Source organism: Shewanella sp. GXUN23E (assembly GCF_050865035.1).
Classification (GTDB): domain Bacteria; phylum Pseudomonadota; class Gammaproteobacteria; order Enterobacterales; family Shewanellaceae; genus Shewanella.
In genome coordinates, this window is the sequence record NZ_JBOZWP010000007.1 from 1 (window position 1) to 115343 (window position 115343).

Here is a 115343-nt window from a genome sequence, read left to right on the forward strand (position 1 = left end):
AAGATGGAACGCAGAAATTTCTTGAAAATGAGCGCCGCACTGGGCGCGGCTGCCACCGTATCCGGCTGTAACTCCAGCTCGAAGGATGCCAACGTGGTGCCGCCACAGCCTCCTGTCAGCGAAGAGCAACTGAACTGGTCAGCCTGTCTGGTGAACTGTGGCTCCAACTGTCCGGTGAAGGTATACAGCCGAGATGGTGTGATCACCCGTATCGAGTCAGATCATGAAACCACTGATGAGTATGGTGTGAATCATCAAATCCGCTGTTGTCCCCGTGGCCGCTCGCTGCGTCAGCGCACCTATGCCACCGACAGACTGCGTCAGCCAATGAAGCGGGTTGGCGCGCGTGGTGAGGGCAAGTTTGTACCTGTCAGCTGGGATGAAGCCTACGCTGCAATCGGCAGCAAACTGCAGCAGATCGCCCAGGATCAATCCAAGGGCCCTGAGTCCATTTACATGCATTACGGTACCGGTGCCTATTATGGATTTGCCGCCAACACCAACACCTGGGGACGCCTGCTGAACATCAATGGCGGCTTCCTCAATCACCACTGGGATTACTCCTGGGCCGGTGCTTATGCGGCTTGTATTGCCACTTATGGCGATCAGTGGGACAGCATTGCCGGCACCACACTGGATCAAATTGCCAAGTCGGATCTGTTCGTTGGTTTTGGTTTTAACCCCAATGAAATCCGTATGAGTGGCAGTGGTGAAGGCTATGACTTCATCAAGGCGCTGGAATCCAACACCCGCAACATCAAGGTCTGGATGGTTGAGCCCCGCTATACAGACTCCATGCGTGGCAATGAAGATCACTGGCTGCCTGTGCGTCCGGGAACCGATGCCGCGCTGGTGGAAGCCATCATCCATGAAATGATCCGCTCCGGTTATGTCACCGCCAAAGTGCAGGGATTCCTGGATAAATACGTGGTGGGTTTTGACAAGGCATCACTGGTTAATGCCAAAGCGGCGGTCGCATTGAATGCCGATCCATTTATCGCATCCCACGCTGAATTCATTGACCCTGATGAGAACTACCACGATTACATCATGGGTGTGGGCAAGTTTGCCCAGCAAGGCCCAAGAGATATGACCTGGGCTGCAGGTGTGTGCGGTATCCCTGAACTGAAAATCAAGGCACTGGCCGATGACATCATGAATGCCAGCGCGCCTTATATCAGTGCCGGCGCCGGTATTAGCCGTCATGCCAATGGCGATCAGGCCACCCGTGCGGTTTACACTCTTGCCATTATGACCGGCAAATTGGGTCTGGAAGGGGTTAACAATGGTGCCATGCCTGCCAGTTACAGTTTCGCCGTAGCCGGTATGCCAACCGGCAGCAACCCGGTTGATGTGACCATTCCGGTATTTACCTGGTCCGAGGCGATTGTCCGCGGCCAGGAATTTACCGGCGTGCGTGATGGTGTGCGTCTGGCCGGCAGCTCCAATGAGCTGGTAGATCACAACCAAACCCGTTTGAAGTCCAATATCAAGGCCATCATCAACTGTGCCGGGAATGCGCTGGTCAATCAGCATTCAGACAGCAATGGCACCGCTGAAATTCTGCGGGATGAGAGCCTGTGTGAGCTGATTGTGGTCTGTGATTGCTGGATGACCCCATCCGCCATGTTTGCCGACTACCTGCTGCCGGACAGCACCTGGCTGGAATCCAATGATTTTGCCAATGACAGCTACGCGTCCGGACAGATGGCTTACGCCACCTTTATGAGCAGTGCGCTCAAGCCTTTGGGTGAGTCCCGGTCCATGTACGACATCTGTACCGGTATTGCCAAAGCGATGGGCAAAGAACAGCAATACACAGAGGGCAAGACCTCCCAGCAATGGTGCGAAGAGCTGTATCAGCAGACCAAAGCCATGCACCCGGATATCGAATGGCCTGCCAGCTATGCCGAAGCGCAGCAGACCGGGGTGTTCCGCAAATATATGCCAGCCTCCAGCGTGGCACTGAAGTCGTACATTGATGATCCAGTAGCCAATCCAAGACCAACGGTATCGGGCAAAATCGAGCTGTATTCGCTGTCGCTGGCACGCAAGGCCGCGACCTGGACACTGCGCGAAGGCGATGAAATCACCGCGCTGCCCAAGTACACAGTGACCTGGGATGGTTATCAGGATCAGCAGGCCATCGACAAGGGCTACGATTTGCAGCTGTGCGGTTTCCACACCAAGGGCCGGACTCACTCCAGCTATCACAACGTGCCCTGGCTGCGTGAAGCGGTGGAAGATGCGGTATGGATGAACCCGGCAGATGCGGCCCAGCGCAACATTGCCGATGGTGATCTGGTACTGGTTTACAACGACCGCGGCACCATTGAGATGCCGGTCAGAGTCACGCCACGGGTGGTGCCCGGGGTATGTGCCATGGGGCAGGGTGCCTGGTACAAGCCGGACCCAAGCGGCAACAAAGGGCCATCCGGCCATACGGTGGATTTGGGGGGCTGTATCAACACCCTGACCAAGTATCACCCATCACCAGTGACCAAGGGCAACCCACAACACACCAACCGTGTAGCGGTCGTCAAAAAAGGATAATCGGGGATCGAAACCATGACACAACAAACTCAATACGGATTCTATTTTGACAGCAGCAAGTGTACTGGCTGCAAGACCTGCCACGTTGCCTGTAAAGACCGGCTGGTGGGCCTTATCCGCGCTGCTGACAATGTGCAGCAGGCCGGTGTGGCGGCGTTGCCCGGCGTGGTCTGGCGTCGGGTGTATGAATATGGCGGTGGTATCTGGCAGCAAAACAGTGATGGCAGTTACGAGCAGGATGTATTTGCCCACTATGCGTCCATCGGCTGCAATCACTGCTCTGAGCCAGTGTGTGTAAAAGCCTGTCCGACCGGTGCTATGCACAAGCGTCGTGACAACGGTCTGGTGCTGGTGGAAGAGTCGCTGTGCATTGGCTGTCAGTCCTGCTCGCGGGCCTGCCCTTACGATGCGCCGCAGCTGGATCCTCAGCGCAAGATCATGACCAAGTGCGATGGCTGTCAGGACCGACTGCAACAGGGCAAAAAGCCAGTGTGCGTGGACGCCTGTCCGCTGCGGGCACTGGATTTCGATACCATGGAAAAGCTGCAAGCCAAATATGGTGATGGCGACGGTCACTTCGCACCTCTGCCTTCTCCCTCGATCACAACGCCCAACCTGATCGTCAAGGCGCCGCGCAATGCCAGAGGCAGTGGCCGTATCCTCAATATCAGAGAAGTGTAATCCCTGCAGGAGAGTCGCCTTCGGGCACTCTCCTTTTTTCGTGAAAGAGTATGAATACAGATATCGACACTATTCGCAGCCTGCAGGGGATAGCCAATGTACTGCAAGCCCAGCTGCTGGAGCTGCCTTGCGCAGCACTGCTGGATCAATTCAAAACCGCTGATCTGGCTGCGCACTGGCCACGCCTGACTGATTCTGCTGCTGAGACTAAAGGGATTGAGCTGCTGGCAGATTTTCTGGCGAACTGGCAAGGCGGAGAGTCGCAACTGATTGAGGTGCAACTGGATTATGGTCGACTGTTCAATGGTCCGGGAACGCCGCTTGCTGCGCCATGGGGCTCGGTCTACCTGTCGCCGCTGGGGCTGCTGAATGATGCGTCCACCCTGACACTGATGAACTTCTATCAGGCCCATGATATTCGGGTCGATTTCAACCGTAATGAGCCGCCGGATCATCTCGGTCTGTTGCTGGCAGTTGAGGGCTTTTTGCTCGGCCGCATGCTGGACGATGACACTGGCTATGCGGCCAGTGTACTCACAGAGTTGCATCATACTCATGTTAAGCCCTGGGCCGGGCGTTGTCTGGCATTGGCCGGGGAACATGCCCAAACCGGGCTGTACGCCGGGATGGTGATGCTGGCAGAAGTTTATTTTCACGCACTGGAGCAACTGCTCGATAAGCGCACCTGAGTTGCGCGCCAATCCGGCGTCGGGTGATGAGCTGATAGTCATTCTCCCGACACCTGAACTCTATGTGTTGAATCACACTAATCCGTTATTGCAGCCCGGTTTTGGAGAGGGGGGACACATTTGGGCCGGGGCGCAAATGTTAGAATGCAGACAGGCGGAAATCATCAGGTATTATCCATGTTAAGTGCAATTTCTCTGGGCATTGAAGAAAAAAAGAAATCGACCTTGTTCTTTCCAGGTGATGTGAATGACAGGGTAACGGATTTCTTTTATGCCAACGGTCGTGAGTTGCAGCTGAAAAAAGGAGAGCAGCTGAATAAGAATCTGTTGCTGAATAATTTTGTCTACCTGGAAAGTGGACTGATTTTTTATTCCAAAAGAACCAATGACTTTACCCGTCCTAAATTTCTTAATGTGATATTTCCCGGGCGTTTGACCGATTATCATTTATTGCTGGATGATGGCTGTACCTGCTGCAAAAGCATTATGGCCGCAAGAGACAGCAAGGTTATCACCATAGATAAACAACTCATCAAAAAATTAGTGACCGAAGACACTGATTTATTTATGCAATTTATGTACGACGCGGCGTATTACACAGAGCGGCAAACCGGTCTGGCGATTTTCCTGCTGACATCATCACCTGAAGATAAATTGATCAAATTTCTGTTTGATATTCTGGTGGTGCTGAATGTGCCATTTAACAGTCGCTGGTTAACCATAGATTTGAAGCTGACCCGGGATGAAATTGCCGATATTCTGCATATCAGTACCATTAAACTGGATCTGATGCTGGGACATTTCAGAAAGCAGGATTTGCTCACCCGGGTAGACAATAAACTCTGTATTAACATAGATATATTCCTTGAACTGTCGCCCTGTCCGCTGGGCCGGGAAGATGCCCGAGGCTGTCAGTCCAACAACATGCAGAAATTCAAACCCAGAAATATGATCGATATGAATTGCCGTTAGCCCCAAGACTGCGGGCTGCAGCGATATTTCGTCCGTTCAGTTTCAACTCAGTTGCGGTCTGGCACCGATTTAGTCCCGGTTTAGCCTGTCTGTGTCCGACTTGTCTGTTGAGTTGCTAAAAAGTCTGATGTTGACCAATTTGCCTGAAATTAAGCCTGTTAGCTGATATTGAGACAGTCGCCTGAAAGCAATACGACAATGACGGGATGACACAGTATTGAGGTCGAATATTCAACAGGGTGACGGATATTTATCCGAACATCAGCTGGCTTATATTAATTCCGGATTAACTGGAAGTTAGTGGCATTTTTTGGCGGTCATTCCGCTGTATAATGCATATTTTTCTGACTGCTGACAGTTTTTTATGCATGCATATCTGCGTCTAAGCAGCAGCAATTTCTTTCTCGCCGCGAGGGAGTCATTTGTTGCGCTGTTGCCATTTATTTTGATCAGCTCCAGTGTGTCACTGGTGCAGATATTGCTGGTTGCAGTTTACCCGTCACTGATCGGCAGTCAGGTAGTCGGTGTGCTGGAAAGTTTTTCGCTGACGCTCAGTTATGCCTTTCCCATGGTCATGATGGTGTCGCTGTCGGTGCATTTTGCCAAGTATCTGCGATTGTCCGTGCTGGGGGTGATGACTTTATCCCTGCTGGTGCTGCTGGCGGTGCATGTACATGTTCAACCGGGTAATCCTTTTATGGATTATGCCTATCAAATCTCCAATGATCCCAGGGTGTTTATCCTGCCAGTGGTGGCGGCTTATGTATTGAAAGGGCTTTCCGTGAGGGGCCCGCTTAACGTTGGCCGCAAGCACGGGCTGAACTCCTATCTCGCGTTGCACCTGAATCTGGTGTTGCCCATTGTGATCGGTTTTCTGGTGCTGCTTGGTGTATTTCTGTTGATTGAACAGCTGTTTGCGCTGATCGAATGGCATCTGAACAACACTATGAAGGAGCTTGGTCCCAAATCACTGTTGCTTGGGCTCAACGGGCTGCGGCTGGTATTCTGGTCGCTGGGGATCCACGGCGACAGTGCCTATATGCTGTTTCCTTCGCTGGTGCAGAACATGCAGCCGGTAGCGGAGGGGATCCATGTGCGCAATTTCATAGATCTGTTCGCCAGCATGGGTGGCAGCGGCGCCAGCCTTTCTCTGCTGCTGGCGATTTTCTGGCAGGGGCGGGGACATGCCAGACGGGTCGCCAAAATTGCGCTGCCGTTTTCTCTGTTCAATCTCAATGAGCCGCTCATCTATGGTTTGCCGGTGGCATTTAATCCCAGACTGATGCTGCCATTCGTGCTGGTACCCTGCATCAATATTCTGCTGACTTATCAGGCGCTGGACTGGGGCTGGCTGAGTTTCAATGGTCAGGCGTTTCCCTGGATAACCCCGCCGCTGCTCAATGCCTGGATAGCCAGCCACAGTGTGACAGTGGTGCTGTTCCAACTGATGCTGATCATTCTGGGGGTATTTGTCTATCTGCCCTTTGTCCGGGCTTCGGTGTGGGAGATCTCTGTGGGCGAAGAGCAGGATGGTCAGGGCAGGAAGCTGCAGATAGAGGAAGATATCGGAACCCAGGCCGAGGCGAACTATTTTCAGGAACAATCCACGCGGCTGGTTGATCACAAGCAGGTATACCGGGTGATCGACAGGGTGCTGTCCGGTGAACTGCTGATGTATTTTCAACCCAAGCTGGCAATGGCGTCGGGTCAGGTGGTGGGATTTGAAGCGCTGCTCAGGCTGCAGGAGCCGGATGGCCGTATTTCTCCGCCTTTCTTTATCGATACCCTGCAGCGGGCCGGTTACGCGCTGACACTCGACAGGTTTGTGATTTCCGCCGTGGCTGACACTCTGGAGCAATGGGCCAGAGAGGGATTCACTCCCAGGGTGGCGATAAACCTGTCGCCGGACAGCCTCACCAACAAAGAGCTGATGGCGCTGCTGAGACGAAAACTCGGCCCCCGGGCTGCGCAGGTCGAAATTGAGATTTTAGAGAGCGCACTCATTGAGGATGTCGGACAGGTGAATCAGTGTCTTAAGTCCCTGCAGGAGAAAGGGTTCAGCTTTATGCTGGATGACTTTGGTACCGGCTACTCCAGTCTGGGCCTGCTGACTCAGCTGCACATCAACGGCGTTAAGCTTGATAGAAGCATGTTGACCAAGGCCTGTGATGGCCGCGGCGAGTTGCTGTACCGGCAGATTTGCAGTCTGTGTCTCAGTCAGGGGTTGCAACTGGTGGCTGAAGGGGTGGAAACCCCCGAGGAGGAGCAGTTTGTGCGTCAGGCCGGGGTGCACTATGTGCAGGGCTGGCGTTACGGCAAGGCCATGCCGGCAGATGAAGCCCGACAATTTGCACTGCTGCCGGGCGGTTATGAGCGCTTTTTCAGTTAAACAAATGGCCCGCTGAGCGCCGTGAGCCTCAGCGGGCATGATGGGTTAGCTGGATTGTCAGGATTCAGCTTTTCAGGTTGATGTTAGCAAGCGTCAGCAGCGCTGGCAGAAACTGAGTTTCTGCGGCGGCAATCTGAACCTGCTCAGCCAGTACTTCCTCAAGAATCGACTCTGTGGTCAGGGGGTTGGCCAGTACCACCCGAAAGACGGTGCTTTTACGATGGCTGTAACCTCTGGCGGGGATGCGGGTGCGGGAGACGAAGGATTTTCCCTGCTCGCGCTGGGTTTTCTGAATGAACTGGGTGAGGCTGTCCAGCAGGCTGTTGAATTGCTCAAGCAACTGAGTGTCGCCCCGGGTTTTGGCGCTCGCCATGGCTGCCTGAACTTGAGCTGGCACATAGCGGTAGGTCAGCAGGCACAGCTCAGGTTGGCTTGTCAGTTCGAAATCAGGATGCGCTTCAATCAAACCGGCGAAGTGCCTGGCTTTTTCCAAACTGTTATTGATCAGAATTTCATAGCCCTGCTGGCCGATAATCTGCAAACAGGCGTGCACCAGCATGGCCATGCCGGGGCGCGAGCCTTCCAGCGTCTGGCTGCCCAGATCTTTCGAGCCTTTACGCAGAATGTATTCGGCGTGGTGCACTATGCTGCGGGTCGAGGTCGGGTCTTTAAACAGCACCATACCTGCGCCCATGGGCACATACATCTGCTTGTGGGCATCGATGGTGATGGAATCAGCCAGCTCTGCGCCCGCCAGCAGGTGACGGTATTTGCTCGACAGCAGCGTCGCGCCGCCCCAGGCGGCATCGACATGGAAGTGACACTCAAGCTCAGCCGCCAAAGCGGCAAGCTCTGGCAGGGGGTCGATATTGCCTGTCTCTGTGGTACCGGCCACGCCGACGATGGCCATTACCCGGATATTGCGCCGCGCCAGTTCCTGCGCTTTGGCACGCATGGCGGCCATATCCACCCGGTTGTGCTCATCGGTGGGGATGCTGATGATATTGTCCCTGCCAATGCCCAGCAGATCGGCGGCCTTGCCCAGTGAGTAATGACCACGCTGGGACACCAGAATCGCCAAATCCTCCCAGCCATAAAATTTGAGTGCGCGGTGCAATCCTTCACGGCTGATGCCTTTGAAACTGCCTTTGGGAGCGAGCAGCTTATTGCGGGCGATCCACAGCGCCGTGATATTGGCCACTGTGCCGCCGGAGCAGAAGGCGCCCAGCGCGTGGTCACTGGAGTGCAGCCAGTTTTGATAAAAAGCGTCGTCAGCGCGGTACACCAGATGGTGCATCATCCCCAGCACCTGGCGCTCCAGCGGCGTAAAGGCTTTGGAGGTTTCTATCTTCACCAGGTTCTGATTCAGCCCCACCATCATCTTGGACAGGGGGAGCACAAAGTAGGGCAGTGCCGAAGTCATATGCCCGATAAAGGTCGGCGCCGCGGTGTGCACTGAATGGGCCACCAGATTGTGCATCATTTCATCGACATAGTCGGAGACGAATCTTGGCTGGCTGGGAATGGTGTGGCACTGAAAGTCTTTTTCCACCTCAGACAGGGGCTTCTCCAGTGCAGCAATGCTCTCGGTAAGAAAACCGGCCAAATCCTGAGACAGCCTGGTTTCGATTTGACCCAGGGTAGATTGTGGTGCTTCGGGTACGGTAAAAATCCGCATCACGGCAGTGTCTGATGCGGTAGCCTGACGGGTAAGTTTTGACGTCATCGATGCTCTTGTTGTGTTTTCAGTCAGCCCGCAAACCAGGCCGGGCCGCTTGTCAAAATGCAGTCACTTTACTGTAAGGGGGTACAGGCGGCAAGTGTCAGGGGGTGAATGTCTGCAGCCCGCCGGAAAAGCGGGCTGCATTGGTTCAGGTTGGCTGAAGTGACAGCAGCGCAGCCACATTGGCGGCGGTGCGCTCCAGATTCGCCGCGCCGGTTGCCAGCGCCTGCTCCAGTGTTACCGAGGCCGGCAAAATAGGGAAAATGGCTTTCATGCCATGGGCTTTGATGGCATCTGCATCCTGTCCCAGACAGCCGGCCAGCGCAATGCAGGGCACCTGCTGACGATTGGCGGCGTTGAGCACCCCCATGGGAGTCTTGCCATAGACAGTCTGGCCATCAATCCGGCCTTCGCCGGTGATCACCAGACTGCCGCCTTTGATAACATTGTCCAGATCCAGTGCGTTGACAACCAGCTCAACCCCGGGGGTGAGCCGGGCACCCAGCAGCGCCACCATGGCATAGCCCATACCGCCTGCGGCACCAGTGCCTGGCAGCAGCGCCATATGGGCCTTGTCAGGACTCTGGCTGGACACCACCTGCGCCAGTTGCCCCAGGGCTTTATCCAGCTGCAGCACCCTCTGTTTATCTGCGCCTTTTTGCGGGCCGAAAATATGGGACGCGCCGCGAATGCCGCACAGCGGATTATCCACATCACAGGCGACCTGGATCTCGCTTTGCGCCAGTGCAGGGTGCAGGCCGTCAAGCTCAATGTGGGCCAGTTGCTGCAATGCAGCGCCGCCAACGGCGAGGCTTTGGTGCTGGTTATCCAGCAGTCTGGCGCCCAGTGCCTGCAGCATACCGGCGCCGCCATCATTGGTGGCGCTGCCACCAAGGCCGAGGATAAACCGCCGGGCCCCCTTGTCCAGCGCGTGCCGGATAAGCTCGCCGGTGCCGAAACTGGTCGTCAGCAGCGGGTTGCGCAAATTCTGCGGTACCAGATGCAGGCCGGAAGCTGAGGCCATTTCAATCACCGCGGTGTTGCTGCCATCCCCCAGCATGCCGTATTGGGCCAGAACCCTGTTGCCCAGAGGCCCCGTGACTTCCAGCTGCATTTTATTGCCGCCGGTGGCATCGACAAGTGCATCCACTGTGCCTTCTCCGCCATCGGCCATGGGGACCAAATGATAGTCCGCCGTGGGAAAGACCTGTTTGAAACCACGTTCGATAGCCCGGGCTACGTCCAGCGCACTGAGGCTTTCCTTGAATGAATCAGGGGCAATGATGATTTTCATGATGATTCCTGAAACGGGGGAATCACTCCCCCGATGAGGTAAAGAGTGGATTACAACAGGATCAATGACAGAATATAAACCATCGCCATTGCGGTGCAGCCCTGAACTGCCGTCGCCATGGTTTGGGCGCGGTAAGCCTGGGAGACGCTCATGCGGCTGAACTGGGTCACTACCCAGAAGAAGCTGTCATTGGCGTGGGACACTGTCATGGCACCGGCACCAATGGCCATAACCGTCAGTACCCGGCCCATATCTGTGCCCAGGCCAATATCACCCAGCATAGGGGCGACCAGCGCCGAGGTGGCCACCAGTGCCACAGTGGATGAACCCTGTGCCGATTTCAGTGCCGCAGCGACAACGAACGGCATAAAGATACCAATCCCCAGCGCTGACAGGCTGGAACCGAGGAAATCCCCAATTGGGGTGGCTTTAATCACGGCGCCAAAGGCACCGCCTGCGCCGGTGATCAGCAGGATAGGTGCAGCGATGGTCAGGCCCTGACTGATGCGTTCGCTGAATTCTTTGAGTTTGTCACTGCTCTTGAGCAGGCTCAATGACAGCAGCAGACCAATCATCAGCGCATTGAGCGGCTGACCGAGGAAGTTCAGTACCTGCCAGATGGCATCTGTGCCAAAGGGCCTGGAGGGAAAGTTGGCGATGGAACCCAGACAGATCAGCAAAATCGGCACCAGAATTGGCGCAAACGCGGGCAGTGGCTTTGGCAGTTCACCATAGCTGGCTTTGAGCTGTTCATAGTGATGGGCCTGCTCGGTCAACTCTTGCGCGCCCTCACCATCAGGCTCGACACCGGCAAAGCGGTTGGCCCACCACAGCCCGGCCAGTGCCGCCACGGCGGCGACAAACAGACCGATGGCAATCACCAGACCCAGCTGGTTTTCCAGCCCCAGATTACCTGCGGCGGCAATCGGGCCTGGCGTTGGCGGCACAAAGGTGTGAGTTGCGTACAAACCGGTGGCCAGCGCTACGCTCATGGCCACGCTGGACACCTGCATGCGGTTGGCCAGTGACTGCTTGAGCGAGTTGAGAATGACAAAGCCTGAATCACAGAACACGGGGATCGAGACGATATAGCCGATGATCGACATGGTCAGGTTGGGGAAACGCTGTCCCAGCAGACGGATCACCACGTCAGCCAGGGTAATGGCGGCGCCGCTTTTTTCCAGAATGGTGCCGATAATGGTGCCCAGCACAATCACCAGACCTATATAGCCGAGGATACCACCGAATCCCGAGGAGATGGTTTTGGCAATGTCGCTGGCCGGCAGACCAAAGGCGAATGCCGCCATAAAGGTGGCCAGCAGCAGAGTCAGAAACGGGTGCAGCTTGAGTTTGGCCGTGGCCAGCACAATAAAGGCCACCACAGCAACGAGGGTTAAGATGAGGGTCATGTCAGTTCTTCCGATGATTTTATTATATTTCCGCGACAACGCAGGGCGTTGGGCGGCAGTGGCTCATTATCGGTAAAACAGCGGGTGATTACTTTGTGGCAAAGCACGAATTTCCGGGAAAATCCACGGCTGATTTTGTGCGTTTGCACAACATATGGGGCAATTGGGGGCGAGGCTGGCGCAAGCCATTGGGCACGGGGGCAGAGGTTATTGCGGCCGGCTTTGGAGCAGCAATTGTGCCAGATTAAGGCGCAGCAGCTGACTCAGATTACCCGGTGTCAGGCCGGTGATGCGGCTGATTTTGTCCAGCCGGTATCTGAGGGTATTGCGGTGGATATACAGGGCCCTGGCGCAGGCACCCGGCTCACCGCCGGCGGCGATAAAGGCATCCAGGGTTTTGCACAGCTGACCGCTTTTGTCGGCCTGCATCAGCGCCAGATAGGGGCGGCTGAGTTCTTCCCCACGCCAGCTGCCGGCCAGTTCACAAAGCAGTACCTGACTTTCAAATTCCTGATACAGATACTTGGTTTGCCCGGGGCGCAGGCGCTGACCTATGGCCAGGGTCTCGCGGGCACTCTGATAGGAGCGGGCGATGCCGCCATCACCGGGAAAGAAATGCCCCAGGGCGATATTGAGTTTACGCCGTGACGGGGTGGGCAGGCGTTCAAGCAGACGGTCAATCCGTTCGCTTTCGGCGTCACTGCTCCAGTTTTTGCCATCAAGAAATGCCGGTTTGAGGATCACCAGTTGCGACAATGACGTCATGGCCACCAGATTGTCCCGCTGCGGATACTGCAGTAATTGAATAAGCTGTTTCAGCTCATCATCCTGCGCCGAACTGACTTCGATGATGGCCGCGACTCTGGGTTTGTGGATATCCAGTTCCAGCTGTCTGGCCCAGTTCACCAGCTGGGGAATATCGCCGGCACTGGCTTTGATGAGTTGCAGAATAAACTCTTCCCGGCGGCGGTTTTTCCACTGTAGCTGATCCATCAGATTGGCCTGCTCGACAATCATCTCGGCGGTCATTTTCAGCAGCTCGCCGTAGTGGCTGAGTTTGTCAGGCTCTCCGGTAATACCGATGACGCCGATGATCTGTCCCTGAAAGGTCAGTGGCAGATTGATACCGGGTTTTACGCCATCGAGCGCCGTGTGACTGGCAATGGTAACGACTTTGCCTTTGGCTATCACTTCGCAGGCGCCCTGATGCTGCTGTCCCAGACGACTGCGGTCCCCCGAGCCCAGAATGATGCCTTCGCCGTTCATCACATTGATGTTGTGACCGATAATTTTCATGGTGCGGCGAACAATCTCACCGGCGATTTTGGCATCGAGTTGATACATATCAGGTGTTCAGCAGGTGTTGGACTCTGGTTTGCAGTCGCGGCAGCAGAGTCTGTTCAAATTCCGGGTGACGTTTCAGCCACAGATTGTTGCGCGGGCTGGGATGGGGCAGCACCATCTTCTGTGGCCAGAAGGTTTGCCAGTCGGCGACGGCCCGGGTGACTGTCAACCTGCTGCCGGCCTGGCGGATAAAGGTTGCCAGGTGATAATCGATGGCGTACTGGCCGAGGATCAGGGTCAGCTCTATGTTGGTCAGCAGCGGCAGCAATTGTGGATGCCAGGTGGCGCTGCATTCCGGTCTTGGCGGTTTGTCACCCTGTTTTTTGCCGCCTTTCTCAACCGTGCCCGGATAGCAAAAGCCCATGGGAATGATGGCAAAGCAATCCGGGTTGTAGAAGGTCTGTTGGTCAACACCCAGCCAGCTGCGCAGGCGCTCGCCGCTGGCATCATCGAAAGGGCGTCCTTTATCGTGGGTTTTGCTGCCGGGAGCCTGTCCGGCGATCAGAATGCGGGCACCGCTGCCGGCCTGCAAAATGGGACGTGGCGGCAGGGGCAGATCATGCTGGCACAGACTGCATGCGCGAATGTCTGCCAGCATTGAGGTGAGTTGATCCCCTGCCATGACGGGCAGTTAACCTGCGGTCATCATCAAACCGGTTTTCTGCACGGCCCAGTAAAGGAACATGCTGAGCGCCGGGATCAGTGCCAGAATGGCCAGCAGCCGGGCTTTCAACTCCCTGGCATAACGCAGTGCAACGGCAGCAGCCAGGCACGTCATAATGCCAATGGGCGGGATAATCATGGCTGGCAGCATCAGCACCAATGCCCCCAGAGCCAGCCACAAACCGCTGTTGGCCGTGGGTTGGCGGGCAGATGAACGCAGGAGCAGCGGCAGCAGGGCGAAACCGGCTGCAATCAGGATACCACCAAGTTTAAGGGTTAAATCAGCCATACCGGCGTTGTCTTTCAGCGCCAGTACCAGCGCTGCCAGTGGCATCAGAATGCTGATCCCGGCATGGATGCGGGCAAAGTCTGAGCGGGCGTAAGGGCCGGTAAAATAAAACAGCATCTGCAATACCAGGTTCAGCAGGGTAAAGCTGCCCAATCCCAGAATAATAAAGATGGAAGCCATGGTCCCGGACGGGTCAAAGGCCAGGGCCGGAGAACTGGGAAGCATGAACGCCGCGATGGCGGCCAGAGAAAACAAGGGTATGCGCATTGACTCAATCGATTTAACTTGGGTCTGCTTAAGATGTTGGAAACCATGATTTGAATCAAGTATCAGATTTCTCTTTTTCAGGGAGTTTGAATTTGGTCACACGCCATATGCCCTGCTGCAAGGGCTGGCCGGGTGGTGGACACCTGAACATCAGGATTCAGATGTCCGTTCAATCACATCGGCTTTTGGGCATCGATACCGCTCGTTTGGGAAGGCTCGGTTGCCTGCGCTGACGCAGCCATCTGATCCGGCGCTGCTGTCTCGGGGGGCCTTGTCGCCTGAGTTGGCTCTGGTGATGACGCGCGCGGCGACGCCGGTCGGCTGAGCCACAGTCTGACCGCAAGGCCGCCAAACATCAGCAGAAAAAATACCAGATTGGATTCCAGTTTTTGCATCAGCGTTCTGGGCTGATAAGTGGCATCCAGATAGAGATATTGCTGCCCGGGCAGGTCGGCCTGATAGGCGGAGATAATCTTGTCCGGCAGGCTGTCGGCGGTCTGCAGCAGTCCGGTGAAATCCGCATCTTTCATCATCTCGGTGATTTCCGGCGCATTATTGGTCTGCAGTATATACACCACAGTGTCTTCCCGCGGGTTGACCACAGGCGTATAGAAATCGCTCGACAGCTGAATTTTGCCCTTTTTGGTGGTGCGGGTGAGTTCATAGGTGTGACTGATATCCAGCATGCCACCTTTTATACTGGCGAATACCATTTCATCCTGAGGCAATTGCACCGCCTCAAGCTGAATGTCGACAGGAGTGCTGTCCAGATTGCGCTGCTGGTAAATTTGCCACAGACCGATAAGTGACATCAGCAGGCCAACAATAAAGGCATAGTTGGCCAGTTTGAGAATAAAGTTTTTCATTAACGTTCCAGTCATCAGGGTGTTGACCCCGGAGATTAAAAATGGGGCCACAGGGCCCCATCAGTCAGGGTAGAGATATTTGCCCTCAGTCCATCTCAGTCAGGGCAGGTCGGGGGGCATCGCTCCGCCGACAAGCCCTGACGCTGACCATTGGGCTGGTTGCAGGCCTTAGTCAATGGTCACATTGATGATGTTGGAGCAGGCACCATCCTGCTCACACACCATGTAAGTGACATCCACTGAGTCATTGCTGCCGACACGGAATCTGTCGGTGAAGCGGCTTTGGCTGGTGGTGCCAACCAAGGCTTCATCGCGGTAGATTTCGAAGCTGCCAGCCTGGCTGCCACTCCATTCCAAACCAACCCGGACGCTGCCGCGACGGGATTTCAGTGCACTGTTTGCCTGCAGTACGATGTCGCTTTCAGGCACTGTGACATCAAAGTTCTGGGTGACCGAGCTTTGCACGCCATCATCGTCGGTGACTGTCAGGGTGACTGCATAGTTGCCTGATACTGTGTATCTGTGACTGACGCTGGCACCGGTCGCGGTGTCGCCGTCACCGAAATCCCAGCTCCAGGACACCACTGTACCATCACTGTCAGTGCTGGTGCTGGTGAAGCTGCCCACTGCGCCATCCCAGGTCACATCAAACGAGGCAACAGGTGGCTCATTGGGAACCTCGCCGCCATTGTAGCTGCCAGTCAGGCTCAGACCTGTGTAGCTGCTGTAGGCATTAACCATCACCCAGTAAGTGCCTTCCTGAGAGGGGGTGATGGCACAGCTTTCGTTACTGCTGCTGCTCCAGGAGCGGCAATCGAAATCACTGGTGGATGGTGCCTGGCCAAATTTCACGTACAGATCGGCATCGCCGTTGCTGCCGGCGGTGACAAAGGTCAGGTCGGTAGCGCCTGCAGGTACATCCAAAGTGAAGTATTGCTTATTGCCTGTGGTACCAGACAGGCCGGTAACTGGCACTCCATTACTCAGTGGGTCGGATTCTGGTGGCGGTGGTGGTGGTGGTGCCTCACAGGGTGTCAGGCCCACGGTGGCGAATGCCGCATCGACATCGGCAGTGTTGTAGCCTTTATCGGTGGCTGCGGATTTGACACCACAGGCACCCTCATACATCAGGCTGTTGGGCTGCCAGTAAAGCTGGTTGGCAATCACAAACACTTCGAAGGCTTTACGGGTATCCCAGCCGTCAGTGTTGGCCAGGTTGTAGAAGGCCTTATTGAAGATCCCCGAGCTGAAGTGCACATCGATGCCGTCATAGTAGTCATCAATGTGGCCGATGGAGCGGCCATCCCGGGTTGGGTCGTCGAAGTAACGCAGAGCGCCGTCACCTTTGAAAATGGAGCCACCAACCAGCCAGTCGTTGCTGTTCAGCATATAGAATTCGGCCGCTTCACCGGCCATATCTGAGAAGGCTTCGTTCATCCCACCTGACTGGTTGGCGTAAACCAGCCCTGAGTTCTGCTCAGTAAAGCCGTGGCTGACTTCGTGGGCTGAAACGTCCAGTGACACCAGTGGATAGAAGGTGGTTGCACCGTCACCGAAGGTCATGGCGCTGCCATCCCAGAAGGCATTTTCATAGTTGTTGCTGTAGTGCACGCGCATGGTCAGCTGGAATGTCAGCGGCGCGGTGTTGTACCAGTCGCTGTACATGTCATACACCACACCACCGAAGTAGTGGGCGTCATTCAGCGGCGAGAAGGCACCGTTGATCTGCTTGACGGTATTGCGCGGACACTCGTAGCTGAAGGCAGTGCTGCCAGAGGTGCCGTGATTGAGGTTAACGGTTTTGACGTTGGCATTGTTCATGGTACAGGTGGTGCCGCTTTGCTCCACATCGTTGTAACCAAAGTCGGTGCCGTATTCATATTGACCGGTTTTTTCGTTGCCGCCGGGACCTGTGCCGATATCCGCGTGGTTGATACCATCCCAGCTCTGCAGCACTTTTCCTGAATGGGCATCAATAATGCTCATCGGGCGGCTGACTTCACCGTCTGTATCCACCACAAATGAGGTCATGTACACCAAATAGGTTTCACCATTGGCTGCCGGATACAGCCACAGCTCAGCCTTGTCATCACGGGAACCCCTGAGCGCTTTACCCTGTTTGAAGGATTTGGCGATGGTCAGTGCCTTTGCGGAACTGATGGTAGGCTTCACAAACTGCTCGGCATTGTCAATGCCCGTCAATACCTGTCCGGACATGTCTGAGTACAGACCAGCATCGGATTTGGCGGCGGCGACAGACATGCCATAAACAGGAACGCCTGCAACATATTGTTGCAGGCGCTCTTTGACTTTACCTTTGCCCAGCGACACGGAGCGAACAGCCTTGAGGTCATGGCCTTTGGCCAACCCCAGCATGGCCGCCGGATTTTGGCTGCTGCGCAACATGTGAAGTTGCTTGACGTCCACCACATCGGCGGCCTGGGCAAACGAAATGCCGCAGCCAACGGCCAATGCCAGAACGGTTAATCTGGTTTTTATCATGTTGAATTGCCTTCTGCTCAAGAATGAATACCGGCATTGAAGGTGCTCTCAGAGAAATCTGGGGGCGGGTTCAAAATCCATTCTGAAAATTGATCCATGGAGTCATGACGGCCCTGTTGGCCTGCCTTTGTCTCCTGGCTCAGGGTTGCCCCAGAGCCACCCATGCATCGCCACTGGACGGGATGCGGTGTTTCTATGCTAGTGCCGCTTTCGGAGCGAGAACAACTGCACGAAAGCCTTATATTGATAAGCGTAACTGATTGAATTTCAGCGAGTAGCTATTTCCGGTTAGTAGATTGGTGTTAGGTGGGATGGGGAAATATCGCACTTCAATGCTGTTATTGTCATGTGGTAATGATGCGTCATTACGGCACTTGTCGGGTATAAAAAAAGGCCCCGAAGGGCCTTCAATGAACACGTCAGATCAGAGTTTGTATTGCAGGCTGATCATCACCAGATGGGCATCATAGTCATGATTCAGATTGCCAAAGCTCAGGACATTCCAGATAGCATCCGGAGCCAGACTGGTCGCCGGGTCATTATCCTCATACTTTTCAAAGCGATAATCCAGCCGCAGCATGGCTTTTTCACTGACCAGATACTCTCCGTACAGGTTGACACTGTGGGACTTGGCAAAATAGTCACCATAGTTGCCGGTAATGCCGGAAGTGACCTGAGTATTGCTCTTGGAATCGCCATAGTTGTAGTCCAGCCCCAGCGCCATTTTTTCGCCCATCAGCTTATCCCAGCGGGCACCGGCACCTATGTAACTGAACTCATCCTTGATGTCGCTTGACCAGGTGGGCGCGCCAAAGTTGCTGGAGCCATTTTGCTTGGACTCAATGGTCTGGGCGCCGTAGAAGGCGCTCAGCAGCAGATCTTCGGCCGCTTGCCAGCTCAGGCTCAGGTCATAACTGTAATCCGTGGATTCAGTCAGACCAATCTGAGTCTCATCATAGTCATCCAACGCGTAACGACCGGTTAAATCCAGCGTCAGGCTGTCGATGGGGGTATGGGTGATACTCAGTTCCACTGCAGTACGCTGACGGTCAGCCAGATTGTAGCGACGCAGCAACTCATTGTTTTCAGTGGAGGTCAGCTCAGAGGCCTGGAAGCGCGAGCCGTCACGCAGACCGTAATCGGCTTTCAGACGGAAGTCCCAGTTTTCCAGACTGGTGTAGTTCAGACGGGCCCACAGGTTGTTCTCGTCAGTGACTTCACGGTCCTGATAGTCGCGGTCATCGCGGCGATACTCATAGCCACCGTCCAGCTTGATGCCGGAGGTGATACGGTAATCCGCCTGCAACTTGGCGCGGTGACGACTGTGATCATAGGGCACGTTATAGGCGACGGTACCGTTGACATTGTTGATGCTGATCTGGCTCCAGGCATCAACCTGAGTCTGGTTGTCTCTGTCGTAGTAGTCGTAGCTGCCCTGCAGACGCAGATCCCGGGTCAGTTTGTAGGTGATGCGGGTATCTACGCCGGTCAGATCCACCTTGGCATCCACCGCGTCAGTGGGCAGTGCGAAGTGGTAGCCAGAGGTGACCAGTGGTTCATCCTGGGTCATCTGGCCCAGATAAGCCCGGCCTTGCAGCGACAGGGTGCCATCGTTGTAGACACCTGACAGTGACACTGTGTGTGCCTGATTGTCCGGATCCATGGCCATGTAGCCGCGGGTCTGGGCTCCGAAGGTGGGATTAAAGGCATTGTCGAATGCCAGCTCACTGTATTCGTTCTTGAACACTGAGCCTGAGTAGGCCAGGGCGGTGAACCAGTAATCGCCCCGCAGCTTGATACCGGCTTCCAGAATATCTGTGGTGTAATCCACCGGCTCTGCGAGCATCATTGACTGATTGAAGAAGCTGCCGGAGGCGGTTTTCAGGCCGGTTTTGTTTTCCCGCTGATACTCCACATAGGTGCTCCACAGTGAGTCACCTTCCAGATTGGCACCTATGCCATAACGCTCGCGCTTGAGTGACAGTTCGACCGGATGCAGGCTGGTGGCCAGCATGGTCATGCCATCAGTGGTCCCGGCCGTCACCCAGTTGGCGGGCAGAGTCAGATCGTTGCCTCCGACACCCTGATAGGGGGTCATGGCATCGTCGGTGCTGTAGGTCTTGATGGTGCGGTAGTTGAGGTTGATGTCATACACACCGGCTTTACCCACAGCCAGTTCGGCGCGGCTGGAGTCCATGCCCAGATTCAGGGCGGTAAACTCGGCCTGATAACCGGACTCGGCCTTGTGCGCCAGGTCTGCATTGACGGCATAGGCAAATTCATTGTCTGTGCCCAGCGCGTTGGCGGCGTGCACATCATCGGCATCGGCATAACCCATACCTACCGAAATGGTGCCGGATGCGCCGATATCCGCTTCACAGCGTTCGCACTTCCAAGCGTCAAATTTAACTTTGGCGGTGTTGGCATTGGCGAGGTTGTAACCGACAACCTGTTTGCTTTCTACATCCGCGGCCATCGCACCGCTGCTGGCGGCCAGCAGGGCGAGGGTGATCAGATTAAGATTGGTTTTCATTCTGCTCTCTCCCTTAGCGCTGCAGCAATTTGCCGGATGGATGGTTGGAACCGTGGATCTGGCTGTGGCAGTTCAGACAGCTGCGACCGCCGGTAAAGGCGTTGTCACCGACCTGACCACCAAACAGGGTATTGCCCAGATAGGCGTTGGAGGCGTGACCATCGGCTGCGTGGCACTGCTGACACAGCTGCGGCGCACGGGTTTTGAGCATGCCATCGTTAACACTGCCGTGAGGGTTATGACAGCTGACGCAGTTTTCGGTCACCGGGGCATGTTCCCACAGCTTTGGGCCGCGCTTCTCGGCGTGGCACTCATAGCATGATTCGTTGATGGAAGGCTTGTTCAGATCCGCCTGAGTCAGGGTACCGTGCGGGTTGTGACAGTCAGAGCAGGTCATTTCCGCCCACTTCATGGGATGTGCAGAGCGCTTGTGCAGATCGGCTTTCTGACGGGTGTGACAGCTGGTACAGACTTCCACTTCAGTCTGCTTTTTCATCACAGGATCGTTGGCAGCGTGAATATTGTGGCAGTCGGCGCAGGCCACATCGGCGTTGTCGTGGTGACCGCCGTTCCAGTTGATGCGCTGATCATCCTGGTGACAGGACATACAGACACTGTTCTGCTTTTCAACAGACAGGCTGGAGTCTTTACCAAAGGTGATCATCGGCTCTTTGCCGCCGCGGTTGTGGGTACCCATGGGGCCGTGGCAGGCCTCACACTGCAGCCCGGCCATCGGGCCTTTGCTGGAGGTCATGTCGCCGTGAGGACCTTTGAAGATGTCCATCACCTCTTCGCCTTTGCGGTGACACATCAGACAGGAGTCGGCGCCTTTGGGTGAGTACTGACCTTCAAGGAACTTCTTGTCCAGTACCTGCTCCACTTCCGCCGGGGACATGGTTTCATCCCATTTGGCAGCCTGTGCAGGCAGGGTGCTGGCCACAGCCATCAGCCCAATTGCCAGCAAGCCTTTAAGTTTATCGTTGATTTTCATAATGATTCCCTGCGTATCTTGGGTGGCAGATGGGGGCGGCAAGCCGCCCCGAAAGGTCCGGGGACCTTACATCTGCACCGCTCCATGGTTGGCAACGGTAGGCTTGTGACACAGCAGACAGGTTTCGGTTTGCGCTGCCTGGGTGGCTTCGACGTAGTCGCCATTGTAGATACCACCGAAGTCAGTGATGTGCTGCTCAGTCAGGCTGACATAAGGCGAACCAATTTCATGACAGGAAGTACAGGTCGCAGCGATAGGGGAACTGTACAGACCTGCAGCCGTGGCCAGAGCGCCTTTCACCTTGAAGGAATCCAGGTTGAAGTCGTTGTGGCACTGGGCACAATCACCGCCAATCAGATCATGGAAGGCTTTGTGGGTCTTGTGCAGTTTCATCTCCAGCGCACCACGGTTTTTACCTGAGGCGTAGGTTCCGTGTGGGGTATGGCAGGATACGCAGCCATCAACGCCGACCACTTCTTTACCGTCAACGATGCGCGCCAGTTGGTCGCTCATGACGAAGCCAGCATGGTAACCCTTGTGAATGTCGAAGCTGTCGCCGTGACACTCCATACAGGTGGCGTAATCCACTGAATCAGTGTGACGCATGGAAGGCGCCGCATCGGTAGCAGTGGCAAATACCAGATCGGCCTTCATACCGGTAAAGTCAATGCCCGCTCCACAATCCACGGCGGTCTTGCCATCGTTGCACAGACCCAGACCAATGAAGCTGAAGGCGGTATCTGTGTAGCTGCCATTGGTGGTAACTGGCAGGGCGGTCGTGGTCCATACAAACTTGTTGTCGGCAATGGCGACGCCTTCACCCAGCACGCCACCCTTGACCAGATCCTTGGATACTTTCTTGTAATCGGTAACCGGTGCAGGGTTGTATCCCATGATAGGGAAGTTGGGGCCGACGTTGGTGATGGTTTCCAATTGCTGGATTTGGCTCAGCATCTGCTGTGCATCCAGCGCCTTGCCTGTGGCATCGACGATACCTACGCTGATGGTTCCCAGCTTGGTCTGAGGATCGATGCTCAGGCTGGACTCCAGGCCATAGCTGTTGATCAGGTTGCGCTTGTCGGTGGACTTGCTCAGGTGGATCTCTTCAGTCCAGCTGGCATTGTGACAGGCGATACAGTTGGAGTTATCGCTTTGCGCAGGGTGACCGTTACCGGCTTTGAAATCGATGTCGGTGTGACAGCTGGAGCAGGTTTCCATGGTAGGAATGCGGGTCCAGTTTTCCCAATCCGCCAGTTCATGGTTATCGTCAGCGGGCTGGATATGACAGGTCTGACAGTTGTCTTTGACTATGGCATGAGCTACTTCGGCAGTGTTGGGATCCCGGCCCCAGGCCTTGTTGCTGTTGTGAACGTTGTGCACCAGATGGCTGAAGGCCACATGTGCCTTGCCTCTGTCTGCCGCCCATTCATCGTTGTGACAGGTGATACAGGTATCCAGCTTGGTATAGCTGTGATAGATGGCCTTGTCGTCGCTGTGACAGGTATTACAGGTCTCTTCGGACACCAGGTTACGGGTCATTCTGGCATCGCTGCCGTCGCTGGCCATATCTTCGGTGTATTCAGTGCGTGGTACCGGGGTGACGCCATCCTGCAATGTGGATGCGGCGGCGATGATGTTGTAACGCTGGGTCAGCTGTGGATCAAAACCTTCGGTAGTCACCGCAAAGGTGTAGCTGCCATCTTTGTTATCGGTAAAGGTCTTTTGTGCGCCGATCACCTGCCAGGAGGATGGATTGCCGGCACCGGTGGCTCCCTGAGGGATCAACTGCGCGACTTTTTTGATTTCCAGGCTCTTGAGGCCAACGACCGGCAGGTCGTCTTCGTTGGTAGCAAATACGGTAATGGTAGATGTGCCCGCATCGTGGCTGACGTTGGTGACATCCAGATTCAGTGCGGCGACCGAATCTGCAGCCGGACCACCAGGCTTACCTGGGTTACCGGGATTGCCATCGTCACCACCACAACCGGACAAGGCAACAGACAGGGCGCCGGAGGCGACCAGGAGTGCCAGTTTTGAGTATTTTGTGTTCATCATATGTTTCCCTGCATATAGTGATGCTGCTGCCAGCCGACGGTTGCATGGTTCTGCAACACTTTTGTAATTGCTGTTAACGATCTGGACAGAAGCCGGAAAATAATTCCCCATAGGAAAAGTAACTTTTTATGGTGGAAAAATCTTCATCAGTAACATCAGAGTGTGAGCTGGATCCGGCTATTTCTTTGGGGGTATTTAGGGCCTGGAAAATCTGCCGGAAGTGCTTGAAAAATAAAGAAGGGAGGCTATGCCTCCCTGCGTCGTGATGCTAGTTAGAACTTACCAGCCAAATCCCCAGTTTTTGTGTTGCTCCAGCAACTTGTCAGTGGTGTGACAGGTTGAACAGGATTCAGGGCCTGCAGCATTGGCTTCTGCTTCATAATCAGAAGCGGGTACGCCAAGTGCGTATGACTTAGTACCGTCCTGAGCAACAAACTCGTTGACGGCCAACACGCCACCAAAGGACTTGATATGGCCAACTGCAGCGTCATTCAGAGCGTACGGCTTGGTGTGACAGCTCACACACGCAGCTGTCTGAGGTGATACTAGGGTTTGCTCGTTGGTTGCGCCCAGACGCTGGCCATCAGTCGTGCCAAAGGCAACCGGTGCTGCATTGGCGGCAATCTTATCGAGTCCGAAGCCAGCAGTACCATGACAGGTCTGACAGTCGGTCTTCTTGAAGAAGCCGTTAATGTAGTGCTTGCTGTGAACGATATAGGCCAGATTGGACGAGCCGATACCTTTCTTGTCACGGGTGCCGTTGTGGCAGCTGGCACAACCATCCATATCATTGCTGTATCTGTGAGTGATGGCGGTGGTGTGACAGTCCTGACAGGCCTTCATTTCCGCATGCTGAGTACGTGGGGTCTTATCGACTTTGGTACCGTCCTGCTTGAAGAAGAAGGTGTCACTGACCAGATAAGGTGCAGTCTGTTTACCGCTGTCCAACTGAGTTACGTCACAAACAGCCCGAAGTCCCTTGGCGCCGAAGCAGACATGCAACTGGCTGGATAGCGCTATAGTGGCGTTGTTGGCCAATGCGTCGGTGACGGTGAAATCAGCGTTGCTGATGACAGATTGAATACGGCCATCATCCAGTGCGGTAAAGGTATTGAACCCGACTTTCTGGTAGTTGACGCTGAAGTCATCGCCGGAAATACCGTTGAACACAATGGCGCTGTTGTAACCACCGTACTTGTATGGGCGTGGGTCAATTTGTGACAAAGGAACCAGCTCATCACCATCCAATACTTTGAAGGTGGCTGTTACAGTTTGCTTGTCAGCGGCAACAGCCACTTCATCAAAGACCACTTTCAATTGGGTCGCATGGGCATTGGCATTTTCGGTATAGTGGCCGGCTTCGCCGCCGCGATAACCACCGGTATGAACGCTGTGACAGCTCATACAATTTTGTTTGCTCTCGGCGATCTGGTTGTTGTCTTTATCCCAGTGCCAGCTTGGTACTGCATATGGACTGTTGTGACAGTTCATACAGGTTGCGGTATCCAGATCTGCTTTCCAGGCGTCTGCCATGGCCAGATTTTGATCAGGCTGGTGGCAGGTCTGACAATTGGATGCCATTTGAGGGTAAATGCCCTTCTCATCGAAGAAGGAATGGCTGTGAATATCGTGCGCCATGCCTTTGATCGAGCCATCAAAGAAGTAAGGTTCGCCAACGGGTTTGCCATCAGCATCCTTGTCCTGCTTCATGTAGCTGTTGTAGTCAGTGTGACAGAAGGTGCAGGATTCCAGCGTTTCGTGCTTGCTGCCATGGAATGCCAGCGCGCCGGCATGGCCTGGGCGGTGACAGTTTTGACAGGTTTCTTCTGCGATAATTGACTTGGGCTTTTGCTGCACCATGTCTGAACTGGGTTGCCAGTAGAAGAAACTGTTGTCTCTGAGGGTAGCGCCAGCGGCGTTGCTGGATTTGATCCCCAGATAAATACCGTTGGTGACATCTGCTGCGTAAGCATACTTGTCCAGAGTATCGATTGCTTTGTTCAATACCAAGGTATAGGTACCGTCACCGTTGTCGGTCAGACAGTCCTCACAGTCGCCACCTTTAAAGTACGATGACCCGGTATAGTGGCCATCACCTTTATCTTTGTTGAAATAACTGAGCCAAATATCTCTGGGCTTTCCTTCGATATCGGTCAGAGGTTCTCCTTTGTAGTTTTTGACGTCATCTTCGGTCCCAATGCGACCGAAGGACACCGCAGCAATATCGCTGTTTTGCAGCTTGAGCACCGCTGCACCATTGGCATCGCTGAGGGTAAAGTTAACTGTAAGGAAGCCGTCTTTGACTGAGGCGGAAGTTATATCGGCATTGACTGCGGATACAGAGGATATTGGGGAGCCCACTACACCGTCTTTGCCGTCTTCACCATCGTTGCCATCGCTGCCGCAGCCGATGACAGTCAAGGATAACAGACCGGCTCCCAACAGCGCGGTATAGCTGCTTTTGAGGTTAAACCGTTTCATCATAAAATTTCCCTGCAATTGTTATATTCATCATCTTTTCATTTGGTTACATAAGTATCCCTAAAAAGATGTATGGAAATGGTTTTCCATTCACAAGGCTAACAAATGGGCAGTTTTTCGCAGGTGTTTTAGGGTGGATATGTGAACTGGATCTGACTATTTCTTTAGAGGTATTTATGTGCCTGAATTGCCAATTGAAATTGTTATACGGAAGGTGCCCTGAAATCCCCTGAAAGCGCGAATTACAGCACCCTGTTGAGTTAACAATTTAACATTCAAAAGGTCGCTGCTCAGTGAAAAAATTTGTTGAAACAGGGATGACAAACGTCATCGGGTCAATCACAATTGAAAACCATTATCGTTTTCGCTTGAAAGCTTGATCAAGGTAAAATTTTTCTCTGCCAAGCTGGAGTAGAATCCGCAACAGTTATTCTGGCAACCGGTTTGCCAAAGGTGGAAATCGTCAATGAAGTTAAGTGAGCTCAGTCCCGGAGACAGCGCGGTGATTGCGGAAATTGGTCATATCGACCTGCCGCAGACAGTCAAGCGCAAGTTGTTGTCCATGGGGATCACACCCAAGACCCGTTTTACCCTTATCCGTCGGGCGCCCATGGGGTCTGGCCTGGAATTGGATATTCGCGGCAGCAAACTGTGTATGCGCCGTGATTTGGCCGACATTATTGAGGTAGTGAAAACCCATGACTAAGCAGTTTCATTGTGTCACGGTAGGCAACCCCAACGCAGGTAAATCCACACTGTTCAATGCGCTGACCGGCGCCAATCAGCAGGTGGGCAACTGGTCCGGGGTGACAGTTGAGAAGAAAACCGGCCAGTTCAGCGTCAATGGCAGCGATGTGCTGCTGACTGACTTGCCCGGTATTTACGACATTCTGCCGGCCGGCAATCAGTGTGATTGTTCGCTGGATGAGCAAATCGCCCAGCAGTATCTGGCCGAGCAGCAGATTGACGGCATCATCAACCTGGTGGATGCCACGATTCTTGAGCGTCACCTGTACCTGACGGTACAGCTGCGTGAGCTGGGGATTCCCATGGTGGTGGTGGTCAACAAGATGGACGTGGCCAAAGCCCGTGGCATCGAGATTGACTTTGACCGCATGACCCAGGCGCTGGGTTGCCCTGTGATTGGGGTCAGTGCCCGTGAAGGTACCGATATCGACAAGGTGCAGGCCAAATTTGTTGATCTGCTCGAAGGCAACATCGATGAAGCGCCGTTGATGCTCAATTATGACGAAGCCATCGAAAACGCCGTTGCTGCCGTGCGTGAACGTCAGCCACAGCTGGGGCGCGGTCGGGCGCTGGCGCTGTTTGGTCATGGTCTGGGATGTGGTGCCTGTGCCAATGGCCAGCTGAGTGCCGAGGTGACCGAATGTGCCCAGAGCCTGAGTGCTCAGGGTAAAGACATCGAAGTGATGATCGCCGGACGCCGCTACGAATTTGTTGAGAAGGTGTTTGCCGCCGCGGTGGCGGTCAAGCCCCATGAAACTTTCAGTGCCAAACTGGACAAGCTGACGCTGCATCCTGTGCTGGGTATTCCGGTATTCCTGCTGGTGATGTACCTGATGTTTATGTTTGCCATTAACGTTGGCAGCGCGTTTATCGACTTTTTCGATATTTCAGTGGGCGCGTTGCTGGTGGATCATTTTGGTGCCTGGCTCAGCAGTATCGGTGCGCCAGCCTGGCTGGTGACCTTACTGGCCGGTGGTGTGGGACAGGGGATCCAGACAGTGTCCACCTTCATTCCGGTGATTGCGGCGTTATTCCTGGCGCTGTCGGTGCTGGAAAGTTCAGGTTATATGTCCCGCGCGGCCTTCGTGGTGGATGGTCTGATGCGCCGCATCGGCCTGCCCGGCAAAGCCTTCGTGCCTATGATTGTGGGCTTTGGCTGCTCGGTACCGGCGATTATGGCAACCCGTACTCTGGGTAATGAGCGTGAGCGTATCGTCACAGGTATGATGGCGCCCTTTATGTCCTGCGGTGCACGTTTGCCTGTATACGCACTGTTTGCTGCGGCCTTCTTCCCGCAAAGTGGTCAGAATCTGGTGTTCCTGCTGTATATCATTGGGATTCTGGCGGCGATTGGTACTGGCCTGCTGCTGCGTCACACTCTGCTGCCGGGGAACTCCAGCGCTGTGGTAATGGAGCTGCCTGACTATGAAATGCCCAAACTCAAGCCAACCCTCAAGCGCGCCGGTAAGCGCACCAAGAGTTTTATCATGGGCGCCGGCAAGACCATTGTGGTGGTGGTGACACTGCTGAACTTCATCAACTCCATTGGTACCGATGGCAGCTTTGGTCATCAGGACAGCCGCGATTCGCTGCTCAGCGTAGTCAGCCAGAAAGTGACTCCGGTGTTTGCACCAATGGGACTGCAATCTGATAACTGGCAGGCGACGGTTGGTATTGTGACCGGTATCTTTGCCAAAGAGGCTGTGGTGGGTACGCTCAACAGTCTGTACTCTCCTGCCGGTGCAGGCTCAGATGAAGCGCTGACACCACTGAGTGAAAGCTTCAATGAGGCGCTGCATACCATTCCGGACAACCTGTTTGGTATCAATCTGCGTGATCCTATGTCGCTGGATGTCGGTGATGTGTCTGATCAGCAGGTGGCTGCGCAGGAGCAGGGCGTGGACAGCACCACTTTCAGTGCGCTGCAGGCCGGATTCGGCACCACCCTGGCGGCCTTCTGTTACCTGCTGTTTGTGTTGCTGTACACCCCTTGTGTAGCAGCCATGGGCGCACTGGTTAATGAGTTTGGAATGCGCTGGGCTCGCTTTGCTGCGCTGTGGACCTTTGGTCTGGCCTATGGGGTTGCTACCTTTGTGTATCAGGCAGCCAGCTTTAATCAGCATCCGCTCAGTTCAGCGGGCTGGATGGGCGGGTTGTTCGCCGCGCTTATCGCTTTCTTCTTCTGGCTTAAGCGTAAAGGCAAACGGACTCAACAGATTATTCCCGGTGTTAAGGTGATTGCCGGGTAATCAGTGAAATGCCAAAAGCAGCCTGCGGGCTGCTTTTTTTGTTATAGTGGGGCCGCATTTTATTGCCGAGCCATTGTGTCCGGGGCCGATCTGTAGGATCATGCGCCCTTGATTTATTTTGCCACTGTTCACCAAGAGGAATTCCATGAGTCACGTGGACAACGAAGTGCGTCCAAGCAACTTCATCCGTAACATCATCGATGAAGATCTGAAAACCGGCAAACACACCAGTGTACACACCCGTTTTCCGCCTGAGCCGAACGGCTATCTTCATATCGGTCACGCCAAATCTATCTGTTTGAACTTTGGTATTGCCCGCGATTATCAGGGTGAGTGCAACCTGCGTTTTGATGATACCAACCCTGAAAAAGAGAACATTGACTATGTCAACTCGATTCAGCAGGACGTGCAGTGGCTGGGATTCCAATGGAGCGGTGATGTTCGCTATTCATCCAACTATTTTGATCAGCTGCACGCCTATGCGGTTGAGCTGATCGAAAAAGGCCTGGCCTATGTGTGTTTCCTCAATGGCGAGGAAACCCGCGAGTACCGCGGTACCCTGAAAGAGCCGGGCAAAAACAGCCCATACCGTGACACTTCCGTGGAAGAGAATCTGGCGCTGTTTGAAAAGATGCGCAAAGGTGAATTCAAAGAAGGTGAGTGTACGTTGCGTGCCAAAATCGACATGGCATCGCCTTTCATGTGTATGCGTGACCCAGTGATTTACCGTGTGAAATTCGCTCATCACCATCAGACCGGTGACAAGTGGTGCATTTACCCAATGTACGATTTCACTCATTGTATCTCTGATGCGCTGGAGCATATCACTCACTCTCTGTGTACTCTGGAGTTCCAGGATAACCGCCGTCTGTACGACTGGGTGCTGGACAACCTGAACGACTTCCAGGCGCCGGACCGTACTCGTCAGTACGAGTTCAGCCGTCTGAACCTGGAATACACCCTGATGTCCAAGCGTAAGCTGAACGATCTGGTGGTACGTAATCTGGTATCAGGTTGGGACGACCCACGTATGCCAACGATTGCCGGCTTGCGCCGTCGTGGCTTTACACCATCTTCTATCCGTGAATTCTGTAAGCGCATCGGTGTGACCAAGCAGGACAACCTGGTGGAAGTGGGCATGCTGGAAGCCTGTATTCGCGAAGAGCTGAACGACAATGCGCCGCGCGCCATGGCTGTGATTAAGCCAATCAAGGTGGTGATTGAAAACTTCCCTGAAGGCGAGCTGGAATACGTTTCTGCGCCTGTTCACCCTAACCATCCTGAGATGGGTAACCGTGAGCTGGCCTTTGGCCGCGAAGTCTATATCGATGCCGAAGACTTCCGTGAAGAAGCCAACAAGCAGTACAAGCGTCTGGTGATGGGCAAGGAAGTGCGTCTGCGCAATGCCTATGTGATCAAAGCCGAGCGCTGTGACAAAGATGCCGATGGCAATGTGACCACGGTTTACTGCACCTATGATCCAGAAACGCTGGGCGTTAATCCAAGCGATGGCCGTAAGGTGAAAGGCGTGATCCACTGGGTCGAAGCCAGCACTGCGGTGCCTGCTGAATTCCGTATTTACGACCGTCTGTTCAAGGATGCCAATCCGGCAGCCTTCGAGACAGTGGATGAAGTACTGAACCCTGAGTCTCTGGTGGTGCGTCACGGTTTCGCCGAAGCCGGTCTGGTTAATGCCAAGGCCTGTGAAGCGTACCAGTTTGAGCGTGAAGGTTACTTCTGTGCTGACAACAAGGATTCAAGTCCAGAGCATCTGGTCTTCAACCTGACTGTTGCACTGCGCGACTCGTTCGCCTGATAGCTCAGTACCCTGGCGCTGCTGAATAGCGCCAGATAGTGTAAGGCTGCTTGCTAAAAAAGGCGCAGCATGCCTGCTGACAGAGATTAAATCCGACGACCATTGGTTGTCGGATTTTTTTATGGGTTGTTGGCAAACAATTAACGCCGGGAATGCTTGGCCGGGATAAACCTGGACACGGGCGACTGAGCTTCTTTTGCCGCTTTATCCTGTGTGCTCAGGTTGTGGAGCAGATCATGTCGTCTGTCTGGCCACATTATTCAGTGATTGCTTGTCTCTTTTCTCTCATTGTTCTCTTCCGTTTTCCTTTGGTCATATTAGGTCGCTGGCACCGCTTATGTACTGCCTGTAAGCCATCATGTCGTTTGTATTTCGGGGATGGAAAGCTGTCTGAACGGTTTCTGCTGAGCTTCATTTTGATAGATCAAGGTACTTGCTCTTTGCCTGGCTTACCGTTTGCGGCCGGGTGAACATTTGCGCTGTTTGACTCTTACCGCGACTGAACGGCCAATGTTGTCCGCAGTTAATTATCGTAGCCAATTAATCCGGTGAATCTGTAATTGTTGGCATTTTGGTCTGATGGTGGATCAGGGGACGTCTATTTTGAATCAGAGGCGTTTGCAGATAATTTGCTGATATTTTAATCGTCGCCTGTTATTTGAGCTGTCTGCCATTGTTTGATATCTGTGTAAATATCTATTCTTTACTCAAATAATGAATATATTTTTAATATTTGGAGCTGATCACATTTGTTTGATAATTGCTCGTTTATTCGGCTGTTTAAATGTGTTGCAAATTAAAACAGTGTCTTTTAGTGTTGCTTTAAATTGTTTTAAAACATGCTGATAGTGAAGAATTGTCGCTGCTTTTGCCAATTTCGGTATTCAGTGAAACGTATATTACTTATTTACGAAATGTGACCATTTTGCCGCGTTTGGTTTGCCTTGGTGTTGCCTGTTATGTACGGTTGTTTATAATTCCTGCACCCTGGCGACGGATGTTTTCCGGCGCACAACTGATGGTATTGAAGGCTGATATTGAGCGCTTTTTTATGGCCACTGCGGTTGTCGGCACAACTAATATTTTGTGATTGGCACGCATGGGCAGTGCAAATGTGCTTCACGCATTTGACAGTCAATTGGAACGTGGATCGGTGCAATATTACCGATCTGCTTTCGGGTGGCCGCTATGGCTGATCTTATTCAATTTCATTTCTTCATTTCCTATTTAACCAGGCAGCGGAATAGCTTGTCTGGGCAATCTATTCTTGCTCAAAAAATCATCGTTATTTATCTGCTTGAATTATCCGTTCGGTTTAATCACCGAGTCATTAACCTATATGGAAGTAGTAGCAATGCTAAGAAAAACAACTATTGCATTAGCGCTGTCGTCTTCATTTGTACCCTGCTTGCTTCAGGCAGCAACTCTGTTTGAGAACGACAATGGCGACTATATGAGTCTTTATGGTGAAGTGGGTGTAGGTGGCCATTTTGGCACCAGCAGCGACTACAACCATGATGAATTCTATGACACCAAGTCTTACGTGGATGACAGCTTTGCCACCATGGGTGTTGCCGGTCAACAGTCAAAATTCCTGTATCGTCTGGAGCTGGATTACCAGCGGGAAAACTGGCTTGGCGGCAGCGGGGAGTTTGCGCTGGCCATCGACAAGTTATACCTGGGATATGCCTTCACTGAGAACCAGTGGGTCGAGTTCGGTCTGACCGATACTGCCTTTGATGATTACGATCATTATGGTGACTTCACCTTCAACAAGGCAGTTGAAACCGGTGAGGCTGGCGATCAGGAAAACACCATCAAGTATCAGGGTGAGTTCGATTACCTGCGTATTGGTGCGTCTTACTCCTATGAAGGCAAACATAAAAACGGCACTCCTCAGGGCGATATCGTCAACGGTTATGTTGGCCTGTTTACTGATTATTTCTCTGTGGTGGTGGGTGTTGAAGGCCGCGGTGGCTCTGAAGGCATCAGCAAATATGGCGAGCAGCGTCTGGTGGGTGTGGGTGCCCGTGTCAGCGTATTGCCACAATTCCAGATTGGTTTCAACGGCTTCATTGAAGATGAAGATCTGGCGACCCATCGCTCTGGTGACACCTTCCTTGAGTATGAAACCTTCCGTAACTATGGCGCGACACTGTCGGCCAAGTATGACTGGTCAGAAGCGCTGGAGATCATCGCCTCTGCCAACTACGAAGAATACGAAAACTGGGATATCGAAAGCCCCAACTATGACTATGAAGAGTTGCCTCCGGTATTTGGCAAGGAGCGCACCTGGGGCAGCCTGGGCTTCAACTATCGTCCCGGCAACAACATCGTGCTGTCAGTGGAAGGTCGCGTCGGTGAAGCACCGGAAGCGGCTTATGCCTACGCGCGTATGTACTTCTAATCCCGGATTATCCCTTTATCAAAATACAGGTAGTGTTTGATATGAAGAAAAGTATTATTTCGCTGGCCATCGCCGGCGCCATGGCGGCTTCCGCTCAGGCCGGGGTACAGGATCTGCTGATCACTGAATACACCCAGAATCGCAGCGACATCAGCATGAGTGCCATTGAGATCACCAATACTCATGCCACCGATGCCTTCACCTTTACCGATGCCACCAAAGCGGTGATTCTGGGCAGTGGTAAATATGCCAATGATTTGAAAAATGCCGACGGCAGTCTGTTACTGACCGGCCAGACACTGGCTGCAGGCCAGTCTATCGTGCTGCTTAACAAGGGCGCTTCGGATGCGCTCAAGGCGCAGATTGCAGCAGCCAACGCCATTGCCCTGGTGGGTGAGGGTACCGGAAATTATGACAACGTATTCGTCAACGGTGATGACACGTTCCAGCTGAAGCATGACGACAAAGTTATCGATATCGTTGGTCCGGCTACAGCCCAGGGCTATTGGGGCGAAAACAATACCTTAAGACGCCGTGTGACTGACACTGGCGGTGTGCCGACACAATCTCCCACTTATGATCCCATGCAGTGGCTGGATATTGCCCCCGCCAGTAACGATGGTATGGGTTCCTCTGAGCTGGCACCCAAGCCCGAGACCTTTGTCTGCGAAAACCTGACCAACATCTCAGTGATCCAGGGCGAAGGCGCAGTGTCACCACTCAAAGGTCAGACTGTGGTGGTCAAAGGCGTGGTAAGCGCCGCAGCCAAATACCCTACCCAGGGCTTCTATCTGCGGGATATCGTCTCTGACGGCAATCCGCTGACCTCTGACGGCATTTTCGTATACACCAAAGGCGATACCAAGGATCTGGTTGGTAAAACCGTGTGTCTGCAAAGTGAAGTGAAAGAGTTCTTTGGTCTGACGCAATTGTCGCCAACCTCATGGGAAGTGACTGACGAGAGCTTCAGCAGAACCGATGCGGTTGATATTGAAATTCTTGAGTCCGACAACGGCCTGTTTGCCAACACCCTGGAGCGTTACGAGGGCATGCTGGTGCGTCTGCCACGTGACCTGAATCCACTGGAGGACGGTAATCAGGATATGCGGGTGTCCAAGACCTTTGGTTTTGACTATGGCAGCTTCCGCAACAACATCATTCTGTCTTACCTGCGTCCGAACATGCAGCCCAACCAGCTGAATGTGGCTGGCAGCCCTGAGGCGATTGCGGCAGCTGCCCAGAATGATGACTATCGTCTGGTGATTGAAAGTGCTGACAAAGCGCCAGACGGCAAGATCCCGTATTTCCCCGGTTTCTATGACGAACCGGCGAAAAACTACGTGCGTATCGACGACAGCGTAGTGGGCATGGAAGGGGTGATTAACTACAGCTATGGCAACTTCAGCCTGACGGTGACCAATACCCTGACCGGCAGCAACTTTATCCATAACCTGCCACGTACCAAGGCGCCTACCCTGAATACTGAGGTGGACAAGGACCACTTTGCTATCACTGTGGGCACCCAGAACCTGTTCAACTACTTCAACTCGCCATTCGGTGGTGACCAGAACAACTTTGGTCAAAACCGCGGTGCGGACAACTATGAAGAGTACGAACAGCAAAAAGCCAAGCTGGTGGCCACCATCCGTGCGCTGGATGCCGATGTGCTGGGTCTGATGGAGATGGAAAACAACGGCTTCGGTCTGGACAGTGCCATCGCGGATCTGGTGAACGAAGTTAACACCTACTACAACTACGAATATCCTGACGGCGAAGACCGCGACGATTCCACTGAGAAGCGCTATGTGTTCGTGGGCTTCGACCACAATGGCAACCAGATCCTGGATGAACTGGATTCCATCGGCTCTGATGCGATTGCCACCGGCATTATCTACCGCCCAAGCAAAGTCAGTATCGAGCGTACCCGTGTGGTGTCCATGCCACAGCAAAAGGCGCCAAGTATCGTTAACGACCTTAATGAAGTGATCAAAGATGATCGCGGCGAAGCGCTGGAAAACGGTCAGAACTATAACCGTGATGCCTTGGTAGTGACTTTCATTGTTAACGGCACGGGCAAGCGCCTGACGCTGGCAGTGAACCACTTCAAGTCCAAAGGCTCTACCTGTTGGGAAGATTGGCAGGGTGTTGAGTTCGGTGATGCCACCGTGTGGGAAAAAGATCCGGTCGATGCGGACAAGCAGGGTTCCTGTGAGCACTTCCGGGTTGCTGCGGCTTACCATCTGGGTAAAGAGATGGAAAAGATCGACGGTGACAAGATCATTCTGGGCGATTTGAACTCCTATGCCCAGGAAGACGCCATGCTGGTGTTGACCGACAACCCACGCAACAAGACGCTGACTACCGCCAGCTACACCTACATCAACAAGAAGCCACAGTTTAATACTGATGGCTCGCCGGTGAATATCAGCCGCAGTTTTGGCTACGTTGATGCCGTGGGTCTCAAGACCAAAGCGCGTGGCGAAACCCCATGGAGCTACTCCTACAACGACGAAGTAGGTTCCCTTGACCATATCCTGGTTTCTTCATCGTTGACCGACCGTTTGATTGATGCTGCTGACTGGCACATCAATGCGCCTGAATCAGCTTTGTATGACTACAACCAGGAATACAAGGGCAGCGCCAATGATCACTTCTTCAAGGCCGATGTCTACCGTTCATCTGACCATGACCCAGCCATTATCTCCCTGGGCTACAAGCCGGGCGAAACCGACCCAGGCAAACCGCTGCGTCTGCCGGTATGGGACAAGCTGGTGAAAGTGCCCTATCAAATTCCTGCCGGACTGGAGGTGATGGCCGGTGATATCGCCCACATCAGCCTCAAGCAGGAAGATGATGAAGAGCGTCTGGATCTGAGCCAGCTGGTATTGCCCAACGTGGTGATCAAGCAGGATGGCCAGCAATTGGTGCAGTTTGAAGTGTTCGGTGCTCCTGCTGCCGGTTACTACGCCCATTTTGAACTGCGCCGCGATGGCCAGGTGGTGCCAGGCTCTGAGCAGTCAGTGCTGATTGACGTGAAAAAGCGCGACACTCTGGTGCCTTCGCTGGTGACTGAGCCCCATGACAACACCGGTGGCAGCACAGGTCTTTATGCCCTGCTGACACTGCTGGGTCTGGCCGGCCTGCGCCGCCGCTGGTTCAAGGCTTAATTGTTTGATGTCACCGCAGGCGATGGCCTGCGGTGACATGACGTCGAATCAAAATAAAGTCTTAAGGAAAAGAACAATGAAAACTCATCCTACAAAAATCGCACTGGCGCTGATGGCGCTGGGCGGCTTTTCGGCGCAGGCCAGCGCCAATCTGGTGATTACTGAATACATCGAAGGCAGCTCCAACAACAAGGCTGTGGAGATATCTAATCTGGGTAACACCGCAGTGGATCTCAGTGCCAATGAATATAAGTTGGTGTTGTTTACCAACGGTAAGACTGATCCGGGTAATACTGCAACTCTGAGTGGCGTGTTGGCTCCCAATACCAGTGTGGTATTCCACAATGCCGGCGCTGCCGATCCATTTAAAATTGGTACCGATTCCACCGTCACTTACTTTAATGGTGATGATGCCCTGGTACTGTACAAGGACAATGTGGTTATCGATCGTTTCGGTAAGCTGGGGGAAGATCCCGGTACTGAGTGGACAGATCCCAATAACCCCAATTTTTCCACAGCCAATAAGACCCTCAGACGCAACGCCGATGTCACTGTGGGTGATACTGATGCGACCGCGGCTTTCCCCGGTACCGCCAATCAATGGACCGTATTTGATATTGATACCGCAGATGGTCTGGGTTGCCCGGGAGTGGGTGCCTGTACCAAGTCGCCCGGTGTACTGCTTATTACCGAATACATTGAAGGCAGCTCCAACAACAAAGTGGTGGAACTGTCCAACGTCGGCGGCAGTGCCATTGATTTAACAGCCAATGAATACAAACTGGTGTTATTTACCAATGGTGGCATTGAGCCAAAAAGTACTGAGATCCTGACCGGTACGCTGCAGCCTGGCAGCAGTTATGTGTTCCATAACTCAAGCGCTGCTGACGCCTTCAAGATAGGCGCGGCGTCAACTGTCACCTACTTCAACGGTGATGATGCGCTGGTGCTTTACAAAGACGATGCAGTTATTGATCGTATCGGTAAACTGGGTGAAGACCCGGGTGCTGCCTGGCTGGACCCCAATAACCCGGACTTCTCCACCGCTGACCGAACCTTGCGTCGCAAGGCGACTGTGACCGCCGGTGATACCGTTGCCGATGCGCCATTCCCCGGGGAAGACAATCAGTGGGTAGTCTTTGCCAAGGATACCGCCGATGGCATAGGTTGCCCGGGAGAGGGGACCTGTGATGTGCTGCCGCCAGAGCCGGATCCAAACCTGCCCTGTAATGGCTGTGTGGTGCTGGATAAGGTTGCCGATGCCGCCGCCTTCAAGCCAGAGCTTTATTATGCCGACGTACTGGGTGGAAATCTCGATACCCCACAAGCCTGGAAAGCGGCGCTGTCCGGCGTTATCACCCAAAATCACCAGCCACTGACCTACAAAGGTGTGTGGACTGTGCTGACTTACTCGGATGAAGATCCTGCCAATCCGAAAAACATTATTGAGCTGTATACCGGTAACTCAGTCTCCAAGCACGATAACGGCGGCCTTGCCGGTGACTGGAACCGCGAGCACGTATGGCCCAAGAGCCATGGCTTCCCGCAGGAAAGTCAGTGGGGCTATACCGACGCCCATCATCTGCGCCCAACCGATGTGGCGGTCAATGGTGCCCGCGGCGCCCTGGATTTTGATGCGGTTGCCGGACTGGAAGGCACCACGGAAGTCACCGGGGCACCGGGCAACTATCGCAATACCGCGCTCAATGCCTTTGAGCCCAGAGATGCGGTCAAGGGTGATGTGGCGCGGATGATGTTCTACATGGATACCCGCTATGAGCTCAACGGCAATGGCGGTATGCCGGATCTGCTGCTGGTTGACAACACGGGTACCAGTGGTGCGCAGGCCGGTAAACTCTGTACTCTGTATCAGTGGCATCTGCAGGATCCTGTCGATGACGCAGACAAAAAACGCAACAATGCCGTGTATGAGTATCAGGGCAACCGTAACCCCTATATCGATTACCCTGAGTGGGTTCAGCAGGTGTATGGCGCTGCCTGTGGCGATGCGCCCTTACCAGGTCTGGATGTGACCTTTGTGATTGAAGGTCCAACAACTGTGGTGGAAGGCGAAAGCATCAGCCTGGATGCCTCCAAATCCTCTGTGGCGGACGGCCAGAGTCTGACCTACAGCTGGAAGCAAGTGTCCGGCCCGGAGATGTCACTGGTTGCCGATGGCGCGCTGCTGACCATGACGGCGCCGCTGGTTGACAGCACTCAGGCTGTGGTTATCGAGCTGACCGCGACGGCCGGCGAGCTCAGCGCCACTCATCAGTTGACCCTGACGCTGGCAGACAAAGTGCTGGAGCTGGATATTCAGTTCAAGGGCCCGACGTTGGTGAATGAAGGCGATGCGGTCAGTATTGAAGCGACTCCAGCCCAGACATCGACCGGTGATGCAGTGACCTATACCTGGTCGCAAATCGGCGGCCCCAAAGTGGAATTTGCGGCGCAGGGTGCGCAGTTGAGCTTCACTGCCCCTCAGGTCACACTTAATACCGATCTGCTGTTCAGCGTGGAAGCCTTTGATGGCAAGCACAGCGCAACCAAACAGCTGAAGGTGCAGGTGAATAACCAGGCGGGCGCTGGTTGGGAAGAGCCGGAAGGTGGTGCCATGGGCGCATTACTGACACTGCTGTTGCCATTGGCATTCTGGCGTCGCCGTCAGCGCTGAGCATTCATAGGTAACAAGCAATAAATCAAAAGCCGGAGTTGTCTCCGGCTTTTTTTATCTGCGGTCATCCTGGTTAGTGTTAAAAAAACAGCCATCTGTCCACGGGGATGGCTGAAAGCCAGGAGGAGTGCCGGTGGCACGGGATGATCTCTGCGGATCATTTCATCGACCCGGGGTTATGCATTCCTGTTACCTTACCCGGGAAATGGTGATTTTGCCGATGGGGTCCTGCCATTGGTAGCTGGCACGGGACAGATCGCCTTCGCCATGAATGCCGGGGCTGGGGTACACATAGCCCTCACCGGCATCTTCCGGGGAGAAAGGCGCGCCGCCACAGTGCGGCCCGGGAATGTGCTGGCAGGACTCATCATTGGTTTCACTGCCGCCATCATAGGCTCTGAAGGTATAGGTTTTGCTGCCCCATACGGGTAATTCAACCCCTCTTACCGCGGCCAGCGTGTCGTTGGTGGGCAGCAGCATGGCGGCCATGGTCAGGCGGTTGAAGGCACCGCGCCCGGAAATGCTGAAGGTTACCGATTGCCCTGGACCCAGCAGACCATCGGTGTTGGTGGTCATCAAGACTCTGTTATTGGCCTGCCATTGGGCGGTCAGGCCTGAGATATCGCCCCCTTCTGCCACCCGCGCCAGTTCTTCAGATGCGCTCTCTCCCAGTGTGAACAGGCTGACTCCGGCTCGGTGGCTGGCGGCGAAAAATGGGGTAAAGCTGATACCCCGGGTCAGATTGGTGACTGTCACTTCGTACCTTTGTTGGCCCGGATGATCCGCCATAACCGGGAATGCACTGATGGCAGAAACGATCAGCAAAGCGGAAATTGATTGACTCATAACATCCTCGCTGTAGATAAATGGTGGCAACCAAAGAAAGTACGAACGGCGTCTGTATCGCCTCTGGTTCTTTGTTCTGGCCTCAGCCTGGAACCGGTTCGCAGCTTCCCTGAGTCAAGTTAGGGCCGATGGCGGGGAAAATCCTCACGAAAAAATCACAAAAGCTGTGCAAAGCTGAACCATACTCTGGGCAAATTCATCTACTCGCCCGATATTGCCACAGTGACAGCTGTGGATGAGGGGCAGGACGCAAAATCGCCGGGGTAACAGGCATCATGGATAAACAGGCAGATTTGCTGGCACGTATTGAGCTGGCGGTGGATTTAATGGCGGCCGAGCCGGACTGGGCGGCGCCAACGCCGCTGGCTGAGCTGGCGCAGGCTGCGTCATTGTCCGGCTTTCATTTTCAACGGATTTACCGTTTGCTTATGGGGGAGACCTGTGAGCAGACCCGGCATCGCATTAAGCTGACTCGCATGGCTAACCAACTGGCGTCCTGTCAACGGCCTTTCTCCAGTGTGTCAAGCGATGCCGGTTATACCTCATCACTGGCGCTGGCCCGGGTGCTTGGTGCCAGTCACGGGAGCGCTCAACAGGTCGGAGTGCCGTCAATCTGTGCTGCTATCGCCGATATCATTGAGCCGTCAGGGCAGGGCGCGCCTCTGGTGATCGGGCCTAAGGTGGCGCTGATGCGAACCCGTAAACTGCAGGGGATCAGCCTGCCCCAGGCCTGTCGTTATCAGGAGCTGGAGCTGACATTTCAGCGGCTCACCGGATTGTTGGACATAGACACCCGACCCGGAGCCCGGCTTGCATGGCCTGCTGATGACAGTTGTCAGGACCCGGCATCCCACACTTTTGAATGCATGCTGGCGCTGGAGCCGGGGTTTTTGTTGCAGCAACAGGGGGGGGGGCAGCATGAGCTGGCACCGCAAACCTGTCTGAGCTACCAGCATCTGGGGAGTTATGCTGAGCTGGGGAAGGCGACCGACTGGCTGTACGCTGTTTGTTTGAATGAGCTGGGCGATGTATTTGCCGATGCACCCTGTCTTTATCACTTCGTGACTGATACCGTCACGCCGGATAATCATCAGACTGGTTTATTGCGTACAGATATTTATTTGCCTGTGGATATTGCGGATAAGTGTTGATGATTCAGAGTGTTGGCGCCACTTTGGTGGCGCGGGCCCGACTGAGTGAAGACAGGTCAATCGTTCAGGCAGGATTGTCCTGTGTGGTGATCAGTTGCTCCACGGTCGCGACAACAATATCCGGCTTGATATTACCCCACAGCCGGTAGCGCAGATTATCCATCGCCCAGCATGGGCTGCCCGGAATTTTATCTTTTTCGGCCTGACGAAATTCCCCGACACAGGCCGCCAGCGCTGCGCCGCTCTGCATCATGGCCAGCACTGCGTCCTCCTGCACATGGTTTTCCCGAAGGATTTCCCGCAGTACTGAAAACTGGCTGATATCTCTGGCCTGAGCGAAGAAGGCGCTGCGGACTGAGTCGGTAAAGCTGTTGGCAAAGGATTGCCCGTGGCAAAGGGCGACCGCTTTGATGGCTTGATGCGCCATCAATGACGACGTGGGCCGGGTGTGACGCCAGATATCCGGATGCACCGACAGGCCATCGATAGGGCTGACCAGTCGTTCGGACATGGCGGCGTAATCATGCCAGGCCTGCTCACCTTTTTCCTGAGCCTTGACCCGGGCAGCAACATCGCCATACAGCTCCAGTAATTTGTACTGCCACTGCACCTGCGAGGGGCTCCAGCGCGTCAGCAAGGTTTGATTATGATGCTGGCCAATCCAGCCCCAGATACAGAGAACATCGGAGTAAAAGTTCAGGATCAGTGGCATAAGTGCTCCCGGAGTTTATCTGGCATCCGCTGCGGGCGAGGAAAATGAGGCGGGCATGCGGTAGACGGTGGTTATCTCACCGGACTCCTGGTCCTGAAAGGTGTAATGAGCACTGTCAATTGCCACCACAATTACGCAGAACGCATAGCCGGTCAGTTCTTTAACGGTTTCAGACAGCCTGAGAAAGACGGCGCAACTCTTTTTCTGGCCGCCATCGAAGGAGTTCTGGTAGACGCCTTCGGCCTCGTAATCCCGGCCATCGGGCAGTTTCCCCCAGGATTTGAAGGTGCCATCGGTGCGATACTCATCATATCCCCAGAAGGATTTGCCGCCATCATCTGAATTTCCCCACACACCATGCAGCAGTGGTTCGTCCACCCAGATCCAGCCGGCGTTGTCGGTCGCCTGTGCCGGGACAGACAGCATTCCCCAGAAGGTAGCCATCAGCAGCCAGATGCGCCAAATATTCATGAAACCTCCACTCTTGCTGATGGGCAGATATTGCGGTGTGGCAATGAGCCAGCCGCGAAGGCCAGTCTGTTATCAGTATGGCAACGCAGAATGAATGCAGCACCACAATACCGCTTCCGGCCCGATTCGACTAACATTCTTTTCCGGTGATCAGGGACTCGTTCGCGCTTAATTTTTCGGTGAGAAAGTCCATCAGCAGCTTGATTCTGGCAATCTGACGGAGATCCGGATGGGTCAGCACCCAGAGATCCTGAAAGGGCTCAGGGGGATGGTTATCTATCCTGATAAGCTCAGGAAAAGCGTTGGCGATATAGCAGGCGCCCCTGATGAGCCCCTTTCCCGCTGCTGCGGCCTGGTGACGCAATACCAAATCATCGATTTTCAGTGCGATTGCCGCATCCGGCCAGGGCGTGTCAGCCAGCCACTCAGGTCGCTGGTTCTGGCTGCAGGCTGTAATCCAGCGATAGTCCTGGCTGGTGGTTCGGCTCAGATAGTCACGGCTGGCATAATAGGCGACCGCAATGGCAAACAGCCGCCGTCCCACTAAATGCTCCGGCGGTGTGTTCGATGCCCGCACCACGATATCCGCTTCACTGCTGTCCAAATCCACCAATTGATAACTGGTATGAACATTCAGTGATATTTGTGGATACCGTTGCTGAAATGCCAGCAAATGCCCGAGCAGCAGAAATTGGGCAATCGCCGGTGGCACAGACAGGGTGATACTGCCCGACAGCGCAATGTGGGCGCTTCGGGTGGCCCTGAGATCACGCAAAGCGAAGGCTTCAATTTGCTGCGCTGAAGCGAGTAATGACTCCCCAAAGGCGGTCAGAAGGTAGCCCTTGGGCGAGCAATCAAACACCGGGGCGGCATATTTGCGATTGAGCTGAGCCACTCGCCGGCACACGGTGGAGTGATTCATATTCAGTGTCAGCGCCGCCTGGCGCAGTGATTTACCGCGATAAAGTGCCAGAATAACCCGGTAATCATCCCAATTTTCCAACGATGCGCTCCTGCCGGTTCAGTGGTGGCGGGTCATACTCTGGTCTGCTCTGTGTACCGCAAATGCAGCAATGCGCCAGCCTTTGTCAGTGCGTTTGAGCAGGTAAGTGGCCCCGATACGGTTAAACAGACTTCCGTCCGATTTAATGCGCAGCGCGACATTACTGGCAAGTGCCAGGTTGTCCCCCAGTATGCTGATATCGACACTTTCCCAGCCGACACTGGCCACGCCCTGTTGTTTCAGATTACCAAGAAACCCTTTCGCCTGTTGCACAAATTCAGCGGGTGTCGAAGTGCGGGCCGGTTGAGAGTTGGACATCAGCATAAATTCGTCGAGGTAGATGTCGCTGGGCACCGTGAGTTCTCCCTGGTTCAGATAGCCGTTGTATTTGTCCATGTAGGCGGTGAACAGTTGCCGGATCTCATTTTGTTTATCTCCATAATCTATTGATTCAGCGAGGATGTTTCCAGAAAGTATCAAGCTCAAAGCCAAGGCCGCAGTCAGACATAATTTGTTCATGGTTAAGGTGCCTGTTGAGTGAATTGTCCCGGTTAATTTAGCAACTGCCCATCTCAGAGGCATGGATTAAAAACCGACACCATCGTTGCGTATCCGCAACACACTGGTCGTGGTGTTAACGAATCTTTCATCTGCTTTTCAGATTTTCCTTATCTGTAATACCCGTTGGCGACAAACCCTGTATCAGCATTAGCTTATTCACCCGACGAGGCAATGACGTGCTGCAGAAGCACTCAGTTGTCATTTGGCCCTGTGGCTTTTGGGCTGCACTCCCATGGCATCAATCATGGAAAAGGAAACTAGGATGAAACACTCAGTAAAAACCGCGATTACGACGGCACTCTCAGGCTGTTTGCTGCTGTCTGCCGCCCAGACAATGGCCGGCGAGCCGACCACCAATCAATATTGGTGGCCCGAGCAGCTGGATTTAACCGCGCTTCGCCAGCATAACCCGCAATCCAACCCCTATGGCACGGATTACGATTATGCGGCGCGCTTCAACTCGCTGGATCTGGCCGCCGTCAAGGCCGACATTCAGGCGGCGCTGACCAATTCCCAGGATTGGTGGCCTGCGGATTACGGTCATTATGGACCTTTCTTTATCCGCATGGCCTGGCACAGTGCCGGGGTATATCGCATTTTTGATGGTCGTGGTGGTGCCAATGGTGGTCAGCAGCGGTTTGAACCGCTCAACAGCTGGCCGGATAACGTCAACCTGGATAAAGCCCGCCGCCTGCTGTGGCCGGTGAAGCAGAAATACGGTGCCAATCTGTCCTGGGCCGACCTGATGGTACTGGCCGGCAACGTCTCCATGGAGTCCATGGGCTTTAAGACTCTGGGATTTGCCGGTGGCCGTACGGATGACTGGGAAGCGGAGAAGGTCAACTGGGGCGCCGAGAAACAGTGGCTGGACAACAAGCGTCACAATGATAAGGGCGAGCTGGCCAAGCCGTTGGGAGCCACTCAAATGGGGCTTATTTATGTCAATCCGGAAGGCCCCAACGGCAACCCTGATCCACTGGCATCAGCCCAGGAAATTCGCGACACCTTCGGCCGGATGGCGATGAATGATGAAGAAACCGTGGCACTTATCGCCGGTGGTCATACGTTCGGCAAGGCTCACGGTGCCCATGATCCCAACAAGTGCGTCGGCGCCGATCCGGCCGCTGCGCCTGTCGAGCAGCAGGGACTTGGCTGGAAAAACAAGTGCGGTAAAGGCCACTCGGAAGATACCGTCAGCAGTGGACTGGAGGGTGCATGGTCATCCAATCCCACCAAGTGGACCATGGAGTATCTGACCTGGTTGTACACCTTTGACTGGGTGAAAACCAAGAGCCCCGCGGGTCATACCCAGTGGGTACCGGCCGGTGGTCAGGCGGCCAATCTGGTGCCGGATGCTCATCTGCCGGACAAACGTCATGCGCCCATGATGTTCACCACAGATATTGCCCTGAAAGAAGACCCGGCTTATCGCGAGATCACCACCCGTTTTCTCAATAACCCGGCAGAGTTTGAACAGGCCTTTGCGCGGGCCTGGTTTAAGCTGACTCACAGAGACATGGGCCCCAGAGCCCGTTATCAGGGCAGCGAAGTGCCGACTGACATTCTGATTTGGCAGGATCCGGTGCCGCCGGTCGATCATGTGCTTATCGACAGCGCCGATCAAACCCGGCTCAAGGCGGACATCCTGAAAACCGGACTGACTGTGCCTGAGCTGGTGGAAACGGCCTGGGCTGCGGCAGCGAGTTTCCGCAATACCGATATGCGCGGTGGTGCCAATGGCGGTCGTCTGGCACTGGCGCCGCAGAAGGATTGGCCGGTGAACGATCCGGCGCAGCTTAACAAGGTGCTGAGCAGGCTGAAAAAGGTACAGCAGCAGTTCAACAAGTCCGCCAAAGCGGGCAAGCAGGTGTCGCTGGCGGATGTGATTGTGCTGGGCGGCAATGCGGCGATTGAGCTGGCGGCCAGAAACGGCGGGCTTGAGCTGAGCGTGCCATTTACCCCGGGCCGAATGGATGCCAGTCAGGCGCAAACCGACGTGAACTCCTTTGCCGTACTGGAGCCCAGAGCGGATGCTTTCCGCAATTACTTTGCCGATGACAGCCTGTTGCCACCCACCGAAGCCATGGTGGAGAAGGCATCAACGCTGGGGCTGTCGGTACCGCAGATGACTGCACTGGTTGGGGGGATGCGGGTACTCAACGCCAATACCGGCGACAGCCGTAACGGCGTGCTGACGCAAAAGCCGGGCACTCTGTCCAATGACTTCTTTGTCAACCTGCTGGACATGGCTACTGTGTGGCAGAAGACCGACAAGCCCGGGGTGTACCAGGGTGTAGATCGCAAAACCGGCAAGCCAAGATGGACGGCAACATCGGTGGATTTGATCTTCGGTGCCAACTCTGAGCTGCGTGCAGTGGCCGAAGCCTACGCCGCCGGAGATGGCAATAAGGTGTTTGCCGGGCAGTTTGTTGATGCCTGGAACAAGGTGATGAACAACGATCGATTTGATGTGAAGTCCTGAGTTGTGCCCTGTCATGCCACCCCGCGGGTGGCATGACAGTTTCTGCGACGGTCTCAGTGGCCGTCGTCCACTTTGCGGTTGTCCCGGAAGAATCGCCAGCCGGTGACCATAGTGCTTATCATGGTTTGTCTGGACATAATGTCTTCACGGATCGCGACATAAATGTGGATCATCGAGAACACAATAATCACCCACATGCCCAGATGGTGAATGGTATGAACATTCTGGCTTTGTCCGAACAGCGGGATCACCCAGCTGCTGAACAGGGTATATTGCCAGCTGTCGTAACCCGCGCCCTCACCGTACAGGGCAAACCCGGTAATGATCATCAGCGTGGTGGTCCAGACCAGTAAAAAGTGCATGGTCAGCACCGCCAATGGGTTATGCCCCGTGTATTTACGCGGCTCTTTGGTCAGAAACAGATACCACTTGGTTTCGTGCCAGACACCGCTCCAGAAGTCGCCACTCAGCAGCGGCGGCAGGAAGATTTGCCTTGCATGTTCATTACCGACCACCGCCCAGTACAGTCGGCCGATGAATCCGACCGCCAGAAGGTAACCGGCGGAGAAATGAGCGAAGCGGATATAACCCATCAGAAAATGGCTGCTTGCTTCTCCGGACAGTGTCGGCAACGGCGAGCCAATCAGATAGCCGGTAATACACAACACCACAATGCACAGGGCGTTGACCCAGTGCCAGATCCTGACCGGGGCCTGATAAACATATACGCTCGGTGAGCTTTCAACGGTTTTGGCCATGGTGATTTTCTCCCCTCAGCGAGTGCCGACAGGCCCGGTAGTGACGCGGGTCAGTTCCTGCCCGTCCGGACTCATCACATGGGTGGAGCAGGCCAGACAGGGATCAAAGCTGTGCAGGTTGCGCAGGATCTCAACCGGCTCTTCGGGCACTTCCACTTTGGTGTTCATCATCGCTGCCTCAAAGGCACCAATGTTGCCTGCTTCATCCCGGGGCGAACCATTCCAGGTGGTCGGTACCACACACTGATAGTTGTCTATCTTGGTATCCCTGATTTTGATCCAGTGCCCCAGCGCACCCCTTGGCGCTTCGGTGAAACCCACGCCTTTGGCTTCGCTTGGCCAGTCTGCGGGGTTCCACATTTCACCGCTGTGGGTTGCCGAATCCCCGTTTTTGATGTTGGTCATCAATTTATTGAAGAAATACAGCTGCTGATCGGCGGCCCACTGAGCTTCCAGTGCCCGGGCAGCGGTGCGTCCCAGGGTGGAGAACAGTGCATTGACCGGCAGATCCAGCGCGCTCAGGGTACGGTTTATCTGCTCGGTGAAATATTCATGTCCCTGGGCATATCCCACCACATAGCGGGCCAGCGGTCCCACCTCCATGGCGTGACCTTTCCACCTGGGCGCCTTAATCCAGGAGTATTTCGCGGTTTCATCCAGCTGCTCGATATAGGTGTCAGTGCCTTTGGCGCTGCTGATATCAAATTTCGGCTGGGTCACCCCATCCCACGGGTGCAGGCCTTTAACGCCATCCGGATAGCGATACCAGGAGTGAGGAACAAATTCCTGAATTTCATTGGGATCCCGTAAGTCAATCGGATGGACTCTGGATAGATCACCGTTGATGATGGCGCCCTGGGGCATCATCAGATTGGCGGCTGAGTAGTCGTTGGCCCGATCCGGTATGTCACCGTAGGCCAGCACGTTCTGTCCGGACAGGCCGCCACCATAGAGCCAGCCTTTGTAGAAGTGGCCGATGGCAATGATGTCCGGAATATAAACGTTGTCGATGAAGGTTTTCGATTGTTTGAGAATTTCGTGGACCTGATTGAGGTTCACCATGTTCAGACCACCGACCGCACCTACGCCGTCTACATTGATGGCGCAGGGTACGCCGCCGACTGTCCAGTTAGGGTGCGTATCCTTGCCACCAAAAATGGTCCGGGTTTTCATGATTTCTTTTTGAAAATCCAGCGCTTCAAGATAATGCGCCACCGCCATCAAATCGGCCTCCGGAGGCAGCAGATAGGCAGGGTTATTCCAGTAACCGTTTTTAAATGGCCCCAGCTGACCGGACTCGACAAACTTCTTTAGCCGGTTCTGGACATCCCTGAAATAACCGGGAGATGAATTGGGGTGATGGGGCGACACCTGTTGCTGCAGCTCTGAGGTCGCCCTTGGATCGGCCTTCAGGGCGTTGACCGGGTTGACCCAGTCCAGCGCGTGGAGGTGATAAAAGTGGACCAGATGATCGTGTACCTGCAGCGACAACTGCATGATATTGCGGATACAGTTGGCGTTTTCCGGAATGTTGATCTGCAGGGCATCTTCCACCGCGCGTACTGAGGTCAGGGCATGGGTTCCGGTACAGACGCCGCAGATCCGCTGCACAAATGCCCAGGCATCCCGGGGATCGCGACCTTTGAGAATGACTTCAAGGCCGCGCCAGATAGTGCCGCTCGATACCGCATTGCGGATGATATTGTTCTCATCAATATTCACTTCGGCGCGCATATGACCTTCGATGCGGGTCACAGGGTCAACGACAATCCGTTGTCCGGAGGTATCCAGACTGAAGCCATTGGGGGTATTGGTGGTCGTCATGGTTACTCTCCTTTTGACTGACTGCGTTTCAGGGCTGAAATACCGGCATGAACGGCGATGGCGCCACCGACAATCCCGGCTGCGGTCAATCCCACCTCATCGGCGGTGGACTCCACACCGAACTGGTGGATATTGCTCAAACGATTGTAGAAACTTCCCTTGTCCCAGAATCCATCTTCCGAGCAACCAATACAGGGGTGACCTGACTGAATGGGGAATGACAGCCCGCCATTCCACCTGATGGTGGAGCAGGCGTTGTATGTTGTGGGGCCCTTGCAGCCCATCTTGTACAGGCAATAGCCTTTGCGGGCGCCTTCATCATCCCATTCCTCGACAAACTGACCGGCATCAAAGTGGGGACGGCGATAGCATTTGTCGTGAATACGCTGGCTGTAGAACATTTTTGGCCGTCCCTGACGATCCAGCTCCGGCAGTCTTTCAAAGGTCAGGATAAAGGTCACCACCGCGGTCATTACCTCGGCGATAGGCGGGCAACCGGGCACTTTGATGATGGGCGCATTGCCAATGCCGGGAACCTTGTGGATTGGCGTGGCACCGGTCGGGTTGGGGGCGGCAGCCTGCACACATCCCCAGGATGCACAGGAACCCCAGGAGATAATCGCCTTGGCATGTTTGGCGGCTTTGCGTAATTGCTCTGTGTACGGACGCCCGGCGATGATGCAGGACATTCCGCCGGTGTTTTCCTGCTCCAGCCCCGGATTGCCCTCACAGGCCAGAATGTACTGGCCATCATATTTTTCAATGGTTTCAGCCACAATGGCCTCCGCCTGATGGCCGGCCGCCGCCATGATGGTGTCGTCGTAATCGAGTGAGATCATCGACAGGATGACATCTTTTGCCAGTGGATGACCTGAACGGATAAAAGACTCTGAACAACAGGTACATTCAAGGCCGTGCAACCAGAGTACGGGAATGCGCGGTTTGGTTTCCATCGCGTGAGCGATTTTAGGGGCGAAGGCCGGGGGTAAGCCCATCGCTGCGGCTGTCAGACTGCAATATTTTAAGAAACTGCGGCGGGTTATTCCCTGCCGGCGCATGACCTCGTAGAAGGTTTCAACCATGATCCTGCCTCTTGTCATTTGGAATTATTGTGCCGTGATCAGAGCAGAAGCCATGCCATCCATTAAATAACCAATAAATTCAATATGATGTTAAGTCTTCTTGATTTGGTGTTGGTAAGTTTCTTTGCAGTTTCTATCCATATCGAAAGTTAAGTTTTCGTTTTTATTGTTAGCGAATAAAGTGGAAAATTCGCTTTCACTTTGGATGAAAAACGTATTAGGTTGTTTCAAATTAGTGATTCATGCTGAAGGTGATAAATGGTGAGAAACACGCTGATCCTGGGGATAGGTAACCTGCTGTGGGCCGATGAAGGTTTTGGCGTGCGTGCCGTGGAAACCCTGGACTCGCTGTATCAATTCGACAGTCATGTCACTTTGCTGGATGGCGGAACCCAGGGGCTTTACCTGTTGCAGTTTATTGAGCAGGCGCAGTTGCTGGTAGTGTTTGATGCCATCGATTACGGCCTGGCTCCCGGTACCCTGAAGTTGGTTGAAGGGGATGATGTGCCCAGTTTTCTGGGGGCCAGGAAGATGAGTCTGCACCAAACCGGATTTCAGGAGGTGCTGGCGCTGTCGCAGATGCTGGGTCACTACCCGGAGCAGTTGCTGCTGGTCGGTGTGCAGCCGCAGCAACTGGAAGATTATGGCGGCAGCCTTACACCACTGATGCGCAGTCAAATCACTCCTGCCATTGATGCAGCTCTGGCGTGGCTCGCCAGGCAGGGCATAGTGGCCAGCAGTCGGGCGCACCCGCAAACCGCAGAGCAGACTCTGGCCGGGCCGGAAATCCATATTGAAAGCTATGAAGCCGGACGGCCCGATGCGCAGGCCGCCTGTCGCAGCGGTGATGGACGGGTGTTGTACTCCCAGCGCTATGACCTGCAATACCGGCCCCATCCCCTCGAGCCTGACGGCTGTATCAGCTGCGATGTAGACCACAGAGGAAAGTATTGATGTGCATCGGTTTACCTATGCAAATCGTGGCGGTGTGGCCGGGGGGCGCCCAATGTGAGGGTATGGGGATCCGCAGGCAGGTTGACACTTTGCTTATCGGCTCGCAGCCGGTGGGCACCTGGGTGCTGGTGTTTCTGGGCAGTGCCCGGGAAGTGCTCAGCGCGACTCAGGCCAGCCAAATCGGAGAGGCGATTCAGGCGCTGGAGAGCGCAATGAGCGGGGATTCGAGCCGGTTGGATGAGGCGCAGATTGATATCTGCTTTGCCGATCTGGTGAATCGTGAGCCGCCCAAACCCGAATCTCTGCTGGATCTGGAACATCGCAGGCAAACCCTACCCAAAAAACGCTGATCAGCAACTGAAACAGGACATCCAATATGCCGACATCTTTGGTTGAACGCTTGCTCAAAACACAGGGATACCTTCAGGTAGACAGTACCAATCTGGCCGATTTTCTGGCGTCAGCCCATGAAGCGGTATTGTTTTTTACTGAGGATCCGCAGCGTTTTCCTGAAAGCAATGATGTGGCGGCCATTCTGCCGGAAATTATCCGTCATTATCAGCCCAGATTAACGGCGGCCGTGGTCAGCCGGGCCGCTCAAAAAGAACTGCAGCTGCGCTTTAACTTCAGTCAGTGGCCCAGCCTGGTGTTTATCAGGGATGGCGTGCGGCTGGGGGTCATCAGCCGGGTGCAGAGCTGGGGTGATTATATTGCGCAGATAGATGAGTTGCTGGCACGCCCGACCCGGGAGCAGATCCCACTGCGACACATTGACTCGTTGGCACAGGGAGGACCGCTGTGAGTACTGAATATATCCCGGTGACTGTGATTGGCCCCGGCTCGCAACCTGAAAGTGATGATGGCCTGAAAAGTGATTTTCAGCAGTTTCCGCAGGATATCTCGGTATATCGTGCCCCGCCTTTACCTGAGCCGGAGGCCGTCACTGGCCTGGGTGTGGCGTTTCAGCGGGCGGCGCGGCTTGCAAGGGAGCTGGGGGATTTTTGTCCGGATGGTCGGCAGCGGGTAATTGAACTGGATGATCTGGATGATGAATGCCGGCAGTTCTTTGATCAGCTGCTGGGTAATGGTGAAGTGAGCATTCAATACCAGAGCAGTGTGCGGGCACAAATCCAGGAGTCGGTATTGGCCGGGGTATGGCGGGTTCGCTACCTAGATGCGAAGGGGCAGGTCACCCGCGATACGGTTGAGGTCGGCGACATTCCGGCAGTGGTTCGCTGGCAGACTTTTACCCAGGCGCAGAGTGAGTTACATCCTGAAGACATTGAATTTCCAGGTGATTTATACAACGCCGCTCCGCTGCTGACGGAAATTGCCGACCGGTTACCCCACAGCGCCAGGGCATCCCGGCCCCATGTTATCAACCTGTCGCTGCTGCCCCATTCACAGCAGGATCTGCAGTTTCTCAGCACAGTGCTGGGGACCGGACCTACGCTGATCCTGTCGCGGGGGTATGGCAACTGCCGCATCAGCAGTACAGCTACCCTGAATACCTGGTGGGTACAGTATTTCAATTCCCAGGAAACCCTGATCCTCAATACGCTGGAGATCAGTGCTATCCCGGACGTTGCCTGTGCAGCGGTCGAGGATATCGCCGACAGCAGACAAAGATTGCTGGAGATCCTGGCCGTTTACGGAGTATCTGATGACTGATTTTCTGCCCGGCTCCTACGGTGGCGACGACCGCAAACTGTCGGGTAACACCCGGCTGGAATGCAAAATATGCTGGTATGTGTATGACCCTGCATTGGGGGATGACTACTGGCAGATTGCGGCGGGCACACCTTTTGCGCAGTTGCCCGGAGACTGGCGCTGTCCAGAGTGTGATGGTGACAAAAGCGGATTTATGGTGCTGAGCGATGACTGATACAGATGATGCCATCGCCGTTGCCAGGGTACTGGAGCAGGTATTTATTCAGATACTCAACACCCGGATGCTTGATATGCCGGTGATTAATCCCGGATTACAGGTTCAGGCGCTGGGATTCAGACGCTATGGGGATTGCTGGTTGGGGGCGCTGATCACGCCCTGGTTCATCAATCTGGTGCTGTTGCCGACACATCAGGACTGGTCCTGCCTCGGTATATTGAGCAAACACCGGCATGAGTTTCCATCTGGCCGTTATGAGTTTGTCCTCGGACATGAGCCACAACTGGGCTTTTTCCAGAGCTGTTCTTTGTTCTCGCCGGTATTTGAATTTGCCTGCCAGACCGGCGCCCTTGATGCCGCGGCGGCAGCCCTGAGCGCCATGACGTCGCCACCTGCGGTTCACGCAGAAGAGGATTCCCCGCAAGACTGGCCCGCCCAAATGCCGGTCGAAGCAATTGACTCTCCAGGGAATGGCTGTTTGCCCGCTAACAGGGATTGTTTGACCCCGGCGATGGCTGATGTGGGCGACATTGATGCGTGTGCCAACGACGCGGGCGCTGATAACGCAGTCAGCGAATTACCGGCAGATGCGCAGCGCGCCGCATTTATCCGTGGCCGTTTTGGCCGGAGGCTGGCCGAATGATGGGGCTGATGCAGCAGCGCTCAACCCGTATTCCTGAGGGGGAGCTGGCGATTGATTGCCGCGCCTTGCCCGAGGTTCGGATCAGTTCAAGTCGCGGCTTTGGGCTGCAAAAAATGCTGGCAGGCAAGACGCCACAGCAGGCTATCGGGCTTATGCCTGTGCTGTTCAGTGTCTGTGGTTATGCTCATAAAGAGGCGGCCAGACTGGCGCTGGGCGCAGCACTTGGCGATCAGGATATCGCGCTGGCTCAGGAGCGTGAGCAGCGCTCTGAGCAACAACTGATGGTGCTGGTGGAAAGTTGCCGGGAGAGTCTGCTGCGTCTGATGCTGGATTGTTATCCCGCGGTCTATGGCAAGTCAGCGCCGGTGGATACTCTGTCGTTTCTGGGCGGTCTTTGTCAGCGCTTTTCTCCGGCGCTGACTGCGTTTAATGGTCAGGACAGCCGAGCCTGCAGCCGTATGGTTGCCGCGCTGGGGGATTTTGTCCGTAATCTGCTGTTCGCCGGTGACATTGAAGGATTCACCCGGCTTAACAGTATCCCCGGACTGCTGCGCTGGTGTCAGTTGTCTGAATGTTTTGCTGCCGATCTGCTGACGACTGTCTCCGATATGTCGAGCTGTGTCAGTGGCGATGATGCCAATGCCGTGTTCGGCCGTGGATTAATGAGCCAGGATCTGGCCGGGATCGCACCTGTGCTTATCGGCCGTGACGCTGCCGGGTTTATTGCCAGGCCGACACTGAATGACAGTCCTGTGAATACCGGCTGTCTTGCCCGGCAACAACAACATCCGTTGATGAAATCATTCAGTTTGGCGCCACAACTGGCCTTGCTGCAGCTTTGGTGTGCCCGTTTGCTGGATATCGCGGCCATGCCCGAAGCACTCAAAGGGATAAGCGCTGGTGCTCCGGCAAACTGGGCGTTCTCTGCTCACCGGGGCTTGGGCGGTCGTGGCAGCGGTCTGGTCGATGCTGCCCGCGGCGCACTGGTGCACAGTGTCGAGCTGCATGCCGGCCGTATTCATCGCTATGGCATAGTGGCGCCCACCGAATGGAACTTCCACCCTCAGGGTTGGGTCGCGCGTCTACTTGGGCAGATAGATGCTCCATCACCGGCGCTGACCCGACAGGCCATGCTGTGGGTGATCTGGGGGGCAGATCCCTGCGTGGGCTTTCAGCTGGAGGTGCAGTGATGCCGGTATTAGGAAAGAGGGCGCAGGCGGCACGGGCTGTCGTGATTGTTCAGTGCAGCGGCAAATCCGGCCATCAAGGCGGGGATCGCTGCGGACAGATACACAGCATCGATGCCAGGCTGCGGCTTTGCTCTGCGCGTGAGCCTACAGGGATGGGAGCCGCGCAATGACCAACTTACCCGGCATATTGGTGGTGGATGATGAGCCGCGGTCGGTCGAGGCGCTGCTGCGGATCCTTGAGGATGATTTTGAGGTGTTTACCGCAACATCGGCCAGACAGGCGGAAGATATTCTCGCCCGGGAATGGATCCAGGTATTGCTGTGCGATCAGCGCATGCCCGAGATGAGCGGTATCGCCTTTTGCGCCCGGGTCAGGGAGCAATGGCCGGCGGTAGTGCGAATTATAATCTCAGGCTATACCGACAGCAGTGACATCATTGACGCCATTAACGAAGGGGGTATCTATCAATACATCACCAAGCCCTGGCATCCCGAAGAGCTGACGCTCAAGATCAAAAATGCCGTGGAGTTGTTTCAGCTGCAACGGGAAAACGAACAGCTGGGCATTGAGCTGCGGCTTAAACCCGACTCCCTGGAGCAATCGGTTGCTGAGCGTCGCCGGGTACTGCAGGAGCGATTTGACTGGGATTTGGGCATAGTACGCGGAGCTGACAGCGTGATGAATCAGGTCTGCTTTCGGGTTCGGCAGGTGGCACCTTTCGATGTCAATGTGGTGATCCAGGGGGAAACCGGTACCGGTAAAGAGCTGTGCGCGCGGGCGCTGCACTACAACAGCCTGCGCAAGAATGCGCCTTTTGTGGCTGAAAACTGTGGTGCGGTGCCGGATGATCTGCTCGCCAGCGAACTGTTTGGCCATAAACGCGGCGCGTTTACCGGTGCCAATGAAGATCGTACCGGACTGTTTGAAATCGCCGATGGCGGCACTATTTTTCTCGATGAGATTGGCGATGTTTCTCCGGCCTTTCAGGTGAAATTGCTCAGGGTGTTACAGGAGGGAGAGATCCGGCCACTGGGCAGCAATACCCGCCGCAGAGTCAATGTCCGGGTGATATGTGCCACCAACCGGGATTTGGAGCAGGAAGTCGCGGCCGGCCGCTTCCGCGAGGATTTGTTTTATCGACTGGCCAACTTTGTCATTCATTTGCCGGCCCTGCGCCATCGTCCCGGTGATATTGAACCGCTGGCCCACGCCATTTTGCATGAACAAATGGCGCTGCTGGGCAAGTCGGTCAAAGGCTTTACCCGCGAGGCGCTCGATCAGTTCCGGCAGTACAGCTGGCCGGGCAATGTGCGCGAGCTGCAAAACGAAATCAAAAGAATGCTGGTGCTGGCACAGCACAATGAGTTGAGTGCGGATCTGATTTCCTCCAAATTGCTGCTCAATGCCTCAGCCGATGATGAGCTGGTGCTGCAGGAGCTGATGTCTGTATGCGGCCACAGCGGAACCCTAAAAGACCGGATTGAACAGGTCGAGGCGCAGATCCTCAAAGAAACGCTGGTGAGATTGCGCTGGAATAAAACCCGGGCGGCGGAGGAGCTGGGGCTGTCCAGAGTGGGACTGAGGGGCAAACTGGAGCGCTACGGACTGGAGAAAAATGGCGCGCAGCTGGTGACTGCTGAATCTCAGGTGAACCGATGACAGATACCCGGGGGACATGTCGGCCAACCATTGACACCGGAAGTGATGCATCTGCGCGGGGCAGGGAGCGCGCTGGCTTGCCGCTGGAGGAAGCCACCTGGATGGAAGTGATCCTGCAAATGGATCAGGTTTATGCCGAGCTGGTGAACTCCCAGGTGATTCTGGAGCAGCAACATCAGGCCGTGAAAGAAGCGCGCAACTTTATCGACAGCGTGCTGGCAGCGATGTCGGATGTGCTGGTGGTGTGCGACAAACAGAATCTGATTATCGACGCCAACCCGGCTTTTGAGCGGCTGGTGGGTAAACATCTGGCGGCACTGAAAGGCAGTTGTCTGAGCCACTATTTCCATCAGGATGACAAGTCACAGGTCATCGCGCTGGCGGATGCCATTCGCGCCCGGCCCATGGCCGATGTGGAGATGCGGCTGCTGGGCGGTGACGGCCAGGCGGCGGTGATGTCGTTTAACGGCACCCCCAGATTCAGTGCCCGTCATTATTACAGCGGATATGTGTTGACCGGGCGGCCTATGGGAGAGTTGCGGCGCGCCTATACCGAGCTGCATGAGGCGCATCAGCGCCTGAAATCCACTCAGCGACAGCTTATCCAGTCGGAAAAAATGGCCTCTCTGGGGCGATTGGTCGCCGGGGTGGCCCATGAACTGAATAATCCCATCAGTTATGTGTACGGCAACATCCATTCCCTGTGGCGCTATCAGGCCCGCTTTAAGCAATATATTGAGGCCATTCACCGGGGGATTGAGCTGCCGCAGCGCGAGGCTTTGCGGACTGAACTGAAGATCGACCGCAGTCTGGAGCATATGGACTCGGTGCTTGCCGGAACCCAGGAGGGCGCGGAGCGGGTGAGCGAAATCGTGCAGAATCTCAGTCGCTTTGCCAATCCGGTGCAGCGTGAACAAATCGATTTCGATCTGGCCAGAATGTGTCGCACCGCCGTCGACTGGGTCGGGCGTGCCGCCAGTCATCAGCCTGCTGTGACGCTGACATTGCCTGATACCCTGATGGTAAAAAATCATGAGGGCTATGTGCATCAGATCCTGATCAATCTCATCCAGAATGCCTTCGATGCTCTGGAGCATCAAACACAACCCCAGTTGGGGATCAGCGCCATGCAGCTGTCCCATTTTGTGGAAGTGAGTGTCCGGGATAATGGTCCCGGCATCGCCGAAGCAGATCTGGTGAGAATTTTTGACCCCTTCTTTACCCGCAAAGAGGTTGGCAAGGGCACCGGATTGGGCCTGTATATCACGTACGGGCTGGCGCGGGAGCAGTGTGGCGGTATGCTGGAAATCAATAATCATGCCGATGGCGGGGTGCTGGCATGTTTGCGCTTACCGCTGCAGGGGGCCGTCCATGAGCAGTAAGGTGTTGTGGCTGCAATCCGGCGGCTGCGGTGGCTGCAGCATGTCGTTGCTGAATGCTGAAACGCCCCATCTGTTCAACCAGTTTTCCCGCTATGGTCTGGAATTGCTCTGGCATCCGTCGCTCAGTGAGCTGGATGGCCGCGATTTACTGACGCTCCTGCAAGCCATATGTGACGGCGTTATGCCGCTGGATATTCTGTGTCTGGAAGGGGCGGTGCTCAGGGGGCCGGAGGGCAGTGGTCGATTTCATATGCTCGGCCCGGATCAGCCGATGATGCACTGGTTACGCCTGTTGGCAGCCAAAGCCAGAATGACGGTTGCCATTGGCAGCTGTGCGGCATTTGGCGGCATCACCAGCGCCGGGGAAAATCCGGCCCAGGCCTGTGGATTGCAATTTGAAGGCGCTCAGCCAGGGGGGCTGTTGGCGGCGAACTGGCAGTCACTGTCCGGCTTCCCGGTGATCAATATTGCCGGTTGTCCAACGCATCCGGATTGGGTGATGGAGACACTGGGGATGATTGCCAAAGGGATGCTTGACCATGCGGCATTGGACAGTTTCAACCGTCCGGCTTTTTATACCCGTTATCTGGTGCATCACGGGTGCCCGCGCAATGAATTTTATGAGTACAAAGCCAGTGCCGAACGTCCGGCACAGCAGGGATGTATGATGGAACATATGGGTTGTCTGGGCACTCAGGCACATGCTGATTGCAATATTCGGTCCTGGAATGGTCAGGGCTCCTGTCTTAAAGGGGGGTATCCCTGCATTAATTGCACGGCTCCTGAGTTTGAGGAGCCACAGGGCTGTTTTGTTGAAACCCGAAAAATCGCCGGTATCCCCGTTGGTTTGCCGACAGATATGCCCAAGGCATGGTTTGTGGCGCTGGCCTCGCTCTCCAAGGCCGCTATGCCTGCCCGCCTGAAGGATAACGCTACCGCTGAAAGCATAGTGACACCTCCCATTGCCAGGGAGAAAAAGCGATGAATAAACGTATTCTCGGACCGTTCAGCCGGGTCGAGGGGGATCTTGAAATCAAGATCGACAGTCATCAGGGGAAAGTCACTGCAGCCTATGTGACCTCAACGCTTTTTCGCGGATTTGAAACCATTCTCAAGGGGAAAGATCCCCGGGATGCATTGGTATATACGCCGCGGATTTGCGGCATTTGTTCCGTATCCCAGTCAGTTGCTGCGGCAACTGCACTGGCCGGTGTCATGGGCCTGCAACCGACAGCCAATGGGCGACTGGCGACCAATCTTATCCTCGCCTGCGAAAATGCGGCGGATCATCTGACGCATTTTTATCTGTTTTTCATGCCGGATTTTTGCCGCCGTCCCTATCAACACCAACCCTGGTTTGATGATATTGCCCGGCAGTTTACCGCGCAGACCGGCGATGTGATGGGAGAGGTATTGACTGCCCGCAGCCAATGGTTGCATTTGACCGGTATTCTGGCCGGCAAATGGCCGCATTCACTGGCTTTGCAGCCCGGTGGCAGCAGTCGGCCGGTATCGACCCAGGAGATCCTGAAAATGCAGCTGCTGGTTGCCGGTTTTCGGGAGTTTCTGGAGACCCGGCTGTTTGGCTGCAAACTGGAGCGAATCAACGCACTGGGTACTGAGGCCGAGCTGAAACTGTGGCACCAACAGCACAGAGCCAGTCATTTCGGGCAGTTTTTATCGCTGGCAGCAAGTGTGGGGTTAGATGGACTTGGTCAGGTTAATTTGCCGCTACTCAGCTTTGGTGGCTATCCCCAATCGGTGATGGACTTCAGTTTCCGGCGGGGGCTGAGATTGCCCGATGGTGCCCTGCAGGCAGTGCATGCAGACCTTATCAGTGAGGATACCAGTCATAGTCTGACCAATCCGGCGATGTCGGCATTGCACCCCTTTGATGGCGAAACCCTGCCCAGCGCCCGGTGTGAAACCGATGACCGGCACTATACCTGGTGTAAAGCGCCGCGACTGGATGGTAACGTGGTTGAAGTCGGGGCGCTGGCGCGTCAGGCCGTCAATGGTCATCCCCTGATGCTGGAACTGATCGACGGTCGGGGCTCTTGCGTTCGTTCGCGTGTTATCGCCAGAATGCTGGAGCTCAGTTTGCTGGTGTGTTTGACCGAGCAGTGGCTTGGACGACTCGATCCGGCGATGGCATTTTGCAGTCATGGCGAGATCCCGCAGTCGGGGCGTGGGGCTGGGCTGATTGAAGCGGCCCGCGGTGGGCTTGGGCATTGGTTAACCGTTGAGGATGGCCGGATCGCCAATTATCAGATAATCGCGCCCACTACCTGGAACTTTTCCCCCAGAGATCAGCAGCATCAGCCGGGAGCACTGGAGCAGGCGCTGGTGGGCGTGCCTGTGCATGAACAGGATGCGGATAATGTTGAGGTTGCCCATGTCGTCCGTTCATTTGACCCCTGTATGGTGTGCCGGGTTCACTGACAACGGGCATGTCCGAAAAATGGAGGCTTAGACAAATACCATGACTGCCGGAATATTGTTGCTCGGGTTCTTTGTTGGCATGAGCCACGCGCTGGAGGCGGATCACCTCGCGGCCATTGCCACGCTGGCATGCAAAAATCACTCTGTCGGCGCCATGGCCAAGCAGGGTATTGCCTGGGGCATTGGTCACAGTATCACCCTGTTTGTGTTCGCCGGCTTTGCATTGATACTGGGAACGGTTATCCCTCAGAACTATGCCAGTATGCTGGAGATGCTGGTAGGCGGCATGCTGATTGTGCTCGGGCTGGATGTCGCCAGACAGTTGCAGGTGAGTCATAGCCACAGGGCAAGGGGGAAAATCCACTGCCGGCAGACCGGGTTGCAGGCTCAGAGCGACGTTAATGCGGTCACTGCTGAGGCTGAAACGGGTACTGCTGACACCTGCCATGCCCTCCTGCATCATCCTTCATCAAATCAGGCATCTGCGCCTGAATCCACCACCCGGGCGTTGGGCATCGGCCTGATGCATGGCACCGCCGGATCTGCAGCCCTTATTATCCTGGCAATGGGCGAGACTCAGGGCCTTGTGCCCGGGCTGCTCTATATTCTGCTGTTTGGTATCGGCTCAATCGTGGGAATGGCGTTACTGTCAATGACCCTGATGTGGCCGATGCTGAAAATACAACACCATGACCTGACCCGCTGGTATCGGCTTACTCAGTATCTGGTTGCACTGGTGAGCTGTGTGCTGGGAGTCACCGTGGTGTTCAGAGCATGGTTCACGATAGCCGGGGCGGTGGCGAGCTAACCCTCAGGGCGGTGGACAGGATCAGCGCGCACCGGGAGTCAGGCTGCTTTTCAATGTGCAAAGGTCGCGCTCCAGGTCATCGAGCAGGGTATCTGACAATACTGATATCTGCTCGGAATCTCCTGCTGGAGACGTTTGCGATTGATTCAGCAAAGATAACAGCTGTTCAAGCTGCTGCCTGATATCGGCAAGCTGCAGTATGGGTGATGTTGGCAGGGGTGTTGCTTGGGCGACGGTGTCGGTGGCTGCAGCGCCGCTTGTGACTGCCGCCGTGAGCGCTGTCGCTGTGTCTATCACCCGTTTCAGCGTCTCTTCTGCCTGACTGCTGTTATTTCCGGCATGATTGGCCAGCTCCCTGACCTCATGGGCCACCACCGCAAACCCCCGTCCCATTTCTCCGGCTCTGGCGGCTTCAATGGCCGCATTGAGTGCCAGCATATTGGTTTGCGACGCCAGCGTCCGGTTTTCTTTGAGCAGCTGTGCCAGCTCCCGGCAGTGCCGGCTAAGCTCAGTCAGCTGCAGCTCATCCATGGCATGGGTTATTGATGGGCTGGTCTGACATTCAGCGACGGAAGTCTCAGCGGCTCCGGTCATTGTGGCTGCTGTATTGCCGACATCATTCAGTTCATTGTCCATTTCGGTCAGTGTTTGTAGCAGGGCAGACAGTCCGGTGTTGAGTGAGGAGATAAGTCCGGCTGGCTGCGGTATTGGCTGCGTGCGATATTGTGGATTCCTGAGCCTGGTTTCCATGGCCTGCAGGCAACGCTGTTGGGTTTGCTGTTGTGCCTGACTGGCTTCCTGCTGCAGCGTCTGGCGAGCGGTATACTCCTCAGTCAGCTGCTTAATTTGACGCTGTAAATGGTCAATCTGCAGCCGTCGGTCGTTGGCGTTTTTACGATTTGCTGAGCTTACCGACATCAGCAGCAATGCCAGCAGGACAAAAGATAGCAGCGCCAGTCCCGATGCCTGCAACTGCTGCTGTGACAGCTGTTGTTGCCCGAGCCTGAGTGCATCAGCGCGGCTTGCCAGTGTGGTCAGACTGTGCGCTTTTGCCTGCAGCAACGCGTCGTGCAGCGAAGCGTTGGCTGACTGTATTTTACTGTTCAGCAGGGTTATCTCGGTTTGCAGTTCAGTGAGCTGGGTCTGACTCAACTGATATTGATTCAGCAACTGTGTCAGTGTTGATGACAGTGATTTTTGGCCGGCGATCTCCAGTGAAATTACCAGTTTTTGCCACACAGCCTGTTGATTGGCGGACGGCGGATATTCAGGTTCGGACTGCAGCAGATTATTCAGTCTGGCGGCGTAATATAGTCGGGTAATGTCATTGTCGGCTCGGGCATCCTGTATGATTTGCGCCAGTGCTTCGGTCAGTGCCTGCCTGTGGCCCGGCAGCACTGATGCGCTCAGGGCCTGATACTGCGCCTTGAGCGTTGGCAGCAGGGACTGTAACACCGAGAGCCGGTCAATCTGTGCGGTCAGTGCTTGCCAGTGCTCAGGTGAAAGTTCAGAAAGAGACCGGGCATAGGGCTGCCAGCTGGCTGGTGGGTGGGTTAAGGAAATTGGCTGAGGAGATGCTGTCACCGTTGGAGTCAAAGCATCCAGGGCACCTGCCAATTCATTCCACCGGGTTTGTAAGGGGATTAACGACTCCAGCTGTTGTCTCAGAGCCTGTTGCCGGTTTTGGATGGCGACGAGGCTTCCGACCGCCAGAGCGAGCAGTAATAGCATGAATAGAAATATTCCCTTCAGCCTGGTTATTTTCATGTCCCTGTATCCATGTCAAAGGACGTTACCGGCAGGGAAGACATTGGATTGATACCACTCAATCGTCAGTCGGCGCTGTGCTCTGAATGTGGCAACGCCCTACTTATGCCTTCCTGATAGTTAGCTTTCTTATAATAACCATGAGTTTAGAACATTCTGACAGGTTTGCCTGAACGCGGGCCAAAAGACGGAACCGTCTCTCAGCAGCTGCACATAAATTTGCACAAACAGAGGGATAAAAAGGGCAGGGAAGACGTTGATAACTGATTGAACCGGGCGTTTGGTCAATCATTCAGGAGCAAGCGTTACTTTTGCTGTGCTTCCTGTTCATCCAGATAAATACCGACAGCCAGACTCATGAGAATAATCAGTGCGAAAAAGCCGCTTAAAGTCAGTGCTAACGTGTCTGCGCTCATGGTGTTTTCCGGTTATCTGTATTTAAGTTGCGCGAAGTATATAAAATGACCAGTTTGGTCGCAAGATTAAATGTTAAAAAACAATTTCAACCATTGAAAAAGGCTGAATCTTACTGTTTCGATATGTCTGTCCGGGGAATTATTCCGAACGCGGCAGTGAAAGTACTATTTCTCAGGTTTTTATTTGCCGGTTTGGCACCCTGTATCGGTATCAGAGGTGATTGTATGGCGCATTGCCGGTAGGGTAAGGGATGAAAATACAAAGCTCAAACAGAGCCTTGCGCCCGGCATGGAACCGAAGTTTGTGAGTCTCGCGAATAACGCAGAGCAGGGACGGCATCAACCGTCCCCGCCATCATGGCATCATCAGAATGCGTAGCTGGCGCTGACCAGTACAGTGCCTTCAGTATTGAACAGATCTTCTTTAACCTGATACTCAGAGCCAATGTCGGTATCAAGCCAGCCTACCGAGATACCTACCCCGGAAAACTCGGTCGATACCGCAATGGAGTAGTCGATATAGCTGCCGCCGAAACCCTCGTCGACGGCATCACCTGAGTTGTTACCTATATGCAGGTCCAGACTGAAGTTTTCAGCAAACTCCCAGCTGTAATTCAGTTCGATATAGTTGTAATTCAGGTCTGCACCACCGTAATCATTGGTATACCAGTAGGCGGCACGGAAACCGTAAAAATCGGCGCCGACAGTTCCTTCAAAGTAATCGTAGTCGCTGGTTTCACCTAAGTAGTTGTAGCGCAGCAGGGTGACATCAACAGAAACATCATCATTGATTTCATGGGCGTAACCGGCGTAAAGATCCAGTTCAATTTTAGTGTCGTCCTCTGGACCGAAGTCGACATTACTGGCCCAGGCGCCGATGAAGAACCCGGAATCAAATCCGTAGTCCAGCGAGCCGGAAACCTGAAAGCCTTTGTCTGTCTGGGATACACCACGGAAACGATAGTCGTTGGCCACCCCGACTTCGCCACTCAGCTCACCGGCATTGGCCAGCGGTGACAGCAGGGCCCCCGTCAGCAGGATCCCGGTCAAGTGTGCCAGTCTTTTTTTATTGAAATATTTATCCACGCTCGATTCTCCATTTTACTTTTGTTGACAGGGACGCTGGCAAAGCGGCGTCCTTTCTGTTTGCCAAACATCAGCTCTGGGCTGCGACCACATGGCGGGGTTCCGTTATGGATGTTGCTCGAAAATCACATAAATTTTTTTGCATTGGTCAACCACTTCCCATGTGCCCTGAAAGCCAGCGGGGATGACAAATTTATCTCCGGCTGCGACGGTCAGGCTATTGCCTGCTTCGTCCTGGATAATACTGAGCCCGTCCAGAATGTCACAAAATTCATGTTCGGTATACTTTACATTCCACTTTCCCGGGCCACTTTGCCAGGTTCCGCAGTGAAACTGTCCGCACGGACTCGTATATTGATTACTAACTATTTGCTCTGGATTCCCTTTTATCAACTTTTCAGCGGGTAAATAGTAGCGCTCGATGGTGCCGTGCTGGTGTTTTATCAGCTGAATATTCTGTATCTGCATGTTCGTTTTATGCTCCGCAAAGGGGGCGTTGGCCCCCTGAATTTATTTCATGGTTGGCATAATGAAGTCAGCACTGAGTTGTTTTGGCCAACGTGCAGTGATGGCTTTGCGACGGGTATAGAAACGCACGCCATCGGTGCCGTGCATGTGCAACGGACCAAACAGTGAACGTTTCCAGCCGCCAAAGCTGTGAAATGCCATCGGTACCGGGATTGGGACATTAACGCCGACCATGCCAACCTGCACTGAATGGCAGAAATCACGGGCCAGCTCACCACTTTGAGTGAATATGGCTGTGCCATTGCCATATTCATGGTCATTGATAAGGCGCAGGGCTGAGGTGTAGTCCGGCACCCGCACTATGCTCAGTACCGGGCCGAAAATCTCTTCGCGGTAAATTTGCATCTCCGGGGTGACATCATCAAACAGGGTGGCTCCCAGAAAATATCCGGGACTGTCGGCCATGGTTTGACGCCCGTCGACCAGCAGCTTTGCCCCCTGACTGATGCCGCTGGCAATATAGCCGGCTACCTTATCCTGATGCGTGCGGGTAATAAGAGGCCCCATTTCCATCTCTGGCTGCATACCATCACCCACTTTCAGCGCGGCAATTTTAGGCAGCAGTTTATCCACCAGCGCATCACCCACGTCGCCCACGGCCAGGACGACAGAAATGGCCATACAGCGCTCGCCGGCTGAGCCATATGCCGCGCCCATCAGGGCATTAACGGCAGAATCCAGATCTGCATCTGGCATCAGCAGCATGTGATTTTTGGCACCGCCCAGCGCCTGTACCCGTTTACCGTGCGCTGAGGCGGTGCTGTAGATATACTCGGCAACCGGGGTGGAACCCACAAACGACACCGCCTGAATGTCCGGATGAGTCAGCAGCCCGTCGACCGCGACTTTGTCACCGTTGAGCACATTGAAGACCCCGTCGGGCAGACCGGCCTCGGTGAGCAATTCTGCAATTCTCAAAGCCGGTCCGGGGTTGCGCTCGGATGGTTTCATCACGAAGGTGTTGCCGCAGGCAATGGCGATGGGAAACATCCACATGGGCACCATTACCGGAAAATTGAAAGGAGAAATACCGGCGACCACACCCAGCGGCTGATTCATCGACCAGGCATCGACACCTGAGCCCACCTGCTCTGTGTGTTCACCTTTGAGCAGGTGGGGAATACCGCACGCAAATTCAACAACTTCGAGACCTCTGACCAATTCGCCGCGGGCATCGTCAAGCACCTTGCCGTGCTGCTGACAGATAAGAATGGCAAGTTCATCCATATGCTGTTCAACCAGCGCTTTGAATTTGAACAAGACCCGTGCGCGATTCAGTGGGGTGGTTGCTGACCAGGGGCCGAAGGCCGCCTTGGCAGCGGCGATGGCAGTATCAACATCTGATGATGTTGCCATGATCACCTCGGCACATGCCTGGCCGGTGGCTGGGTTAAATACGGTCTGGCGGTGCAGGCGGGCATCACATTCGGTTTGCCGGCCGTTGATATAGTGGCTGTATGTCGTCATGGGAGCTCTGTTATTTATGGATTAATCGATGGTGGTAATGACATCGGCAAGAGTATTGACCAGCTGATCTATGTGGGCTTTTTCCACGATCAGCGGCGGTGACAGGGCGATGATGTCGGCAGTGGCCCGCACCAGCACTCCTTTGTGGAAACAACGTTCAAACACGTCATAGCCGCGCTTGCCGATTTGCGCACCGGGGGCAAACTGAATGCCGCCGACCAGACCTGTGTTGCGGATATCTATGATGTGGGGCAGTCCGTTAAGACTGTGCAGCGCCTGTTCAAAGTAAGGTGCCAACTCTGTGGTGCGCGCAAACAGGTTTTCCTGCTGGTAAATATCCAGTGTGGCGAGCGCCGCTGCGGCAGCAACCGGGTGACCTGAGTAGGTGTAGCCGTGGAAGAACTCAATCATGGCCTGCGGGCCCTGCATGCAGGTATCGTGAATGTACTGCTGCACAAACACTGCGCCCATGGGGATGGCACCATTGTTGATGGCTTTGGCTGTGGTCATGATATCTGGAGTGACATCCCACTGGCTGGCAGCAAAGGCGCCACCGACTCGCCCGAACCCTGTGATGACTTCATCAAAAATCAGCAGGATACCGTGCTTTTGGGTGATTTCACGCAGGCGCTGCAAATAGCCTTTAGGCGGCAGAATGACCCCGGCAGAGCCGGACATTGGCTCGACGATAACGGCCGCGATGTTCTCGGCGCCGTGCAGGGTGATCAGACTCTCCAGTACGTCCGCCTTATTTGCCCCATGCTCCGGCAAACCTTTGGAAAAGGCATTGCCCGCGATATCCAGAGTATGAGGCAGGTGATCGACGCCCCCCAATAACTGTGGGCTGAATCCTTTGCGGTTGTTGCCAATGCCACCGACTGAGATGCCGCCAAAACCGACGCCGTGGTACCCCAGCTCACGACCGATAAAGCGGGTTCGGGTTGCCTGACCATTGGCTCTGTGATAGCAAAGCGCCATTTTCAGTGCGGTGTCGACTGACTCAGAGCCTGAGTTGGTAAAAAACACCCGGTTCATGCCTGCTGGGGCGATCCCGCTCAGTCGCTCGGCCAGTTCAAATGCCAGTGGATGGCCCATTTGAAAGCTGGGGGCGTAATCCATCTGGCGGATCTGATGACTGACAGCCTCGCTGATGGCCTGTCGGCCGTGACCGGCGTTACAGCACCACAGGCCAGCGGTGCCGTCGAGTACCTGACGGCCATCGGGATCCCGGTAGTACATGCCTTCGGCGGAAGCCAGCAGTCTGGGATGTTGTTTGAATTGCCGGTTGGCGGTGAAGGGCATCCAATAGTGGTCAAGATTCCCTGCAGACTGCTCTGTTCGTTGCTCAGCCATAAGCATCACCTTTATGTTGTTGGCTTGTTAATGGGTGTTTGTTATTTGGCATACTATGTCAGAAATTTCGAACACAAAAGACCTTTGTGCAGTTTTTCAAGGCAAATGTGCAAAATGTGTAAAAAATATTGAAATGATGTGCAGCCGGAGGCTAATCTTGGACAAACTCAACCCGGGACAGGACGATGTGTACAGTGCCACAGCCCGGACTCGCAGACAGAATAAGGATAATAAGGGGACATATGAGTGCAGTAACAACCAAGGCGCAGTGGCTGCAACTGGCCGACAGCCTCACTGTTCGTGGGCAGGCGTTCATTGACGGTCAGTACGTGGATGCGGCCAGTGGGGCGACGTTCGAGTGTATCAGCCCGGTAGATGGCCGCTTGCTCGCTCATGTCAGCAGTTGCGACAGTGACGATGCGCAGCTGGCGGTTGCCAGTGCCAGAGCCAGTTTTGAGTCTGGTGTCTGGTCGAAAATGGCGCCGGTAAAACGCAAGCAGGTGATGATTCGGTTTGCCGATTTGCTTGAGACTCACGGCGATGAACTGGCCTTGCTGGAAACCCTGGATATGGGTAAGCCTGTCAGTGATGCCAGAGGTGTGGATATCCCCGGTGCGGCCAGGGCATTGCGCTGGTCCGGTGAGGCCATCGATAAAATCTATGATGAAATTGCGCCCACTGCCGACAATGAAATCGGCATGATCACCCGTGAGCCCGTAGGGGTCGTGGCAGCCATTGTTCCCTGGAATTTTCCGCTGCTGATGGCGTGCTGGAAATTGGGGCCTGCGCTGGCGAGTGGCAATTCGGTGATCCTCAAACCGTCGGAGAAGTCACCGCTGACGGCTATTCGCATCGCGACGCTGGCGGTGGAAGCGGGTATCCCGCCCGGCGTGCTCAATGTGTTGCCTGGCTTTGGTCATACGGTCGGTAAGGCGCTGGCGCTGCATATGGATGTGGATACTCTGGTGTTTACCGGCTCGACCAAAATTGCCAAACAGCTGATGATTTACGCCGGTGAATCGAACATGAAACGGGTGTGGCTGGAGGCCGGCGGTAAAAGTCCTCACATTATCTTCAATGATTGTCCGGATCTGCGTCAGGCAGCCAAAGCTGCGGCGTCAGCTATCGCTTTCAATCAGGGCGAGGTTTGTACAGCAGGTTCCCGACTGCTGGTGGAATCTGCCATCAAGGATGAGTTGCTGGCTCTGGTCGTGGAGGAGCTTGGCAACTGGAAACCCGGGCATCCGCTGGATCCGCAAACCACAGTCGGTGCGGTGGTTGATGCTCAGCAATTACAAACTATTTTGAGGTATGTGGAGCAGGGCCGGCAGCAGGGGGCGATTCTGGCCTGTGGCGGTGAGCAGGTGCTGGCCGACACCGGCGGGGTATATGTGGCACCTGCGGTGTTTCATGGTGTCACTAATGAGATGACGATTGCCAGAGAAGAGATCTTCGGCCCGGTTCTGAGCGTTATCGAATTTGATGGTATGGAAGAGGCGGTGCGTATCGGTAACGATACCATTTATGGCCTGGCGGCCGGGGTGTGGACATCAGATCTCAGCAAGGCGCATAAAACGGCTAAGGCGCTGCGTACCGGCATGGTGTGGATTAATCACTATGATGGTGGCGATATGACTGCGCCTTTCGGCGGTTATAAACAGTCAGGAAATGGCCGCGATAAATCCCTGCATGCATTTGACAAATACACTGAGATCAAGGCGACCTGGATTGCGTTGTGAGGGTGAGTGACTGAGTCAATGTAAAACCGGACTGGAGCAGTCCGGTTTTTTTGTGTCAGAACAAATCTTTCATTCGGTGATACAGCATACCGGCGGCCAGGATGGGCGAGCGCAGCGCCGGACCGCCCGGGAAGGTCATGTGCTGGATGGCGGCAAAGATATCAAAACGCGCCGTTTGATTGTTGATGGCCTCAGCCAGCACTCTGGCCGCCATGTGGGTGGCATTCACCCCATGACCCGAATAAGCCTGAGCGAAATAGATGTTGGGACTGTCCGGCAGTTGACCAATCTGCGGCATCCGATTGGCGCCAATTCCTATCATGCCGCCCCATTCATACTCTATGTTTACCCCTTTCAGCCGGGGGAATACCCGCTCCATATTGGGCCGCAATGCTCTACAGATATCTTTGGGGTCCTTGCCCGAATAGGTGCACAGCCCACCAAACAGCAGGCGGTTATCGGCGGACAGACGGAAGTAGTCCAGCGCAATGCTCATATCGGCAAAGGCCATATTGTGGGGGATAATCTGCTCGCAGACCGATTGCGGTAAAGGTTCTGTCGCCAACAGATAACTGCCGGCCGGCAGCACTTTGCCCCCGATGTGCGGCTCCAGTTTGTGGCCAATATAAGCGTTGCCGGCTAATACCAGAAAACGGCTGTTGACCTGTCCACTGGCGGTTTTTACTCTGACGGTATCACCTTTGATGATCTCAGTGGCGGCGCTGTGCTCATATATTTCTACGCCCAGTTGTTTGGCGACTCTGGCTTCGCCCAGCACCAGATTGAGTGGATGCAGATGGCCACTGCCCATGTCGAGCAGTCCCCCCTGATAACGATTTGAACCAATCACCTCATGCAGCTCGGATTTGGGCAGTAGCCTCAGTTCGTGCCGGTATCCCAGGGCACGCAGATCGTCTATCTCGTCCTGCAATTCCTGCATGTGCCTGGGCTTCATGGCCAAATCACAAAACCCCATTTGCAAATCGCAATCGATATGATGGTTGGTGATGCGCTGCTTGACGATGTCCACGGCTTCCAGCCCCATTTGCTTGATGGCGCGGATGCCTTCTTTGCCTATGGTGGATTCAAATTGTTCGAGATTATGGCCTATGCCGCGGATAAGTTCGCCACCATTGCGTCCCGAGGCGCCCCAACCAATCCTGTGAGCCTCCAGCAGTACGACTTTATAACCCAGTTGTGCCAGTTCGATGGCGGTATTCACGCCGGTAAATCCCCCGCCAACAATGCACACATCGGTATCGACTGATGCTTCCAGGCTTGGGTGCTGTGTCAGCTCTTTAGCTGTGGCGTAATAAAAGGAGGCGGGATAATTGTCACTGTGGATTGGGGGTTTGGCTGGCATGTTGACTCCATTCTTGTTTTTAGTTGTAAGTGAATCCGTCCCGGTATATCAATATACGGCAAAGAGTGTATCAGTCTGTACGAGAGTGTTCATTTTATTTAACATGCTTTCATGATATAATACAAAACAAATTCAGCACTGCTATTTGTTGCACCCGACGATGTGCTGTGTACCCGCCACCACTGGATGTGGTGAAGATTGGAGGATTTGTGATTTGGATATAGGTGCCAGCCTCAAGGCTGTTCGGAAAATGAAAGGCCTCTCCCAGCGGGAACTGGCCAAACTGGCCGGTGTAACCAACAGCACCATCTCAATGATAGAAAAGAACAGCGTCAGCCCTTCTGTCAGTTCGCTCAAAAAAGTGCTTTCCGGTATCCCCATGTCTTTGGTGGAGTTTTTCTCTATTGGCGAAAATGTTACGGCAGAGCAAAAGGTGGTTTATCGTTCCAACGAATTGCTGGATATCGGCACCGGTCCGCTGGAGTTCAAACTCATTGGGCGTGATTATCCCAACCGCGCGATGTCGGTGATGTATGAAACTTATCCTCCCGGCGCCGATACCGGGGAAGATATGCTGCGTCATGAAGGGGAAGAGGCGGCCATGGTCATTGAGGGGCGATTTGAGCTGACAGTCGGGGATGAAGTGTTTATTCTGCAGGCCGGTGACAGCTACTATTTCAACAGCGAACAACCCCACAGATTCCGTAATCCTTTCGATACACCCTGCCGTTTGGTCAGTGCTACCACTCCGGCGAATTTTTGATGTAACGCGTTGCGCTTGCCATACTCGCTGGCCGAATTTTATTCTCGGCCAGTTGATTCCCCTCCTTATGTAAATAATTTCGACCAATGTGTCGGTGTTTCTCCCTTTTTACCCTCAGTATCAAATCCTTAACGGTTTGGGCAAGAGCCCCTTTCTCCTCGACTCTCTATACCCATAAACTTCCTGTGTTTATCAAGTAAAGTTAATAAAAACAGCTTGTTGTCTGCATTGATTTAGACACCTTAATACTTGCTCCATTTGCGCTTGCCTGTGCCTGTAAATCCGTGTAGTGTGTGAAAAAATGAACACGCGCAACAAGCGCGTAACAAACAGGCCGGCAGTGTAATTAGAGGTGGTCTATGGCGACAAGCCAGACTTTGATAGGCGTAACCGCATGCAATGAGCAGTTGGGCCTGCATCCATTCAATATTGTTGGTGTGAAGTATTTACTGGGGATTACCGACGGGGCGGGCGGTTGGCCATTGATCATCCCGTCGCTCGGTGCTGAAACACCTGTGGCGGCCATTCTTGAGCGTATTGACGGACTGATGGTGACCGGCTCGCCATCCAATGTCGAGCCTCATCACTATCTGGGGCCAGCCAGTGATCCCGGTACCAAGCATGATGCGCTGCGGGACGCCACGACGCTGCCCCTTATCCGTGCAGCTGTTGATGCCGGAGTACCTTTATTGTGTATCTGCCGTGGCTTTCAGGAAATGAATGTGGCGTTTGGTGGTAGCCTGCATCAAAAACTCCATGAGACCGGCCGGTTTATGGAACACAGGGAAGACAAGAGTCAATCACTGGCGGTGCAGTATGGGCTGGCCCACACTGTGACGCTGGAACCCGGGGGATTACTTTTCGACGTATGGGGCCGCAGCTCGGCGGAAGTCAATTCCGTCCATACTCAGGGCATAGATCGCCTTGCCAGTGGGTTGCGGCCGGAAGCCTGCACACCGGACGGGCTAATCGAAGCCGTATCGGTGAAAAATGCCAGTAATTTTGCCCTGGGTGTGCAATTTCACCCCGAATGGGAAGTCACCAAAAATGCCTTTTATCTGTCGATCTTCAAGGCATTTGGTGAAGCATGTCAGCACAGGGCACAAACCCGAGTGAGATAAAAATGGAAAAGTTAATCGCGTTTTTGAAAGAGAAGAAAATCACCGAAGTTGAATGTGTTATCAGTGATATGACGGGCATAGCCCGCGGCAAAATTGCGCCGGTGGATAAGTTTATCAACGAAGAGGGCATGCGCCTGCCTGAAAGCGTGCTGCTGCAGACAGTGACCGGCGATTTTGTGGATGACGATATTTATTATCAGCTGCTCAATGAAGCGGATGTCGATTTCCTCTGTGTGCCCGACGAAAACGCCGTATACGAGTTGCCCTGGACTCTGGAAGCCACTGCGCAGGTGATCCACGACCTGTACGACCGTATGGGTAATCCCATCGAGCTGTCTCCCCGCAATGTGCTCAAGAAGGTGCTCAGGCTTTATGAAGATAAGGGCTGGGAGCCGGTGATCGCGCCTGAGATGGAGTTCTATCTGGTGGCCCGTAACGGCGACCCGGATCTGCCGCTCAATCCACCGCTGGGGCGCTCCGGCCGTCCGGAGGCCGGTCGTCAGTCATTTTCCATCGATGCTGCCAACGAATATGACCCGCTGTTTGAGGATATGTACGAATGGTGTGAGGCTCAGGGCTTGTTTATCGATACCCTGATCCACGAGGACGGGCCGGCGCAGATGGAGATTAACTTCAGTCATGGCAATCCATTGCAACTGGCAGATCAGGTATTTGTATTTAAACGGACGCTCAGGGAAGCGGCTCTCAAACATGATGTCTGCGTGACCTTTATGGCCAAGCCGGTAACCAACGAGCCCGGCAGCGCCATGCATATTCACCAGAGCGTACTGGACACAGAAACCGGCAAGAATCTGTTTACCAAAGATGATGGCACCATGAGCCAGCACTTCCTCAGCTATATCGGCGGCTTGCAGCGCTATATGCCTGAGCTGATGCCGCTGATGGCACCCAATGTCAATTCGTTCAGACGTTTCCTGCCCGACACTTCGGCGCCGGTCAATCTGGAATGGGGCGAGGAAAATCGCACCTGTGGTCTGCGGGTGCCTGTGTCCTCACCGCAAAACCGCCGAATTGAAAACCGTATTCCCGGTGCTGATGCCAACGCTTACCTGGCGTTTGCCGCCAGTCTGCTGTGTGGCTATATCGGCATGGTTGAAGGACTCAAACCCTCTCAGCCGGTGATGGGCCGTGCCAACGAAAACCGCTCGGGAGTGACCTTGCCGCTGACGCTGGAAGAAGCGCTGGCCATGATGGAAGAGAGCAGCTGCTGTCGTCGTTACCTGGGGGATGACTTCACCACTGGCTTTGTCGCGGTCAAGCGGGCAGAGCTGGAAAACTTCCGGCGGGTGGTCAGCTCCTGGGAGCGGGAGTTCCTGCTGCTGACTGTGTGATCCCCTGTGGTGACCGGCGTTGGTGATGCGGCTTTGCCAACGCTGTGACCCGGGCCTTAAGCCAACCTCGAGTCGGGGTAAAAATGTTATATAAATCAGGATGGAAAATTAATAAATTGGAAATTGCCCGTTGCGATATTTGAGGGCATGATTGGGATGCTGTTGTCTGCTGCCGATGCAGTTGTACTGGTTGTAGCATTGGTCTTAACAATAACACTAATAGCCGGCAGAACCGGTGACACAATCAAAGTGACTGCGCTGACGTCACGACTACCTGCAAAAGGAGATAGCATGAAGTTACTACAAAAAATGACCACTCTGGCATTGGTCACTGCCGGCATCATCGGCAGCACTGCTGTTGCCGCTGAAGAAGTGGTACGTGTGTACAACTGGTCTGATTATATTGCCGAAGACACACTCGACAACTTCCAGAAGGAAACCGGTATTCGTGTGGTATATGACGTATTTGATACCAATGAGGTACTGGAGGCCAAGTTGCTTTCAGGGCGCAGTGGTTACGATTTGGTCGTGCCTTCAGCGCACTTCCTGGGCAAGCAGATTAAAGCCGGGGCTTTCCAGAAGCTGGATCAGTCCAAACTGCCCAACGCCAAATACCTGAACAAGGATTTGATGACGCAGCTGCAAAAGAACGATCCGGGTAACGAGCACGCAGTGCCTTATCTGTGGGGCACCACAGGTATTGGCTACAATGTCGATAAAGTGAAGGAAGTGCTGGGTGAAGATGCACCGGTTGATTCCTGGGATCTGGTATTTAATCCTGCCAATGCCGAAAAGTTGGCCAAGTGTGGCATCGCCATGCTGGACTCGCCCGATGAAATTCTGCCGCCGGTACTCAACTATCTGGGGATGAATCCTGACAGCGTCGATCCTGCCGACTATGAAAAGGCCGGTGAAGTACTGCTGAAAGTCCGTCCTTATATCAAGTATTTCCACTCATCACGTTACATCTCTGATCTGGCCAATGGCGAAATCTGTGTCGCTGTAGGTTGGTCCGGTGACGTGTTGCAGGCTCAGGCCCGCGCCGAAGAAGCCGGGAATGGTCAGAAAGTCGATTACCGCATTCCCAAAGAAGGTGCGCCTTTGTGGTTTGACATGATGGCCATCCCCAGCGATGCCGCCAACGCCAATAACGCTCATGTCTTTATCAACTACCTGATGCGTCCGGATGTGATCGCTTCCATCAGTAATTATGTGGCTTATGCCAATGCCAACGACGGTGCCTATGAGCTGCTGGATGAAACCGTCGCCAAGAATCCGGCCGTGTACCCCTCTGAAGAAACTCTCGCCAAGCTGTATCTGGGTCAGGCACGCCCAATGAAAACCCAGCGTGCCATGACGCGTATCTGGACCAAAGTGAAATCTGGTCAGTAACCGGCAAACGGGGCGGCATTCGCCGCCCCGTTTGACATTTATTGCAAAGCCAAACGCTGTTCCGGATGTGTTGTTCAGTGAGCAGATTGGCGTGGAGAAGTATTATGCCTATGACCTCTGGCGTCACCAATAAACCAACGACAAAGACGCAGGAAGAAGTGTTGCTCAGGATTGAGCGTGTAAGTAAGTTGTTTGATGATGTGCGTGCAGTTGACGATGTGTCACTGACCATCAATAAAGGGGAGATATTTGCACTGCTGGGCGGCTCAGGCTCAGGCAAGTCTACCCTGTTGCGCATGCTGGCCGGCTTTGAGCGGCCTTCAAATGGACGTATTTTCCTTGATGGTCAGGATATTACCGACCTTCCGCCTTATGAACGTCCAATCAATATGATGTTTCAGTCCTATGCCCTGTTTCCTCACATGACAGTGGCGCAGAATATTGCCTTTGGCCTGAAGCAGGACAAGCTGCCTAAGGCCGAGATTACCCAGCGGGTGCAGGACATGCTCAAGCTGGTGCATATGGAACAATACGCCAACCGCAAACCGCATCAGTTATCCGGTGGTCAACGTCAGCGTGTGGCACTGGCCCGCTCCCTGGCCAAGCGACCGAAATTGCTGCTGCTGGATGAGCCCATGGGCGCATTGGATAAAAAGTTGCGCACCCAGATGCAGCTGGAAGTGGTGGAGATCCTGGAAAGAGTCGGGGTGACCTGTGTGATGGTGACCCACGATCAGGAAGAAGCCATGACCATGGCCGGGCGTATCGCTATCATGAGTGATGGCTGGATTGCCCAGACCGGCTCCCCCATGGACATCTATGAAAGCCCCAACAGCCGCATGATTGCTGAATTTATTGGCAGTGTAAATCTGTTTGAAGGCGAGATCACCGACGATGAAGTGGATCACGTCATCATCAGGGCACCGGGGCTGAGCCAACCTTTCTACGTTGGTCACGGCGTATCCACCAGTGTTGATGATATGCGGGTATGGCTGGCGGTACGCCCGGAAAAGACCCTGATCAGCCGTGAACAGCCTGAAGGTCAGTACAACTGGGCCAAGGGCATAGTCCATGACATCGCCTATCTGGGCGGTATCTCTGTGTATTACATCCGTCTGGAAAACGGCCAGCTGGTGCAGTGCAGTATGACCAACCGCGAGCGTCGTGCCGACCATGCAACCTGGGATGATGAAGTGTTTATCAGTTGGGAGGACACCAGTGGCGTGGTGTTAAGAACATGATGAGCAAACCAAAAAAGGGTTTTCGTCTGGCCATTAAAGGCCGGCACTTCACGCTGGGTTTTCCGTTTCTGTGGCTAACCCTGTTCTTCATGCTGCCGTTTGCCATTGTACTGAAAATCAGCTTCTCGACGGCCGCCATTGCGATTCCGCCCTACGAACCGACGTTCACTTATGCGGATGAAATCCTCAATGTGGCATTGAATCTGGGCAACTACTTGTTGCTGCTGGATGATGCCCTGTATTACACCGCCTATCTGGGCTCGCTGAAAATCGCCTTCTTCTCGACCCTGGGCTGTTTGCTTTTGGGTTATCCCATGGCCTACGCCATCGCCCGGGCACCGGCCAAGATGCAGACAGTGCTGCTGCTGTTGGTGATGCTGCCTTCCTGGACCTCATTCCTTATCCGGGTGTACGCCTGGATGGGGTTGCTGGCAGATACCGGTCTTATCAACAATGTGCTGTTGTGGCTGGGGGTGATCAGCGAACCGCTGAAAATCATGAACACCAACATAGCCGTGTATATCGGCATTGTGTACGCCTATCTGCCATTTATGGTGCTGCCGCTGTACGCCAATCTGGTGAAAATGGACATGAGTCTGCTGGAGGCCGCCGCAGATCTGGGTTCCCGCAGCCTCAACACCTTCTGGAAGATTACTTTGCCGCTGTCCAAGGGCGGGGTGATAGCAGGTTCCATGCTGGTGTTCATTCCGGCTGTAGGTGAATTTGTGATCCCCGAACTGCTCGGTGGGCCTGATTCACTCATGATAGGTAAAGTGCTGTGGCAGGAATTCTTCAACAACCGTGACTGGCCGGTGGCCTCAGCGCTGGCGATTGTGATGCTGGCATTGCTGATTATCCCCATCACCCTGTTCCATCGTTATCAGGCCAAAGATTTGGAGAAAGAAGCATGAAAAAGCTGAGTTTTTCTACCGTGATGCTGTGGGTGGGGCTCATCTTTTTATATGCCCCGATGTTCATCCTGATCTTTTACTCTTTCAACGCCTCCAAGCTGGTGACCGTGTGGGGGGGCTTTTCCACCAAATGGTATGGCGAGCTGATGCAGGATCAGCAAATTCTTGATGCCGTCTGGACCAGTCTGGAGATTGCGTTTCTGTCCGCCTCCATGGCGGTGGTGCTGGGCACCATGGCAGCATTTGTGATGACCCGTTTTCGTCGCAGCTGGGCCAAGTTGTCACTGTCCAATATGATCACCGCGCCGCTGGTCATGCCTGAGGTCATCACAGGTCTGTCGTTGTTGTTGCTGTTTGTGCATATGGCTGATTTGATTGGTTGGCCGACCGAGCGCGGGCGCCTGACCATCTGGCTGGCTCACTCAACCTTCTGTGCCGCCTACGTGGCTGTGGTGGTCTCATCCCGCCTGCGGGAACTGGACATGTCGATTGAAGAAGCGGCCATGGATTTGGGCGCAACGCCACTCAAGACCTTCTTCACCATCACAGTGCCAATGATCACGCCGGCATTGACGGCGGGTTGGCTATTGTCCTTCAGTCTATCGCTGGATGATCTGGTGATCGCCAGCTTTGCCTCTGGCCCGGGCGCCACTACTTTGCCTATGGTGGTGTTTTCCTCGGTGCGTCTGGGGGTGTCACCGAAAATCAACGCGCTGGCGACCCTGATTATTCTGGCTGTGTCCTTGCTGGCCTTTCTGTCCTGGTACTTTGCAAGGCGTTCGGAGAAAAAGGCTAAAGCCGCCATGGAATAAGCAAAGCACACTTAACACAACGGTCGCTGCGGCGACCGTTGTTGTTTTATAAATTTAACAAATGTATTAGATTTTGACGGCTTTACGCTGGAGTTTCCCTATTTGAACGTGTAGCATGAATCCGTTGTTTAAAATAATGAACACAAGGGAAGGGTGACAGATGGTTGCAATGACACATGCCGAATCCTATTACGCCGCCTCCGCCAATGACAAAGTTCAGCGTCCCCGACTTGAAGAACAACTCGAGGCGGATGTCTGTGTGATTGGCGCGGGCTACACCGGATTATCTTCGGCACTGCATTTGCTGGAAAGTGGATTTTCAGTGGTGGTATTGGAAGCCGCCCGCATTGGCTGGGGCGCTTCGGGTCGCAATGGTGGACAGATAGTCAACAGTTACAGCCGTGATATCGATGTCATCGAGAAAACCGTGGGCAAGGACACCGCCAGGCTGTTCGGTGAAATGGCCTTTGAAGGCGGGCGCATTATCCGCGAGCGGATTGAGAAATATCATATCGACTGTGATTTGAAAAACGGTGGCGTGTTTGCTGCCCTCAATCAAAAACAGATGGGTCATCTGCGTGCTCAAAAGGCATTATGGGAAGCCCACGGTCATATCAATCAACTGGAGATGTTGGATGAAACCGGTATTCGCGCTGTAGTGAATACTGAACGTTATGTCGGTGGCATGCTGGATAGAAGCGGCGGCCACATTCATCCCCTGAATCTGGCGTTGGGCGAAGCCCGGGCGGTGGAGAGTCTGGGGGGCAAAATCTTCGAAGATTCCGCCGTGCTGGATGTTATCGAAGGTGAGCCTGCCGTTGTCAAAACCGCCCATGGTGAAGTGAAAGCGCGTTTTGTGGTGGTAGCGGGCAATGCCTATCTGGGCAGGTTGATGCCGCAACTGATGGCCAAGTCCATGCCCTGCGGTACTCAGGTGATCACCACCGAGCCTTTGGATGCCGAGCTGGCCCACAGCCTGCTGCCACAGGATTACTGTGTTGAGGATTGTAACTATCTGCTGGATTATTTCCGCCTGTCCGGTGACAAGCGGCTGATCTATGGCGGTGGCGTGGTGTACGGCGCGCGCGATCCCGATGACATAAAGTCCATCATCCTGCCCAAGATGCTGAAAACCTTCCCTCAGCTTAAAGACATCAGAATCGATTACACCTGGACCGGCAATTTCCTGCTGACCCTGTCGCGTCTGCCTCAGGTTGGGCGGATAGGTAAAAATATCTATTATTCCCAGGGATGCAGTGGACATGGGGTGACCTACACCCATTTGGCAGGTAAATTGATTGCAGAAGTCCTGTCAGGTCAGGCGAAACGCTTCGATGCATTTGCCTCGTTGCCCCATTATCCCTTCCCCGGCGGCCATGCCCTGAGAGTGCCTTTCAGTGCGCTGGGCGCCTGGTATTACACAGTGCGGGATAAATTGGGGATCTAATGAATCAGCGGCGGAGATTGCGGTTTCCGCCCGGAAAAAAGGAGTCAGTTGTGCAGCTAAAATGTCCATCTCTGTTGAAAACTCAGTGCTTTATCGACGGTCAGTGGTGTGATGCCATCAGCGGTGAGCGGGAGGTGATAGTCAACCCTGCGACCGGTCAGGCGATTGCCGGTGTGCCGGTTATGGGACGTGAAGAGACCCGTGAGGCGATTGAAGCGGCGCAGGCGGCATTGCCCGGATGGCGGGCGCTGACGGCCAAAGAGCGCGGCGCGAAATTGCGCCGCTGGTTTGAGTTGATAATGGAAAACGTCGATGATCTCGCGCTGCTGATGACCACAGAGCAGGGCAAGCCGCTGGCGGAAGCCAAAGGTGAGGTGGCATACGCCGCTTCCTTTATCGAATGGTTTGCCGAAGAGGCCAAACGTATCTACGGCGATACCATTCCCGGTCATCAGGCTGACAAACGCATCATGGTGATTAAACAGCCGGTTGGTGTGACGGCTGCCATTACGCCCTGGAACTTCCCGGCGGCCATGATCACCCGCAAAGCCGGGCCTGCACTGGCTGCGGGTTGCACCATGATAGTCAAGCCCGCGCCGCAGACGCCGTTTACGGCATTGGCGCTGGCGGAGCTGGCCCAGCAGGCGGGAATTCCAGCAGGCGTATTCAGTGTGATCACCGGCGATGCCATCGCCATCGGTAACGAGCTGTGCGACAACCCTGTGGTGCGCAAACTGTCTTTCACCGGCTCTACCGGTGTGGGAATTAAGCTGATGCAGCAGTGTGCGCCGACATTGAAGAAGTTGTCGCTGGAGCTGGGCGGTAACGCACCTTTTATTGTGTTTAACGATGCCGATCTGGACGCTGCGGTCGAAGGCGCCATGATCTCCAAGTTCCGTAATGCCGGACAAACCTGCGTGTGTGCCAATCGTATCTATGTGCAGGATGAGGTATATGACGCCTTTGCGGCCAGGCTGGCCACGGCCATGAGCAAACTGACCGTGGGTAACGGGACTGAACCGGGGGTTACCACCGGGCCGCTTATTAATCAGGCGGCACTGGAAAAGGTGCAGAGCCATCTGCAGGATGCGCTGGATAAAGGCGCGACGCTGGTGGCCGGTGGTACCCATCTGGGCGGTAATTTTATCGAACCAGCCATTCTCACCAATGTCACCGCCAGTATGAAAGTCGCCAGAGAGGAAACCTTTGGCCCGCTGGCGCCGCTGTTCCGCTTTACCGATGTGGATGATGTCATCCGTCAGGCCAATGATACTGAGTTTGGTCTTGCCGCCTATTTCTATGGCCGCGATATTTCGCTGGTTTGGAAAGTGGCCGAAGCACTGGAATATGGCATGGTCGGGGTAAACACCGGGCTTATCTCTACTGAAGTGGCGCCTTTTGGTGGCATGAAGTCATCTGGTCTGGGCCGCGAAGGTTCCAAATACGGCATGGATGAATATGTGGAAATCAAATATATCTGTTTGTCGGTGTAACCGGCCTGAAGGGAGTCAGTATGAGCAAGACCAATGAAGCTATGATGGCCCGTCGGGCGGCGGCGGTGGCTAATGGTGTTGGCCAGATCCACCCGGTGTTTACTGAGCGCGCCGACAACGCCAGCGTATGGGATGTGGAAGGCCGCGAGTATATCGACTTTGCCGGCGGCATTGCGGTGCTCAATACCGGGCACCTGCACCCCAAAGTCAAACAGGCGGTCACTGAGCAGCTGGACAAATTTTCCCACACCTGTTTTATGGTGCTGGGTTATGAAAGCTATGTAGAAGTGTGTGAAAAGGTCAATGCACTGGTGCCCGGTGACTTTGCCAAAAAATCAGCGCTGTTTACCAGTGGCTCTGAGGCGGTGGAAAACGCCATCAAAGTCGCCCGCGCCTACACCAAACGCGCCGGGGTGATTGCATTTACCTCCGGCTATCATGGGCGCACCATGGCGGCACTGGCGCTGACCGGTAAAGTCGCGCCCTACAGCAAAGGCATGGGACTGATGCAGGCCAATGTGTTTCGCGCCGAGTATCCCTGCGCGCTGCACGGGGTGAGCGATGATGATGCCATGGCATCGATTGAGCGCATCTTTAAAAATGATGCCGAGCCTGCTGATATCGCCGCCATCATCCTTGAGCCGGTGCAGGGCGAGGGCGGATTTTATGCCGCATCGCCGGCCTTTATGAAACGCCTGCGCGAGCTGTGCGATCGCGAAGGCATCATGCTGATCGCCGATGAAGTGCAAACCGGCGCTGGTCGTACCGGTACTTTCTTCGCTATGGAGCAGATGGGGGTGGCTGCCGATATCACCACCTTTGCCAAATCCATTGCCGGTGGGTTCCCGCTGTCGGGCATTACCGGCCGAGCTGAGGTGATGGACGCCATTGGACCGGGTGGTCTGGGCGGGACTTATGGCGGCAATCCACTGGCCTGTGCGGCGGCGCTGGCGGTGATGGAAGTCTTTGAGCAGGAAAACCTGCTCGCCAAAGCCAATGCCATTGGTGACACCCTGAAATCAGCCTTTAATGCGATGGCGCAGCAGCACAGCTTTATCGCTGATGTGCGGGGATTGGGGGCGATGATCGCCATCGAGTTGATTGAAGATGGTGTGGCCAAACCCGAGTATTGCGCCGCCATGCTGAGGTTGGCCCGTGAGCGCGGACTTATCCTGCTGTCCTGCGGCACCTACGGCAACGTGCTGCGGGTACTGGTGCCTTTGACTGTATCCGATGCGCAGCTCAAACAGGGCATAGAGATTATGGCTGAGTGTTTCGGCCTGCTTCGGGATGCGGTATAGACAGGATAAGCCAAGTTGCCGATATAAACAGATCGCGCCGATATCAAGCTGATAGCTGATATTGGAAAGGGAAAGGAAAAAGCAAAAAGGAAGGTCAGTGACCTTCCTTTTGTTTTTAATACTGCTGTAACACTGTCAGCTTCTCACGAACCGGCTGACATTTGTCACCTGCGGGCAGTTCAGCGTTAGCTGGCGGCTTTCATCGCTGCGGTAAAGTCTGCCAGTTTGGCCAACATCACCTCGGGTTCATGCAGGTGTTGCTCAATGATTTTTACCACAGCTGAGCCTGAGATGGCGCCGGCCGCGCCTGCGTCAATAGCGGCCCGTACCTGCTCTGGAGCGCTGATCCCAAAGCCCAGCAGGGGTGGCGGGGCGTTGAACGCTTTCAGCGCGCTGAGCACCTGCTCCACCGGCATACCGGCTTTGGCGTCAGTGCCGGTCACACCGGCGCGGGACAGCAGATAGGTATAGCCGCTGCCAGCCTCACTGACCCGCTTGAGGGTGTCGCTGTTTGCGTTAGGCGGTGCAATAAAAATAGGTGCTATACCATGGGCTTTGGCGGAGGCGATAAAAGGCGCGGCTTCTTCCACCGGTACATCGGCAATCAATACTGAATCCACTCCGGCATCCCGGGCTTTGGCATAGAAGGTATCCACGCCATTGGCATACACCAGATTGGCGTAAACCAGCAGGCCGATGGGCAACTGCGGGTGCTTGGCGCGCACTTTGGCGATCATGTTAAAGCAGGTCGCCGGCGTGGTTTTGGCGGCCAGCGCACGCAGATTGGCGCCCTGAATGACCGGGCCGTCGGCCAGTGGGTCGGAGAAGGGGAAGCCCAGCTCCAGTGCATCGGCGCCATGCTCAACCAAAGTATCGATAATCGCCAGTGACAGCTCAGGGCCGGGATCGCCCAGGGTCACAAAAGGCACAAAGGCGCCGCGCTTATCAGCGCTCAGGCGGTCAAAAGTCGTTTGATAACGTGTCATATGCTGCTCCTGTCCGGCTTATTGCGCGTCTTGGTTTGACTTGGCCTGCTCGGCCAGAATGTCGGACACAGTGAAGATGTCTTTATCTCCCCGGCCGGACAGGTTGACGACCAGCAAGGTTTCTTTGGTTGCCTGCTTGGCAAGCTCAATGGCATAGGCCAACGCGTGGGCCGATTCCAATGCCGGGATAATTCCTTCGCTGCGGGCCAGCAGCTGGAAGGCTGCCAGGGCTTCATCGTCAGTGGCTGAGCCATATTGAGCACGGCCAGTAGCGTGCAGATACGCGTGCTGCGGGCCAACGGAGGGGAAATCCAGACCGGCAGAGATGGAGTAAGACTCCTCAATCTGACCATCTTCATCCTGCATCAGCGGTGCTTTCATGCCGAAGAATATGCCGGTCTTGCCATGGTGCAGCGGCGCGCCGTGCATATCGGTATCTATGCCTTTACCCGCAGGCTCAACACCAATCAGCTGAACAGATGCCTCATCGATAAAGTCAGCAAACATGCCAATGGCGTTGGAGCCGCCGCCAACGCAGGCGATCACCGCATCGGGCAGGCGACCTTCTTTTTCCAGGATCTGCTTTTTGGTTTCTTCGCCGATCACTTTCTGAAATTCGCGCACTATCGTCGGGAAAGGATGAGGACCTGCAGCCGTACCCAGCAGGTAATGGGCGCTGTCGTAGCTTCCTGACCAGTCTCGCAGCGCTTCGTTACAGGCATCTTTCAGCGTCGCCGAGCCTGAGTGCACCGGGATCACCTCGGCGCCCATCAGCTTCATACGAAACACATTGGGAGACTGACGTTCCACATCCTTGGCACCCATATAGACGCGGCACTTGAGGCCCAGCAGAGCGCAGGCCAATGCGGTGGCCACACCATGCTGACCGGCACCGGTTTCTGCGATGATCTCTTTTTTGCCCATGCGCTTGGCCAGCAGTGCCTGACCCAGTACCTGATTGGTCTTGTGGGCGCCGCCGTGCAGTAAATCTTCGCGCTTGAGGTAAATCTTCGCCAGCGGATTGGGGCTCAGATTGCGGGTCAGAGTGAGGGCGGTGGGGCGACCGGCATAGTTTTTCAGCAAATCGACAAATTCGGCCTTGAAGCTGTCATCCGCCATGGCATCGATAAAGGCCTGCTCCAGCTGCACCAGCGCCGGCATCAGGATTTGCGGTACAAAGGCGCCGCCGTAGTCGCCAAAATAGGCATCCAGTTTGAAATGGCTCATGTTACTTCCTTCTGTTTAATATTGTCTGAGGCGGCTGAATGCCAGCTCGATTAATTCGGTTTGTTTGATACCCGGGCTCAGTTCCAGCCCTGAGTTAAAGTCCAGGGCCAGAAAGCCGGCCTTGTCGGCGGCCTGGGCGTTGTTTGGATTCAGCCCTCCGGCCAGCATGGCCGATGACTTGCGCGGCAGTGGCTGCTGCCAGTTAAAGGCTTCCCCACTGCCGCCAAAACCCAGCTCGCCTTTGCTGTCATACAGCAGCCGGTCAACGGCGGCGATCAGTTCATCATTGATGTCGGCGTTGATACCCGCCCTTACATCCACGGCGATGGCTTTCCAGATGGCGGTGTCTGCTGGCAGCAACGGGCGAAGCCGGCGAATGTCATCAGCGGTTTCCTGACCATGCAGCTGCACAGCGCTAAGGCCAAGCGCCTTGGCATACTGGGCAATCAGCTCAGGCGCTTGGTTGACGAACACCCCCACAAGCTGCAGCTTTTGCTGCGCACTGCGGTTGGCATCGGCCAGCGCATTGGCTTCATCAAGTGTCAGTTTGCGTTTGGAGTGCTCGGCGAAAATCATGCCGCCGTACACGGCGCCTGCCTGAGCGGCGGCCTGCATATCTTGAGCCCGGGTAAGGCCACAGACTTTGTGTTTTCCACGGATAAGCTGGCGACAGGCGAGATCCAGATCATCCTGTGCCATCAGTGAACTGCCCACCAAAAAGCCGGCAACCAGTGGACTTAAGCGGCGCACATCCTGGTGGGTGTAAATGCCGGATTCGCTGATCACCAGAGTGCCGGCGGGAATAAGCGGTGCCAGCTGCTCTGTCATCGCCAGATTTGTACTCAAATCCCGCAGGTTACGGTTGTTGATGCCGATGATGCGTGCCTCAAGGGCGATGGCTCGCATCAGCTCTTCTTCATTGCTGACTTCGGTGAGGATATCCAGTTGGTATCTGGCTGCCTCTTTGGCCAGCAGCCGGTACTGGCAATCGTCCAGCACTGACAGCATCAGTAAAATGGCATCGGCGCCCTGATGCGCCGCCAGCTGCACCTGATAGGGGCTGACGAAGAAGTCCTTGCACAGTATGGGCTGGTGTACCAGCGCCTTCACTTTGGGGATATAGGCCATATCGCCCTGAAAGAAGGCTTCATCGGTCAGCACTGAAATGGCGCTGGCATGACGGCGATAGACTGCGGCTATCTGCTCAATATCAAAATCGGCACGGATAAGCCCTTTGGAGGGGCTGGCCTTTTTGCATTCCAGAATAAAACCGGCTTCCGGTGTGGCCAGCGCGTCATACAGGCTGCGCTGTGACACCTGGGGCGTCAGTTGCTCACCAAAGCGCTGTTTGAGCGAGTCGATGTGCGCCGCTTTGGTGTCCACAATTTTGGTTAACACATTGCTCATGCTTGCTTCTCCTGAGCCGTTGTTGGGTTTGCCGGTACTTTTTTATCCAGAGCGTTGCCGGCGTTGGCCAGTTGCTGCAGCAAGGTCCAGCCTTTGCCGCTTTGCAGTACCGCCAGTGCCTGCTCGGTGCCGGTTTTCAGGCAAGGTGCCAGGCCGCTTAAATACAGGGCGGCACCGGCGTTGATGGCCACGGCATCTCTGTGTGCCGTCTGCCCCCGGCCCTGCAAAATCGCGCGGGTGATCTCTGCATTCCGCTCAGGCTCACCGCCTTCCAGCTGGGCGATGGTGGCACCTTGCACGCCGAAATCCGCTGGGCTCAGGGTGTATGCTGTCAGTTTTCCATCGTTTAGCTCGACTACACTGGTGTCGCCGTGCAGGGCGATTTCATCCAGACCGCTGCCATGCACCACCATGGCGCGTTTGACCCCTAAAGCGCTCAGGGTTTCGGCGATCGGCATCAGCAGTGACTGGCTGTAAACCCCAAGCAGCATAAAATCCGGGCTGGCGGGGTTGATAAGCGGTCCAAGGATATTGAACAGGGTGCGGGTTTTCAGTTCCTGACGCACAGGTACAGCATGTTTAACCCCCGCGTGGTAGTGGGGCGCAAACAGAAAGCACAGCCCAAGCTGCTCAAGGCAACCGGCAGCGGCCTCGGGTGACATGGTCAAATCGATACCGAATCTGGCCAGCAGATCTGAGGAGCCGGACTTGCTGGAGACGCTGCGATTACCGTGTTTGGCTACTTTGGCACCCGCTGCCGCGGCGACAAAAGATGCCGTGGTGGAGATATTGATGGTGTTGAATCCATCGCCGCCTGTGCCCACGATATCAATCACGCCACCTATCCCGGCTGGTTTGGGAAAAGGTTTGGCAGCATGGCGCAGGGCGCTGGCGGCGCCGGTGATCTCATCGATGGTTTCACCGCGCACTTTGAGGGCAATCAGCATGGCGGCCATATTGGCCTGGGTCATCTCACCCTGCACCAGCGAGGTGAACAGCGCCTGACTGTCGCCCCGGGACAGGCTTTGTCCCTGAAACAGTTGCTCTAAAAGACGTTGCTGGGATTGAGCCATTACAGACCTCCTGTCGATGTTTGGCGATTGGCCTGTGGCTGGATTTGGACCTGTGCCTGGCTTTGGGCTTGCGTCTGGCTGCGGCTTTTCAGATACGCCAGCGTCTGTACCAACAAACGACTGCCGGCTGTGGTCAGGATGGATTCCGGATGAAACTGAAAGCCCACTGAAGGATGTTGTTTGTGGCAAATGGCCATGGTCAATGCATCGTTGGCGGCGTCAGTGGCGGCAATCACTTCCAGACACTCAGGCACGCTGGTTGCCACCAGTGAGTGATAACGGGCGACAGGCAAAGGCGAGGGCAGGTTATCGAACAGAGGATTGCCGTTGTGAAACACATTGCTGGCCTTGCCGTGCACCACGGTCGGGGCGCGACCCACTTTGCCGCCATAGTGCTCGATCATGGCCTGATGCCCCAGGCATATGCCGAGGATCGGCAGTTGTCCGGCGACCTTGGCCAGCAGCGCCATCATGCAGCCGGCATCATGGGGGGCTCCCGGTCCGGGAGACAGAACCAATGCGGTCGGCTCAGTTTCTGACAGCAGTTTGTCCGCCAGAAACTGCACATCGATATCGTTGCGATAAATCACCACTTCACAGCCCAGGCTTCTGAATTGATCAACCAGGTTGTAGGTAAAAGAGTCGAAGTTATCCAGCAGATACAGTTTCATGCGCCACCTCCCTGCAAAATGGCATTGATCACGGCCTGGGCCTTTTGGCGGGTTTCATCGGCTTCCAGTTGTGGCACTGAATCAAACACCACACCTGCTCCGGCCTGAATGTGGGCCACACCATCGGCCACAAAGGCGCTGCGGATGACGATGCAGGTATCCATATCACCCAGACCGTTGAGATAACCCACTGCGCCGCCATAACTGCCGCGGCGCTCACCTTCACATTGGCGCACCAACTGGGAGGCGCGCACTTTTGGGGCGCCAACCAGGGTGCCCATGTTCATACAGGCCTGGTAGGCGTGCAGGGCATCGAGGTCGTCGCGCAGCTGGCCGGTCACCCGGCTGACCAGATGCATCACATGGGAGTAACGATCGACCTTAAGCAGCTCAGCCACTTTGCGGGAGCCGGCACTGGCGATGCGGGCGATGTCATTCCGGGCCAGATCAACCAGCATCAGATGTTCAGACAGCTCTTTCTTGTCCAGACGCAGTTCCAGTTCGATACGTGAGTCAAGATCGGCATCTATGCTGCCATCAGCCGCTTTGCCACGGGGACGGGTGCCGGCAATGGGGTAGACCTCCACCTGATTGCTGCCAGCATCATATTTAAGGGCACTTTCCGGTGACGCGCCAAACAAAGTGAAGTCCGGGCCGCGAAAATAGAACATATAGGGGCTGGGATTGCTGGCGCGCAGCGCCCGGTATGCGCCCATCGGACTTGGGCAGGGCAAACTGAAACGGCGGGATGGCACCACCTGAAAAATATCGCCGGCCACAATGTGCTCTTTTAACTCATTCACCCGGAGGCAGAAATCTTCATCGCTGACATTGACTGTCATCTGCGCATCCACTGGTGTCAGCGCCTGCGCCGGACAATGGGCTTTGGCGAGGCTGATGAGGTTGGCGGTGCGGTTCGCCAGTTTGCCCAGCACCAGATCATCACGGGTAAAGGCATGGGTAATGAGTTGGGCACTGGCTTGCTGGTGATCGATCAGCAGCAGGGTTTCAGCCAGATAAAACAGATAGTCAGGGCAGTGATTGGCGCCATCCGCGGTAGCGGGCAGCGGCTCGACCGTATCGATCAGGTCATAGGCCAGTACGCCACCCAGGAACAGATCTTCAAATGCTGCGATGCCGCCTATTTCGTTGACCAGCATGCGCAGACCATCCAGTGGCGAGCATGCCTTGAGGCGGGAATCTTCATCCATTACGCCTGAGGGACGCACCAGAGTGACCGTCAGCGTATCACCGGTGCGGCCATGGGCTGCGCCGGGAAAGTCCTTACTGTTGAAATAATTGGCAATAGGCTCAAGCAGGGCTGCGCCATTGCCGGTCAGGGCGGTGAAGGTCAGTTGATAACCATCGGCGCGGATCATCAAGGCTGCATCTGTCATCACCAGACTTTTTAAATGGTCCTTGGTGGCAATTTCAGCCGACTCCAGCAGCAGGGTATTGGCCGAGTCATGACACAAATGCTGGTAGAGGCTGAGGGGATCGCTGTGATAGCTGATCGCCTGCTTTTGGGTAAAAACATCGGGAAACTTGGTGTATCCCTGATTTTCAGTGGTTTTCATCCGTCTTTCCTGTTGTTGTCAGCATGGCTGAGCGTCTTATTCCTGCTACCTTGCGGGACTTTTTTACAGATTTAACCAGGTATAAAAAAGGCCCGCTTTGAGCGGGCCTTTGTCGAATTCTGTCTCAGTAAAATGAGTGCAGCACAACACACTACCCGCAAGTTGGATAGTGCCACCACCAGTTGTTAATGATGAATGCGTGCTTGTTCATTTTAGGTGTTACCTCTGTTGTCTATGCCTTATAGAAAACCCAATCCGGCAATGTTTGTCAATTGAATAATGTTCATTTTTAACGATAACGGTGATTGTTGAGGGCTAACTGGGTTTTTCACAAAAAATGCCGGTCAAAATTATTGATGTGCTTCCAGCGTCCGGATTTTTTCATTTGTGCTGATAAATCCGGGGCTTCACTGTTCCGGCAACCGGGGCAAGCTGCCGCACACAGCCTGAACTGCAGTTCATGAATTGGTGTTTGTGGGGGGATGGCATGGGAAATCCTCCATAGGTCAACGAGCTTGCTTTGCTTTACGCTAAGTTCGCGCTTTTCCTTGAAGAAAAGAGTACAATTCGATTTATGACAACTGATACCTTACTGGCTGATTTGCACAGCCACACGACTGCATCTGATGGCAGACTGACGCCCGCCGAATTGGTGGCAAGAGCCCTGGAACAAGGGGTACAGATGCTGGCGATTACCGACCACGATACTGTCGATGGTTTGCAATCCGCCCATGAATTTAATCTGGCTCAATCCGAGCCCCTGCGACTGGTTAACGGTGTCGAGATTTCCACCCGCTGGAATCATTTCGATATCCATGTCGTGGGACTGAATATCGACATTCATCACCAGGGGCTGCTGGATTTTCTGGAAAATCAGCGCCGGTTGCGGGAGGAGCGTGCCCGGGAGATAGGCGTGCGTCTGGCCAAGGCCGGTATTGAAGGCGCCTATGAAGCCGCTCGGGAACTGGCCGGTGAGGCCGCTATCAGTCGCGGCCATTTCGCCCGTTTTCTGGTGGATGCCGGGCATGCGCCGGATGCCATGGCGGTGTTCAAGCGTTTTCTGGCACGCGGCAAAACCGGCTATGTACCCAATAACTGGGCCGATATTCCAACGGCCATTAACATCATCCATGATGCCGGCGGGGTGGCGGTAATGGCACACCCGAGCGCTTACAAGCTGTCGGCCAAGTGGCTGAAGCGCCTGCTGCGCGAGTTTAAAGAAGCTGGCGGCGATGCCATGGAAGTGGTCATGGGGCAACAAACGCCCGATGACAGAGTGCAGATGGCGGCCCTGAGTGTTCAAAAAGGCTTGCTGGCATCCGTTGGCAGTGACTTTCATTTTCCTGGCCGCTGGATCGAGCTGGGCAAGAATTTATACCGGCCCCAGGGATTGTCCTGGGTCTGGGAATCAGACAAGTGGGAAACCCGATCATGAGTCAGTTTTTCTATGTACATGAGGTTAATCCTCAGGCCCGTTTGATCAGTCAAACGGTCAATATTCTTAAAAATGGCGGGGTGATTGTGTACCCCACGGATTCAGGCTACGCGCTGGGTTGTATGATTGGCGATAAAGGTGCGATGGAGCGTATTGCCCGTATCCGTAACATTCAGCATGACCACAACTTCACGCTGATGTGTCTGGATCTGTCTGAGCTGTCCAATTACGCCAGAGTGGATAATCAGGCGTTTCGCCTGCTCAAGCACTGCACGCCCGGGCCTTATACCTTTATTTTCAAAGGCACCAAGGAAGTGCCCAAGCGTCTGCTCAATGACAAACGCAAGACTATTGGGATTCGGGTGCCCGACAATGTTATCGCCCGTGAATTGCTGCAGGCGCTGGGAGAACCCATGCTGTCGACCAGTTTGATTATGCCCGGCGAGGAATTTACCGAGTCTGATCCGGAAGCGATCCGTGATCGGCTGGAGCATCAGGTTGACGCCATTTTGCATGGTGGGTATCTGGGGGAGAATCCGACTACAGTGGTGGATCTGTCCGAGGGCGAAGTGGAAATCGTGCGTCAGGGCGCCGGTGACCTCGCGCCGTTTCTGTAAACGGGGCGTAGCATTTCTTTTATCGCGGTGGAATTGCAGGTATAATCGCGCGTTTGGCGGGTTTCCGCCGGATGTTGGGGCAAACGTGGGGAGCTCATGCAGGGCGCACAACAAGTCTTACCTTTAGCTGTTGTACGCGGCGAGCCGATTTCCGAGCTCCCGGCTGATCTGTTCATTCCGCCTGAGGCGCTGGAAGTTTTTCTGGAAGCCTTTGAAGGTCCATTGGACTTACTCCTGTACCTGATCCGCAAGCAAAAGCTGGATGTGGTGGATTTACCGCTGCAGCAGATCGCGGCTCAGTACCTGGAATACATCACTTTGCTGACCGATGCCCGGGTAGAGCTGGCGGCTGATTATCTGGTGATGGCAGCCACGCTGGCGGAAATCAAATCCCGTCTGCTGCTGCCCAAGATGGTCACTGAAGATGAGGAAGAGCTCGATCCCAGAGCTCAGCTTATCAAGCAACTGAAAGCCTATGAGGTAATTAAGTATGCGGCAGAGGCCATGGACGAGCTGCCTCGGTTGGAGCGGGATCTGTTTCAGGCCAGTGCTCAGGTGGCACCCGGCGTCAAGCCACAGTTGCTGCCGCCGGATGTGTCGCTGGGCGAATTGGCCCGTGCCTTCGCCGGGGTATTGAAACGGGCTGAAGCATACGCGCACCACGAAGTGAAGCGAGAGACGCTGTCAACCCGTGAGCGCATGAGTCAGATCCTGGCGATGCTGGAAGGCGAAGCGTTCACGCCATTCACTAAATTGTTTACTGTGTCAGAAGGCCGCGCCGGTGTGGTGGTGACCTTTCTGGCGCTGATGGAGCTGGTGAAAGAACTGCTGGTGGAGCTTTACCAGCGTGAGCCCCTGGCAATGATTTACGTTAAGGCCCGCTGATGCAGATCAATCCTGAGCAACTCAAGCAACTGATTGAAGCCTGTTTGTTTGTGCAGGCCAAACCCATCACCCTCAAGGAGATGAGGGAAACTGTGCTGGCACCTTTCAGCGTGTCCAGAGAGCGGATCCGCACGGCAGTGGAAGAGCTGCAGCGCGACTACCTTCCCCGGGGCGTACAACTGGTGAAAGTGGCCGGTGGCTATCGTTTCCAGAGCCGGGAAGAACTCAGCCCTTACCTGCAGGTGTTGTGGCAGGAAAAGGCGCCCAAATATTCCCGGGCGACACTGGAGACGCTGGCGGTGATCGCCTATAAGCAGCCGGTGACCCGCGGGGACGTAGAACAGGTTCGCGGTGTGGCTGTGGGCAGCCATACCATTAAAGTGTTAATTGAACGGAATTGGATCCGTGTAGTGGGTCATAAAGAGGTGGCGGGCAGACCGGCACTGTATGCCACCACCACGGAGTTTTTATCATATTTTGGCCTGGATACCCTGGCGGACTTGCCTCCGCTGACCGATCCTGAGTCATTGGCCGCCTTGTTCTCCAACCGGGAGCAGGCGACAGAGCAGTTAGAAGAGTCGACTAATGAGTGAAAAATTGCAGAAAGTCTTGGCCCGCGCAGGCCATGGCTCCCGTCGTGAGATGGAGGCATGGATTGCTGCAGGACGAGTTAGTGTAGACGGACAAATCGCCAATCTGGGCGACCGGGTCGAGGCCGACGCCAAAGTGCGTATCGATGGCCGCGCCGTGTCGTTGAAATCGGCCGATGACCTGGTGTGCCGGGTACTGGCCTATCACAAACCTGAAGGGGAAATCTGCTCCCGGAAAGATCCTGAAGGCCGTCCAACCGTGTTTGACCGCTTGCCCAAGGTGCGTGATGCACGCTGGGTTGCGGTAGGTCGTCTGGACATCAACACCTCAGGTTTGTTGCTGTTCACCTCAGACGGTGAACTGGCCAACCGCCTGATGCACCCTTCCAACGAAGTGGAGCGTGAATACGCAGTACGTACCTTCGGTGAAGTGACCGAAGCTGCCGTGCAGCGTCTGCGCAGCGGCGTGATGCTGGAAGATGGCCCGGCCCAGTTTGACTACATCAAGTCAGCTGGTGGTGAGGGTATCAACCAGTGGTGGCATGTCGGCTTGCGTGAAGGTCGTAACCGTGAAGTACGCCGTCTGTGGGAATCCCAGGAAATCCAGGTCAGCCGCCTGATCCGGGTTCGCTACGGCATGATTGAACTGCCGACCACACTGCCTCGCGGTGGTTGGATGGAACTGTCTCTGGAGCAGGTGAACTATCTGCGTCAGCTGGCGGGTATGGATCCTGAAACCCGCAGCCTGTTGGGTGCTGATAAACACAGTGTGGCCCGTGCCAAAGTGCGCAGTGCTAAAATCAAGCGTGCAGTACGCAAGCATAAAACGACGACAGGCAAGCCTCGTCAGAAGCCCAGCCGTCAGCGCAGTTAATCTCTGCCGACGATAGGCTTAAGGCTTTATCCTGTTGATTAAAAAGGTCGCATTTGCGGCCTTTTTGTTTTTAGGTCAGACTGATAGCCATTCTTTTCTACGTATTTACCCCAGCAAGGAAAGCACTATGCAACTTAAATCAGTCGCTTGCATCTGGGATAAGGGCGAACACAACGCCTTTACTGATCTGTGCCATTTTCAGGGGCGTTTTTACTGCATCTTTCGTGAGGCCAGTGCCCATGTGAGTGATGAAGCGGACCTGCGGATCTTAAGCTCGGCAGATGGCAACGACTGGCATCCGCTAGCATTGCTCTCTATGCCGGGCAAAGATCTGCGTGACGGCAAGTTGCTGGCACATGATGACAAACTCTTGGTGTATGGCGCGGCGGTAGACCGCTGTGAGGGCATAGATCCTCACAACTGCCTTGAGTCCTGGGTGTGGCAAAGCAGAGATTCAGCCAGGGGCATAGCGTTTGGTGAGCCCAGCGTCACAGTCTCCGAGCGTAACTACTGGCTGTGGCGGGTGCGGCAGGATGGTCAATCCGCTTCAAATTCAGCTTCCACTCTACATCAAAATCCAGCTTTACAGTCAATCTCAAATCCAGGCCTAAAGAAACACAGTGCAGATAGTGCTGCCCATGGTCAACAAGCCTGTTATGGCGTGGCCTACAGGGCAGGCCCCGAGGGCGATGTGCGTCTGTATCACAGTGACAATGGTATTGATTTTGAGTGCCTGCTTGCGCCGCTGAACGCATCCGGCTATGTCAATGAAGCCGATTTGCTGTTTGAAGACGGCAGAGCCGAGATACTGCTGCGCCGTGACCCGGTATGGGGGCCGGAATTTACAGGCCTTCTGGGCTCATCTTGTTATCCTTATACCGATTGGCAATGGCGGGAGCTAAGTTGCCGCATTGGCGGCCCGGTGATGTTTTCATGGCAATCCCGACTCCTTGCCGTGGTGCGCCTATATGACAACGCTATTCGTACCTCGCTGGTGGAAATTAACAGACAAAGCGGCGAAGTGACTGAACATCTGACGCTGCCTTCAGGCGGCGATACCAGCTACGCCGGTGTGGTGCTCGAAGGTAATACCCTTTACATCAGTTACTACTCATCCCATGAGGGCAAGAGCAATATTTATTTTGCCAATGTAAATATGGATGCATAGCTTTTGGCTAATGCTGACAAAAAATCCCCGCAATTGCGGGGATTTTCAGTTTAAGGACGATTACTCATCATCATCCATAAAGTCGAGGTTCGGCTTGGGCTTTTTGCGCATTGGCGCGTCACCCACATCCACACCTGTAATAAAGCGTTTATCACGCTTGGGGGCTGGCTTGTCGGCGGCCTTCTTGGCCGGACGCTTGTTTGCTGGCTTGGCGGATGCCTTATTGCCTGCGGCGGCTTTCTTCTTCGGCGCCTCTTTCAGGCCGCTGAATCTGGGCTCAAGGCCGGGCAGGGTGCTGAAGTCAAAGGTCTTGCGCAGGAACACCTGCACCTTTTTAAAGTTCAGCCAGTCTTTCGGGCCGACCAGCGAAACTGCATCACCCTTGGCGCCGGCGCGGCCGGTACGACCGATGCGGTGCACATACTCTTCGGCAAACTTGGGCATATCAAAGTTAACCACCAAAGACACATTGACCAGATCCAGGCCGCGACTGGCCACATCTGTGGTCACCAGAATTTGCTGTTGACCGCGGCTGAAGCTGTCCATGATCTGATTACGGGCGCTTTGCTTGAGATCGCCACTTAAGGCCGCGGTAGAGAAGCCCTGCTCAGACAGCAAAGTAGCCAGTCGGTCGGTGTCGCCACGGGTGGCGGTAAACAGAATGACCTGCTTGTGCTCTTCCTGCTTCAGCAGTGCCAGCAGCACGGCTTCTTTGTGGGTGAGGTTGTCACACAGGAATATACGCTGGGTGATGTCGCTGTGCTCTGTGTGGCTGGCGCCAATGGCAACGTGTTCAGGCTGCTTCAAAAGCTCTGCCGCGATGTCGTTAACTTCGTTGTGATCCAAGGTGGCCGAGAACATCAGGGTCTGGCGGCGTCGATGATCCGCCGCTTCATGGATAGCCTTGAGCTGTGGCGCAAAGCCCAAATCCAGCATACGGTCGGCCTCATCCAGAACGAGCAGCTCCAGACCGTTGAGATACAGCTGCTTCTGGAACAGGTGGTCCGTTACCCGGCCCGGGGTGCCCACAATAAAGTGTGGGTCTTTGGCCAGAGCCTTGGCCTGATCGTTGAAATTTTCCCCGCCAAGAATGGCGACTGCTTTGTACTGGGTATTGGCAATCAGCAATCGCAGCTGACTGTATACCTGATGGGCCAGCTCGCGGGTGGGCAGCAGGATAAGTACGCGCGGATCTTTCTTTGACAGCGCCTTGGTGGAGATGACTCTCTGCATAGCCGGCAGCAGGAAGGCCAGGGTCTTGCCTGAACCTGTTTTGGACGATGCCATCAAGTCACGGCCGGACAGGGCGACCGGAATAGCCTGCTCCTGAATGGGGGTTGGGGTAGTGAGTCCCATGTGATTGAGGCTGGCCAATAAACGCTTGTCCAGAGAGAAATCGGAAAATTGCAAAGGTGTACTCCTAATGGAAGGATTGAACTGCCGTTATTGCCGGCATCATGGTGCCAAGCCGGGTCCGCCGGGATGATGCCCGCCTTCACTGTAAAAAATGACGCGCTATTGTATACCCATGCGCTTCGGGGTTAAACCCAATTCCGGTGTCGATGGATATTTGTGTGGTCAGTGTTTGCTGTCATTGGTCTGTCAGTCACAACTGATATACTGGCCGCAGATGACCGCAGCAGATAACAGGAGAAAAGGTGTGGCAGGACACAAGCCGTTGACCATAGGGCTGGCACTGGGCAGTGGCGCAGCCAAAGGCTGGGCGCATATTGGTGTGCTTAAAGGGCTGGCAGAGCTTGGAATTTTTCCGGATAAAGTGGCTGGCTGCTCGATTGGTGCGCTGGTGGGCGCTGCCTATGCCAATGACAATCTGGATGAGCTGGAGTCCTGGGTCAGGGGATTTTCCCAGTGGGACGTGCTGGGGCTGCTTGATCTCAGTTGGCGCAAAGGCGGACTGATTGGCGGCGAGCGGGTGTTTAACGTGCTCGAATCCCATATTGGTGATGTGCGCATTGAAGATCTGAAATTACCCTTTATCGCGGTGGCGACCGATCTCTATTCAGGTCAGGAAATCTGGTTCTCTGAAGGGGAGCTGAGGCATGCGGTGCGCGCGTCATGCTCCATGCCGGGTATTTTGTCACCGGTTAAGCAGGGTGAGCGCTGGTTGGTGGATGGTGCTGTGGTCAATCCGGTGCCGGTCTCCGTCGCTCGGGCAATGGATGTGGATGTGGTGATTGCGGTGGATTTGAGTGGTGAGCGACGCCGGCGTATTCAGGCGGTGCCGGTGAGCCTCAAGAGTGAGCCCCCCTCCGCCGCGGATATTGTCAAAGCTGATGCTCACAGTGCGACCGGTTTTACCGATCTGCTGGCCCGTGGCCGGGAATACCTGACCGGGCTGACCGACGTATTTACCAGTAAACCCCGGCAGGACCCTGGCATGCTGGCGGTGATGTCGCAGTCGATGGATATTCTGGAGCAGCGCCACAAGCGCGCCAGGTTGATGGGTGATCCACCGGATGTGTGCATTCTGCCCCGGGTCGGCGACATTGGCATTATGGAGTTTCACCGCGCCGAAGAAGCGATAGCCGCAGGCGAGCAGGCGGTGCTCAGTGCCAGACATCAGATTGAATTGGTATTGGGATTGTGATGTAAACACCTTTACTGATTGCAGTGGTTTAACAATTCCCGTTGAAAACACCCGGTTTGTTACCGGGTGTTTTCGTTTCCGGGCGTTTTCGGGTAAGCGTGCCGGCATTAAATGTTGAAACTGCGTTTGGCCGCACATTTGCCCTGTGACTAGCGCCATTAACCTGGGTGGTCAAGGAGATCCTGGTCACTTTTTGGGGGCAACGACACTAATGACTCACGCTTTGAACTGTTACCTGAATAACTTGATCCAGATCAAAGCAGACGTCGTTCGCTTGGCGCTTAATACGCAACATCTTGTGTTCTAGTACTCACAAGGCACTATATATAGTAAATGCCTTGTCCAGCTTGGGAGTGATAAAACCTTATGCCAGTTGTGATTAAGCGGGACGGTTGCCGTACCTCTTTTGACGGTTCCAGGATTAGGGACGCGGTAATAGCTGCTGCAAGATCTGAAGGGATTACAGACGTTGAATATGCGCAAACCGTGGCTGATGTGGTCAGTCAGGCCGTTGCACATCTGGACGAAGTGGAGATCTCTCATCTGCAGTCTCTGGTAGAAAACCAGCTGATGGAAGGCCCCTACAAGCAGGTTGCCCGCCACTATATTGAGTACCGTCATGACCGCGATGTGTGTCGTGAAACCTCAAGCCGTCTGAACATCGAAATCCGTGGTCTGATTGAGCAGAGCAATGCTTCTATTCTCAATGAGAACGCCAACAAAGACTCCAAGGTGATCCCGACTCAGCGCGATCTGCTGGCCGGTATTGTCGCCAAGCACTATGCCAAGTGTCATATCCTGCCCAAGGATGTGGTGGGCGCCCATGAGCGTGGCGAAATTCACTATCACGATCTGGATTACTCGCCTTTCTTCCCTATGTTCAACTGTATGCTGATCGATCTGGCCGGCATGTTGACCCAGGGCTTCAAGATGGGCAATGCCGAGATTGATACTCCTAAGTCTATCTCTACCGCTACTGCGGTCACGGCGCAAATCATCGCCCAGGTAGCCAGCCACATCTATGGCGGCACCACCATTAACCGTATCGATGAAGTGCTGGCACCGTTTGTGACCAAGAGTTACGAAAAACATCTGGAAATTGGCCGTGAATGGGCGATCCCTGATGCCGAAGCCTATGCTCACAGCCGCACCGAGAAAGAGTGTTATGACGCGTTCCAGTCGCTGGAATACGAAGTCAACACCCTGCACACCGCCAATGGTCAAACGCCATTTGTAACCTTCGGTTTTGGTCTGGGTACCAGCTGGGAATCCCGTTTGATCCAGCAGTCAATGATGAAAGTGCGCATTGGTGGTCTGGGCAAGAACAAGAAAACCGCAGTGTTCCCGAAACTGGTGTTTGCTATCCGTGATGGCATCAACCACAAGGCCGGTGACTGCAACTACGATATCAAGCAGCTGGCGCTCAAATGTGCCACTCAGCGCATGTACCCGGACATTCTCAACTATGAGATGGTGGAAAAGGTGACCGGTTCCTTCAAGACCCCAATGGGCTGTCGCAGCTTCCTGGGTACCTATGAAGAGAACGGCGAACTGATCCATGAAGGCCGCAATAACCTGGGCGTGGTGAGTCTGAACCTGCCGCGTATCGCGCTGGAAGCCAAAGGCGATGAAGCTGAGTTTTACCGTCTGCTGGATGATCGTCTGGCCATTGCCCGCAGGGCGCTGGATACCCGTATCGAACGTTTGCAGGGCGTGAAAGCCCGCGTTGCACCTATCCTGTATATGGAAGGTGCCTGTGGCGTGCGCTTGAAGCCGGATGACGAAGTGTCAGAAATCTTCAAAAATGGCCGCGCGTCGATCAGTCTGGGTTATATCGGTCTGCATGAAACCATCAATGCCCTGTACGGTACAGATGAACATGTGTTTGACAGCGCAGTACTGCGTGAAAAGGCCGTGAATATCGTTAAGCACCTGAAAGCTGCCACTCAGGCCTGGAAGGACGAAACCGGTTATGGTTTCAGTCTGTACTCCACCCCGAGTGAGAGTCTGTGCAGCCGCTTTGCCAAGCTGGATGCCAAAGAGTTCGGTCTGGTTGATGGCGTGACTGACAAAGGTTATTACACCAACAGTTTCCACCTGGATGTGGAAAAGAAGGTCAACCCTTACGACAAGCTGGACTTTGAACAGCCTTATCCTGAGCTGGCCAATGGTGGTTTCATTTGTTACGGCGAATACCCCAACATGCAGCACAATATCGAGGCGCTGGAGGATGTGTGGGATTACAGCTTCAGCCGCGTGCCATACTATGGCACCAACACGCCGATTGATGAGTGTTACGACTGTGGCTACACCGGCGAATTCACCTGTACCAGCAAGGGCTTTACCTGTCCCAAGTGTGGCAACCACGAGCCAAGCCGGGTGTCTGTGACCCGCCGTGTATGTGGCTACCTGGGAAGCCCTGATGCCCGTCCGTTCAACCACGGCAAGCAGGAAGAAGTAAAGCGTCGGGTTAAGCATCTGTAACTGCACGACTTTGTATTAAAAAAGGCGCTCCTTGAATAAGGGCGCCTTTTGTCCTTTTCCGGCAGGAGAAATAAGATGAATTATCACCAGTATTATCCCATCGATGTGGTTAATGGTCCCGGCACCCGTGCCACCCTGTTTGTCTCGGGTTGTGAACATCAGTGCCGCGGCTGCTATAACCAGAGCACCTGGGATCCGCGCTCCGGCCATCTGTTCGATGAGGCCATGGCTGATACCATCATCCGCGATTTGAACGACACCCGGGTCAAGCGCCGTGGTTTGTCCCTGTCCGGCGGCGATCCGCTGTTTCCCGGTAACCTCGCTGCCATCAAGGCGCTGCTGGAGCGGGTGCGCTCAGAGTGTCCCGGCAAAGACGTATGGCTGTGGACCGGTTATACCCATGAGCATTTGACGCCTGAGCAGCAAGCCGTTGTGGCGTTGGTAGATACCTTGGTGGATGGCAAGTTTGAGCAGGCGCTGCAGGACCCGTCACTGGCGTTTCGCGGCAGCAGCAATCAGCGAATTATCTCCCTGAAACCAGTGGAATAAGCGCCGCAATACTCGGACTCATTGGCGATATCTGATATAATCCCGCCATTCGCCGTCAGGCTTCCAGAGGTTTAGTCATGAATTTAAAACAGGAACTGCAACAGCTGCACGATAAGCTGGACAAATTCCGCCGTAAACTTGTTGCAGCAGAGCAACGTGGTGACACTGCCATCGTGATGCAGTTCAAGCGTGAAATTGCTGCCACCACCAAACGTATCTCCGCCATCAAAGGGCAGCAGTCCAGAATTCTGGGTAAAGAAGGCCAGCAGCTCAGTGCCATGGCATTTCGTCGTGAGCTGACCAGTGCCGAGCAGGCTGACATGGGTGCCCTGAAGCGCGCAGTGAAAGGTCTGGTAGTGGTACACCCGATGACCAAACTGGGTCGTGAAATGGGGCTGGAGCGGGTAACCGGTTTCGCACCAAAGCCATTTTAATTGTCGGGCTACCGCCGCATCGGGGCCGGAAGATGACAAAGGGGCCGGGTGCCCCTTTGTTGATCCTGTCGTCAAAACCGGACTTTTACCGAAACCCCGTAGTTGAAGTGTGACGCGATGGACAGACGGGCATTCAATTAAATCAGACTATTCCGGTCGGGTAAAAAAACACATAGAATACCTGACTCGTTTTCTCAGCCGCCAAGGGGTTGAGAGCAGGATTTTTTGAAAGGTACGAATTCGTCCCAGGCCTTTTCTATAGCAGGCTTAACCGTACCCGGTAACCGGGTTGTTCGCACTTTTCTCAAGGTAATAAGTAATTTTGATCAGGGAGGATTGCTGTCTCACGGAAAGAGAGCAGTCGTTAAGGTTGATTCATGTCGATTAAATATATCGCAACGTCCAAGCTGCCAACCCCTTGGGGGGTATTTGCCATGCATGGCTTCGAAGACACAGAAACCGGCAAAGAACATGTGGCGCTGACATTCGGAGATCTGTCAGGCGAGCAGCCCGTGCTTGGACGCATCCATTCAGAATGTCTCACCGGAGATGCGCTGTTCAGTTTACGCTGTGACTGTGGTTTTCAGCTGCAGACCGCAATGCAGAACGTTGCCGAAGCCGGTCGGGGCTTTATTCTTTATCTGCGTCAGGAAGGGCGTGGCATTGGTTTGCTTAATAAAATCCGCGCCTATGCGCTGCAGGATCAGGGCGCCAATACCGTGGAAGCCAACGAGCAGTTGGGTTTTGAAGCGGACATGCGCCGTTATGACATGATCCAGCCGATGCTGGCTCATCTGGGGATCTCCCGGGTGCGTCTGATGACCAATAATCCGCGCAAGGTTAAAGCCATGCAGGATGTGGGTGTGGATGTAGCTGAGCGGGTGCCATTGCAGGTTGGTAAAAATCAGTACAATGAAGCGTATCTGAAAACCAAATCCACCCAGCTTGGGCATCTGATGTCTGAGTATCACTTCGTCGACGAAGATAACTAACCCTCTGCGGATACTGATAATTAAAAGGAGCCTTTGGCTCCTTTTTCGTTTTCGGCACGCCTGATTGCAGAGGTTTCCTGCTGCAATGTTTTTCATATTGATATCAATTCGGTGCATGCCGGAAGGCAAGCTGTGCGGCTCGGTGATGAGGCAGGAACCCTGTTGACAGGTCCACGCGGGCCAGCACCACCCTAGACTGAGTGGGTAGCTAGTTACTCTTCAGCACAGTGTTTTCTCCATAACGAACGATTATTGAACACCGGTAATAAACCTTTTAAAGCAACCAGTTGTACAGATTGTGTGGGTTGAATAGGTGAGCCAGCGCGTTTTTCAACAACCTTTACATTAGTCAGTGATTGTATTTGTCCGGGCAAGCTCCTAGGTTGTTATCCGATTTGTAATATAAAAACAATAAGGGGAAAGCAATGAAAAACGTGAAAATGAAATGGCTTGCCGCGGTAAACGCCGCCATCATGGTTTGTTTGCTGCAATCGGCGGGATTTGCCGAAGAGCTTGATGCTGGTCAAACTGAGAGTCCCGAAATAAAAGAGCGGTTGACGGGTTTTTTGCTGCGGGGCGATGTCAGTGGCGAGGTGTCAGGTTATCAATCTGACCGTAACGGTTTTGACGACCCCAATCAACTGATCAAAGTCAGAAACAGCTCAGGTCAGATAGTTGAAGAGGCTATAGGCAAGTATGTTGATGGTTTGGTTGTACAGGTAGAGTGGAAACATCTGCAGGACAGTGCCAACGGAGAGATCCAGCATTACAGCGAGGGCAATGTCATTGATAAGGCTATTGCGGCCGTCAACGCCTGGAATGCCAGCAACGAAAATCAACTGGGTCTGAAAATCAGGGTGTTTTCCGGCGTATATTCACCTAAGTGGCTAACCCAACATGTTCATAATGGCAAGCTGACACTGCGCAACTGCGAGAATGGCAGCAATGCCACCAATGATGAAGTGTGTGGTCTAAAGGTATACTTCAAAAACGATAAAATCGGTATTTTGCCCTCATACTGGAAGCCTGCATTCCGCACCGCCTGGGAAGATTTTCAGAGCAAACTTGCCGCTGAATATAACGGCATAAGTGTTGTCCGTGAGATTGCCGTATCCGGTTGTATGACACACCATGCTGAGACCATGTGGCGCAATAAAGGTGACTACAACCGTCCTGATGGCCGACACAATATAGAAGTGATGATGGATGTGGGGCTGACGGTGGCAAAAGACAAGGAGTGCCTCGGATGGCAAATCGAGGTCGCTGCGGAAAAGTGGCCCAACACTTACATCGGTATGGCATACAACATGTGGAACAACTACAGCATTGACGATGGACAGTTGGTATGGACTCCGGGCAAAAAATTTACCGATGAACTGATGCAAAAATGTATCGACGAGGCCGGTACGTTTTGTGTTCTGGGAAATAATTCTCTGGGCGTATCCGATATTGGCGATGAAGAGAGCCAGGGGGATGTGACCTACTATCTTAAATCCTATGGCGATGTCGGCCATAACATATACGTGCAGACTGAAACCGCGATAGACAGTCAATATGATGCGCTGAACCATGCCGCTGACGAGCTCAATGCCACTATGGCAGAGCTGCCCACCATCAAAGCCATGAATAACTTCGATGAGACATTTTTATCCGGCAGTCAAATGCAGGGCGCAAGGAATAATCTGAAATTTTAACATGATATGTAGTGGTTCAGACCTGATCTGACAATTACTGAATCTTCAATCAGCCATGCACTTAAGCGTGGCTGATTCTTTATGAGGTTACTGTTTAATACCTATTTCATTTAATCGTTGATCTGTTGCAGCGGGAGTTCAATGCGCTTGAGACAAGGTCATTAACCGCTCCCTGGCAACTGCTCCTGCGTTGCTCTACCTCCTGCATCCATACAGTCGTGCGTCAATGACATTCGCTACATCCTTGTGGCTTGCGAGCTGGCGAAGTCATAGTGGTGCCATGTCAAGACGGCTGGGCACAGTATCAAGTGCATTGAAACCCGCACGCTCTGAATTGATCAAACTATTGATGAAGTTGGTATAAGTCGGCTTATTTTCCCCAAATATGCGCATTCACTCCTGAGGAGGGCTGACGGTTTGCTGCCGCTTTCGGCTCAGTCAGTGTTACCGCTGGACGGGGCTTGACGCTTGCTGGCTTATGGTTGCTTTTAATCCCTTTGTGGCGCAAATAAAGTGCTTCCACTTTGTCTCTGGCCCACTGCTGCTTGCGCAGAAACTTCAGGCTGGACTTGATGCTTGGATCATGGGTGAAGCAACGAATATCAATGCGATTGCCCAGCTCTTCCCACCCCATAGCTTCAACCAGCTCGGTCAGTAAAGTCTCCAGCTTGATACCGTGAAGCGGGTTGTTGGCCTGTTGGCTCATGGTTTTGTGTCTCTGTCTGTAAATTCAGGGCGGATTATACCTGTTATCCCTTACCTGCGCTGCTTTGATGACATCAGACCTGAATGCAGGGTTATTATTTTGCACGCCTTTGTCTGGTTTGGTCGTTTGATTGTTCAATTGTTAATGCGTGGTCAGGTGCTTCAGAAAAACATCTACAAATGCAGCGGTCTCAAGGCAAGCTGAGTTGTGATGGAGGCTCTGGTTATTGATGCGCTGATCCTGCGAGGTTGAATCGATACAAGGTCGACGCACGCCTGCCGATTTCCTCAGGTTTCGAGAAGATGGAACACATCCATAACGGTGATTGGCGGCGTTTCAACTGACTATCGAGCACTGCTCTGAGATCCTGGAGGCAGACATATCAAAATAGGCTGCCAAAATATCCAGCATCATAAAAGGCCTCTGATGATGGGTCAGCAGCATGGATGGAAATGACGTATTGTTTTGAAAAACACCGATTTCAGGTAAGAAAAAAGCCACCCGAAGGTGGCTTTTTTACTAGGCATTGGTGGGGCGGCGTCCACAAAATTGACACCATAAGTTTATGATATAAATAAAAATTATTGGTTTGAATTTGTAGTTGGAATGCTGTTTTGGATACTGCTAAAAATAGTGATTTATTTATCTTTTTAATCATTGGCTTGCAAAATATTAACTCTTGCTGGTTAAGTTCCCGATTTATCTTGCAAACTGACGTCTTAAATTTGAGTTATCTTTGCGTTTCTGTCTATTTTATGAGTTTTTTAATGATGTTTTTGAATCTTTTTTCTAACTAATGGCTCTTAAGTTTTCTTTTGTAGTCTAGCAATGACCGGTGGTGTTTTCTAGGGATATTCTCAAGCCAGTTACATACATTTTATGATGCTAATATAGAGTTACTTGTTGAAGCATGCGAAGTAGAGTTTTGTCGCTCTCAGCAGAGTTTTTTCATCTATAGCGCGATCTTGCTCGTTGGAGTTAAAGATCAGGTCATAGAGTTCTGCCATTTGGATTTTTAGCTCTTCATTTAATGCTATTAGTTGCGAAATTTCATCGCTCCTATCCTCACTTTTGCTGGCAGTCATTAGTCTTAGCTTATCGATGTTATCCCTCTGTCGTTTTATTTTAGCTATTTGTTTTTGTTCTTCTTTATGTTTTTGAAGAGCTGCTTGGTGCCGCAAAAAGTCGCTATACCCACCTTCAATCAACATCGAGATAGTTTCTGACTTTGTGGTGCCCTTGCTCATGCTAGTCAGTTTGTCGGCTGTGGCCTTAGCTAAGCTGAGAGATACAGTTGATATCCCCTTACTCTGGCGATGTTTTCGTACTCGCCAGGCATCCCCCATTGCTCGGGCCAATTGTTTTATTTCGCCAGGTTGCACTGTTCTAGCTGAAAGGTAGGTTGCCAGCTCGATTTTGACTTGTTGCGAGCTGATTGCCGGGTTCGAGAGCTGAATTCCTTTACCTGCAAGGTAGCGATGACTCCAACCCAATGCCTTAGGTGTATCTGAGTCGAAAAAATCAAATAGCTTGATGATATCCGGGGGAGATAATGGCTTGCTGTTTGACATGATTGTTGTGTTTTTTTGTTTGTATTACATGTAATGTAACATGTCGTTGATTGGTTTTCAGTCACTATTTTTATAGGCTTTATGATGGTATACCTAGGGAAGTTTCATCGTTAATGGGATTTTGCAATGGATCTCTTGCAGTCAATGACAGGTGCAGACAGCGCAACCAAGCTAGTGTTACTTGCTTGGTGTGCAAGCTTTGGGTGTGACTGGATCCTTGGAAGGAGGAAGGTTATTGCTGAAGAGTTGGGAGTATCGCAACGTCAGTTAATTGTTGCCTTGGAATATCTGGAAAAGGAGGGGTACTTCTGGAAGATTAAAAGTGCCGTCAAGTATAAAAAAGGGGAAAAGGATCGGCCTCAATTCGAATACAGCTTGTCTCCTGAATCCTGGCTATTGTGGCAAAACTTTCGTGCAGAAATATGCTGGGCGGATGAGTTTGAGTATGCGTTGGTAGCTGCTCATCATTCGCCAAGTAAGGGTCAGGGGAAAACAGCACCACTTACCTGGGCAATGCGCCTTGTATGGGCTGCGTTACTGAAATGCTCAAATCAGGCAGGATATGCGGTGGGAGTCGACTCTCAACGATTTGCGCAGCATTTAAATTTGTCTGATACACAACTTCGGAGAGCAACTAAGGGATTGGTGAGTCGAGGGATAGTTTACGTAACTAGCGGATTGCCGCCAACGGTGGTTACACCTCGCCTAGGGGCAATTTATCGAATTTATCCGCAATGCTCTGATCAGAAGGTTATAAATTTAGGAGTCAATGTCGATGGACACTATTTAACACCATTTCGCTTTTTCAGAGAGTTGGTCGCTTATCATGACAAAGCAGCTAAAACGCCTGAGCGTTTGCCTTGTGCGCGTGATGCGATGTCTTTATCCGATGAGCAATACTTTGAACTTGCCGAGATTTTTTGCAGTAACAAACGTCGATTGGCGATTTATATTCACCACTTGGGCCTTACGGTTATCTGGGAATTACTTAGTGAATTTGGAGCACTTAAGAAAGATGGGAGCCTGTCGACGGCAGGCGACGGGCAAATAGAGTTCCCACTCGAAGAAATCCAGAGTTTAGTTCAATTCAAGCTGTGCAAAGTCCTATCCATGGAGTTGGAAACCTCTGTCGGTGATGGCGATGTTGATACGGAAAAAGGTACTGATGGTGACCAGTTTTTGAAAGGGTTCTTCATTTATAAGCTAGTTGAAGAAGTTGTCTGGAAGCTATGGGAACTCTCAAGGCAATGGCGGGAATTCATTGACTTGTTTGGCTCTAATATACAACTAGTAGGTCATTTGCCAGCGCAAGTCATGGTGGCAACTGTTGGTTGTTCTGATGCTCTTGAAACAGATAACGACTCAAAGGCTAAAGGGGAGCGTACTATGGTAAGTACTTGCGTGCTTCAGGTATCAGTGCCAAATGCTGAACAATACGCTGATACAATGGTCTTTTCTGGGGAAGTATTCTCTTTAGCCAAGGAACCCATAGACAAGCGAGTCAAGTCAGCGATAAAGATCATCACGGATAAGCCTTAATTTAGATAACTCCAGAGTGAAAATTTAGGAGAAGGTCCCGGCGTCATAAAGCATTATTTCGTTTATGCCGTGGATATACGGCGTGTTTGGGGGAAGCAAACATTGGTTTGTTAATATACGTAACACTCTATTTGTATACGTAACACTCTATTTGTTTTGGTAAGTATTTAGTAGTAGTGCTACATCCGCGGTGTGTCTCACTGTGCTTAATGTGTGCGGGATCTGTTTATGTAGAAAAATACTCGATGACTTCATGTTTTGCATGTGTACAAAACATAGGAGTTAACCATGTACAACCCTTACTATCTCAATGCCATATCTAACGTTTTAACCCAGCAAACGACCAACTACAAAAGAGTTTACTTAGTTCGTTTTGACCTGCATTTCCCCAATAGCTGGAGTGACAAGGACCACGGAGCAATCTCACGCTTTATTGAGGCTTTTAAAGCAAGGCTTGTCGTCTGGGATAAGCAAAGAAAGTCCCCAACCGGCATCGGCTTCAGCTATGTGTGGGTCCGAGAACAGCATGAATCCCACAACTGGCATTACCATCTGGTGTTTATGTTTAACAAAGACTCCATTGCGCACCTGGGTAAATTTGATCTGAACCATTCAAACCTGTGCAGTAAAATAGCCACCTCTTGGGCATCAGCGCTCGGTTTGGATGAGCGAGAGGCCGTTAATCTGGTGCATTTCTGTCAGAACGGTCAGTACTACCTGGACGCTAATTCTCCTGATATCCCAAACCAGTTCAATGCAGTGATGCAAAGGCTTAGCTATTTAGCAAAAACTCACAGTAAAGACATTGGTGATGGCCATCGACATCTGGGACGAAGCCAAAAGCCCTTTCTGTAGATAAAAATAAAGAGGGAGGCGAATGCCTCCTCTTTATGTTGTCGACAGAGCAGCCATGTCCAATAGGAATGATTGGGCAAGTTAGTTACAGAACCAGTTCCAGGTATCTTCAATTAAACCGCCGACAGCTCGGACACCATTGACCCCTGTCTCTAGGCAAGACAACGCGGTTTCCAGAGGAACCATGATTGCGCCCTCTGCTAGATTTCCTATTGCAGGCCCATACTCCCCATCAGCCAGAGAGTTTGCCGTATCTGACAGCGTGCGCCCAACTCCATTGATGACAGTCTCCAGTGGCTTGGCAACCAGATCACCAGGTGTACCTATGATGGTGTTAAGGTTATCAGGCAGACCTACATATTCCCCAGCCATCTTACTGATGGTAGAGACTAAGGTGACAGTGCCCACTGTGCTGGTGACTACGCGATATGCGGTGGTGCCAATCATGCTAGTGCGTGCCACAGCCTGAAGCGCCAGATGCTCGGCATTGGCAACTTGGTTGGATGTGGACCTGTCATCAGCGGCTTTATTGACGAAATGCTCACAGTTGTCGGAAAACAACTGATAGTGCATCTCACCTAAGTGACGGCGAGCCTCTTCAATGGCTGTTCTGGGCGCTGGGACGCGACGCTTAAGCCGAACTTCATTGCCGCCACTGAAGATCTCCAGCGGTACCTCTTCGATGATGCCACTTTTGGCTTGATGGATAACCATACCGTCTCCGGTATAGAGACCATGGTGCTCTGTGATCCCCAAGGGATCGATATTGGTGACCAGGTGATCACCGGCTATAAATTGCTTCATGGGATTGCTCCTGTGATTAATGCCAACGAGTACGCATGCACTGTCAGCGGTGATAACAAAGGTGTAGGAAGGGAATATTCGGAGGAGGGGGAGAAGACAGGCCTAGATTTCCAGGGATAGAAAATCCTGATCGACCTGCTGCTGGGTGATACCGATATATCGCAACGTCACGGCTTCAGAGTGGTGCCTGAGCATGCGCATCACCCGGCCCAGGTCTTTGCATTGCTGATACAGCAAATAGCCACGGGTTTTACGCATGGAGTGGGTACCCAGGACGATATTGACCTCCTCACCGATGAGCGAGAACGCCTTAGTCACGGCGCGGCGAGTTAGCGGCTTAGGCGGTTTGTGTTGCATGCCCGGACTGCGATAGGACTGGAACAGATACACGTGATCAGTATGCTCTGCGCGAATGGCCTCAATCCGATCTCGGGTTTTACTGTTGAGTTTGATGCGCGCCAGTTTGCCGGTTTTGCGTTCACGTATCGTGAGTGTGTCGTCTTCAATGTCGCTGAAGCGGATGGCCAGCAGATCTGAAATGCGCAGCGCCAGATTCAGGCCTATCTCCCACACATCGCGCATCTGCCTGCCACTGTGGCGCTCAAGCAGGAAACTGATAAGCTTGATGGTGTCATGATTTTTTACAGCTTCGACTTCCTTCATATGCAAGTTCCTTCAATGTGCTATTTTGTCATTGTGGGAACCGACTATTCTCAAACCCGCATGGGGCCTAAGTTTTAACGTGCCCACAATGCCATTTTGGGTACCTGACAGCGCCAGATGTTCAATGCGTGGTGATTTCCACCTGATAAACATTGGCTTTGTCGTACTCCACGAAGTTTTCTAGATAGGTGGTGATAAGCTCTACCGCCTGAGTAATGGCGCAACAGCCAAAGAAGCTGTTGTAGAGCCGGTGCTCGCTAAAGCAAATGTCCAACTCCTTCACCAGTTCAGGAAATGGCCCGCCGCATAGGGCAAAGTCGGTGACGTAACTTAGTTGCCAGTTACCATCTTGGCGCGTCAGTCCAATCTCCACCGGGTGGTAGCCTCCATCCTCAACGCTATAGTCAGGATCGCGAAAATTAAGGGTAAGCAGGGTACCGTTAGGGCTAGTTTCTGCTGCTGCGTGCGAAGCCAGATACTGGCCGACTAATTGATAGAAGCGCTCGGGCAGGTTGAGTTTGGGATAGGTTGTGAGTTGCATATTACCTCCTATGGCGTTAGTGCTGTTGGTTTCGGGGGGCAGATTCAGGTATGGCTTTGCCAGTCAGGTGACTCGTTACTGCCATGGTTGTAGTACACGCCGTTGATGATGCGCTGCCATTCTCCTGTGGGCTGACCGTACACATTGCAAAGGCATTGTTGCCGCACAAAAGCTATTTCTTTGGGGATGTGCTCAATGAGATCGCGAGGCGAGACCAGTAACAGCGTCCTGCGCAAAGTACTCAATGGTTCTATTGCGGGTGGGCCTATGACATGGCCTTCGTTATCTAAAGGGCGGTTGAATATGGGTAATGTCAGTTCAAGCGCCAAGCGGTTCAGTAGTTGGGGTGATGCGCTGCAGGCCTCAGCTACGCAAGCCTGCGAAAAGCTGTCTGAAAAAACGATCATGGGAACTCCTTATTGGCGGAATGGCAAAATAGCTGCCGACAGGCAGCTTGAGGATGAATGAGGGGTTAGAGCCAGCCGCGTTCGGCAAAGGAACAGCACTTTTCGCCAACAACAATGTGATCAAGAACTGGAACATCTATGGTGGCTAGCGCATTTTGCAATCGAGAAGTTAGCCGCCTGTCTGCTTGAGACGGGGTACAGTCACCAGAAGGGTGGTTGTGGCCAAAAATCACCGCTGCTGCATTGCTGTTCAATACATGACGAACCACTTCTCTGGGGTAGACACTGGCACTGTCTATGGTGCCAAAGAACAGCTCCTTGTAATCAATCAGATGGTGCTGACTGTCCAGCAGCATCACGGCAAAAACTTCTCGGTCATGTTGGTTGAGCTTGAAGCTCAGATACTGCTTTACCGCATCTGGGTTACTGAATACATCGCCGCGCTGATAGCGCTCAGCAATGATATTGGCGGCAGTGTCCAGGATTTGCTGGGCAGTCTCTGACCAACTGTCTGTAGGTGTGGAAAATTGATAGTGGTGCATAAAGCCTCCTGTGAAGAAACGAGCGAAGCACGGGGATGTGCACCTGAGTGATATATATCTGAAAAAGATTCGAATCGGCTTTGGACAAGGGAATAGCAAGCAAAAGTTAAAAAATACCGACAGCGCATATGTGATGAGTCAATAACCAAGGACATCATCATGAGACTGATTAAATTGAAAGAAGTCATGGAATGCACTGCGCTGTCACGCGCCTCGATTTATCGCTTGATGGCACAGGACGATTTTCCTAAATCTGTGTCTTTAGGGGAGCGTTCAGTTGCTTGGGTCGAATCAGAGGTACATGAGTGGGTGTTGGTGAGGATTGGTATGCGTGACAGTGAAATGTCTAATACCCATGTTTAAGTGAGTTCTTAAGGAAATACGCAAAATTCATTGAAATTAAATATGTTTTTTCTAACAATGCTCACACTGCCTTGCCTGCCACCAGCCTTAAAAATAAGGCTGGTGGCAGGCAAGGCTGATACGACCAGGCCACAATCCTTGTAGCCTTGGATATCGCCACCTTATATTTATTGCGTTGGTTTATGGATGAACAATCGTAAAAAGCAGTTGCTGGTGAGCTGGATTGGGGCAACAGATCTAGAGCTATCAGCAGGCCAATTGGCTGGTCCAATTTGGGCCACGGTATCTGCCAAGTCATTTGATGCCGTAGAGCTTATTTATAACTACCCAGATGAAGTGGTGGAGCCCTACCTGGCAAAGTTGTCAGTCCAACTTGATTGCGTTGTAACGGCCATCAAGGCTGACATTCAATCGCCTATCGACTATCGAGAAATTTACCTAGCCACAGATCATTTTCTTTCCCAACGAGCGTTACCCGATACTGAGTTGTCGATTTTGTTAAGCCCAGGGACACCTGCCATGCAAGTGGTTTGGGTGCTATTGGGTAAGACTCGCTACCCGTGTCAATTTTACCAGGCGTCGAGAGAGCAGGGTGTGCAATGCGTTGACATACCGGTACGCCTATCCGCTCAGTTTCTACCTGCAATCGCTGAACTATCGCCTTCGAGCCTTCAAGGTCTTACACAAGACTATCCTGCAATCAGTTCCGCTTTTAATGACATTCTCACTCGTTGTAATGACATTCAGCAGTTAATTCTCAAGGCGCAAATCTTGGCGGAGCAAGAGGTCCCGGCACTTATTTTGGGGGAGAGCGGCACGGGTAAAGAGTTGTTCGCTCGTGCGATCCATCATGCCAGCAGCAGAAAGGACCAAGCATTTGTAGCCGTCAATTGCGGCGCGATTCCGCCTGAGCTTATTGATTCAGTGTTGTTTGGTCACAAGCGAGGGGCTTTTACGGGGGCTTTGGCTGACAAGGCGGGAATATTCGAACAAGCACACCGAGGCACACTGTTTTTGGATGAATTTGCCGAGCTGGATGCAGCGGCCCAGGTCCGGCTGCTGAGAGTCCTTAACGATGGCACATTCACACGTCTGGGGGACACTAAAGAGCAGCGTAGTGACTTTCGACTCATTGTTGCCACTAACAAAGACTTAATGGCCGAAGTTTCAAAAGGACATTTTCGGGATGACCTTTTTTACCGGGTGGCAATCGGTATTCTCAGACTTCCTCCATTAAGGGAGAGGGGGGATGATATCCCGTATCTGGCTGATGCCCTCATGTTGCAACTGACGGAGGGGCACCCAGATTTGACTGGTAAAAATATTTCCGACTCTGCAAAAAAAGTTATCACTCGCCATAATTGGCCCGGCAATATCCGTGAGTTAAAAGCGACGTTACTTAGAGCGGCCTTGTGGGCCACGTCAGACACGATTTCAGCCAGAGACATCGAACAGGCGATATTACCGACTGCAGACTTAAGCGGCTCAATTCTGAATCGGGGTCTTTCGCAAGGCTTTGATATACAGTGTGTTCTTGCTGATGTTGAGCGCCACTACATACTTGCTGCACTCAGTAAAACGAACGGGAGCAAGCGTAAAGCTTCCCAATTGCTGGGTTACAACAATCATCAAACCTTAAGCAATAGAATGAAAAAATTAGCCATTACATCAGCCGATTAACACATTGGCACAATCATCGCTAAGGGAGTATTCCCTGCGCGTACTCAGGGACCGAATAAACAAAATAAGGACGTCACAGTGACCAATCAAACCCCAATGGTAATGCTAAACCGTAAAGACAAAATTAAACGCTTAATGGCAGAGATGAGCAAAGGCCTCTTTGAGCGTGAAGATCAAATCAAGCTGTTGATGCTAGCTGCATTAGCGGGAGAGCATGTGCTCCTCATTGGCCCACCAGGTACTGCCAAGAGTGAATTGGCAAAGCGTCTTAAAAGCGTGTTTGTGGAAGCCAATTACTTCGAAAGATTGCTGACTCGTTTCTCTGTGCCAGAAGAGCTGTTTGGCCCCTTGTCTATTCAGGCTTTAGAGCAGGACCAGTATAAGCGTCTGACTAGCGGTTATTTGCCGGAAGCTTCAGTGGCCTTTATTGATGAGATCTTTAAAGCCAACAGTGCCATTTTAAACAGCCTGCTGACGCTGCTTAATGAACGTGAGTTTGATAACGGTAATCGCAGAGTATCGGTACCACTGATCTCAGTTGTGGCGGCCAGTAATGAGTTACCCGAAGGCGAAGAGTTAAACGCCCTGTACGACAGGTTTATGCTCAGAAGCTTTGTCCATCCAGTTTCTGATGACAGTTTTACCAAGTTGCTTAACCTGACAGGCGAGGTCTGTGACCCAGAGCTTAACATTAGACTCAAGCTTGAGGATTTGAAGGAAATTCAACAACTGGCAGGCAAAGTTGCCTTGAGCCCATCAGTGGAAGAGTTATGCAGTGACTTTAGGCGCTATTTGGCACAGGAAAACATCGTCGTTTCAGACAGGCGCTGGCGCAAGGTTGTTAAGTTGATGAAGGTCTCAGCATTTACATCAGGCCAAACTCAGGTGACTAACTATGACGCTTGGATTTTGCCTCATTGCTTGTGGAATAAGCCTGAGCAGTTTGAGGCACTGGAAGAGATCTATCAAAAGTCAGCTGCAATAAAGGGTGATTTTAATTTAGTTAGCTTTTCAAAAGTCCTAGCCATATGGGAAGAAAAATTAAAGAGGGATAAGGCTGAACAACGGCAAAAATATGACGAGCGTGGCAGGCCTTTATACCTCGACGAAAAGGGGAAGGAAACTACTAACCAGAAGGGGAAAGTTCATAAACAAAATAGTGAAGGAGAGCTGCTATACAAGGATTCATATAACGGTAATGTGACCACCAACAGAAAAACTAGGTCATACGACAGTCAACAAAACTCACCTATCTTCGAGGATGTTGAATTTGAGAAGGTTATGGAGCTATTTCGCCATTCAGACTCCCACATCAAGGGGCGCTTGGATGAGGTTGGTAAGTTAAAATCTCAAATTCAAATCCAAATTGAGGCTCTACAAGAGCAATTGTCATCCGCCGAGTCTGTCTTTAGCTCTCATCTGTGGTTGGATGAAGCAATGCTACCAACCATTACCGCCAGTCTGGAGTCAGCTCTTACTCATACCCAAGAACTTCTGAAACGTGTCAATAAAGTCATCAAAGGCTTTGAAGCTTTGCCACGAGAACAACCTCTGTCACTGAGTGATGCTTTTGAGCAGGACTCCGTCAATGAAGATGAGGAGGAAGCCATTGAGGGGGAACTCTGTGACTGAACTATCGTCAACCAAGCCTGTTGCGGTCGGACTGATGGAGCGTTTTGACCATCAATTTGCCGCGATAGACTTGTTACCCGAAGAACTGCTTCCTGCGGTAGTAACCTTGACAGGCGGTGAACTAACATCTCGATGTCAGGCCATTTCGACTCTCAGAAATCAGCTGTTGGCTGGTGGAGAGGTTACTCCACCATGCCCCTGGTTACCCGAGCCCGTTCAGCAACGCATTCGGGATACTGTTGTTAGCTCTGGTGTAGCCCCTTTCTGCCGGGATAATCCACAAGTCACCGATGCGCTGCTAGCCGACTTACTGTCGGCTCTTGACTGTGCACATAGTCATGCAAACAGGTTAAGTCAGCAGTTGGCGTTGGTTTATCAGCAGCAGGCACTTGAGCAATTAAGGCAAGAGCTAGAGCAAAATCAGAAAAGACGTCGTGTCAGTGCGGGTAACAGTAAATCATCAGGTAAAACCAAGAACGCCAAAACGCTAGTGCTATCTGATGCTCAGCGTCTTGATTGTGAACTAAAAGCTGAGCTTGAGGCCTGGCAACAAACCATCGACTCCGTCAAAGGTTCAGGATTTGCCTTGCCGGATACTT

The 115343-nt window shown here is 53.7% G+C and carries 94 protein-coding genes (1 of these 94 running past the window's edge); 54 read left to right on the forward strand and 40 right to left on the reverse strand.

Annotation, left to right across the window (positions count from 1 at the left end):
- Positions 1–3 precede the first annotated feature (3 nt).
- The 5 genes from ACRRUX_RS08330 to ACRRUX_RS08350 all read left to right on the forward strand — a co-directional run bounded on the left by ACRRUX_RS08330 (position 4) and on the right by ACRRUX_RS08350 (position 7284).
- The gene (locus tag ACRRUX_RS08330; RefSeq protein ID WP_432529396.1) at positions 4–2553 is read left to right on the forward strand and encodes a DMSO/selenate family reductase complex A subunit; all 2550 of its coding nucleotides are present in this window, start codon (positions 4–6) and stop codon (positions 2551–2553) included.
- Between the two features lie 15 nt (positions 2554–2568).
- A complete protein-coding gene (locus ACRRUX_RS08335) occupies positions 2569–3234 on the forward strand; it encodes a DMSO/selenate family reductase complex B subunit (RefSeq protein WP_432529104.1) in 666 nt (221 codons plus the stop codon).
- A gap of 50 nt (positions 3235–3284) precedes the next feature.
- On the forward strand, positions 3285–3923 hold the full coding sequence (locus tag ACRRUX_RS08340; protein ID WP_432529106.1) for a TorD/DmsD family molecular chaperone: 639 nt from the start codon (positions 3285–3287) through the stop codon (positions 3921–3923).
- 177 nt (positions 3924–4100) lie between these two features.
- Positions 4101–4895 carry a Crp/Fnr family transcriptional regulator gene (locus ACRRUX_RS08345; protein ID WP_432529108.1) on the forward strand — a complete coding sequence of 265 codons (795 nt, stop codon included), beginning with the start codon at positions 4101–4103 and terminating at the stop codon, positions 4893–4895.
- A 364-nt stretch (positions 4896–5259) separates the two neighbouring features.
- The gene (locus tag ACRRUX_RS08350; protein WP_432529110.1) at positions 5260–7284 is read left to right on the forward strand and encodes an EAL domain-containing protein; all 2025 of its coding nucleotides are present in this window, start codon (positions 5260–5262) and stop codon (positions 7282–7284) included.
- Between the two features lie 64 nt (positions 7285–7348).
- Here ACRRUX_RS08350 and panP read toward each other — a convergent pair whose 3' ends face one another.
- From panP to ACRRUX_RS08410, 12 genes are all read right to left on the reverse strand, one after another.
- Positions 7349–9010: a pyridoxal-dependent aspartate 1-decarboxylase PanP gene (gene panP / locus ACRRUX_RS08355; protein WP_432529112.1), complete on the reverse strand. Its 1662-nt coding sequence runs from the start codon at positions 9008–9010 to the stop codon at positions 7349–7351.
- A gap of 145 nt (positions 9011–9155) precedes the next feature.
- Positions 9156–10301: a glycerate kinase gene (locus tag ACRRUX_RS08360; protein ID WP_432529114.1), complete on the reverse strand. Its 1146-nt coding sequence runs from the start codon at positions 10299–10301 to the stop codon at positions 9156–9158.
- A 50-nt stretch (positions 10302–10351) separates the two neighbouring features.
- Positions 10352–11710 (reverse strand): GntP family permease, encoded by a 1359-nt coding sequence (locus tag ACRRUX_RS08365; protein ID WP_432529116.1) that lies wholly within the window; start codon positions 11708–11710, stop codon positions 10352–10354.
- Between the two features lie 207 nt (positions 11711–11917).
- Positions 11918–13054: a sugar diacid recognition domain-containing protein gene (locus ACRRUX_RS08370; RefSeq protein ID WP_432529118.1), complete on the reverse strand. Its 1137-nt coding sequence runs from the start codon at positions 13052–13054 to the stop codon at positions 11918–11920.
- Between the two features lies 1 nt (position 13055).
- Positions 13056–13676 (reverse strand): uracil-DNA glycosylase family protein, encoded by a 621-nt coding sequence (locus ACRRUX_RS08375; RefSeq protein ID WP_432529120.1) that lies wholly within the window; start codon positions 13674–13676, stop codon positions 13056–13058.
- A 9-nt stretch (positions 13677–13685) separates the two neighbouring features.
- Positions 13686–14273 (reverse strand): hypothetical protein, encoded by a 588-nt coding sequence (locus tag ACRRUX_RS08380; protein WP_432529122.1) that lies wholly within the window; start codon positions 14271–14273, stop codon positions 13686–13688.
- 173 nt (positions 14274–14446) lie between these two features.
- Positions 14447–15139: a hypothetical protein gene (locus tag ACRRUX_RS08385; RefSeq protein WP_432529124.1), complete on the reverse strand. Its 693-nt coding sequence runs from the start codon at positions 15137–15139 to the stop codon at positions 14447–14449.
- Between the two features lie 168 nt (positions 15140–15307).
- A complete protein-coding gene (locus ACRRUX_RS08390) occupies positions 15308–17641 on the reverse strand; it encodes a M4 family metallopeptidase (protein WP_432529126.1) in 2334 nt (777 codons plus the stop codon).
- Between the two features lie 424 nt (positions 17642–18065).
- Complete coding sequence (locus ACRRUX_RS08395; RefSeq protein WP_432529128.1) at positions 18066–20174, reverse strand: MtrB/PioB family decaheme-associated outer membrane protein; 2109 nt, start codon at positions 20172–20174, stop codon at positions 18066–18068.
- 13 nt (positions 20175–20187) lie between these two features.
- Entirely contained in the window at positions 20188–21165 is a 978-nt protein-coding gene (locus ACRRUX_RS08400) for a DmsE family decaheme c-type cytochrome (RefSeq protein ID WP_432529130.1), read from the reverse strand.
- A 66-nt stretch (positions 21166–21231) separates the two neighbouring features.
- Positions 21232–23220, reverse strand: a complete 1989-nt coding sequence (locus ACRRUX_RS08405; protein WP_432529132.1) for an OmcA/MtrC family decaheme c-type cytochrome — start codon at positions 23218–23220, stop codon at positions 21232–21234.
- A gap of 279 nt (positions 23221–23499) precedes the next feature.
- Positions 23500–25704 carry an OmcA/MtrC family decaheme c-type cytochrome gene (locus tag ACRRUX_RS08410; protein ID WP_432529134.1) on the reverse strand — a complete coding sequence of 735 codons (2205 nt, stop codon included), beginning with the start codon at positions 25702–25704 and terminating at the stop codon, positions 23500–23502.
- Between the two features lie 463 nt (positions 25705–26167).
- Here ACRRUX_RS08410 and ACRRUX_RS08415 point away from each other — a divergent pair, with 463 nt between their 5' ends.
- The 6 genes from ACRRUX_RS08415 (at position 26168) to ACRRUX_RS08440 (ending at position 38761) form a co-directional block, all read left to right on the forward strand.
- Positions 26168–26407, forward strand: coding sequence for a FeoA family protein (locus ACRRUX_RS08415; protein WP_432529136.1), 240 nt, complete (start codon positions 26168–26170; stop codon positions 26405–26407).
- Entirely contained in the window at positions 26400–28697 is a 2298-nt protein-coding gene (gene feoB, locus ACRRUX_RS08420; RefSeq protein WP_432529138.1) for a Fe(2+) transporter permease subunit FeoB, read from the forward strand. Before ACRRUX_RS08415 ends, feoB begins: the two co-directional genes overlap by 8 nt.
- 145 nt (positions 28698–28842) lie before the next feature.
- Positions 28843–30513 carry a glutamine--tRNA ligase gene (gene glnS, locus ACRRUX_RS08425; protein ID WP_432529140.1) on the forward strand — a complete coding sequence of 557 codons (1671 nt, stop codon included), beginning with the start codon at positions 28843–28845 and terminating at the stop codon, positions 30511–30513.
- Positions 30514–31867: 1354 nt separating this feature from the next.
- Complete coding sequence (locus tag ACRRUX_RS08430) at positions 31868–32920, forward strand: porin (RefSeq protein ID WP_432529142.1); 1053 nt, start codon at positions 31868–31870, stop codon at positions 32918–32920.
- 41 nt (positions 32921–32961) lie between these two features.
- Positions 32962–36087: an ExeM/NucH family extracellular endonuclease gene (locus tag ACRRUX_RS08435; protein ID WP_432529144.1), complete on the forward strand. Its 3126-nt coding sequence runs from the start codon at positions 32962–32964 to the stop codon at positions 36085–36087.
- 76 nt (positions 36088–36163) lie between these two features.
- Positions 36164–38761, forward strand: a complete 2598-nt coding sequence (locus ACRRUX_RS08440) for an endonuclease (RefSeq protein WP_432529146.1) — start codon at positions 36164–36166, stop codon at positions 38759–38761.
- A gap of 189 nt (positions 38762–38950) precedes the next feature.
- On the opposite strand, the gene ACRRUX_RS08445 is transcribed toward ACRRUX_RS08440, so the two are convergent.
- Positions 38951–39607 (reverse strand): spondin domain-containing protein, encoded by a 657-nt coding sequence (locus ACRRUX_RS08445; protein ID WP_432529148.1) that lies wholly within the window; start codon positions 39605–39607, stop codon positions 38951–38953.
- A 275-nt stretch (positions 39608–39882) separates the two neighbouring features.
- Between ACRRUX_RS08445 and ACRRUX_RS08450 the strand changes: the two genes are divergently transcribed.
- Positions 39883–40758: an AraC family transcriptional regulator gene (locus tag ACRRUX_RS08450; protein ID WP_432529150.1), complete on the forward strand. Its 876-nt coding sequence runs from the start codon at positions 39883–39885 to the stop codon at positions 40756–40758.
- Between the two features lie 64 nt (positions 40759–40822).
- On the opposite strand, the gene ACRRUX_RS08455 is transcribed toward ACRRUX_RS08450, so the two are convergent.
- From ACRRUX_RS08455 to ACRRUX_RS08470, 4 genes are all read right to left on the reverse strand, one after another.
- Positions 40823–41470, reverse strand: coding sequence for a DsbA family oxidoreductase (locus ACRRUX_RS08455; RefSeq protein ID WP_432529152.1), 648 nt, complete (start codon positions 41468–41470; stop codon positions 40823–40825).
- 15 nt (positions 41471–41485) lie between these two features.
- Complete coding sequence (locus tag ACRRUX_RS08460; protein WP_432529154.1) at positions 41486–41941, reverse strand: hypothetical protein; 456 nt, start codon at positions 41939–41941, stop codon at positions 41486–41488.
- A 130-nt stretch (positions 41942–42071) separates the two neighbouring features.
- The gene (locus tag ACRRUX_RS08465) at positions 42072–42944 is read right to left on the reverse strand and encodes a LysR family transcriptional regulator (protein ID WP_432529156.1); all 873 of its coding nucleotides are present in this window, start codon (positions 42942–42944) and stop codon (positions 42072–42074) included.
- Between the two features lie 18 nt (positions 42945–42962).
- Positions 42963–43463: a hypothetical protein gene (locus tag ACRRUX_RS08470; RefSeq protein WP_432529158.1), complete on the reverse strand. Its 501-nt coding sequence runs from the start codon at positions 43461–43463 to the stop codon at positions 42963–42965.
- A gap of 304 nt (positions 43464–43767) precedes the next feature.
- On the opposite strand from ACRRUX_RS08470, the gene katG reads away from it, so the two are divergent.
- On the forward strand, positions 43768–45987 hold the full coding sequence (gene katG, locus ACRRUX_RS08475) for a catalase/peroxidase HPI (protein WP_432529160.1): 2220 nt from the start codon (positions 43768–43770) through the stop codon (positions 45985–45987).
- Positions 45988–46040: 53 nt separating this feature from the next.
- Here the strand turns inward: katG and cybH are convergent, their stop codons facing one another.
- Genes cybH through ACRRUX_RS08490 form a run of 3 tightly spaced genes read right to left on the reverse strand, consistent with a single transcriptional unit; the run spans position 46041 to position 49669 of the window.
- A complete protein-coding gene (gene cybH, locus ACRRUX_RS08480; protein WP_432529162.1) occupies positions 46041–46745 on the reverse strand; it encodes a Ni/Fe-hydrogenase, b-type cytochrome subunit in 705 nt (234 codons plus the stop codon).
- A 15-nt stretch (positions 46746–46760) separates the two neighbouring features.
- Positions 46761–48569, reverse strand: coding sequence for a nickel-dependent hydrogenase large subunit (locus ACRRUX_RS08485; RefSeq protein WP_432529164.1), 1809 nt, complete (start codon positions 48567–48569; stop codon positions 46761–46763).
- Between the two features lie 2 nt (positions 48570–48571).
- Positions 48572–49669 (reverse strand): hydrogenase small subunit, encoded by a 1098-nt coding sequence (locus ACRRUX_RS08490; protein WP_432529166.1) that lies wholly within the window; start codon positions 49667–49669, stop codon positions 48572–48574.
- A 240-nt stretch (positions 49670–49909) separates the two neighbouring features.
- Between ACRRUX_RS08490 and ACRRUX_RS08495 the strand changes: the two genes are divergently transcribed.
- The 12 genes from ACRRUX_RS08495 (at position 49910) to ACRRUX_RS08550 (ending at position 60618) form a co-directional block, all read left to right on the forward strand.
- A complete protein-coding gene (locus ACRRUX_RS08495) occupies positions 49910–50605 on the forward strand; it encodes a HyaD/HybD family hydrogenase maturation endopeptidase (RefSeq protein ID WP_432529168.1) in 696 nt (231 codons plus the stop codon).
- Entirely contained in the window at positions 50605–50955 is a 351-nt protein-coding gene (locus ACRRUX_RS08500) for a HypC/HybG/HupF family hydrogenase formation chaperone (protein ID WP_432529170.1), read from the forward strand. Before ACRRUX_RS08495 ends, ACRRUX_RS08500 begins: the two co-directional genes overlap by 1 nt.
- A gap of 26 nt (positions 50956–50981) precedes the next feature.
- Complete coding sequence (locus ACRRUX_RS08505; RefSeq protein ID WP_432529172.1) at positions 50982–51407, forward strand: hypothetical protein; 426 nt, start codon at positions 50982–50984, stop codon at positions 51405–51407.
- Positions 51404–52276 carry a hydrogenase expression/formation C-terminal domain-containing protein gene (locus tag ACRRUX_RS08510; protein WP_432529174.1) on the forward strand — a complete coding sequence of 291 codons (873 nt, stop codon included), beginning with the start codon at positions 51404–51406 and terminating at the stop codon, positions 52274–52276. Before ACRRUX_RS08505 ends, ACRRUX_RS08510 begins: the two co-directional genes overlap by 4 nt.
- A complete protein-coding gene (locus ACRRUX_RS08515; protein WP_432529176.1) occupies positions 52269–52490 on the forward strand; it encodes a rubredoxin in 222 nt (73 codons plus the stop codon). Before ACRRUX_RS08510 ends, ACRRUX_RS08515 begins: the two co-directional genes overlap by 8 nt.
- A complete protein-coding gene (gene hybE / locus ACRRUX_RS08520; protein WP_432529178.1) occupies positions 52483–53136 on the forward strand; it encodes a [NiFe]-hydrogenase assembly chaperone HybE in 654 nt (217 codons plus the stop codon). Before ACRRUX_RS08515 ends, hybE begins: the two co-directional genes overlap by 8 nt.
- Complete coding sequence (locus tag ACRRUX_RS08525; RefSeq protein ID WP_432529180.1) at positions 53133–54326, forward strand: nickel-dependent hydrogenase large subunit; 1194 nt, start codon at positions 53133–53135, stop codon at positions 54324–54326. Before hybE ends, ACRRUX_RS08525 begins: the two co-directional genes overlap by 4 nt.
- Positions 54327–54492: 166 nt before the next feature.
- Complete coding sequence (locus ACRRUX_RS08530) at positions 54493–55986, forward strand: sigma-54-dependent transcriptional regulator (protein ID WP_432529182.1); 1494 nt, start codon at positions 54493–54495, stop codon at positions 55984–55986.
- Between the two features lie 77 nt (positions 55987–56063).
- Positions 56064–57368, forward strand: coding sequence for an ATP-binding protein (locus ACRRUX_RS08535; RefSeq protein ID WP_432529184.1), 1305 nt, complete (start codon positions 56064–56066; stop codon positions 57366–57368).
- Positions 57358–58353 carry a hypothetical protein gene (locus tag ACRRUX_RS08540; RefSeq protein WP_432529186.1) on the forward strand — a complete coding sequence of 332 codons (996 nt, stop codon included), beginning with the start codon at positions 57358–57360 and terminating at the stop codon, positions 58351–58353. The genes ACRRUX_RS08535 and ACRRUX_RS08540 overlap by 11 nt, the downstream gene beginning before the upstream one ends.
- Complete coding sequence (locus ACRRUX_RS08545; protein ID WP_432529188.1) at positions 58350–59810, forward strand: nickel-dependent hydrogenase large subunit; 1461 nt, start codon at positions 58350–58352, stop codon at positions 59808–59810. The genes ACRRUX_RS08540 and ACRRUX_RS08545 overlap by 4 nt, the downstream gene beginning before the upstream one ends.
- Before the next feature lie 40 nt (positions 59811–59850).
- Entirely contained in the window at positions 59851–60618 is a 768-nt protein-coding gene (locus ACRRUX_RS08550; protein WP_432529190.1) for a hypothetical protein, read from the forward strand.
- A 21-nt stretch (positions 60619–60639) separates the two neighbouring features.
- Here ACRRUX_RS08550 and ACRRUX_RS08555 read toward each other — a convergent pair whose 3' ends face one another.
- The 5 genes from ACRRUX_RS08555 to ACRRUX_RS08575 form a co-directional block, all read right to left on the reverse strand.
- Positions 60640–62073 carry a methyl-accepting chemotaxis protein gene (locus ACRRUX_RS08555; protein WP_432529192.1) on the reverse strand — a complete coding sequence of 478 codons (1434 nt, stop codon included), beginning with the start codon at positions 62071–62073 and terminating at the stop codon, positions 60640–60642.
- Positions 62074–63167: 1094 nt separating this feature from the next.
- Positions 63168–63887, reverse strand: a complete 720-nt coding sequence (locus ACRRUX_RS08560) for a TorF family putative porin (RefSeq protein WP_432529194.1) — start codon at positions 63885–63887, stop codon at positions 63168–63170.
- A gap of 105 nt (positions 63888–63992) precedes the next feature.
- Positions 63993–64355 carry a cupin domain-containing protein gene (locus tag ACRRUX_RS08565; RefSeq protein WP_432529196.1) on the reverse strand — a complete coding sequence of 121 codons (363 nt, stop codon included), beginning with the start codon at positions 64353–64355 and terminating at the stop codon, positions 63993–63995.
- A 42-nt stretch (positions 64356–64397) separates the two neighbouring features.
- Positions 64398–65882, reverse strand: coding sequence for a CoA-acylating methylmalonate-semialdehyde dehydrogenase (locus tag ACRRUX_RS08570; protein ID WP_432529198.1), 1485 nt, complete (start codon positions 65880–65882; stop codon positions 64398–64400).
- 21 nt (positions 65883–65903) lie between these two features.
- Entirely contained in the window at positions 65904–67235 is a 1332-nt protein-coding gene (locus tag ACRRUX_RS08575) for an aspartate aminotransferase family protein (RefSeq protein ID WP_432529200.1), read from the reverse strand.
- A gap of 242 nt (positions 67236–67477) precedes the next feature.
- Between ACRRUX_RS08575 and ACRRUX_RS08580 the strand changes: the two genes are divergently transcribed.
- Positions 67478–68974, forward strand: a complete 1497-nt coding sequence (locus ACRRUX_RS08580; protein ID WP_432529202.1) for an aldehyde dehydrogenase — start codon at positions 67478–67480, stop codon at positions 68972–68974.
- Positions 68975–69029: 55 nt separating this feature from the next.
- Here ACRRUX_RS08580 and ACRRUX_RS08585 read toward each other — a convergent pair whose 3' ends face one another.
- Positions 69030–70337, reverse strand: a complete 1308-nt coding sequence (locus ACRRUX_RS08585) for an NAD(P)/FAD-dependent oxidoreductase (protein ID WP_432529204.1) — start codon at positions 70335–70337, stop codon at positions 69030–69032.
- Between the two features lie 214 nt (positions 70338–70551).
- Between ACRRUX_RS08585 and ACRRUX_RS08590 the strand changes: the two genes are divergently transcribed.
- The 10 genes from ACRRUX_RS08590 to gabT all read left to right on the forward strand — a co-directional run bounded on the left by ACRRUX_RS08590 (position 70552) and on the right by gabT (position 82170).
- Positions 70552–71100 carry a cupin domain-containing protein gene (locus tag ACRRUX_RS08590; RefSeq protein ID WP_432529206.1) on the forward strand — a complete coding sequence of 183 codons (549 nt, stop codon included), beginning with the start codon at positions 70552–70554 and terminating at the stop codon, positions 71098–71100.
- Positions 71101–71459: 359 nt separating this feature from the next.
- Entirely contained in the window at positions 71460–72221 is a 762-nt protein-coding gene (locus ACRRUX_RS08595; protein ID WP_432529208.1) for a gamma-glutamyl-gamma-aminobutyrate hydrolase family protein, read from the forward strand.
- Between the two features lie 2 nt (positions 72222–72223).
- Positions 72224–73573 carry a glutamine synthetase family protein gene (locus ACRRUX_RS08600; protein ID WP_432529210.1) on the forward strand — a complete coding sequence of 450 codons (1350 nt, stop codon included), beginning with the start codon at positions 72224–72226 and terminating at the stop codon, positions 73571–73573.
- 291 nt (positions 73574–73864) lie between these two features.
- Positions 73865–74965: a polyamine ABC transporter substrate-binding protein gene (locus tag ACRRUX_RS08605; RefSeq protein ID WP_432529212.1), complete on the forward strand. Its 1101-nt coding sequence runs from the start codon at positions 73865–73867 to the stop codon at positions 74963–74965.
- Positions 74966–75069: 104 nt separating this feature from the next.
- Positions 75070–76206, forward strand: a complete 1137-nt coding sequence (gene potA, locus ACRRUX_RS08610) for a polyamine ABC transporter ATP-binding protein (protein WP_432529214.1) — start codon at positions 75070–75072, stop codon at positions 76204–76206.
- Positions 76206–77117, forward strand: a complete 912-nt coding sequence (locus ACRRUX_RS08615) for an ABC transporter permease subunit (protein WP_432529398.1) — start codon at positions 76206–76208, stop codon at positions 77115–77117. Before potA ends, ACRRUX_RS08615 begins: the two co-directional genes overlap by 1 nt.
- A complete protein-coding gene (locus tag ACRRUX_RS08620; RefSeq protein WP_432529216.1) occupies positions 77114–77929 on the forward strand; it encodes an ABC transporter permease subunit in 816 nt (271 codons plus the stop codon). The genes ACRRUX_RS08615 and ACRRUX_RS08620 overlap by 4 nt, the downstream gene beginning before the upstream one ends.
- Positions 77930–78089: 160 nt before the next feature.
- Positions 78090–79376 (forward strand): NAD(P)/FAD-dependent oxidoreductase, encoded by a 1287-nt coding sequence (locus tag ACRRUX_RS08625; RefSeq protein ID WP_432529218.1) that lies wholly within the window; start codon positions 78090–78092, stop codon positions 79374–79376.
- A 50-nt stretch (positions 79377–79426) separates the two neighbouring features.
- Entirely contained in the window at positions 79427–80869 is a 1443-nt protein-coding gene (gabD, locus tag ACRRUX_RS08630; RefSeq protein WP_432529220.1) for an NADP-dependent succinate-semialdehyde dehydrogenase, read from the forward strand.
- A gap of 20 nt (positions 80870–80889) precedes the next feature.
- Positions 80890–82170, forward strand: a complete 1281-nt coding sequence (gabT, locus tag ACRRUX_RS08635; RefSeq protein WP_432529222.1) for a 4-aminobutyrate--2-oxoglutarate transaminase — start codon at positions 80890–80892, stop codon at positions 82168–82170.
- A 185-nt stretch (positions 82171–82355) separates the two neighbouring features.
- Here gabT and trpA read toward each other — a convergent pair whose 3' ends face one another.
- The 6 genes from trpA to ACRRUX_RS08665 are packed head-to-tail and all read right to left on the reverse strand — an operon-like array spanning position 82356 to position 89111.
- Positions 82356–83156, reverse strand: coding sequence for a tryptophan synthase subunit alpha (gene trpA / locus ACRRUX_RS08640; protein ID WP_432529225.1), 801 nt, complete (start codon positions 83154–83156; stop codon positions 82356–82358).
- Between the two features lie 18 nt (positions 83157–83174).
- The gene (gene trpB / locus ACRRUX_RS08645; RefSeq protein WP_432529227.1) at positions 83175–84383 is read right to left on the reverse strand and encodes a tryptophan synthase subunit beta; all 1209 of its coding nucleotides are present in this window, start codon (positions 84381–84383) and stop codon (positions 83175–83177) included.
- Positions 84384–84398: 15 nt separating this feature from the next.
- Positions 84399–85790, reverse strand: coding sequence for a bifunctional indole-3-glycerol-phosphate synthase TrpC/phosphoribosylanthranilate isomerase TrpF (gene trpCF / locus ACRRUX_RS08650; RefSeq protein WP_432529229.1), 1392 nt, complete (start codon positions 85788–85790; stop codon positions 84399–84401).
- Positions 85787–86863, reverse strand: a complete 1077-nt coding sequence (trpD, locus tag ACRRUX_RS08655; protein WP_432529231.1) for an anthranilate phosphoribosyltransferase — start codon at positions 86861–86863, stop codon at positions 85787–85789. Before trpD ends, trpCF begins: the two co-directional genes overlap by 4 nt.
- Entirely contained in the window at positions 86863–87534 is a 672-nt protein-coding gene (locus ACRRUX_RS08660) for an aminodeoxychorismate/anthranilate synthase component II (RefSeq protein ID WP_432529233.1), read from the reverse strand. Before ACRRUX_RS08660 ends, trpD begins: the two co-directional genes overlap by 1 nt.
- Positions 87531–89111, reverse strand: a complete 1581-nt coding sequence (locus tag ACRRUX_RS08665; RefSeq protein WP_432529235.1) for an anthranilate synthase component 1 — start codon at positions 89109–89111, stop codon at positions 87531–87533. Before ACRRUX_RS08665 ends, ACRRUX_RS08660 begins: the two co-directional genes overlap by 4 nt.
- Before the next feature lie 574 nt (positions 89112–89685).
- On the opposite strand from ACRRUX_RS08665, the gene rnm reads away from it, so the two are divergent.
- The 6 genes from rnm to ACRRUX_RS08695 all read left to right on the forward strand — a co-directional run bounded on the left by rnm (position 89686) and on the right by ACRRUX_RS08695 (position 94680).
- Complete coding sequence (rnm, locus tag ACRRUX_RS08670; protein ID WP_432529237.1) at positions 89686–90546, forward strand: RNase RNM; 861 nt, start codon at positions 89686–89688, stop codon at positions 90544–90546.
- Positions 90543–91163: an L-threonylcarbamoyladenylate synthase gene (locus ACRRUX_RS08675; protein WP_432529239.1), complete on the forward strand. Its 621-nt coding sequence runs from the start codon at positions 90543–90545 to the stop codon at positions 91161–91163. Before rnm ends, ACRRUX_RS08675 begins: the two co-directional genes overlap by 4 nt.
- A gap of 96 nt (positions 91164–91259) precedes the next feature.
- Positions 91260–92048 (forward strand): segregation and condensation protein A, encoded by a 789-nt coding sequence (locus ACRRUX_RS08680; protein WP_432529241.1) that lies wholly within the window; start codon positions 91260–91262, stop codon positions 92046–92048.
- The gene (gene scpB / locus ACRRUX_RS08685) at positions 92048–92641 is read left to right on the forward strand and encodes an SMC-Scp complex subunit ScpB (RefSeq protein WP_432529243.1); all 594 of its coding nucleotides are present in this window, start codon (positions 92048–92050) and stop codon (positions 92639–92641) included. The genes ACRRUX_RS08680 and scpB overlap by 1 nt, the downstream gene beginning before the upstream one ends.
- The gene (gene rluB / locus ACRRUX_RS08690; protein ID WP_432529245.1) at positions 92634–93512 is read left to right on the forward strand and encodes a 23S rRNA pseudouridine(2605) synthase RluB; all 879 of its coding nucleotides are present in this window, start codon (positions 92634–92636) and stop codon (positions 93510–93512) included. Before scpB ends, rluB begins: the two co-directional genes overlap by 8 nt.
- 127 nt (positions 93513–93639) lie before the next feature.
- Positions 93640–94680 carry an exo-alpha-sialidase gene (locus tag ACRRUX_RS08695; RefSeq protein ID WP_432529247.1) on the forward strand — a complete coding sequence of 347 codons (1041 nt, stop codon included), beginning with the start codon at positions 93640–93642 and terminating at the stop codon, positions 94678–94680.
- Positions 94681–94740: 60 nt separating this feature from the next.
- Here ACRRUX_RS08695 and ACRRUX_RS08700 read toward each other — a convergent pair whose 3' ends face one another.
- On the reverse strand, positions 94741–96090 hold the full coding sequence (locus ACRRUX_RS08700; protein WP_432529249.1) for a DEAD/DEAH box helicase: 1350 nt from the start codon (positions 96088–96090) through the stop codon (positions 94741–94743).
- Between the two features lie 250 nt (positions 96091–96340).
- On the opposite strand from ACRRUX_RS08700, the gene rssA reads away from it, so the two are divergent.
- The 6 genes from rssA to ACRRUX_RS08730 all read left to right on the forward strand — a co-directional run bounded on the left by rssA (position 96341) and on the right by ACRRUX_RS08730 (position 103441).
- Complete coding sequence (rssA, locus tag ACRRUX_RS08705; RefSeq protein WP_432529251.1) at positions 96341–97288, forward strand: patatin-like phospholipase RssA; 948 nt, start codon at positions 96341–96343, stop codon at positions 97286–97288.
- Between the two features lie 366 nt (positions 97289–97654).
- The gene (gene nrdD, locus ACRRUX_RS08710) at positions 97655–99772 is read left to right on the forward strand and encodes an anaerobic ribonucleoside-triphosphate reductase (protein ID WP_432529253.1); all 2118 of its coding nucleotides are present in this window, start codon (positions 97655–97657) and stop codon (positions 99770–99772) included.
- Positions 99773–99847: 75 nt separating this feature from the next.
- A complete protein-coding gene (nrdG, locus tag ACRRUX_RS08715) occupies positions 99848–100321 on the forward strand; it encodes an anaerobic ribonucleoside-triphosphate reductase-activating protein (RefSeq protein ID WP_432529255.1) in 474 nt (157 codons plus the stop codon).
- 77 nt (positions 100322–100398) lie between these two features.
- Positions 100399–100755, forward strand: coding sequence for a YibL family ribosome-associated protein (locus ACRRUX_RS08720; protein ID WP_432529257.1), 357 nt, complete (start codon positions 100399–100401; stop codon positions 100753–100755).
- A 377-nt stretch (positions 100756–101132) separates the two neighbouring features.
- Positions 101133–101747 (forward strand): GTP cyclohydrolase II, encoded by a 615-nt coding sequence (gene ribA, locus ACRRUX_RS08725; RefSeq protein WP_432529259.1) that lies wholly within the window; start codon positions 101133–101135, stop codon positions 101745–101747.
- A gap of 425 nt (positions 101748–102172) precedes the next feature.
- Positions 102173–103441, forward strand: coding sequence for a hypothetical protein (locus tag ACRRUX_RS08730; RefSeq protein ID WP_432529261.1), 1269 nt, complete (start codon positions 102173–102175; stop codon positions 103439–103441).
- 370 nt (positions 103442–103811) lie between these two features.
- On the opposite strand, the gene ACRRUX_RS08735 is transcribed toward ACRRUX_RS08730, so the two are convergent.
- Entirely contained in the window at positions 103812–104147 is a 336-nt protein-coding gene (locus ACRRUX_RS08735) for a VF530 family DNA-binding protein (RefSeq protein ID WP_432529263.1), read from the reverse strand.
- Between the two features lie 896 nt (positions 104148–105043).
- Entirely contained in the window at positions 105044–105718 is a 675-nt protein-coding gene (locus tag ACRRUX_RS08740) for a hypothetical protein (RefSeq protein WP_432529265.1), read from the reverse strand.
- A 126-nt stretch (positions 105719–105844) separates the two neighbouring features.
- Between ACRRUX_RS08740 and ACRRUX_RS08745 the strand changes: the two genes are divergently transcribed.
- Both ACRRUX_RS08745 and ACRRUX_RS08750 read left to right on the forward strand, forming a co-directional pair.
- Positions 105845–107257: a hypothetical protein gene (locus tag ACRRUX_RS08745; protein ID WP_432529267.1), complete on the forward strand. Its 1413-nt coding sequence runs from the start codon at positions 105845–105847 to the stop codon at positions 107255–107257.
- Positions 107258–107545: 288 nt separating this feature from the next.
- Complete coding sequence (locus tag ACRRUX_RS08750; protein WP_432529269.1) at positions 107546–108112, forward strand: inovirus Gp2 family protein; 567 nt, start codon at positions 107546–107548, stop codon at positions 108110–108112.
- Positions 108113–108193: 81 nt separating this feature from the next.
- On the opposite strand, the gene ACRRUX_RS08755 is transcribed toward ACRRUX_RS08750, so the two are convergent.
- From ACRRUX_RS08755 to radC, 5 genes are all read right to left on the reverse strand, one after another.
- Positions 108194–108916, reverse strand: a complete 723-nt coding sequence (locus tag ACRRUX_RS08755) for a lecithin retinol acyltransferase family protein (protein ID WP_432529271.1) — start codon at positions 108914–108916, stop codon at positions 108194–108196.
- A gap of 102 nt (positions 108917–109018) precedes the next feature.
- Positions 109019–109579, reverse strand: coding sequence for a tyrosine-type recombinase/integrase (locus ACRRUX_RS08760; protein WP_432529273.1), 561 nt, complete (start codon positions 109577–109579; stop codon positions 109019–109021).
- A 121-nt stretch (positions 109580–109700) separates the two neighbouring features.
- A complete protein-coding gene (locus tag ACRRUX_RS08765) occupies positions 109701–110120 on the reverse strand; it encodes a DUF2787 domain-containing protein (protein ID WP_432529275.1) in 420 nt (139 codons plus the stop codon).
- Between the two features lie 44 nt (positions 110121–110164).
- Positions 110165–110527, reverse strand: a complete 363-nt coding sequence (locus ACRRUX_RS08770) for a hypothetical protein (protein WP_432529277.1) — start codon at positions 110525–110527, stop codon at positions 110165–110167.
- A 65-nt stretch (positions 110528–110592) separates the two neighbouring features.
- Complete coding sequence (radC, locus tag ACRRUX_RS08775; protein WP_432529279.1) at positions 110593–111069, reverse strand: RadC family protein; 477 nt, start codon at positions 111067–111069, stop codon at positions 110593–110595.
- 159 nt (positions 111070–111228) lie between these two features.
- On the opposite strand from radC, the gene ACRRUX_RS08780 reads away from it, so the two are divergent.
- From ACRRUX_RS08780 to ACRRUX_RS08795, 4 genes are all read left to right on the forward strand, one after another.
- Positions 111229–111432 (forward strand): AlpA family transcriptional regulator, encoded by a 204-nt coding sequence (locus tag ACRRUX_RS08780; protein ID WP_432529281.1) that lies wholly within the window; start codon positions 111229–111231, stop codon positions 111430–111432.
- A gap of 186 nt (positions 111433–111618) precedes the next feature.
- Positions 111619–113112 (forward strand): sigma-54 interaction domain-containing protein, encoded by a 1494-nt coding sequence (locus ACRRUX_RS08785; RefSeq protein ID WP_432529283.1) that lies wholly within the window; start codon positions 111619–111621, stop codon positions 113110–113112.
- A gap of 78 nt (positions 113113–113190) precedes the next feature.
- Positions 113191–114744 carry an AAA family ATPase gene (locus tag ACRRUX_RS08790; protein ID WP_432529285.1) on the forward strand — a complete coding sequence of 518 codons (1554 nt, stop codon included), beginning with the start codon at positions 113191–113193 and terminating at the stop codon, positions 114742–114744.
- A protein-coding gene (locus ACRRUX_RS08795) for a VWA domain-containing protein (RefSeq protein WP_432529287.1) crosses the window boundary here: on the forward strand, positions 114737–115343 show its start. Its footprint extends 1007 nt past the window's final position; the window shows 607 of its 1614 coding nt (coding positions 1–607); it begins with the start codon at positions 114737–114739; its stop codon lies off the right edge, out of view. The genes ACRRUX_RS08790 and ACRRUX_RS08795 overlap by 8 nt, the downstream gene beginning before the upstream one ends.

Coding starts and splice junctions, on each gene's coding strand:
- ACRRUX_RS08490 (WP_432529166.1), bottom strand. CDS start 49,669: ATGACAAGAGGCAGGATCATGGTTGAAACCTTCTACGAGGTCATGCGC.
- ACRRUX_RS08360 (WP_432529114.1), bottom strand. CDS start 10,301: ATGAAAATCATCATTGCCCCTGATTCATTCAAGGAAAGCCTCAGTGCG.
- ACRRUX_RS08515 (WP_432529176.1), top strand. CDS start 52,269: ATGACTGATTTTCTGCCCGGCTCCTACGGTGGCGACGACCGCAAACTG.
- ACRRUX_RS08365 (WP_432529116.1), bottom strand. CDS start 11,710: ATGACCCTCATCTTAACCCTCGTTGCTGTGGTGGCCTTTATTGTGCTG.
- katG (WP_432529160.1), top strand. CDS start 43,768: ATGAAACACTCAGTAAAAACCGCGATTACGACGGCACTCTCAGGCTGT.
- ACRRUX_RS08675 (WP_432529239.1), top strand. CDS start 90,543: ATGAGTCAGTTTTTCTATGTACATGAGGTTAATCCTCAGGCCCGTTTG.
- ACRRUX_RS08570 (WP_432529198.1), bottom strand. CDS start 65,882: ATGACGACATACAGCCACTATATCAACGGCCGGCAAACCGAATGTGAT.
- ACRRUX_RS08735 (WP_432529263.1), bottom strand. CDS start 104,147: ATGAGCCAACAGGCCAACAACCCGCTTCACGGTATCAAGCTGGAGACT.
- ACRRUX_RS08540 (WP_432529186.1), top strand. CDS start 57,358: ATGAGCAGTAAGGTGTTGTGGCTGCAATCCGGCGGCTGCGGTGGCTGC.
- ACRRUX_RS08745 (WP_432529267.1), top strand. CDS start 105,845: ATGGATCTCTTGCAGTCAATGACAGGTGCAGACAGCGCAACCAAGCTA.
- panP (WP_432529112.1), bottom strand. CDS start 9,010: ATGACGTCAAAACTTACCCGTCAGGCTACCGCATCAGACACTGCCGTG.
- ACRRUX_RS08625 (WP_432529218.1), top strand. CDS start 78,090: ATGGTTGCAATGACACATGCCGAATCCTATTACGCCGCCTCCGCCAAT.
- trpCF (WP_432529229.1), bottom strand. CDS start 85,790: ATGAGCAATGTGTTAACCAAAATTGTGGACACCAAAGCGGCGCACATC.
- ribA (WP_432529259.1), top strand. CDS start 101,133: ATGTCGATTAAATATATCGCAACGTCCAAGCTGCCAACCCCTTGGGGG.
- ACRRUX_RS08350 (WP_432529110.1), top strand. CDS start 5,260: ATGCATGCATATCTGCGTCTAAGCAGCAGCAATTTCTTTCTCGCCGCG.
- rnm (WP_432529237.1), top strand. CDS start 89,686: ATGACAACTGATACCTTACTGGCTGATTTGCACAGCCACACGACTGCA.
- ACRRUX_RS08720 (WP_432529257.1), top strand. CDS start 100,399: ATGAATTTAAAACAGGAACTGCAACAGCTGCACGATAAGCTGGACAAA.
- ACRRUX_RS08680 (WP_432529241.1), top strand. CDS start 91,260: ATGCAGGGCGCACAACAAGTCTTACCTTTAGCTGTTGTACGCGGCGAG.
- ACRRUX_RS08600 (WP_432529210.1), top strand. CDS start 72,224: ATGGAAAAGTTAATCGCGTTTTTGAAAGAGAAGAAAATCACCGAAGTT.
- ACRRUX_RS08495 (WP_432529168.1), top strand. CDS start 49,910: ATGGTGAGAAACACGCTGATCCTGGGGATAGGTAACCTGCTGTGGGCC.
- feoB (WP_432529138.1), top strand. CDS start 26,400: ATGACTAAGCAGTTTCATTGTGTCACGGTAGGCAACCCCAACGCAGGT.
- ACRRUX_RS08335 (WP_432529104.1), top strand. CDS start 2,569: ATGACACAACAAACTCAATACGGATTCTATTTTGACAGCAGCAAGTGT.
- ACRRUX_RS08615 (WP_432529398.1), top strand. CDS start 76,206: ATGAGCAAACCAAAAAAGGGTTTTCGTCTGGCCATTAAAGGCCGGCAC.
- ACRRUX_RS08750 (WP_432529269.1), top strand. CDS start 107,546: ATGTACAACCCTTACTATCTCAATGCCATATCTAACGTTTTAACCCAG.
- ACRRUX_RS08755 (WP_432529271.1), bottom strand. CDS start 108,916: ATGAAGCAATTTATAGCCGGTGATCACCTGGTCACCAATATCGATCCC.
- ACRRUX_RS08440 (WP_432529146.1), top strand. CDS start 36,164: ATGAAAACTCATCCTACAAAAATCGCACTGGCGCTGATGGCGCTGGGC.
- ACRRUX_RS08445 (WP_432529148.1), bottom strand. CDS start 39,607: ATGAGTCAATCAATTTCCGCTTTGCTGATCGTTTCTGCCATCAGTGCA.
- ACRRUX_RS08575 (WP_432529200.1), bottom strand. CDS start 67,235: ATGGCTGAGCAACGAACAGAGCAGTCTGCAGGGAATCTTGACCACTAT.
- ACRRUX_RS08585 (WP_432529204.1), bottom strand. CDS start 70,337: ATGCCAGCCAAACCCCCAATCCACAGTGACAATTATCCCGCCTCCTTT.
- radC (WP_432529279.1), bottom strand. CDS start 111,069: ATGCACCACTATCAATTTTCCACACCTACAGACAGTTGGTCAGAGACT.
- ACRRUX_RS08605 (WP_432529212.1), top strand. CDS start 73,865: ATGAAGTTACTACAAAAAATGACCACTCTGGCATTGGTCACTGCCGGC.
- ACRRUX_RS08665 (WP_432529235.1), bottom strand. CDS start 89,111: ATGAAAACCACTGAAAATCAGGGATACACCAAGTTTCCCGATGTTTTT.
- ACRRUX_RS08400 (WP_432529130.1), bottom strand. CDS start 21,165: ATGAAAATCAACGATAAACTTAAAGGCTTGCTGGCAATTGGGCTGATG.
- ACRRUX_RS08740 (WP_432529265.1), bottom strand. CDS start 105,718: ATGTCAAACAGCAAGCCATTATCTCCCCCGGATATCATCAAGCTATTT.
- ACRRUX_RS08345 (WP_432529108.1), top strand. CDS start 4,101: ATGTTAAGTGCAATTTCTCTGGGCATTGAAGAAAAAAAGAAATCGACC.
- ACRRUX_RS08505 (WP_432529172.1), top strand. CDS start 50,982: ATGCCGACATCTTTGGTTGAACGCTTGCTCAAAACACAGGGATACCTT.
- ACRRUX_RS08485 (WP_432529164.1), bottom strand. CDS start 48,569: ATGACGACCACCAATACCCCCAATGGCTTCAGTCTGGATACCTCCGGA.
- ACRRUX_RS08435 (WP_432529144.1), top strand. CDS start 32,962: ATGAAGAAAAGTATTATTTCGCTGGCCATCGCCGGCGCCATGGCGGCT.
- ACRRUX_RS08455 (WP_432529152.1), bottom strand. CDS start 41,470: ATGCCACTGATCCTGAACTTTTACTCCGATGTTCTCTGTATCTGGGGC.
- ACRRUX_RS08340 (WP_432529106.1), top strand. CDS start 3,285: ATGAATACAGATATCGACACTATTCGCAGCCTGCAGGGGATAGCCAAT.
- nrdD (WP_432529253.1), top strand. CDS start 97,655: ATGCCAGTTGTGATTAAGCGGGACGGTTGCCGTACCTCTTTTGACGGT.
- ACRRUX_RS08380 (WP_432529122.1), bottom strand. CDS start 14,273: ATGCGCATACCCTTGTTTTCTCTGGCCGCCATCGCGGCGTTCATGCTT.
- ACRRUX_RS08620 (WP_432529216.1), top strand. CDS start 77,114: ATGAAAAAGCTGAGTTTTTCTACCGTGATGCTGTGGGTGGGGCTCATC.
- ACRRUX_RS08565 (WP_432529196.1), bottom strand. CDS start 64,355: ATGCAGATACAGAATATTCAGCTGATAAAACACCAGCACGGCACCATC.
- ACRRUX_RS08390 (WP_432529126.1), bottom strand. CDS start 17,641: ATGATAAAAACCAGATTAACCGTTCTGGCATTGGCCGTTGGCTGCGGC.
- ACRRUX_RS08370 (WP_432529118.1), bottom strand. CDS start 13,054: ATGTATCAACTCGATGCCAAAATCGCCGGTGAGATTGTTCGCCGCACC.
- ACRRUX_RS08430 (WP_432529142.1), top strand. CDS start 31,868: ATGCTAAGAAAAACAACTATTGCATTAGCGCTGTCGTCTTCATTTGTA.
- ACRRUX_RS08785 (WP_432529283.1), top strand. CDS start 111,619: ATGAACAATCGTAAAAAGCAGTTGCTGGTGAGCTGGATTGGGGCAACA.
- trpA (WP_432529225.1), bottom strand. CDS start 83,156: ATGACACGTTATCAAACGACTTTTGACCGCCTGAGCGCTGATAAGCGC.
- ACRRUX_RS08405 (WP_432529132.1), bottom strand. CDS start 23,220: ATGATGAACACAAAATACTCAAAACTGGCACTCCTGGTCGCCTCCGGC.
- ACRRUX_RS08330 (WP_432529396.1), top strand. CDS start 4: ATGGAACGCAGAAATTTCTTGAAAATGAGCGCCGCACTGGGCGCGGCT.
- gabT (WP_432529222.1), top strand. CDS start 80,890: ATGAGCAAGACCAATGAAGCTATGATGGCCCGTCGGGCGGCGGCGGTG.
- ACRRUX_RS08545 (WP_432529188.1), top strand. CDS start 58,350: ATGAATAAACGTATTCTCGGACCGTTCAGCCGGGTCGAGGGGGATCTT.
- ACRRUX_RS08385 (WP_432529124.1), bottom strand. CDS start 15,139: ATGAAAAACTTTATTCTCAAACTGGCCAACTATGCCTTTATTGTTGGC.
- hybE (WP_432529178.1), top strand. CDS start 52,483: ATGACTGATACAGATGATGCCATCGCCGTTGCCAGGGTACTGGAGCAG.
- potA (WP_432529214.1), top strand. CDS start 75,070: ATGCCTATGACCTCTGGCGTCACCAATAAACCAACGACAAAGACGCAG.
- ACRRUX_RS08770 (WP_432529277.1), bottom strand. CDS start 110,527: ATGATCGTTTTTTCAGACAGCTTTTCGCAGGCTTGCGTAGCTGAGGCC.
- ACRRUX_RS08500 (WP_432529170.1), top strand. CDS start 50,605: ATGTGCATCGGTTTACCTATGCAAATCGTGGCGGTGTGGCCGGGGGGC.
- ACRRUX_RS08525 (WP_432529180.1), top strand. CDS start 53,133: ATGATGGGGCTGATGCAGCAGCGCTCAACCCGTATTCCTGAGGGGGAG.
- ACRRUX_RS08470 (WP_432529158.1), bottom strand. CDS start 43,463: ATGAACAAATTATGTCTGACTGCGGCCTTGGCTTTGAGCTTGATACTT.
- nrdG (WP_432529255.1), top strand. CDS start 99,848: ATGAATTATCACCAGTATTATCCCATCGATGTGGTTAATGGTCCCGGC.
- ACRRUX_RS08660 (WP_432529233.1), bottom strand. CDS start 87,534: ATGAAACTGTATCTGCTGGATAACTTCGACTCTTTTACCTACAACCTG.
- ACRRUX_RS08780 (WP_432529281.1), top strand. CDS start 111,229: ATGAGACTGATTAAATTGAAAGAAGTCATGGAATGCACTGCGCTGTCA.
- ACRRUX_RS08580 (WP_432529202.1), top strand. CDS start 67,478: ATGAGTGCAGTAACAACCAAGGCGCAGTGGCTGCAACTGGCCGACAGC.
- trpB (WP_432529227.1), bottom strand. CDS start 84,383: ATGAGCCATTTCAAACTGGATGCCTATTTTGGCGACTACGGCGGCGCC.
- trpD (WP_432529231.1), bottom strand. CDS start 86,863: ATGGCTCAATCCCAGCAACGTCTTTTAGAGCAACTGTTTCAGGGACAA.
- glnS (WP_432529140.1), top strand. CDS start 28,843: ATGAGTCACGTGGACAACGAAGTGCGTCCAAGCAACTTCATCCGTAAC.
- ACRRUX_RS08695 (WP_432529247.1), top strand. CDS start 93,640: ATGCAACTTAAATCAGTCGCTTGCATCTGGGATAAGGGCGAACACAAC.
- ACRRUX_RS08730 (WP_432529261.1), top strand. CDS start 102,173: ATGAAAAACGTGAAAATGAAATGGCTTGCCGCGGTAAACGCCGCCATC.
- rluB (WP_432529245.1), top strand. CDS start 92,634: ATGAGTGAAAAATTGCAGAAAGTCTTGGCCCGCGCAGGCCATGGCTCC.
- ACRRUX_RS08395 (WP_432529128.1), bottom strand. CDS start 20,174: ATGAAAACCAATCTTAATCTGATCACCCTCGCCCTGCTGGCCGCCAGC.
- ACRRUX_RS08460 (WP_432529154.1), bottom strand. CDS start 41,941: ATGAATATTTGGCGCATCTGGCTGCTGATGGCTACCTTCTGGGGAATG.
- ACRRUX_RS08375 (WP_432529120.1), bottom strand. CDS start 13,676: ATGGCAGGGGATCAACTCACCTCAATGCTGGCAGACATTCGCGCATGC.
- ACRRUX_RS08550 (WP_432529190.1), top strand. CDS start 59,851: ATGACTGCCGGAATATTGTTGCTCGGGTTCTTTGTTGGCATGAGCCAC.
- scpB (WP_432529243.1), top strand. CDS start 92,048: ATGCAGATCAATCCTGAGCAACTCAAGCAACTGATTGAAGCCTGTTTG.
- ACRRUX_RS08765 (WP_432529275.1), bottom strand. CDS start 110,120: ATGCAACTCACAACCTATCCCAAACTCAACCTGCCCGAGCGCTTCTAT.
- ACRRUX_RS08450 (WP_432529150.1), top strand. CDS start 39,883: ATGGATAAACAGGCAGATTTGCTGGCACGTATTGAGCTGGCGGTGGAT.
- ACRRUX_RS08595 (WP_432529208.1), top strand. CDS start 71,460: ATGGCGACAAGCCAGACTTTGATAGGCGTAACCGCATGCAATGAGCAG.
- ACRRUX_RS08415 (WP_432529136.1), top strand. CDS start 26,168: ATGAAGTTAAGTGAGCTCAGTCCCGGAGACAGCGCGGTGATTGCGGAA.
- ACRRUX_RS08410 (WP_432529134.1), bottom strand. CDS start 25,704: ATGATGAAACGGTTTAACCTCAAAAGCAGCTATACCGCGCTGTTGGGA.
- cybH (WP_432529162.1), bottom strand. CDS start 46,745: ATGGCCAAAACCGTTGAAAGCTCACCGAGCGTATATGTTTATCAGGCC.
- ACRRUX_RS08530 (WP_432529182.1), top strand. CDS start 54,493: ATGACCAACTTACCCGGCATATTGGTGGTGGATGATGAGCCGCGGTCG.
- ACRRUX_RS08760 (WP_432529273.1), bottom strand. CDS start 109,579: ATGAAGGAAGTCGAAGCTGTAAAAAATCATGACACCATCAAGCTTATC.